Here is an 89,701-nt window from a genome sequence, read left to right as displayed (position 1 = left end):
CCTTCTGGTCGAGAACCGGATTACGCGGAGACGGGCTCCCGGACGAACAGGCCGGTGCCGCCGTAGGTGAGCCGCTCGGGCCCGTCGAGCTTGCCGGTACGCAGCGCCCACTTCTCGAACCACCAGGTCAGCAGCGGCGGCAGGCTGGAGAGCAGTGCGATCGCCAGGGTCTTCGGCTTCCAGGCCAGCGGCTTGAACACCAGGAGGCTGGTCAGCACGTAGACGACGAAGACGATCCCGTGCACCATGCCCAGCACCGGCACCCCGCCCTCGTGCGCGGAGTGGACGACGTACTTGAGGTACATCCCGATCAGCAATCCCGCCCAGGAGAACGCCTCGGCGACTGCGGCCACGCGGAATACGAGAGCGGCCTTGCTGGACACGAATTTCCTCCCTGGGAAGCGATAAACAAAAAAGGGCCCGCAGCGATTTCGACACCGCTGTCGGACCGTTCGTGACTCCCATTGTGATCCGTGATGGCGGTCACGGGGACACCGGGGGTCCCCACCATTCTCCCACAGCACCGACCGTGCTTTTCGGACGTCCTACCGCGACTCCTGTCACAGTGACGGGGAACACTCCGCGATGAACACGAACTCGCGGTCCGGGCGGTCCGGCGCCTGCCGGACCGCCCGCACTCGATAGCCCAGAGCACCCAGGCTCTTCTCCAGTTCGTCGCGATCACGAAACCGGAGGGTCGAATCGGAGGTCAGCGTCGTGCCCTCCGCAATGAAACGATAGGTGTAACGAAAGGAAACAAACGGGAGATTCACCTCGACGTCGCCGATGCGCCGCTCGACGGCCCCGATCCCCGGAACGTCGTGGGTGACCGGCCCGGCCTCCGCGGCCCATTCCTCCCAGGCACGGCGTTCGGGACGCCGGGTCTCGAACACGAGATGCCCGCCCGGCCGTAACGCGGCGCGGATCGCCCGAAGAGTTCGCGTCCAGTCCTCGTCGGTGAGAAAGACCTGCGCCACGTTGCCCGTCATCACGGCGAGGTCCGCCCCGAGCGCGGGCAGCGCGGTGGCGTCGCCAGGCACCCACGTGACCTTTTCCGACCCGTCCTTCGACTTCGCGACCTCCAACGAAGCCTCTGCCGGGTCGGCCGCCACTACGGTGCGGCCGCTGCCGGCGAGCAGGATCGCCAGTGACCCGGTGCCGCACCCGATATCGATGACACGCTCGGCGCCCAACTCGTCCGCGATGCCCAGGTACGCGCCGAGATCGTCTCTCTCTCCGTCGAAAAGATCGTAGACGCGCGCGAGCCGTGGGTCGGCGAAGATCGCGTCGGGCATTCTTCAGTCCACAGTGGAACTGTCACCACCGCACGGGCACATTGTCGACCCCTCCGGTGAGCCGGTTCGACCGGACCTCGATTTCATCGACGGAAACGGCGAGACGGAGACCGGGAAACCGCCGGAACAACAACGGGAAAACGGTCCTGAGCTCCGTGCGGGCCAGGCTCGCGCCGATGCAGAAATGGCCGCCGTGGCCGAACGCCAGATGCGTGTTGGGCTTGCGGTCCGGGTGGAATTCGTCGGGATCATCGAAAACCGATCCATCACGGTTGGCCATCCCGATGGCGACGAGGACCGCCTCTCCGCGCGCGATTTCGACACCCCCGATCTCGACATCGTCGTGGGCATAACGCACCAGGCCCGAGCTGCCGGGCGAGGCGATCCGGAGGATCTCCTCCACCGTCGGCAGCACCCGGTTGTCCGGATCCGCCGCGAACTCGTCCCGGCGGGCCGGATCGCTGAGCAGGAAGAGCACGCCGAGGTCGATCCGGTTGGACGTCGTTTCATGGCCGGCGAACAACAGCCCCGCGGCCAGCCTCGTCATCTCGTCCTCGTCGAAGCGAGGGTCTTCGGCTTGCGCCTTCACCAGGTCCGACACGACGTCGGGACCCGGATTCTCTCGCTTGCGCGCGGCGAGCCTGCCCATGTAAGCCTGGAACTCCTCCATGGCCCGCTGCGCGTCGTCACCGCCGTCGAGGATGCCGAGCCGGTCGGAGAGCCCGCGGAAATAGTCACGGTCGGCGTAGGGCACGCCCAGCAGTTCGCAGATCACCAGCACGGGCAACGGAAAGGACAACAACTCGTGCAGGTTGACGGGCTCGCCGGGGCGGGCATCCCGGGCTTCGGCCATCCGATCGAGGCATTGACCGGCCAGTTCCTCGATCCGGCCGGAAAGCCGGCGCATCCGGTTCGCCGAGAACGCCGGAACCAGGAGTTTCCGCATCCGGTTGTGGTCCTGTTCCTCGGTCTCGTAGTCGCCCTGGGGGCCCGACTGAATCGCCGCGTCGGAGATCCGGGAGGCCTGTTCCGGCGCGGGATGCGACCGGCCGAACCGGCGGTCGGAGAGGATTTCCCGCGCCTGCTCGAAGGCCGTCACCAGCCACGCGGGATCACCGGCCGGCGTCCTCACCCGGGTCAGCGGCGCTTCGCGATGGAGCACCTGGAACAGCGGCGCGATTTCGAGCACGTTCGGCCGGGGAAACGGCAGACGGGGCGCGGAATCAAGCGTGGTGGTCATGAGACTTCCTCCGTGGTGACCGCTTCTTCCGGTGTGGCTTCGATTTCCGTGCGGATTCCGGACAGCCAGGCGCGTTCGGCGTCGAGCCGGCGGCACACCTCGTCGAGCACCATCCGGCTCCAGGTTTCCGCCTGCGCCAGCGCCAGCCCGGCGAGCCGCGTCCGCTCCCGTTTCAGCGCGAGGTCTCGCGCGTCGAGGACCCTGAGCTGCTCGGTGGGTTCGAGCCAGGCGAAGTTCGCCAGGCGCGCCAGGAACTCCGAATCGTTGTCCGCCACGTCGGCCGGGAGGTCGGCCAGGGTGTCACGCAACAGCTCCCGCCCGACATCGGTGATCGTGTAGACGTGCCGCGGCGGCTTGCCCTCCTGGTCCTCCGCGCTCCGCAGCACCGCCCCCGCGTCGACGAACCGGCGCAAGGTGGGATACAGCGAATTGTTCGACAACGCGCGGCCGGTCGAGGACTCCACCGCTTTGCGGAGTTCGTAGCCATGGGAAGGCCCTTTGGCGAGCTTCGCCAGAAGCAAGACCTCGATCCACACCTAGGTTACCGTAACTTAAGTTCCAGTAACCGAACAAGGCTCCGTCAGGGGGAAGATCACCCCCTGACGGAGCCCGTCACACTTCAGGACGCGCAGGGAGCAGGTGGCGCACCCCCCGGCCCGGTCGCCCAGGCCGGATTCGAGTCCGCACCGGTCAGCCGGAAGTCCATGAAGGCTCCCCGGGTCAACTGCTCGAGCGAGATCCACGCGCGGTCGCTCGGAATCCCGTTCACCCGCAGACCCGCCACGGCCTGCACGCTTCGGTCCTGGGCGCCCGGAGCGCTGACGACCACCGTCCGGCCGCCGTCGAGGTGCACCACGGCCTTGGGGAAGCTGGGCGCGTTCACCAGGAACTGCCCCGTGCCCGGCACGCCCGGATACAGCCCGAGCGAACTGAGCACGTACCAGGCGGACATCTCCCCGAGGTCGTCGTTCCCGGTGACGCCGTTGGGCGCGTTGGTGAACAACGTGTGGGCGGCACGGACCACGGCCGAGGTCTTCCACGGCGCGCCCGCCAGGTCGTACATCCACGGCGCGTGCAGGTCCGGCTCGTTGTTCGGGTTGTACCGGAACTGGTTGTAGTAGTTGTAGGGGCCGGTGACCCATTCCTCCCGTGCCGTCTTGGCCGGGTCGGCGAGCAGATCGGCATAGGCGAAATAGTCGTCAAGCCGGGCGATCGTCGACTGCTGCCCGCCCATCAGCTTCATCAGGCCTGGCACGTCCTGCTGCGCGAGCCACTGGTACTGCCACGCCGTGCCCTCGTGGAAACCGTCCTGTCCTTCAGGGCTGTACGGGCCGTCCGCCGGGGTGAACCAGGCACCTCCGGCGACCTTGGGCCGGGGGAAGCCGGTGAAGCCGCGGTCGGAGACACTGGCGTCCCACAGGTTCCGGTAGTTACGGCCCTTCGCCGCGAAGGCTCGCGCGTCAGCGGACCGGCCGAGGCCGGCGGCCATCAGCGAGAGCGAGCAGTCGCCCAGCGCGTATTCCATGGTCGCCGAGGCGCCGTGCTGCGGATCGACGTCCTGGCCCTTCTTCGGGAAGTTCGGGTCGTACTGCACGAAACCGGCCGACTGGTAGCCCGGGTTCCCGGCCCGCCCTTCGAACGGCGAACTCGCCGGAGGCACTTCGTCGGCGTTATGAACCAGTGCCTGGTAGGCCTCGGCCTCCAAGCCGCGCAACGCACCGAAACGCCACAGGTCCACCAGATAGGGGGTCACCGGATCACCCGTCATGGTGTTCGTTTCCTGGTTGGCATACGCCCATCTCGGCAGCCAACCGCCCTGCTCGTGGATGGCCAGGATGCTGCGCGCGATGTCGTGAGCCCGTGCGGGCCGCAGCAGCGCGAGCAACTGGTTCTGCGTGCGATAGGTGTCCCAGAGCGAGAAATACTGATAGTAGGTCCAGCCGACGGCCCGGTGGATCTGGTTGTCGAAGCCGCGATAGCGCCCGTCGACGTCGTTGGCTGTCAGAGGTTGCAGCAACGAGTGGTACAGCGAGGTGTAGAACACCACGCGGTTGTCCGCCGCGCCACCGCGAATGTCCACTGAGGACAGTTCGGACCGCCACGCGCGCTGGGTTTCGGCGCGCACCCGGTCGAAACCGTTCACCGACAGGTTACGGTGCGCGCCGTCGGCGTCCACATAGGAGATCGCCGTGGTGGCGGTGACCTGTCCGGGATCGGCGAAGGTGAGCCAAGCTCCGCGCAACCCGGTTCCGCCCGCGGAATCACGGGAACCGGGTGCTCCGCCACCGGGAGACCACGTGCCGTACGCGGTAAACGGTTTGTCGAAGGTGGTGACGAAGTAGGTGGTGTAAGGCTTTCCGCCGCAGAACGCCTGCGAAGTGACCGTGCCCTCCACCGTCCGGTCCCCGACGATCCGCACGCTGCTGCCCGACACCGGTTCCTTGTCGTCGGCCTGCCCGGTGTTGACGAACACGTTGGCGGGCCCGGACCGGTCGAAGGTGTAGCGCTCGACCCCGGTGCGGGTCGTCGCGGTGGTTTCCACGTCGACCCCGCCGTAGCCGGTCAGATGGACCTTGTAGTAACCGGGTTTGCCGGCCTCGCCGTCGTGGGTGTACGGCGAGGCGTAGCGCACCTGGTCGAACGTGGCGGGGTTCGCCGTGTCGAAATCCCCGCCAGGACCGACCGTTCCGGTGGTGGGCAAGGTCGACACGAGCCCGCCTTGCTCCCAGCATCCGGCTCCGGAGAGGAAGAAGTGCCCGAAGCCACGGATCGCGGTGTCGGTGTACCGGTAGCCGGCGTAGTGGGAACCGATCGGGCTCACCTGCGTCATGCCGAACGGCGCCGACGCTCCGGGGAAGGTGTTGCCGTCGTCCTGGGTACCGATGAAGGTGTTCACCGCGTCGAGGACGTCTCCCGGCGCCGCCTCGACCGGCGTCACCAGGGCGGCGGGAAGCACCACCCCCAGCGACAACGCGATCGCGAGCTTTCCGAGTCCACGCATGTCAGGCTCCCGTCCCGATCGCGAAGATGTGCAGGTTTCCGCCTGAGGACGGGTTGGGCAGCGTGACACTCGCTACCTGTTTGCCCGGCGTCAGCGTGATGGGAGCCGTCGCGAAGACATAGGTCGCGAGTTGTTGCGGGCTCCCGCTCGCGCTGTTGCGGTACGACGTGGTGACCGCGATCCGGTTGCCATAGGCGGGCTGGGCGCCGCCACCGCCGAGAGCCCAGTCCGAGAAGCCGATGTCCGCGGTACTGGTCGTCCCGTCGGTGTAGGTGACGGTCACGGTGCCCGAAGTGTTGCCGTTGCTGGCCGCGCCCAGGAACGCCAACCGTCCGGACCCCTGAACGGTGATGGTTTGTCCTTGTGCCACCACGTTGTCGGGCTCCCCGGCAGGGAAGGCGGGCCAGGTGTAGGACAGGCCTTCCACGGTCACCGTGCTGCCCGGCCGTGCCCCGGCCGCGCCGAGCGCGTCGGAGGAGTAGCTGTATCCGCCGGTGTCGAAGCTCGCGACAGACGGGTTCGAATCCGGTGAGATGCCGACGTTGTTCACGCTGGCCAACCAGCTTCCCGGCTGCGCGACGAGCAACCCGATCGTGGCCTGCGCCGACGGCTGACCGGGTGACGTCAGGGTCACCGGTATGCGGTAGTACCCGTCCGCGGTTCCGGCCGCCACGCTCGCCGTCACGTTCGTCCGGGCCTTCGTGCCGGCGGGAACGGTCAGATCGCCGGACGACGGCGTCACCGTGATGCCGGAAGGCGGCGCGACACTCCAGTGCCAGGTTCTCGTCGTGCCCGACAGATCCTGCGCGCCGATCGCGACGGACCCACTGGAGCCGGACGGAATCGTCGCCCGCGCCGGATCCACGAAGGGCAGGCTGGCCGTCTCCCCGTCACGGAAGGACGGCGGGGCGTCGCCGGACGCCGTTCCCCATGACGTGTCCGGAGTACCGGAAAGCGTGAAGTCGAGCGTGCCGCCCCGAGTGGTGAACTCCTCCGGCAGCCAGGTCTTGCCGGTCGTCGCGCCGTTGACCTTCAACCCGCTGACGTAGGGTCCGTCGCCCTTCCCGTTGACCGTGATCGTGGCACCGGCACCGGTCTTCACCACCGCTTTGGAGAACAGTGGCGATCCGAGCACGAGTTCCGAGCGCCCCGGGATTTCCGGGTACATGCCGAGTGCCGACCACACGTACCACGACGACATCTCACCGAGGTCGTCGTTGCCGACCAGCCCTTCCGGGTTGGGGTTGTACAGCTCACCCAGCACCCGCCGCACCAGCGCCTGTGTCTTGTACGGTGCGCCGGCGAAATCGTACAACCAGGGCGTCTGCAGCGTCGGCTCGTTACCCAGGAACGCGTAAGGCTGCCTGGTTCCGGCGTTGAGCTGGGTGAAGAAAGTGTCCAAACGCGACACGACGCTTTGGTTCCCACCGAACGCGGTGATCAGGCCGCCCACGTCGTAGGGCACCATCCAGCTGTACTGGGCGCCGTTGCCCTCGACCCAGCCCTGCGGGCTCGCGGGGTCGTAGGGGGTGGTGAAGACACCGTCGGCGCGACGCGGCTGGAGGTAGCCGGTGCCCGGGTTGTAGAGGTTCTGCCAGTACTGGGCACGTTTCATGAAGTCCGTATAGGTCGCGCTGTCACCGACCCTTCTGGCCAGCTGCGCGATGGAGAAGTCCGCGCTGGTGTACTCCAGCGTGTCCGCGCCCTGACCCGGGACGTACCCGAGCCGCAGGTAGTCGGCGAGTCCGGGTCGCTCCACATAACCCTGGCTGGTCGGCTGGGTCGCGCCCTTGAGCATCAGCAGCAACGCCTTCTTGGCGTCGAAGTCCTTGGCGCCGAAGGCATACGCGGTCGAGACGATGATGTGGTAGGGGTCGCCGTTCATCACGCCGGTGTAGTCGTTGGCCACGGTCCAGCGGTCCCACGAGCCGCCCTGCTCGGCATAGGCGATCATCGACCGGGCGATGTCCGAGGTCTCCTTCGGCGCGAGCATGGCCAGCAGCTGGATCTCCGACCGGTAGATGTCCCATCCGGAGAAGTTCGTGTACATCGCATGGCCGCGGTCGGCGGTGTGCACCCGGCCGTCGAACCCGGTGTAGGCGCCGTTGGCGTCGGAGAACACGTTGGGCTGCACCAAGCTGTGGTAGAGCGAGGTGTAGAACGTGGTGCGCTGCGCGTCCGTGCCGCCCTGGACGGTGATCTGGTTCAGCCGGTCGTTCCAGGCCTTCCTGGTCGCCGCGGCCACGTCGTCGAAGGAGCGGTTCGGGTTCTCCGCGCGCAGGTTCGCCTTCGCGCCGTCAACGGACACAAAGGACAGTCCAACGCGGACATCGACGGTGGCGCCCGCGGTGTTCGGGAAGGTCACCCAGCCGCCCGTACCGGGCCCGCTGACCGTGTTCGGTGTCACGGTGCCCTTGCGCCAGGTTCCCGACGACGCGAACGGCGTGCCGAACTTCGCGTAGAAATAGACCCGGTAGTGCGAGTCGGTGCCGCAGAACCGGCCGCTGTCGGCCCACCCGCTGAGCGTGTCCTTGCCGATGTCGAGTTGCGCGTCGTCGGTTCCGGTCACCGAACCCGAGGTGTTGACCAGGAGGGTGGAGGTGGATCCGGTGGGGTAGGTGAGCCGTCCGGCGCCGGTGCGCTGCGTCGCGCTCAACTCCACCTTGATGCCGTTGCCCAGCTTCACCTGGTAACGGCCGGGGCTCGCCTGCTCGTCGGCGTGCGAGAACGACGAGTAGTAGCGGGCCGGATCCATCGCGGGCGAAGTGGTGACATCACCGGCGAACGGCATGAACGGGATGTCCTCGTAGGTGTCGCACCCAGCGCCGGACAGGTGCGTGAGGCTGAAGCCCTTGATCTGGTTGTCGTCGTAGAAATACCCACCCTGCTGAGGCCGGACGGTGTCCGGGCTCCACTGCACCATCCCGAACGGCGCCACCGCGCCGGGGAAGGTGTTGCCGGCGCCACCGCCGGTGCCGTGGTCCGCACCACCCGGACGGGTGCCCACGAACGGATTGACCCACTTCGCCAAGTCCTGATCCGGCGCCGCCGTCGCCGGTGTCACGGCCAGCCCACCCCAGGCGACCACGACACCCGCGACCAACGCCAGCAACTGTTTTGTCCTCGTTGAGACGCGCCCACGGGCGCGGGCAGCCAGGCCGTGGCGTCCGTCCTCGGGCGCCGGTCGGGCTCCAAGCGGCCTGCCTCCCCGCCCCCGTAGCTTCGCGGGCGCGTCCTTCCTCACCGCGGGCAGCAACCTCACGTTTTGGCATGCCGTGCGCCAAGAACCCATGAACCCTCCCGTCGCTGACAACCTTGTCGAGCGGACGCCAGAGTTGTTATGCCTGGCCAAAGGCGTCAATGAACACGCCGGAACCTGTCCTGTTTAAGACAGCGAAATACGCCTTCCGCGTGAAGAGACTCCTCCCGCCGTCCGTCGACTTTCGTCGGGTTGACAGCGGGGGCCCGGTGAGGTGAAATCCGCGTCAATGACAACGTTGTCGGAGGGGACACGAAAAGCGCCGGGACGCCGGCCGACGATGAACGACGTCGCCCGGCTCGCCGGCGTCAGCATCAAGACCGTCTCCCGGGTGGTCAACGACGAGCCCGCGGTCCATCCGGAGACCGCCGACCGGGTGCTGGCCGCCATCGACCAGCTCGGGTTCCGGCGCAACCTCGGCGCCCGCAACCTGCGCCGTGGTTCGACCACCGGCACCATCGGACTGGTCGTCGAAGATGTCGGCAACCCGTTCTACTCCGAGCTGAACCGCGCCGTGGAGCGGATCGCGACCTCCTTCGGCAGGCACGTGATCACCGGCTCCTCGGAGGAGAACTCCGAGCGCGAACGCGAGCTCACGCTGGAGTTCTGCGCCCGGCGGGTGGACGGCATGCTCATGGTGCCCGCCGGTGCCCAGCACGGTTACCTCGTGCCCGAGATGCGCGCGGGCACCCCGGTGGTCTTCCTCGACCGGCCGCCCGGGGACATCAGGGCCGACACGGTCCTGGTCGACAACCTCGGGGGCACCGTCGCGGCCGTCACCCACCTGGCCAAGCACGGTCATCGCCGGATCGCCTTCATCGGCGACCGCCCCGACATCTTCACCGCCGCCGAACGACTGCGCGGCTACCGCGAGGGCTGCGTCCGGGCGGGAATCCGCTACGACGAACGCCTGATTGTGCTCCGCACGCCCACGCGGGAGAGTGTGATCGACGCGGTCGCCAGGCTGCTGTCGGGACGCAATCGCGCGACCGCGGTCATCGCGGGCAACAACCGGGTCACCGTCCATCTGCTGCGCGCGCTGGCGCATGTCACGCCGCGGCCCGCCCTCGTCGGCTTCGACGACTTCGAGCTGGCCGACCTGCTGGACCCGCCGGTCACGGTGATCGCGCACGATGTCGGCAGGCTCGGCGAAGCGGCGGCCGAGTTGCTGTTCGCCCGCATCCACGGCGAGGACTCCCCGCCGAGAAAGGTGGTTCTGCCCGTGCGCCTGATCCCTCGCGGCTCCGGTGAGGTCGCTGTATGAGTGCTCCGATCAAGCTGCCCGCCAACCAGCCGCCGCAGTTCTACCGCGGTGGAGCGGCCATCGCCGCGCTCCGTGGAATGTCCGATTCGGACTCCGAATTCGGCCCGGAAGACTGGGTGGCCTCCACCACGACGCTCTACGGCCAGGCGGAAAACGGCCTGACCAGGCTGCCGGACGGACGCATGCTTCGCGAAGCGGTCACTGCCGACCCCGAGCGCTGGCTCGGCGCCCGGCATGTCGCCGCCTTCGCGGACTCGACGGCGCTGCTGGTCAAGCTCCTCGACGCGGGACAACGCCTGCCCGTGCACTTCCATCCGTCGGATTCCTTCGCCCGCAAGCACTTCGACTCCCACTTCGGCAAGACCGAAGCCTGGATCGTGGTCGGCACCTCGGGTCCGGACCCGAGGGTCTATCCCGGCTTCCGCGAGACCGTCCCGTCCGCGACCGTCGGTGAATGGGTGCGGGATCAGGACCGCGACGCGATGCTCGGTGCACTGAACAGCGTCGAAGTCCGCGCGGGCGACACCGTCTACATTCCCGCCGGGCTGCCACACGCCATCGGCGAAGGTGTCTTCGTGGTCGAGTTGCAGCAGCCGACCGACTTCTCGCTCACCTTGGAATGGCGGGATTTCCTCGCGGATCAGGACAAGGCCCACCTGGGCATCGGATTCGACACGGCCCTCGAAGCGCTCGACACCACGGCCCGCGATCCGGAAACCCTCATCAAGCGAACCGCCGCGCTCGACGAACCCACGGTCGATCTGCTGGCCGAAGGCGCGTCGCCGTTCTTCCGCGCGGATCGGCTCCGTCCCGCGCCGGCGCTCGCGCTGGACGCGTCCTTTGCCGTGCTGGTCGTGCTCGACGGGGAAGGAACGCTACGCACCGAGCACGGCGGCGACCTCGAACTGTCCAAAGGGGACACCTTGGTCGTGCCACACGCGGCAGGCCAGACCGAGGTGTCGGGCGGCTTGACCATCATCCGTTGCCGGCCACCGGAGCTGGGTTCATGACCAAACCGAATCGCGGCAGTCAAGATGACCACAGAGCGCGCCCTCTTTGTCCGCCAGCGTGGGGGCAGGGCGCCCGCCTGTCCCGCGTGAGGTCTGCCAGGAAAGAGCGCCCTGTCGACACGATTGCCGGGGCGCGCAAACTCGCGAAAAAGAGGGCGCCATGAGCACAGAAACGGTATTGCTGGACGCGCAGCACATCGTCAAACGCTACGGTTCCGTCGAAGCCCTCCGCGGAGCTTCCTTCCAGGCCCGGGCGGGCGAGGTCACCGCACTGATCGGGGACAACGGCGCGGGGAAGTCGACGCTGATCAAGTCCCTGTCCGGAGCCGAGCGGCCGACCTCGGGCCGGATCCTGCTCGAGGGCGAGGAAGTTCATTTCGACTCGCCGACCGCCGCCCGGCGGCTCGGCATCGAAACGGTCTACCAGGACCTGGCGGTGGCGCCTGATCTCGACCCGGCCGCGAACCTGTTCCTGGGGCGCGAGATCCACCGGCGCGGGATCCTCGGCAAGCTCGGCATGCTGGACAAGGCGGAGATGCGCCGCCGAGCGGTCGAGGAGTTCAAGCGGCTCGGGGTCACGTTGCAGAGCACCGACGTGCCGATCGGTTCGCTGTCGGGCGGTCAGCGGCAGAGCGTCGCGGTGGCTCGCTCGGTGGTCTGGGCCAGCAAGGTCGTCTTCATGGACGAGCCCACCGCGGCACTGGGTGTGGTGCAACGCGAACGGGTGCTCAACGTGATCCGGCGGGTGCGGGACGAGGGCATCGCGGTCGTGCTGATCAGTCACAACATGCCCGAGGTGCTGTCCGTGGCGGATCGGATCGAGGTGCTGCGGCTGGGCACGAGGGTCGCCCGCTTCGTCGCCGCCGAAACCAAACTCGAAGATCTGGTCGCCGCGATGACCGGCGCGCTGACCCAGGAGGAGGCTGCGTGAGTGAGACCGAGGAGGCGGCCGCCGTCGAGGCGGAGCCGGCCACCGCGACCACGCCGATCCAGTCCTCTGTGGACGGTGGTTTCGGCAGGCGGAACCTGCGGCAGCGGTTGAGCGGGGCCAACACGTTCTGGATCGCACTGGTGCTCCTGGCGCTGATCGTGGTGTTCACGGTCCTCGCGCCGGGCCAGTTCGCGACCCTGTTCACCTTTCAGACGCTGCTCATCGAGACCTCGGTGCTGCTGGTCCTTTCGGTCGGAATGACCTTCGTGATCATCACCGCCGGCATCGACCTGTCCGTCGGCTCGGTGCTGATCTTTTCGGGCATGGTGTGCGGCAAGACGATGGAGTGGCTCGCCGGCGGGAACGCGAGTTCGGCGGGCTGGGGCGTGATCGCGGTGGGCCTCGTGGCCGCCGTCGTTTCGGGCACGTTGTGGGGTTTGCTGAACGGCTTCCTGATCGCGCGGGCGAAGATCCCGCCGTTGATCGTGACCCTGGGCACGATGGGTGCCGCGCTCGGCGCGGCGTACCTGCTCAACAACGGGTCCGACGTGCGCAGCGTGCCGATCGTGCTGAACAAGACGCTGGGCTACGGCACGTCGTTCGGGGGCGTGCCCAACCTGGTGATCGTGGCCGTCGTGATCACGCTGGTCGGCGCGTGGCTGTTGCACACCACCAAGTTCGGCCGCTACACCTTCGCGGTCGGCTCCAGCGCGGAGGCGGCGCGCCGGGCGGGCATCGGCGTGACCGCCCACCTGCTCAAGGTCTACCTGCTGACCGGATTCCTGGCGGGCGTGGCGGGATTCCTGTCGCTGTCCTACTACGCGTCGACCACGATCACCGCGCACACCACGGACAACCTCAACGCGATCGCGGCGACCGTGATGGGCGGCACGAGCCTGTTCGGCGGGATCGGCACGGTGCTCGGCACGGTGATCGGCGTGTTCATCCCGGCCGTGCTGAAGAAGGGATTCAACATCACCCACGTGCCCGACTTCTGGCAGATGATCGCGGTGGGCGCGGTGCTCATCGCGGCGGTCTGGTTCGACCAGCGGAGACGCCGCGCACGCGATTCCCACTAACCCCGAGGAAAACCACCTTAGGAGGAGATCGTCCATGAAGAAACACCTCGTGGCGGGCGCCTGTGCCGCGGCGGCGACGCTGGTGCTGGCCGCCTGCGGATCGGGGCAGGTGGGCCAGTCGTCCGGCGGGCAGAGCGCGCCGGACAACAAGAACCTCGCGCTCATTCCCGGTGTGCAGGCCGAACCGTTCTACATCTCGATGCAGTGCGGTGCCGAGGCCGAGGCGAAGAAACTGGGCTACACCCTGACCACCCAGGCACCACAGCAGTTCGACGCGGCGTTGCAGACGGAGAAGGTCAACGCGCTCGGTTCGAATCCGCCCGCCGCGATGCTCATCGCCCCGACCGACGATACCGCGATGCTCGCGCCGATCCAGCAGGTCGCGAACCGGGGCACGAAGATCGTCCAGGTGGACACCTCGCTCAAGGACTCCAGCGTGGCGGTTTCGTCCATTTCCTCGGACAACACCCAAGGCGGCCAGCTCGCCGCCGACACGCTCGCGAAGCTGGTCGGGAACAAGCCGGGCTCGGTGCTGGTGCTCGACACCAAGGCGGGCACGTCGACCACCGCGGCCCGTGCGGCCGGATTCACCGAGCAGCTGAAGAAGTATCCGAACCTCAAGTCGGTCGGCGTCCAGTTCACCGACAACGAACCGGAGCAGGCGGCCTCGAAGGTGAGCGCCGCGCTCGCCTCCACGCCGGACCTGGTGGGCATCTTCGCGACCAACCTCAACACCGGTGAGGGCGCCGCGACCGGCCTGCGCAACGCGGGCAAGATCGGTCAGGTCAACCTGGTCGGCTTCGACGCGAGCCCGTCCGAGGTGAACGGGCTGCGAAGCGGCGAATACCAGGCACTGATCGCGCAGGACCCGGCCGCAATCGGTCAGCAGGGTGTCGACCAGGCCGTCAACGCGCTGGAGCACAAGCCGGTCACCGCGAAGCTCACCGCCGGCCTGCACTCCATCACCAGGGCCGACATGGACGCCAACGCACAGTACTTCTACAAGCAGTCCTGCTGAGGCTTTCGCCAGGGTCTCGCCCCCGGACGCGAGACCCTGGCGCCCCCCAGTGCGCCGGTCGACCGGCCGGATCAGGTGCTGCCTTCGTCTGTCAACGCGTACCCGGCACGGGGTTCCGGCTGGTGACGCTGATGCGGTTCAAGGCGTTGATCACCGTGATCGCCCACGCCGTCACGGTGTACTGCTCTTCGGTGAACACGCGCGTGGCCTCGGCATAGACGTCGTCGGGAACGTCCTGCGTGTCCGGCAGTTTCGTCATCGCCTCGGTCAGTGCCAGCGCGGCGCGTTCCTGCTCGGTGTACACACCGGTCACTTCGCGCCAGGCGTTCAGGAGGTAGATCCGCTGCTCGGTCTCCCCCGCCTTCCGCGCGTCACGGACATGCATGTCAAGGCAGAACGCGCAGCCGTTGATCTGGGACGCGCGGATCTTGACCAGTTCCAGCAGGCTCTGATCCACTCCGGCGTCCGCCGCCGCCTTGTTGACCGAGGCGCTCAGTTCCACTAGTTGTTTCATCAAGTTCGGCAACGTCTTGCCGAGAGCGATCCGATTACTCACGAAAACCACGTTAGCCCGAACTGGACCACGTGTATGGTCCAGTTTTATGACGGTTTCGGAGTCCAGTTCCGATCTCCACCTCGACTGGCGGCCGGATACGGGGCGCCACGGCCTGGCCGAAGCCCTGCGGCGCGCGATCCGCGACGGACGTCTCCAGCCAGGGGGCGCCGTCCCGTCCACCCGCTCACTCGCCCGCGATCTCGGCCTGGCGCGGGGCACCGTCACCCGCGTCTACGCCGATCTGACCGCCGAGGGCTACCTGCACACCAGCCAAGGCGCGCCGACGAAAGTCAGCGCGACGGGTACCCCCGTGGCCACCCCGGCCGACCAAGGACACGGCCCGGCGTGCGCCCCGTGGGTGCCCAAGGTGCGCTGGGACCTCTACCCCGGACGGCCGGATCCGTCGTCGTTTCCGCGCACCGCCTGGCTTTCCGCGACGCGCAGGGTCATGCAGAGCGCGCCCGCCCGTGCCTTCGACTACGGCGACCCGCAGGGCTCGATGGTGCTCCGCGAGGCCCTGGCACGCTACCTGTCGCGGAGCCGGGGCGTGGTGGCGGATCCGGAGCGGATCGTGCTGTGCGGCGGATTCGCCCACGGGATCACCACGCTCGGGCAGGTCCTCGCCGCGCGGGGTGACATCGCTTTCGAAGACCCGTCGCTGCCCCAGTTCCGGAGCGCGGCCGCGTCCGGCGGTGCCCGCGTCGTCGGCGTCCCGGTGGACGACCAAGGCCTCCAAGTGTCCTCAGTGGACAGTCCGACGGTGGTGGTGACCCCGGCGCACCAGTACCCGCTGGGCGCGACCCTCGCACCGCAACGACGCACCGCGCTCGCCCGCTGGGCCCGCACCACCGGTGGCCTGGTGGTCGAGGACGACTACGACGGCGAGTTCCGGTTCGACCGCCGTCCGGTCGGCGCGCTGCAAGCCCTCGCGCCGGAACGGATCATCTATGCCGGAACGGTGAGCAAGACGCTTTCCCCGGCCATGCGCGCCGGGTGGCTGGTGGTACCGCGCGCGCTGGTCGAGCCGGTGCGTTCGGCGTTGGCGGCGACCGGCTGGCGCTCTCCCGTCGTGGACCAGCTGATTTTGGCCGAGTTGCTCACCTCCGGCGCCTACGACCGGCATGTGCGCCAGCGCCGCGCCGCCTACCGCCGGCGCCGGGATCGCCTGCTGGCCGCGCTGCCCACCGGGTTCACCCCGACCGGGATCTCGGCCGGCCTGCACGCCGTCGTCGGCGTGCCCGACGACGGCGAAGAGGAAGCGCTCGCCGCCACGCTGCGTCATTCCGTCGCGGTGGCCGGACTCGCGCCACACTGGATCGGCGAGAAGCGGCGGTCCGGGCTCGTCATCGGCTACGCCTCCCCCGCCGAGCACGCCTTCGGCCCGGCACTGGACGCGCTGGTCACCGCGTTGAGATCACTGCACTGAGATCACCGCACTGAGCCACCTCGGGTAAGCAGATCGGCTTGCCATAGCGGGCTGATCACGTCGAGCCGGTGTGCTCGGCGCGGAAAATCTTGTGGGTGGGGTGCCTTCGGAAATCACCTGGGCGTCCGTAGGGGTGAAACGGAGAGGGCCGGACGTTCCACCGCGGCCCGGCACCAACAAGTCCAGGAGACCCATGCCCCGCTCAGGTTCAAGCGGCGGACCACGCCGCGCGCTGGTTGTCGTAGTCGTCGCGCTGGCGGCGGTGGTGACGGCACTGGCGGCACCGTCGGCGATCTCGGCGCTGTCCGCGTCGGCCCCGGAGACCAGCATCGACACCGCGGGGGGCGGCGCCGATACCGCCTCGTCGTTACGCGACCAGGCCGGCGCCGAAAGCGCCGCTTCGCTGCGAGACCAGGTCCGCGACGGGACCCTGGACAGGTCTCACGGTTTGCTCAAGACCTGCGGCCTGTGCAGGTCGCGGATGGTGGCGGCCGCCCCCGGGGCGGCCAGTGCGTTGTCCACCGACAAGCCGGTCGGCTGGGGCGCCGATGATCTGGCCACCGCGCTGCACCTGCCCGCCCAGGACCCCGGGCACGACAGGCACGGGGCCGTCGCGGTCATCACCGGCGGCGCCTACCCGGTCGAGGAATCCGACCTGGCCGCCTACCGCGCCCAATACGGCCTGCCGGCCTGTACCGTCGCCAATGGTTGCCTGACGATCACCGGTTTCGACGGCGGACCGGCGCCGGAGCCCACCAACGCCAGGTACGACCAGGGTGCGGCGATGGAGGCCGCACTGGATGTGGACATGGCCTCCGCCAGTTGCCCGTCCTGCCGGATCATCGACGTGAAGATTCCCGCCGAGGACGGAATTCCCGGCCCGGTGGAGAAGATGCACAAGACGATGGGCGACATCGCACAGGCGGTTGACACCGCGATCGCGCTGGGCGCCGACGCGGTGAGCATGAGCCTCGGCCTGCCCAACGACAACTCGCCGGAGGCACAGGCTCTCGGCCGCCGGTTGATCCATCCCGGGGTGGCGATCGTGGCCGCTTCCGGTGACACGGGCTGGGAACTCACCGACAAGATCGGCTGGCCGGCCAACCTGCCGTGGGTGACCGCCGCCGGTGGCGTCAACCTCACCCGGCAAGGCAACGCCTTCACCCAGTCGGCCTGGCCGTATGCCGGCAGCGGGTGCGACACCAACCAGCCCGCTGCTTCCGGGGCCCCGGAAACGGCCAAAGCCGCGTGTGGTGGCCACCGAGCGGCGGCGGACGTGTCGGCGGTAGCGGAGAACGTCGCTTTCTACATCACCTATACGCCGTTGGCCAGCCAGCATCCGCCCCACTGGACGATCGGCGACGGCACCAGCCTTTCCTCGCCGTTCATCGCCGGTCTGTACGCACGCGGTGGCCACACCACGGGGGTGCGGGGACCGAACACGATCTACAGCGCACCCGGCGGTGCCTTCACCGACATCACGACCGGTAAGAACGTCAACTCCGATGAAGGTCAGGCGAGCTGCCCGGCTGACGCGCCCGCGCTGTGCGAGGCGGGACCGGGCTGGGATGGTCCGACCGGTGTGGGCACACCGAACGGGTTATCCGGTTTCTGACATCCGGCCTCGTGCGATGTTCCTGAAACGGAAATCTCGCGTTCGCGGAAACCGTGGGGAAGCACCAGGGCGTGCCTAGAGACAAGGACACACGATCACGAAAGCGACAAGCCGGTACGTGCCACCGCGGATCTGGTGCCACCGAGTAGGAATCCGGGAGGATCCATGTCCCGCTCACGTTTCAGGCGCGGTCGGCACCGCGCACTGGGCGTCGTAGCCGTCACGTTGTTGGCGCTGTTGGTACCGGCCCCGGCCTTCGGTGCCGAAAGCGTCGCATCGCTGCGAGACCAGGTTCGCGCCGGCACTCTGGACAGCACGCACGGCTCGCTCAAGACCTGTGACTGGTGCATGTCGACGTTGGTGACCGCCTCCGGGACGGACCGCCCGCTGTCCACCGACGGTCCGGTCGGCTGGGGTGCGGACGACCTGGCCGCCGCGCTGCACCTGCCCGCCCAGGACACCGGGCAGGACCGGCGCGGGACGGTCGCGGTCATCACCGGCGGCGCCTACCCGAGCGAGGAATCCGACCTGGCCGCCTACCGCGCCCGATACGGCCTGCCGCCCTGCACCGTCGCCAGCGGCTGTCTGAAGATCACCGACCTCGACGGCGGGCCGCCGCCGGAGCCCACCGATGCCAGATATGACGAGGCGGGGGCGAACGAGACCTCACTCGACGTGGACATGGCCTCCGCCAGTTGCCCGTCCTGCCGGATCATCGACGTGAAGATTCCCGCCGAGGACGCGATTGGCGGCCCGGTGGAGCAGATCCGCAAGGCGATGGGCGATCTCGCGCACGCGGTCGACACCGCGATCGCGCTGGGCGCGGACGCGGTGAGCATGAGCTTCGGCTTCCCTAACGACGACTCGCCGGAGGCACAGGCCATCGGCCGGCGGTTGGACCATCCTGGGGTGGCGATCGTGGCGTCCTCCGGTGACGGCGGTTTCCGGGCCGTCAACCGGATCGGCTGGCCGTCCAACCTACCGTGGGTGACCGCCGCCGGCGGCGTCCGCCTCCCCGCAGAGGGCAACGGCTTCCGCCTGATGGGCTGGCCATGGGCAGGCAGCGGGTGCGACACCAACCAGCCCGGTGCATTCGGGGCTCCGGAAGCGGTCAGCGCCCTGTGCGGTGGCCACCGCGCGACGGCGGACGTTTCGGCCGTCTCCGAGGACATCGCCGTCTACCGGACCTATGCGCCCTATACCCAGCAGACGAACCCGTGGAACATCGGCGGCGGCACCAGCATGTCCGCGCCCTTCATCGCCGGTTTGTACGCGCGCGGTGGCCACACCGCTGGGGTGCACGGCCCGAACACGATCTACAGCGCGCCCAGCGGTGCCTTCACCGACATCACCATCGGGAGCAACTACAGCCAGCAGACCGGGGAGCCGAACTGCTTGGACGACGCGCCCGCACTGTGCAAGGCGGGTCCGGGCTGGGACGGCCTGACCGGGGTGGGCCTGCCCAACGGATTGTCCGGCTTCTGATGTCCACTGTGGACTTGGCAGGAAAACGCTTTCAGACGTCCGGAAGCGAGCGCCGGTCGCGCAGGGTTTCCAGGAGGACGTCCGCGGCGGCGTAGGGGTCGAGTGCCCGGCCGACGACTCGCTCGGCGAGCTCCGGCAGGCCCGCGCCGTGGACGTCGACGAGTTCGGATCGGATACGGCGCACCGCGATCGCTTCGATCTCGCTCGCGGCGCGGGCACCACGGCGGCGGGCCAGTTCGCCGTGCGCGGCCAGCCAATCGTGGTGCTCGCCCAGCACGCGGACGAGTTCGTCCACACCCTCGCCACGCGAAGCGACGGTGCGCACGATCGGCCGCCGCCAGGCTCCGGCCGGAACTTCGCGGTGTGCCAGGGAGATCGCGTGCCGGAGATCGCGCACAAGGACGTCCGTGCCGTCGCGGTCCGCCTTGTTGACCACGAACACGTCCGCGGCCTCCAGGATGCCCGCCTTCGCCGCCTGGACGCCGTCGCCCATGCCGGGCGCCAGCAACACCACCGTGGTGTCCGCCAGCTCCACTATGTCCACTTCGGACTGGCCGACCCCGACGGTCTCGATGAGCACGACGTCGAAACCCGCCGCGTCGAGGACCCGCACCGCCTGCGGGGTCGCCCAGGCGAGCCCGCCGAGGTGCCCACGGGTGGCCATGGAGCGGATGAAGACGCCGGGATCGGTGGCGTGCTCGGTCATCCGGATCCGGTCGCCCAGCAGCGCGCCGCCCGAGAACGGAGAGGTCGGGTCGATCGCGAGCACGCCCACGCGCAGGCCCTGCCCGCGCAGCGCGGTGAGCAGCACCGAGGTCGAGGTCGACTTGCCGACGCCCGGTGGCCCGGTGAGCCCGATGATCCGCGCGCCGCCGGTGTAGGGCATCAGCCCGGCGGCCACCTCCCGCAGGCTCGGATGCGCATCCTCGACTAACGAGATCAGCCTGGCCACGGCACGGGGCTGCCCGTCGCGCGCCCGCTCGATCAGGCCACTCACGTCCGGCCGCGCTCGCACCATGGGGGCATCCTGCTGGGCCACCGGAGCAACCGGCCGCGCGGCCGGTGTCAGGCCGGCACGCGCAGGAGCAGCGCGTCGCCCTGACCGCCACCGCCACACAGCGCGGCCGCGCCGAGCCCGCCGCCACGACGCCGCAACTCGTAGATCAGATGCACCGCCAACCGCGCGCCGGACGCGCCAATCGGGTGACCGAGGGCGATGGCACCGCCGTCGACGTTCACCACGTCCGGGGAGAGTCCGAGTTTCTCGGTGGACACCACTCCGACGGCCGCGAACGCCTCGTTGATCTCCACCAGGTCCAGCGCGCCCACCTCGAGCTTCGCCTTCGCCAGCGCGGCCTTGATCGCGTTCGACGGCTGTTCGTGCAGGCTCGCGTCGGGACCGGCGACGACCCCGTGGGCGCCGATTTCGGCGAGCGGGGTGATGCCCAGTTCCTCGGCCTTGGCCCGGCTGGCCACCACGACGGCCGCCGCGCCGTCGGAGATCTGCGAGGCGGAACCCGCCGTGATCGTGCCGTCCGCCGCGAAAGCCGGCCGCAGCTTCGCCAGCCCTTCGGCGGTGGTGTCCGCACGGACGCCCTCGTCGCTGTCGAACAGCACCGGGTCACCCTTGCGTTGCGGGACCGGCACCGGCGCGATCTCCTCGGCGAACCGGCCCGCCGCGATCGCGGCCGCCGCCCGCTGGTGGGACCGTGCGGCGAAGGTGTCCTGCTGCTCGCGGGTCAAGCCGTACCGGGAGTTGTACTTCTCGGTCGAGGCGCCCATGGCGACCTGGTCGAACGCGCAGAACAACCCGTCGTGCGCCATGTGGTCGACGACGGTGGCGTCCCCGTACTTGATGCCGGTGCGCGACTTGGGCAGCAGGTGCGGCGCCTGCGTCATCGACTCCTGTCCGCCCGCGACCACGAGGTCGAACTCCCCGGCGCGGATGAGCTGGTCGGCGAGCGCGATCGCGTCCAGCCCGGACAGACACACCTTGTTGATGGTCAGCGCGGGCACGTCCATGCCGATTCCGGCGGCCACCGCGGCCTGGCGGGCGGGGATCTGGCCGGCTCCGGCGGTCAGCACCTGACCCATGATCGTGTACTGCACGGCTTCCGGTGACACTCCGGCGCGCTCCAACGCGGCCTTGATCGCCACGCCACCGAGCTGGGCCCCGGAGAAATCCTTCAGGGAACCGAGCAGGCGGCCGATCGGGGTGCGGGCGGCACCCAGGATGACGGAACCGGACACGGCGGCCTCCCTGTGAAACGACGACGTCTTTCTCGACGATACCCGGCGTCAATACCGGAGAAAGGTGAGAAAGGGCTCAGCGGCCGAGACGGCGTCGTGCCTATGCTCGCGCTATGCACGACGCGCTGAAGCCGTTCATCACCACCATCGACCACGTCGGTGTGGCGGTCCCGGACCTGGACGCCGCGATCAGCTTCTACGCCACGACGTTCGGCCTCGAAGCGACGCACACCGAGGTCAACGAGCAAGCCGGCGTGCGCGAAGCGATGCTCCACGCGCCGGGTGACGAGTCCGGTCCCGCCGTCCAGCTTCTGGCGCCGCTCTCGCCGGACTCCACCATCGCGAAGTTCCTCGAAACCAAGGGACCGGGCCTGCAACAACTGGCGTACCGGGTGACCGACATCGACGCCGTCACCGAAGCGTTGCGGCAAAAGGGTTTGCGGGTCCTCTACGAGACGGCCCGGCGTGGCACGGCGAACAGCCGCGTGAACTTCGTCCACCCCAAGGACGCCGGCGGCGTGCTCGTCGAACTCGTCGAACCCGCCAAGGACAGCTAGCGGGGGCGGGCCATCAACGCGTCGGCGATGAAGGTCAGTTCGCGTTCCATGAGGTCTGGCGGGTCGTCACCGGCGTGCCGCGCCACGGAATGCCGGTAGCTGACCGCCAGCGCGAGCAGACCCGCCGCGCTGTCCACGTCCGCCACCGCGAGGCCACCCTCGCTCGCCGCGACGATCACCGCCTTGACCTCCCGGACGAGGTGCTGGAAGCGATCCTGCAGCGCGTCACGGACCGCGCGGTGAGTGTCGGCCTCGCGCCACAGCAGATGGGACAGCATCCGTGAGCCGGCCAGGCGCGCGTCCAGTTCGGAGACCAGCCGCCGCAGGCTCTCCGCGATGTCACCGGGCACGACCACCCGCGCCGGGTCGATCTGTTCGTCGGGCAGCCGCTTGATGAGCGCCGCCAGGAGATCGGACTTGCGGCGGAAGTAGTAGTGCACCAGGCCCTTCGGCACGTCGGCCCGCTCCGCGATCCGGGACGTCGGGGTGGCGTCGAAGCCGGACTCGGCGAACAACTCCTCCGCGGCGACGAGAATCCGTTCTCTCGCCGGTGCCTGCTTGCCGTTCACCCGCGCACCCTCCCGGTCAGCGAACGCCGTCAAGGCCACCTTAAGGGCACTGCGTACCCCTGAGGTGACCTTGAGGGTGTTCACGACGGGTCCTCAGTGCGTACCGGCCATCCGGCCGTGAGCGGCGTTGGCCACCGGAAGCGCGGCCGCGCCCAGGATGATGGCCAGGCCGCCGATGATCCAGGAACTCCAGGACGCGGCGGTCAGGCCCGTGTACCCCATCACCCACGGCGAGATGAAGAGCAGCACGCCGAGCACGACCTGGACCCCTTCGCCGTAGACCAGGCCCGGCCGCGCCAAGGACAGCAGACCGTCCAACGCGATCAGCCCGCCCAATACCACCATCGTCCACATCGTCGTGCTGTCGTGCGCCACCCAGAGGAAGGACAACGCCGCGACCACACCGAGCACAACCTCCGCCCAGTCATGCGGCCGCGACCACGCGCGCGTCGCCATCGCCGGTCACCTCCGACCAATCCCCGAAGCCGCTCCCGACCGCGGCTTCTCTGCTGCCATTGTGCTCCTTGGTTGGCCAGCCGGTCAAGATTCACCAGCGACGGGTGAGATCGGCCGAACCCGCTGGCCACAGAGGTTACTGGCCAGTAATATCGCCGGATAGTCCTCGAGGGAAGGCCGGTTGAGATGAGCAGGCTCGAACAGATCAGGGAAGCCATCCTCTCCGGTGACTCCGGCGCGGTCGCCTCGATCGAGCCTCCGTCGTCCTACCGAGGCGTGACCGTGCACGCCGACGAGGTGGAGATGTTCGAAGGCCTGGCGAGTCAGGAAAAGGATCCGCGCAAGTCCCTGCACGTGGACGAGGTCCCCACGCCCGAACTCGGTCCGGGCGAGGCGCTCATCGCGGTGATGGCCTCGGCGATCAACTACAACACCGTGTGGACCTCGATCTTCGAACCGCTGCCCACGTTCAAGTTCCTGCACCGCTACGGGAAGCTTTCCCCGCTGGCCAAGCGGCACGACCTGCCCTACCACGTGGTCGGCTCCGACGCCGCCGGCGTCGTGCTGCGCACCGGGCCGGGCGTGCACACCTGGAAGCCCGGCGACGAGGTCGTGGCGCACTGCCTCAACGTGGAACTGGAAAGCCCGGACGGGCACAACGACACGATGCTCGACTCCGAGCAGCGCATCTGGGGCTTCGAGACAAACTTCGGCGGGCTGGCCGAGATCGCGCTGGTCAAGGCCAACCAGCTGATGCCCAAGCCCGCCCATCTGACCTGGGAAGAGGCGGCCTGCCCCGGCCTGGTGAACTCGACCGCCTACCGGCAGCTCGTCTCCCGCAACGGCGCCGACATGAAGCAAGGCGACGTCGTGCTGATCTGGGGCGCGTCGGGCGGGCTCGGCTCCTACGCGACCCAGTACGTGCTGAACGGCGGCGGGATTCCGGTGTGCGTGGTCTCCAGCCCGGCCAAGGCGGAGATCTGCCGGGGGCTGGGTGCCGAATTGGTGATCGACCGCAACGCGGAAGGCTACAAGTTCTGGAAGGACGAATACCACCAGGACCCCAAGGAATGGCAGCGTTTCGGGGCCAGAATCCGGGAGCTGACCGGCGGAGAGGATCCCGACATCGTCTTCGAGCATCCCGGACGGGAAACCTTCGGTGCTTCCGTCTATGCCGCGCGGCGCGGTGGCACCGTGGTCACCTGCGCGTCGACTTCGGGTTACCTCCACCAATACGACAACCGTTACCTGTGGATGAACCTCAAGCGCGTCATCGGGTCGCATTTCGCGAACTACCGGGAGTCGTGGGAGGCGAACCGGCTGATCGCCAAAGGCCTGATTCATCCCACGCTGTCGCGGACCTACCGAATGGACGAAACCGGGCAGGCCGCGCTGGATGTGCATCGCAATGTCCATCAGGGCAAGGTGGGCGTGTTGTGCCTGGCGCCCGAAGAAGGACTCGGCGTGCGCGACGAAATGACCCGCGAGGCTCACCTCGACCGGATCACCCTGTTCCGCGGGGCGTGAAACAAAGCCCGCACGGCACTCAGCGAGGAAGGTTCGCCTCCGGCTACCCTCATGGCCATGAGCCTTGGCGACGAACGGGAACTTGTGCCGCTGGGCGCCGGCTTCGATCTGGCGAAGCGCGGCTACGACCGGCACCAGGTCGATGAGCACCTGGAGCGGCTCGACAGTGACCTGAAGATGCTGGCCGCCGATCGCGACGCCGCCATCTCGCAGGCCGGTGACCTCGCGCGTCAACTCGAGGCGGCGCGCGGCGAGATCGACAATCTGCGCGGCCAGGTCGATCGCCTCGGCCAGCCGCCCACCACGGTCGAAGGGTTGTCCGAACGGCTCCAGCGCATGCTGCGCCTCGCACAGGAGGAGGCCAGCGACACGAAAGCACGCGCGGAAGCCGAAGCAGGGCATATCCGCGCGAAAGCCGAGGCCGACGCGAGCGCGATGCGTGCCCGCTACGAGCAACTGTTGTCCGAACTGGACGCGCGCCGCAAGGAAATGGAGGCGGAGCACCGGAAGGTGCTGGAAACCGCGCGGGCCGAGGCGGAGGCGATCACCACCAAGGCCGCCGAGGAACGCGAGCGACTCGACGAGGAAGCCCAGCAGCGGCGCGTCCAGGTCGAAGAGGACTTCGAAATCGCGATGTCCACTCGCCGCACCGAAGCCATGCGGGTGCTCGCCGAGCAGGAGGCGACCAGCAAGGCCGAGGCCGAGCGCCGGGTCCGGGAAGCCACCGAAGAGGCCGCTTCCATCCGTGCCAAGGTCGCCGCCGAGGAGAAGGCCGCGGCGACCGACATCGACCGGCGGCGCCGCGAGTCGGTCGCGGACGCCAACCACCGCAAGCAGGCCTCGATCACCGAGGCCAACGCCCGCCTCGCCGAAGCCACGGACGAAGCCAACCGCCGCGTCCGGGAAGCCACCGAAGAGGCGAACCGCCGGATCAACGAGGCGGCCGAGCGGGTCGAAGCGCTGCGGAAACTCCGGGATGGCATCGCCGATCAGGTCAGGGCCGCACGTTCGGTGCTCACCGAGGCCCACGCGGTGCTCGGCGAAGCGGAAGCCGGTGTTCAGCCGCTTGCGGCGGAGACCGTGAAGGCGGCACCGGAGGGTGCTGCGGCGAAACCGACTGGCGAGTAGCCTAAGGCCGCCCACCCCGACAGCTTGCCGGAGGAACTCGGATGGCCGCTTACCAAACCGTCGTCGTCGGCACCGACGGTTCCGATTCGTCCTTCCGCGCGGTCGACCGCGCGGCCGCGGTCACCGCGGAATCGGGCGCCCGACTCGTCATCGTCTGTGCCTACTACCCCGCCAGTGGTAAGGACCTCGAAGAAGCCCAGGACGCCCTGGGCGAAGAGGCATACCAGGTCGTCGGCTCCGCTCCGGCCGAGGACACGCTGCAAAGCGCGCGGGACCGGGCGGTCAAGGCCGGCGCGACCGACATCGAAACGGTGCCCGTCGTGGGCGAGCCGGTCGACGCGCTGCGGAAGGTCGTCGCGGAACGCTCGGCGGACCTGCTGGTCGTCGGCAACCGCGGCTTGAACACGCTGGCGGGCCGGATCCTCGGCTCGGTGCCGGCCGAGGCGGCCCGCAAGTCCGGGGTGGACGTGCTCATCGTGCACACGACCTAGCCCCGCGTGCGAACGGATTTGCGGAGAGCCCGGACGCCGTGGACGAGCAGCAACTGGAGACCATCCTTCTCGGCGGCACGCGCCGCTACACGCGGCTCGAAGTCGCCGAGAAGGCCGGGATATCGCCCGAACGTGCCACCCGGTTGTGGCGCGCGCTCGGCTTCGCGACTGTCGGCAACGACGAGGTCGTGTTCACCGAAGCCGACATCGAGGCCGTACGTACCGCCGTCCAGCTGATCTCCTCGGGCCTGCTCGACGAGAGTCTCGAAGCGCCCGTGACCCGGGCACTCGGCCAGCACCTGTCGAGGCTGGCGGAGTGGCAGGCGGACATGCTGCGCTCGCTCATCGAAGGCAACGAGGAACTCCGCCACGACGACCAGCAGATCACCGTGCTGGTCAACAACCTGCTTCCCGAGTTGGAAAAGGTGCAGACCTTCGTGTGGCGACGGCATCTGGCCGCGTTCGCCGGGCGGATGCTCACCTCCCAGCGCGACGACCTCCCGGCGCGCACCGTGCTGCCCGGGGTCGCCGGCTTCGTCGACATGGTCGGCTACACCGGGCTCACCCGGCAGCTCGACGAGTCCGAGCTGAGCGACGTCCTGGAGAACTTCGAAGGCATCGCCTCGGACGCCATCGCCGACCAGCACGGCCGGGTGGTCAAGATGATCGGCGACGAGGTGCTGTTCGTCGCCGATTCCCCGGCCGAGGCGGCCGAAATCGCGCTGACGATCGTCGAGCGGATCCGCGCCGAGGGCAACCTGCCCCAGGTGCGCGCCGGAATGGCCGCCGGCCGGATTCTCAGCCGGTTCGGCGATGTGTACGGGTCCGTGGTGAACCTGGCCAGCAGGCTCACCTCCACCGCCCGGCCGGGCACTATCCTGGTGGACCGCGAGCTGGCCGGCGTGCTGGGTGAAGACCCGGAGTACGAGGTGCGGCCGGGCAGGACGGTGGCTGTGCGGGGCTACCGCAGGCTTCGGCCGTATGTCCTACGGCGCGCTAGCCGAAACGACGGGCAATAATCGCCCGTTTTTCCTATTTTACCGGGAACGCGGCAGGCGTAAGGTGACTGTGCGCACGCGAACCGACACTCTTCGAAGTGCTCCATTCAGCCTAGCAAGGAGATGGGGTCATGGTCGCGGAGGCACGCCCACCGCGTCACAACCCGCTACAGGAGATCTTCTGGACGCGAACCGGACTCCTGCTGCTCGTTCTCGTGGTTCTTTCCGGAGTGTGTCTCACGCTTTCCGGCGTACTGGCGCCCGGCATGGGAAAGAACCTGGTCACCGCGCTCGGCACCGGCACCCTGGTGTCGGCCATCATCGGTTTCGGGCAGACGCTGATCACCGCCACGGCCGCCCAGCGGGCGTTGGTCTCTCCCGTGATCGACGAGAGCAGGCGCACCCTGCGTGAGCTGGCCGCCGAATACCGGTCGATGAACAAAGAGTTCTTCCCCACCCATGTCTTCGAGGCGACCGCCGAGCCCGACCCGGCCTTCAACCGGCTGATGATGCAGGACCTGCGGACCACCCGCCAATTCTTCTTCCGGGGTTTCTCCGCCCGGTACGCGGCCGCGCGGCTGCTGCTCACGCACGGCGAATGGGAACTGCGGGTGGTCATCGCCGATCCGCGGGACGCGACCACCCTCAGCGGCCGGGCGCTGTACCTGCTGCGCTATCACGATGCCAACGGGGACGCCGAGAAAATCCAGGAGGAACTCTCGCACGAGGTCTCGATCGGCCTGGTCGGGCTGTACCTGGCCCGGAGCCGGTGCGTGCGCGTCGATCTCACCGTCGTCCACGATCCGCCGCTGGACCGGCTGGAGATGTTCGACGACAGCGTGTGGATCCACCTCTACAGCGACGCCGCCGGCGCGAGCAGCCTCTACCCGCGCACGCTCCGGTTCTCCGAGGGTTCGTTCATCTACAACATGGAACGCGCGGATTTCCTGCGGGTCTGCCGTTCCCGGACCGCGCGGCACTTCGCGCTCGCCCCGGACACCACCCGTGGAGAGTTCATGGCGCTGTACCAGAAGGTCACCGGATGCCCGCTGACCGAGGAGCGGTTCCGTGAACTGGGCACGGAATTTCACGTGTTCCGGCACAAATTCTCGACGACGGCATCCCTGGAGTGAGGAGACATGGCCATCCACAACTCGGCCCTGGCGGGTCTGACCGCGGACCTTCATGGACTGGAGCGGCCGCTGGTGGCGCATTGGCCGCGGGTTCACGAAACCTTTCTCCGCTGGGTCGCGAAGCCGGAGTTCCGCGTCGATCTCCGTGACTACGTGCGCTCCCTGCCCGAGGCCGAATTGGCCGCGCGGGCCCGCGAGACCACGACACATTTCGCGTGGTGCCTGCTCGACCAGCCGGACACCGACTTCACTCTCTGGTTACACGAATACAAACCGCGACACGACTGGCGACCGGGTTACGCCGATTCGGTGCACAACCACCGCTACCATTTCTGCACCACGCTGCTGCACGGCAGCTATCTGCACGAGCGGTTCGACGCCACGGTGAGCGCGGAGTCGGGCCTGATCACCTCGGTCACCCCGCGCGAGCGGATGACCTGCGAGACAGGCTCCTCGGCGGTGATGCTGGCGCCGGAATACCACCGCGTCGGCGGCGTCGCGGACGACACGATGACCTTCCTGGTGAAATCACGGCCGGTGGCCGCGTGGAGCCTGTCCTACGACCCCGGGTGCGGGGTCACCCACCGGCATGTTCCGGTCGAGAATAGATTGGGGGAAATGTCGGCCCGAATCTGACCTATTCGCCCCGACCTGGCGCACTTCGCTGGTTACGATCGCTCCACCCGCCTGAAGAAAACGGCCGGATTGGAGAGATCCATGTACGCGCAGAACCCCGTCGCCGAACGCGCACTTTCCGAAACGGTCATCACCAATCTCGAACGCCATGTCCGCGCGCTCTGCCGCCACTACGCCGAACGCCTCCCGTTTCACGGCTGGCATCACGTGTGTTTCGTCCGCACGAAGGCCGCCGATTTCGCGCGCTGCAACGGTGCCGAGGTACCCGTCGTCGAGGCCGCCGCGCTCGTGCACGACGTGAACTACCTGGTCCGCCGGAACTCCCCCGCCGCGGCGGGCCGCGACCTGCGGCTGGGTCTGTTGATCGGTTCCGGCGCGCCGCCCGGGGTGGCCCGCTGGATCGACCGGATCGTGGACGAGGCCGAAATGGCCACCCGCGGCCCGGACGTCTCACTGGAAGCCCAGGCCCTCTCGGACGCGGACACCCTGTTCAAGGCCCTGCCGATCACCCCGGTGATGCTGGCGCACCGGTACCTGGCGGAAAACGGCATCACGGTGCGGGAACTGGCGAACAAGATCGTCAACGAGCAGCGCGGCCCGCACGACGAGGGTTACTACTTCTACAACCCCGTGGCGGCGCGCACGTACTCGCGGTGGGCGCTGGCCAACCTGGAACTCTGGCAGTGCATCCGGGAAGCGGTGGACGACCCCGCCGTCGTCGACCTCCTCGGCGCCCTCACCACCTGAGAGTAATGTCGAACTCTCTTGACATAATGAGACCGGCCTGGTCAGCGGTGGGCGGGGAGGACGGCGTATTGGCGGATGTAGAGGTCGGTGTAGGTGACCGGGCCTCGCGGACCGGGCACCTTGTCGAGGTTGATGCCCGTCTCCGGGACCGCCAGCAGCTTGAAGCCGTCGAGGAGCCGGGTGGGGGCGTTCCAGAAGACACCCGTGCCGGTGTAGCCGTCGAAGAACGCCTCGGCGGCGGCCGCGTCCTCGGTGGCGATGCCGGCGGCCAGGCCCGAGGTCTGCTCGTTGGCGATCCGGACCGCTTCCTCCAGGGCGCCGACCGGTGCCACCGTCACGGTGGCCTCACGCTCGGAATCGAGCGCCCACTCGTAACCGATCGGGTGCTCGTGAGGCGGCAACGACGGGGTCACCGCGCGCTCGGCGAGGGCCTCCTCGACCGACGGCCACACGCGCTCGTAAGCGGCAGAGTGGATCAGCAGCAGGTTGAGCCTGTTGCACACGCCGAGCCTGTCCAGACTGGCGGCGACCAGGGAACGGACGACCGAGGCATCCGCGGCCTCGTCCACGTACAAGACGCCACCGCCGTCCGCATGGGCCAGCGTGCGGACGCCGTGCGTCGCCGCCTCGGTAGCCAGTGAGCGAGTGCTTTCCCCACTGCCGCGAAGGATCACCAAGGGCACGAGCGCAGGCAGGCGGACAAGCGCGGCCGCGGCCTCGCGTTCGGTCCTGGGCACCAGTTGGACGGCGTCGGAGTCGATGCCGGCTTCGGTGAGCGCGGGCGCGATCACGGTGTCCAGCAACCGCTGCGCGGAACCGAGCGCGGCCGAACCGGTGCGCAGAACGCCCGCGTTGCGCGACTTGACCAGTTGTGAGGCCACATCCACGGTGACGTTGGGCCGCGCCTCGTAGTTCGCGCCGATCACGCCCACCGGACGGCGCCGCTCGACCAACCGCAGCCCGCCGTCCAATGTGGACAGATTGAGGATGCGTTCCTGGTGCGGGGCGCCGGCCAGCAGCCGCAACTGCTCGGCCATCCCGGTCAGCCGGTCACCGGTGATGGTCAGCCTGTCCAGCAGGCCGGCGCTCATGCCGTCCTCGCGCGCCCGCTCGACGTCGATGCGGTTGGCGTCCAGCACGGCCTCGCGGCTGTCCAGCAACCGGCGGGCCATCGCGCTCAGCGCGGCGTCGACGGCTTCGACGGGCGCCGCCGCCAGGGACGGGGCCGCCCGCTTGGCCGCTCGCGCGCACTCCTCGACCGCCTTGGCCACCTCGTCGGACACCACCGCTGATCCCTTCCGCTCGGCCGACTGTGCGTCTGCGCGCCCAGTCCGTGCTCCCAGTCTGCCCTATGGGCAGGTCAGGGACGCAGCGCGGGCTCCAGCAACCACGCGCCCCCGGCCACCAGGCACACCAGCGCGATCACCGCGATGATCAGCACCCACAGGATCCCGGGCATACCGGTCAGCCGGGCGAGCTGGTCGGCGTCGGAGTCACGGGCCAGGCCCATGCGGCGCTTGGTCTGCAGCTCGACCACCGGCCGGACACCGCCCAGCAGCAGGAACCACGTGATCAGGTAGACGAACCACGCCTGCACCTGGGGTCCGGCCACGAGCGCGACGAGCGCCAGTCCGCCCGCGGTGAGCACCACGGACAACACGCCATAGGCGTTACGCACCATCACGAGCACACCGAGCAACAGCAGCGCGGCGACGATCAGCATCGCGGTGATCAGGTGAGCCGACAGCAAGGCCGCGAAGCCGAGCCCGAGCACCGCCGGCGCCGGATACCCCGCCAGCGAGGTCAGGACCATGCCTGGCCCGGTCGGCTTGCCGCGCGAGACCGTGACACCCGAGGTATCCGAGTGGAGCCGGATTCCATTCAGGCGCCTGCCCACCAGCACGGCGACCAGCGCGTGACCGGCTTCGTGCACGATCGTGACGACGTTGCGCGCAAGTCTCCACGGCGACCCGGACAACACCAGCACCAGCGCCAGTCCACCGGTGACCAGCGGCACCAGCGTCGTCGGATTCGGCTGAGTGTCGAAGAGCCCCGTCGAGCCCGCGGTGTCCACGAGATTCACGCGGAAAGCTCACCATATGCCTTGTTTACGTCGTGTCATCACCCCTTCTCCTGACACAGCGGGAGCACAGGAAGAGCCTTGCCTCAGGCATGCCTGGCACGCAGGAGAACCGCGACCCAGCTCCGGTAGGGCCGCCACCGCCGGGCGAGTCGATCGAGCTCGGCCGGTGTCGCCTCCGGAAGCCGATACGCCTCGCGCATCCTCTCGTGCACCCTTGGTTCGTCGAGCGGGAACACATCCGGATGACCCGCTCCCCTGATCAGGATCAGCTGCGCGGAGAACGGTCCGACACCGGGCAAGCGCTGCAATCGCTCCAGCGCCTCATCGGGTTCGAGAGAGCGCAACCATCCGGCATCGAGCAGACCGTCCCGGGCTGCCCGCGCCACGGCATGCAGCCGCTCGACCTTCTGGACGGGAAGCCCGAGTTCCCCGTCGAGGACCGCCAGCACCTCGGGCGCCGGAAACGAGGCGAGCGGCACGCCCGCGACATCGACCTCCACGCCGTGCCGCTCCGCGATGCGTTGCTTGATCCGCGCCGCCTGGCTCATCGGACGGCCGTTGCCCACGATGGTCCAGCAGGCCGCCTCGTACGGCGAGTGGAACTGCACGGGACGCAACCCTGGATAACGCCTGGCCAGCGCCCCCACCACCGGATCGCCGCGCGCGACATCCTCGAAGCCGGAACCGTCCACGTCCAGGGAAAGGATGCGGCGGACCTGACCGATCGCCACGTCGGCCGACGATCCGGCGCCCTGTACCGAAACCTCGACCGGCGCGCCGGAACCGACGTCCGGCCCGGGTGTTCGGCGGCGGATCAGCGCCCCGGCATGTTCCCAGGAGCCTTCGACCGGGAACGCCATCCTCAGTACCCCTTCCTCCGCTGCCGCGCCGGGACGCGCCGCGGGGGTGAAGGCCGCCAGGAAACGCGCGGAAGCGTCGAGGTCGAACGGGCCTCGCGCGACGAGTTCGGCGGTGGTGAGCCGGGGTTGCACGGTGATGGTCATCGGTGTGCTCCTTCACTGGTCCTGGCCGGTCTTCTCCCTCGCGACCGGCGATGTGCCGACCGTAGCGGCACCCACCGACAGTTTTCGGCAGCGCGCCGCCGGCCTACGCCCCTCACCCGGCGGGTGCCCGCACCCGGCCCCAGGGTGGTGCGTACTTCCTTGCCCTGCCTTGGATCCGGGCCACGGACCTCAGCGGCGCCGCACCACGCACGGAATTCCGGACGGCAGCGAACTAGAGTACATTGTGGACAGTTAGTGTCCCGCCGGAGCGCGGGTGCCGGTCTTCCGGCCGGCCATCCACGGACCGAAACCTTTTCTCAGGGTTTGCCCCGGTCTGCCCACAGGATCTTCCCAGGAAAGCCTGCCAAGCTCGAAACCACAGCCCGGCCGGCACGGTGCACTCACCCGAAGGTGTCCGGCAGGGACCCCTGGCACCGGCGAGATCACCGCGTCACCGCGCTCGCCGGAGTACCGCGCGTCACGGGCCCGGGGGAAGTGGGACGGGCCGTGGCGGGGGCGGCCCGTCCCACCCGGCCGCCGCCTCTCTTCCGGCGAACTTTGTGCCTTCAACCCCTCCGGCCCGGCCAGGGGTTAGGGTTTTCCGGTGACCGACCGTCTTGTCTGGATCGACTGTGAGATGACGGGGCTCGACCTCGCCAAGGACGCCCTCATCGAAATCGCCGCGCTGGTGACCGACGCCGACCTCAACGTGCTCGGTGACGGGCTCGACCTCGTCATCCACGCCGACGACGACGTCCTCGCCACCATGCCCGACGTCGTCCGCGACATGCACGCCCGGTCCGGCCTCACCGAGGAGGTCCGGCGCTCCACGACCACCCTCGCCGAAGCCGAACGCCGGGTCCTCGACTACATCCGCGAACACGTGCCCGAGCCCGGCGGCGCACCACTGGCGGGCAACTCCATCGCCACCGACCGAGGATTCATCGCCCGCGACATGCCCGCACTCGACGCCCACCTCCACTACCGGATGGTCGACGTCTCCTCCATCAAGGAACTCGTCCGCCGCTGGTACCCGCGGATCTACTACGCCAAGCCCGAGAAAGGCCTCGCCCACCGCGCGCTCGCCGACATCAAGGAATCCATCGGCGAACTCGAGTACTACCGCCGGACCGCCTTCGTCCCCCTGCCCGGACCCACCAGCGAAGTGGCCAGGGCGGCGGCGGCCGACGTGCTCCTCCACCGCGGCGGATAACCCCTTTCCGGCCCGCGACGGTGGCACGCTACGATATGCGGGCCGAGGCCGGAAGGCCACGCATGGTGGGTGTAGCTCAGTTGGTAGAGCACCTGGTTGTGGTCCAGGATGTCGCGGGTTCGAGTCCCGTCACTCACCCCAGGCAGTGCTGTTCGCGGGGCACCGCTTCCCGGTTTGTGGGGATCGTCGTTGTGTTGGGGGGCCGAGCCCCCCAAACCCCCGCGGTGCGAGCTCCTCGTCTTGGCGGGCGCTGGGCGCGTTGTGGTGAGACCAGCACCGGAGAGTGCGTCAGGCCAGGGGTTGACGGGATCATTGTGTTGGTGAGTGTGGGTGCGTTGTGGTGAGACTGGTGTCGGGGTGGGGGTGTGGATGGTGATGTTGGTGGGGGTGTGTGGGGAGTGTTTTGGGTTGTGTTGTGTGGTGCCGGGGTTTTCGAAGTCGGCGGATTTTCCGGTGGACAAGGCGGCGGGGCGGGCATGTCCGCATCTTGACGCCGGGTTTCGCTGTGGTGTCCATGACGAGCTGAGGCCGCGTGGATATGTGGGGTGCACTGTCTACGACTGCTTCGGCGCTGGACAGCGGGTCTCGCAGGAGGTCTTCCAGGGGAAGGACTGGCGGAACTCGCCGGACGTCGCCGAGGCCATGTTCGCGGTGTTTCCGGTGATGCGGGATCTGCACGAGCTTCTCTACTACCTCACCGAAGCGTTGAAACTCCCGGGTGCGGCCAGTTACCAAGCCCAACTCGAAGAAGCTCGTGACGCCACGGAAACCCTCGCCGAGTCGGGCCCGGACGCTCTGCGCGAACTCGACACGACCGCCTACCAGCAGCGGATCGGTCCCCTTCTCGCCGAGGTCAGCGCGGCGGTCCGAGGCAAGGGGCGCGACCTCCGGCGAGCCGACCTCATCGGCAAGGACCTCACGGGTGCCCGGTTCGGCCGCGCGAACCTGCGGGGCGCCTACCTGCTCGGTGCCGATCTCCGAGGCGCCGATCTGCGGCTGGCCGACCTCACCGGAGCGGACCTCCGCGGCGCCGACGTACGCGGCACGGACCTCGCGACCTGCCTGTTCCTGACCCAGCCCCAGCTCCAGGCGGCCAAGGGCGACTCGTCGACCCTGATCCCCGGCTCCCTCGACCGGCCTGGGCACTGGATGGCCTGAGACGGGTAAGCGAAAACACTTTCCCGGCCCGCGCCTGTGGGGTATGTCTGGGTCGTGATCCCCATCCACGACGTGAACCCGCTTCGGCGCACACCGTGGGTGACCTATGGGCTCGTCGCCGCGAACGTGATCGTGTTCCTCCTGATGCCCGCCGCCGCGCACTCCCTGGTGGGCCAGGTCAGCCTGGGTGAACTCTGCCGGCTCCAGGCCTTCGTCGAACGCTGGGGCGCGGTGCCCGTCGAGTTGCTCCACGACCAGTTGCCTGCGCTCGTCCCGACCGGGCAGGGCGCCGTCGGCCCTCGTGGTGTGGGCTGCCTCCTGGGACCACCCGCCTACCAGAAGTCACCGCCGCTGTCGGTGCTGACTTCGATGTTCCTGCACAACAGCTGGAGCCACCTGCTCGGCAACATGCTGTTCCTCGCGATCTTCGGCAACAACATCGAGGACCGCCTCGGCCGCGTCCGCTTCCTGCTGTTCTACCTCGTCTGCGGTTACGCCGCCGGATACGGCTTCGCGCTCACCACACCGGACTCGACCGACCCGCTGATCGGCGCCTCGGGCGCCATCGCGGGCGTGCTCGGCGCCTACCTGGTGATCTATCCCCGGGCCCGCGTCTGGGGGCTCATCCCGGTCCTGTTCTTCCTGCCACTGCGTGTGCCGGCGTGGCTCATGCTCGGCATGTGGTTCGTCCTCCAGGCTCTCTATGCCACCGGATACGGGACCGCGCAGGCCGGAGCCGTCGCCTATGCGGCACACGTGTTCGGCTTCGTGCTCGGCGCCCTGCTGGGCCTCACCCTGCGCAGACAACCCAGACGGCTCGTGTGACATCCGGGTACCGAATCACCCCGAACGGCGTAATCCATTGTGGAGTCCGGTCGGCCAGGTTTGGTGGGCGTGAAACGAGGTATTCCGTGTCAGCGCAAGGTGCGCTGACAGGTGGAGGTGGACAATGCTCGCATTCCTGGGCCTGCTGCTGATCATCTGGCTCGCCATGATCGTCCTTGGCGTGGCCGTGAAGGGTTTGTTCTGGCTGGTGATCGTCGGCGCCGTGCTGTTCCTCGCGACGGGCGCGTTCAGCTGGACGAAACGGCAGACACTCGGCCGGCGGTAGGATCGGCCGGCTCGCCCGGGCGGCAGCTCTCCACCATTGCCACCCCGAGTCCGGGCAAGCCGGGGGACTTCGAACGTCCACTGTAGACCTTGTGTGCAGGGCAAGCGGTGGTGCCAGGATCCGGGCCGTGAAGGGCTTCCTTCGCGGCCCGGATCGTTTTCGGCCGCCGGCTAAGCGGCCACTCCTTGCGCGAACCGGAAAACGCCCTGCGGATCATAGGACCGGGCGACTTGCCGAAGACGCGGCGCGTTACCGCCGTAGTAGGCGTTCATCCAGTCGGGAAGCGCCGGGTCGATGTAGTTGACGTACGCGCCATCGGCGCCGGCCGCGGCGAGGCCCGCGACGACACCGCCGACCGTCCGCGTCACCGCGTCACGATTCCCGGCCGTCGCCGACGCATAGACCTGCACGCTGGCGAGCGCACCGCGATGCCAGAACGCGGTGTCCGAAGGCGCCATCCGGGAAACCGCGCCACCGAGACTGTCGATCAGCAGGTCCACCCCGGTCTTTCCGGCGATCGTCCCGGTGAGCCCGGCCGGGTCGATCGGCTTGCCGATGACCCGGGACGAGGCGACGAACGACTCGCGGTCTTCACCGCCGGCGAAGTAGCGCATCGCGCCGGGGTAATCCATCTGTCGCGCCGACCTCGAGACCGGTGTGGCTCCGGCACGCCGCACCAGATCGTCGAGCAGCGGGTTCAGCGCGCCGGGGTCTCCGACGAAGCAACCACCGACCCGGCTCTTCACCGGCGACCCCGAGGTCAGCACCAGGTTGGACCAGAGTTTCGAGGGTGTCCCGGAAATCCAGGACTGCCACGCGCCGGCGACGTCACCGGCCGATCCGTCGGGAAAGCGCAGGGCGAAGACCGTGACCTCGGGCGCCGGGTCGGTCGCGAAGGTGAACGACGTCACGATGCCGAAGTTGCCGCCACCACCGCCGCGCAGGGCCCAGAACAGCTCGCTTTCGCTGTCCGCCGACGCGGTGCGCACCGTGCCGTCCGCGGTGACGATCCGCGCGGAAAGCAGGCGATCACAGGTCAGCCCGTACTGGCGAGTGAGAACGCCGATCCCACCGCCGAGGGTCAGCCCGGCGATGCCCACGGTCGGACAGGTTCCGGCGGGCAGGCACCGTCCCGCCGGACCGAGCGCGGCGTAGACGTCCTTCAGCCGCGCACCGGCGCCGACCACCACGCGATCACCTTGAACGTCCACGGTGGACATGCGACCGACGTCCACGACCAGGCCGTGCTCGGGTGCGGAATATCCGGCGTAGCTGTGGCCTCCGGAGCGCGCCGCGATCGGCACGCGCCGGGCCGCCGCGGTGATGCACGCCTGGACGTCTTCGGGGGTCGCGCACTGGGCGACCGCGGCCGGGGCATGGTCGTCGAAGAAGGGGTTGAACCCCCGTTTCGCCGACTCGAAAGCGCTTTCTCCCGGCACGACCAAGCGACCGGAGAGGCGTGAGCGCAGGGCGTTCCAGTCCGGCGGCCCCGCCGGGACACTGCTCGCCGACGTACTGGGCGGAGGGCTCGGGAACGAGGTGGGCCGCGCGCCGGACGAGTCGGGGGAACACCCCGCGACCGCCGTCCCCACGGCCGAAGCCCCCGCCAACCGGATGAATGTCCTTCTGTCGACCCGCACCCCCGTTGGACGTCCGACCAGCGCTTTCGTTCCGCTGGCAGCACCATGGCATCACATGGCTTGATTTGGCACCACCGTGGTGCCATAGTGGTGCCATGGACCTGACGCCGTATGTGGACGCTCTCCGCCGCGATCTCGCGATGGCGGCCGAAGCCGGAGGAGACGACGCGCGCGCCCTTGCCGAGCGGCTCACCGCACCCCTGGAATCCGCGGCACGGCTCGCTCTCCTGGACGCACTGTCCGCGGCGGCGGACGAGATCACCCGGGAACTCGCGCCCGGTTCGGTGGATCTTCTTCTCCGAGGCCGCGAACCCGGTTTCGTCGTGACACCACCGCCTCCGGAGCAGCAGTTCGAATCCATCGGACCGTCCACTATGGACAATCTGCCGCCCACGCCGCCGGAGGTGGACGAGGGCGGCACCTCCCGGATCAACCTCCGTCTTCCCGAGCACCTCAAGGGACGGATCGAAAAAGCCGCGAGCCAGGCGGGCCTTTCGGTCAACTCCTGGCTCGTCCGGGCCGCGGCGGCCGCGCTGGAGCCCGGCGGTCACGAACACGGCCGCGCACAACGCACCACAGGGGGCGGTCAGCGCTACACCGGCTGGGTGCGCTGACCTCCCCCACCACATCCGCACCACCACACCCATCACCAGGCAAACCTGTTTGGAGAGTTCGTCATGCCCACTTTCGCCACGCCAGAACCGATTTCGGCCACCATCGACCTCGTCGTCGGTGACGTTCACCTCATCGCGGGAGAGCGTGACACCACCACCGTCGAGGTGAGGCCGAGTGACGCCTCGCACGCCGCTGACAAGCGGGTCGCGGAACAGACCAAGGTCGAATACGCGGCGGGTCAGCTGCGGATCAAGGCACCACGGCAGCACGGACTCGGCATCTTCGGCAGGCCGGGCTCGATCGAGGTGACGATCGGCCTGCCGGCAGGCTCGAACGTGCACGGCGGCATCTCCGTCGGAGCGTTCCGGGCCGAAGGCCGCCTCGGCGAGTGCTGGCTCAAGACCTCCGTCGGCAATGTCGACCTCGACCAAGCCGGTTTCCTCGACGCGAAGACCAGCGGAGGCACCGTCGGCGTCGACCATGTGGCCGGTGACGCCGAGGTCAGCACCGCTTCCGGACGAGTGCGCCTCGGTGTCATCGAGGGCACCGCGATGGTCAAGAACTCCAACGGGGACACCTGGATCGGCGAGGTCACCGGCGAGGCCCGCATCAGCGCCTCCAACGGGGACATCGCCGTGGACCACGCCGGGGCGGGAATCACCGCCACCACCGCCAACGGGCACGTCCGGATCGGCGAGGTCGTGCGCGGCGCGTCCACGCTCAAGACGGCCGTCGGCGAGATCGAGATCGGCCTCCGCGCGGGCACCGCGGCCGAACTCGACGTGTCCACCCGGTTCGGGAAGGTGCGCAACCAGCTCGACGTCTCCGCGGGGCCGGAACCGTCCGACGAAACCGCCAAAGTCCTCGCGCGCACCAGCTTCGGCGACATCTTGATCCGTCGTTCCTGATCAGGGGAACAAGACAAGGAAGGAGGGGGAATGACCGTCATGGACCGTCCGGCGATTTCGGTGGCCGGACTGCGGAAGTCCTTCGGTGACAAGGTCGTGCTCGACGGCATCGACCTCACCGTGGCCGCGGGAACGATCTTCTCACTGCTCGGCCCGAACGGGGCCGGAAAGACCACCATCGTCCGGATACTGTCCACTTTGATCACTCCCGACGCCGGAGAGGTCTTCGTCGCCGGACACGACCTGGCCGGACAGCCCGGCGCGGTGCGTGCCGCGATCGGTGTCACCGGCCAGTTCTCGGCGGTGGACAATCTTCTCACCGGCGAGGAAAACCTGCTCCTGATGGCGGACCTGCACCACCTGGGCCGCGGAGGAGGACGCAGGCGAGTCGCGGAGCTGCTCGAACGGTTCGACCTCACCGACGCGGCCAGGAAGCGGGCGGCGATCTATTCGGGCGGGATGCGGCGAAGGCTCGACCTCGCGATGACCCTCGTCGGCAACCCGAGCCTGATCTTCCTCGACGAGCCGACCACCGGTCTGGACCCGCGCAGCCGCCGCACGATGTGGCAGGTGATCCGTGGCCTCGTGGCCGACGGCGTCACGATCTTCCTCACCACCCAGTACCTCGACGAGGCCGACGAGCTCGCCGACCGGATCGCGGTCCTCGACCGAGGCAGGATCGTCGCCGCCGGGACACCGGAGGAACTCAAGCGCCGCGTTCCCGGCGGGCACATTCGCCTTCGGTTCCCTGGTATGCCGGAGCTCGAGTCCGCGGCCCGCGTGCTTCCCACGGCTTCGCGCGACGACGAAAGCCTCAGCCTGCAGGTGCCGGGTGAGGGCAATGTCCGGTCGCTGCGGGCCGTGCTCGACCGGCTCGACCAGGCCGCCGTCCAGGTCGAGGAACTGTCCATCCACACCCCCGACCTGGATGACGTGTTCTTCGCCGCCACCGGTCACGCCACCGAGGAGAAGGCGCCAAGATGACCACCGCATCCATTGTGCTCGCCGACTCTCTGACGATGTCGCGCCGGAACTTCCGGCGAATGGTCCGCTATCCGTCCTTGACGCTGATGCTCGTCGGCATGCCCGTCGTGTTCCTCCTGCTGTTCGTCTACGTCTTCGGCGGAACGCTCGGCGCCGGGCTCGGCGGTGCCGTCGACACCCGCACCGCCTACGTCAACTACCTCGCCCCGGGCATCATCCTGTTCACGGTGGCCGGCGCGGTGCAGGGGACGGCGATATCGGTCGCGATGGACATGACCGAAGGCATCATCGACCGCTTCCGCACCATGTCGGTCCCCCGGTCCGCGGTTCTCACCGGGCACGTGATCGGCAGCATGGTTCAAACCGTGTTCGGCGTCGTCGTGGTCACCGGGGTCGCGCTGCTCACCGGGTTCCGGCCGACCGCCGGGACGACGGAGTGGCTGGCCGCCGCCGGTCTCCTCGTACTGGCCGCGTTCGCGCTGATCTGGCTCTCGGTGGCCTTGGGCCTCGCCGCGAAAAGCGTCGAGACAGCCAGCAATTCGCCCATGATCCTGATGCTGCTGCCCTTCCTCGGCAGCGGCTTCGTGCCCGCCGGTTCCATGCCCGCCGGGCTGCGGTGGTTCGCCGAATACCAGCCCTTCACGCCCGTGACCGAAACGCTGCGGGGCCTGCTCACGGGAACCCCGGTCGGAAACAACGCGATCATGGCCGTCGCCTGGTGCGTCGTCATCGCGTCACTCGGGTATTTCTGGGCCGTGAGACTGTTCGACCGCAGGCAGCCGCGGTAGCCGATCGGACAATTCCGGCGCCGGCAAATATTTCGGCCACACTGCGGCCGATACCATTTGCCGGCGCCCGCTTCGGTGGTGAAATCCCGGTATTTCCGATGCATTTTCGCGACGGCGGAATCGGCACTATCCGTTGCCGACCGAAACCGTCGATGCAGCCGAATCGGTGAGGGCTCTGCGTCACGCGAGTGAACACGGTTCCGGCCGTGACGTTTCGGTGACACCGTGGTCATCGACACGGAAGGAGCTTCACATCATGGGGGAAAGATCATCCATAGCCTTTCTCTGGCTCGAAATAACCGGCCGCTGCCAGCTCGCCTGCGTGCACTGCTACGCCGGCAGCTCCCCGTCCGGCTCCCACGGCAGCATGATCACCGAAGACTGGAAGAGGGTGATCGGTGAGGCGGCGGACGCGGGCGTGCGCACGGTGCAATTCATCGGCGGAGAACCCACACTGCATCCCGGCCTCGCCGACCTCATCGATTACGCCCTTCGCCACACGCTGAAGGTCGAGGTGTTCACGAACCTGGTTCACGTCACCGACATTTTGTGGGAAACGTTCTCGCGGCCGGGAGTCAGCCTCGCGACCTCGTATTACTCCGCCGACCCCGGCCGCCACGCCGCGATCACCGGCCGCCCGACCCACGCGCGCACCCGCGCGAACATCGCCAAGGCGGTCGGCGCGGGAATCCCGCTCCGTGCCGGAATAATCGATTTGGACCCGGACCAGCACACCGATCGAGCCGATTCCGAATTGGCCGGCCTCGGGGTAAGGGCCATCGGTTACGACCGGTTCCGCGGTCTCGGTCGTGGTGCGCGGGGCGATCTCGTACCCGCGACACAGCTTTGTGGACAGTGTGGTCTCGGCTCGGCCGCGGTATCACCGGACGGCACCGTATGGCCCTGTGTCATGGCGCGGTGGATGGCGGTAGGGAACGTGCGACAGCACTCGCTCGGCGAAATTCTCGCCGAGCTCCCCGGCGCTCGCGCCGATTTGACGAAACAGGGAATGCGCGTCACAGTGGATCAGACCATGAATACGGGGACCTGCACACCGTGTGGTCCCCAGGGCAACTGTTATCCGATCCACTGTCACCCGAGGTAATGACCGCAGAAACAGCAGAAACATCCGATGACTCCTTCCGCCGATGGATGTGGGCCAATCTGGTGCACGCGACCGCGTGTTTCGCGCTGACCGTGACCGGAAAACCACATTGGGGCTGGCGGCTGCGCTCGATCGGCGTACCCGCCCGCAGCGACGAGCACGGTCGGTGCTGGCTTCGCGTCGGCTCCGAGCAGACCCGGTTCCTGACCGAATGGGGCGAATTCTGGACGGGCAACGTCGACGCGAACATCATCACCGGCGTACGCAAGCCGGTGGTGCTCGACAGCCTCGAATGGGACGTCCCTGAGCACGGGCGAAGGGTCCGCGCGGAGGTGATGACGTTCCTGCCGGGAAACCCCTGTTCGCTGACCCAGGCCCTGCAAAGTCCGGTCGGTCTGTCCGAGGCGTGGTGGCGTTCGCTGCGGCGCAGCCTCGAACGCATCCGCGCCGTCCCGACCTCGCGCTTCGGCGACCGGAAACCGGTGAGCACCATGGCCACCGAAACCCTCGGCTTCGAACTGCGCATCGACCGGTGGGAAACCGTCCACGGCGACCTCCACTGGAATAATCTGATGTGCCCGGAATTCGGTGTGGTGGACTGGGAAATGTGGGGCCGCGGCCCGGCGGGCTCCGACGCGGCCACCCTTTATTGCCTCAGTCTTCTGGTGCCCGCGGCCGCCAAGCGGGTTCACGCGGTCTTCTCCGACATCCTCGATTCTCCCGCCGGACACACCGCCCAGCTGTTCACCGCGGCCAGGCTGTTGCGCCACACCGCCAAGGACTGTCCGGAACTGGACCGCGCGCTGAGAAAGCACATCCGGAGATTGACCGCGAAAGCGCTCGTCCGGGAAACGCTCTGACTCACGCGGGCCTGGCGGAGGACGGTCGTTCACGCCGTTGATGAGGCGTCCGTCGACTCCGTTCGGCGCAATACAACCGGCCGCTCGGTGTAACAATGGAGCCCTCTGGCCGATGTGATCACGGAGAACTGGGAGGTCGACGATGCAGCCCAACCCGGCGGACGACAGCGCGGTACCGTCCCGTCCGAACACTCCCGGCCGCCGATCCTTCCGGGTCGCCGGCCGGTGGTACTACCTCGTGTTGGTCGGCACGGCGGGCCTGTTCGCGTGGGTGCCCTTCCTGCATGCCGCCACCAGAGTGAGGACGGCCAAGGCCGGCCTGCTCGCCGCGCTCTTCGGGACCCTCGACATCGCGATGTACATCCTGCTGGGGCTCACTCCGCAGGACGGTCAAGGGCAGACGATCAACAGCCCTCTCAGCACGGTCGGTGGCCTGTTGATGCTCGGCGTCGTCATCACCGGGTGTGTGCTGCTCCCGCCCCTGCGCCGCAGGGCCTACGAGAACGCGCCCGTCACCGTCAGCACCCCCGAACCGGTCACCGGGCCCGTCTTCGATCCGGCCATCCAAGCCGCGCTGGCCGCGCGCGCCCGTCGCGAGGAATCCCGCAAGCTCGCCGCGAACGATCCCCTGCTCGCTCGGGAACTGCGCATCGGACGGCCCGATCTGGCCAGGTCCTACGACGACGGAGGCCTGGTCGACCTCAACAACGCGCCGGCCGCGGTGATCGCCGACACCTGCGATATTCCCGCCGAAGTGGCCGACGCGATCGTCGACACCCGCGAACGCCGCGGCGAACCGTTCTCCACTGTGGACGAGCTGTTCGTGCTGGCCGACCTGCCGGTGAACACGTGGGATCGCATCCGCGACCGGGCGGTTCTCGTCCCCTGAGGCGGGCATCGGTCAATCGGGTCGTCACCGCCGTCGCCGCGGCCGTCCTGATCGCGCTGGACCCGTTTCTGTCGGACCTCTGTGCGAGAGTTGCGGTCACAACGGGAGGAGGGGTAGGTCGCATGTGCGCCCACTACAACGCGTCAACCGTCGCCAAATGGTTCGTAGCCTGGGCTGAGGCGGACGACGAAGCCACGCTGTCGAACTTGAAGCTTCAAAAGCTCCTCTACTACGCGCAGGGGCACTATCTGGCATTGACGGGACGTCCACTCTTCGATGACGAGATCCAGGCGTGGTCACACGGGCCCGTCGTCCCAGCGGTTTACCGCCAGTGGAACGCTTGAGGTTGGACGGAGCGGCGCGTGATCTGTCGCACCGGAGATCAGGGTCAGAGGGACTCGGGGCGATGCTCGCTTTCCCGTCGGCGTTTTCGGCGATGGACTCCGATCCACGCTGCCTGCGCGGGGACGAGCATGGCGGCGAGACCGGCGATCACCGCGCCCGGCCGTAGTCCCGGTTCGATGAAGGTGAGGTCGAGGACATGCCGTCCGGGTGGCACGTCGACGGCGAGGAGTCCCTCCGCGGTCTCACGGGGTCGCCCGCTCGCTCCGCTCCCGTCGACGTTCGCGGAGTACCCAGGCCAGTTCAGGCGGGCGAACACGAGTTGACCGCCTTCGGCCGGGGCGTCGAAGTCGACCGTCTCCCGATCCGGCCGCGCGTCGGCGGAATGCACCACCACTCCCGACGACACCCAGGAAACCCTTCCTGGCAACGGGTTTTCGGCTTGCCGAACCCACATCGTCCGAACCTGATCGGTATCGGCGACCCGCCAACCGGCGGGAGGGTGGTCGGCATCGCCGGGGAACAGGGACCGCTGCAGAATCACCGTCCGCACCCGTAACGCGTCGACCAGCGGCACGTCCGTGCCTTCGGCCGGAAGCCACAGGCGGTGCAACGAGTCGGCGCAAACGACACCTTTGTAGTCGATGCACAGTGCCGCGCTGAGTTTCGCGTAGCCGATGCCGCTGTAGCGATTGATCGTCTCGTGATCGCGCAGGATGTTCTCGTTGCCGAACATCAACGCTCCGTCCGCATAGTCCTGCGTGCGCACGGATTCCTGCCGCGCGAGTTGCAACACCGTGCCCTCGGTGAGCACCGACCCTTGCCGTGCCCGCGAAACGGAGATCGGAGGTTCGACCCGCGTCCCGGGATCGACCACCGGTAGCCGGGCGACCTGGTAGGTGAGGATCACGACGGTGCCGACCGCCAGCATGACGCCGAACGGTCGCGGCCCCCATCGGTGGTAAGCGCCGACCGCACCCGCGACCAGCCCCAGCACGAGAATGGTCGCCAGCGCGTGGATGGTGGAGAACTGGGGAGCCGCCGCTAACGAAAGAAAAGCCCCCATCGCGATCAACGCGACGCTCGCGATGGTCCGGGTTCTGATCCGATCTCGTGCGAGCCCGGCCGAAAGGGCTACTGCGGCCAGTACCGCCACACCGAGGTAGAAGAACTCGATCATGCGGATCGGCCAGCGGAAAAACCACAGGTTCGACGGCCCCAGTACGGAAATGAGAAAAGCCAGGGTGACCACCAGCACGCCGAGCAATCGCGGGATCAAACCGCGCAGACCGCGCCACCGCAGCCACGGCAGCAGGGGGTATCAGAAACCACGCGAAAAAGGTCGACGGCACCGATTCCGAGACCGCGCCGTTCCAGTTGACGATCGGCGGCAGGTAGCTGGGCGCGCTCGACGCGATCAGATCTCCCAGGTGGGGCACCAGGAAAAAGTCGTTGGAGATCATCGCCAACCGCTCGCGCGAGGTGACGCTCATCGTCGCGAGCATCGGGAGGAAGATCACCGCGCCGGTCGCGCTCGCGCACACGCCGAGCACCAGCATGTGCCCGAGGCGGCGATATCGCTTGCGTACCACCAGGTCCGTGCCAATTCCCAGCAGAACCACGGCCATGCCCACCAGCGCGTAGGGATTCCCGCTCATGGCCGCCAGCGCACCGAACACGAACGGCACCAGCGGTGTGGTCCGGCCACGGACGAACCGTTGCGTCCCCCACCAGAACCATGCCACCCAGGTCACCGCGATCAGCTCGATGGGCCACCCGGCCGCGCCGTAGTACATGCTGAAACCGCACGCGGGCATCGCCAGGGCCACCACGGCGGCGGCGGGTCGTTCCGCGCCGTATTCCCGGCCGAGCAGGTAGACGGCCATCGAGAGCAACGCGAGGAATTCGATCATCACGGTCGCGGCGGCGGCCGCGAGGTCGTCGAAGAACGAGACGAGGACGTAGTTCGCCACCTGCACCGGATTCCACAGCGAGTACTCGCCCTCGGCCGCGTAGTTGCCGCCGTACCAGCCGGCGGCGTCCATGGTGGGCCAGTGCCCGGCCCGCAACTGCGTGCCGAGGTGGTGCCAGAGCGGCAGGAACGACTCGGGATTGTCGCCGGTGTAGTAGAAAAGCGGTCGCAGCCCGTACGGGATCGTGAAGACGACGGCGGCGGCGATGCCGATTCCGAGCACAACGATCCACTCCGGTGGCCGCCGTCTGGCCGCGACCGGCGCCCGGCTGAGCGAAGGCAACTCCTGCGAACGAGTGCTCATGCTTCGGTGATCCGCACCGCGAGCTGTTCGGAATTCGAGGTGTAGCAAAGGTATTCGAACCTCACTCCGGAGGCTTCGACGAATTCGCACCACGCCCGGTGCTCATGCTCTTCCCAGCCGGGATAGTTGAAGTATTCGTCGAACACCACCACGCTGCCCGGCCGTAACCGGCTTCCGACCTGGCCGAGTACCACCTTGGTCGAGGAGTAGAGATCGGCGTCGAGGTGCAGGAAGGCCACCGGCCCGGGATGACTGTCGAGGAAGTCGGGAAGTGTGTCGTCGAACCACCCCACCACGAGTTCGGCACCCGGAACCTCGGGCGGCTCGTCGACCCGGAAAGTGCCCGTCGGGATGTTCGTCCGCCAGTCCTCGGGCAGGCCCTGAAAGGAATCGAAGCCGTAGACGTCCTTACCCGCCCTGGCATCGGCGATGACCGCGAGTGTGGAACCGCTGAACACCCCGAACTCACACGCCATGCCTTCGTCCGGGGCCAGCGACAGCGCGTACCGCAAGGTCAGAATCGGGTCGCTGAAACTGTTCGCCGTGGGGAGGTTTTTCCGGATGAATCGCTCGGTGGTCCGGACCGCGTGACGCTCGCCGGCGGCGAAAATGTCCCGGCGCGCCCGGAACTCGACCTCCTGCACCGTCCGGACGGCCCGGTCGCACTCCGCACGCATCGAAGCAATGATGCGCTCGGCCAGTTCGGCGTTGCGAGCATGCACGCGGTTCGCCGTCTTTTCGACGTAACCGTCCAACGCGGTGTGTACCCGGCGACGGATTCGACGGAGCATGGTGATCCTCTCGATCGGGGTCAGTCGGCGGCGCCGAACAGCCGCGCCCAGTTGTCCGCCCCGCTCAGGTGCGGCAGGGCGGCGCGATAGTCCCGCCGGACGCGGTGGCCGTTGCGGAGCAGGCGGCCCAGCGTGCGAATCCCGCGCACGGCCAGACCGCGCAGGACGACCGGATCACGCCGGCGGATCTTGACGCCGGCCTGCGACGGGTCGGTCACCACCGCGTGCTGGAACAGCGAGACGTGCCACCAGTGCTCGTCACCCGCCCGGATAGCCGCCGAACCGAGTGACTTCCCCACCACCTGCCAGGCGAGCCGCTTCAGCAGAACCAGCGACGGCATCGACGGGTCCGGGGCCGGTATGGCGACCCCGAGCGGGTTCACGTCATGCGCCGGGTGCATTTCCGTCTCCGGGTACTCGGCTCGCAGCTTGCGCACCCGGGCCATGCCTTCCACGCCTCCGTCGGCCAGCAGCCCCGGCCCGGCCAGGAAGTCCTCCACCGCCATGATCAGCGTGGCCGCGAGGCCGTAACGCATGGAGACCAGGTAGTGAAACAGCTCGGTGCACAACCACCCCGCCGTACGCCGCACATCGAACTCGCTGTGCAGCGCGCCGACGATCAGCGAATTGCGCAGGCTGAAATAGCGCGGCCAGTCGTCCCAGTCCTTCCACTCGAAGTCGGCGTGCCACACTCCGGCGCCGGGCAAAGTCACCGTCGGATAGCCGGACGCCTTGGCACGCAACCCGTATTCGATGTCGTCCCACTGGAAGAACAACGGCAGCGGGTAACCGATGTCGGCCACGACCTCGGGCGGGATCAGGCATGTCCACCATGCGTTGTACTCGGCGTCCAGCCGGACCTCCTGCCGCCACTCGGTCACGTCCGCGCCCTGTGCCGAGCCGGGCACCGGCATACCCGCGCGGAGCCGGTCCCACTCGACCCCTTCCGCCGCGACGTGCAGGTGACCGGGCTGCAGCAGCTTCAGCATCTGGCCACCGACGATCACCGGGGCCGACGTGCGGTTGGCGAACTCGACGAGGCGCAGCACCGTGTCGGGTTCGAGCACGATGTCGTCGTCCATCAGCACCACATGCGTCGGACGACCGTCCTTTTGGGACGCTTCGCACAGCCCCCTGGTGAAACCGCCCGCACCGCCGAGGTTCGGTTGCCGCAGATAGCGCAGCTTGCCGCTCAGCGCCTCGGTGACCTCGGCGAAGCCTTCTCGCGAAGCGACCGTGTCGGTCCCCTGGTCGATGACGTAGACCGCGTCGAGGGCGGTCACGCACTCCGGATCCGTGGCGAGCGCGCGCAGCGTGACCAGGCAGTCGTCGGCGCGGTTGTAGGTGCAGATCACCGCGGCGACACCGTGGTCCCGCCGCGGAACGCCGTGGACGTGCCAGCGAACGTCCGCCACGGCCAGCGATCCCGCTCCGGTGACGGCTTCCAGCCAGAGGGCCCCGCCGTCGGCGAATCTGTTGAGATCGGCACCGAGTTCGACGCGGGTGGTCTCGGGCATGTCAGGTGACACCCTGACGCTGTCGACCGTACGGCTCTTCCCTGTCCGTTCGGAGGCCTTCAGCAGCAGTTTGCCCTCGCCCGCCACGTCGGCCCGGACGAGGACCCTTTCCATTCCGGTCCAGCGCTGCCAGTAGCTGGCGGGGAACCGGCCGAAGTACGTGTTCGTCGTCGCCCTGGTATGCGGTCGCAGCACGATCCGTCCACGCTCGGCGATGACCGCGCCTTCGACCGAGTAATACAGTTTCTCCGGTCCCAGTTCGCACGGTGGCGCGAACAGGGTGCGCTGGACCGGCCGAGTCCGCGATGGCGATTCGCTCGGGTGCATGGGCGTTTTCCCTCGCTCAGGGGTCTTCGGGACCGGCATGTCCCTCATCCCGGCTTTTCCGGCATTTCGATGGCCGCTCTCGTCCGGCCCACCAGAATGGCGCGAGCGACCACGAACGTGATCGGCACCGAGACCACGGCTGCCAGCAGCGGCGACACGACCTTGTTGAGGTGCGCAATCCCGACGAACAGGTACAGGGCGATCGAGGTCACCACGAAGTTGGTCGCGTTGGACAACGGGAACAGCAGGAACTTCCCCAGCGTGGGGGCCGTGCGAAAGGTGAAGAAGCAGTTCAGGAAGTACGAGCCGACCATGCTGAGCAGCACGGCGGCAAGGTGGGCGGCCAGATATGGTGCCACGCGCAGGAACAGCAGATACAACACGTAGTAGACACCGGTGTTGACCAGTCCGACCACGCCGAACCTCAGCACACGAGCGCCTTTCACGGCAGCGCTCCGGACGATCGTGGCGGGCCGTTCTCCTTGACCACGAAATGCGGCCGACGCTTCGTCTCCAGATAGATGCGGCCGAGGTATTCGCCGATCACGCCGAGAATGACCAGCTGTATTCCACCGAAAACCGCTACGCCGCACATGAGGGTGACATAGCCCGGTACCGCGTTGCCGTTCACCACGGCGTCGGCCAGCACCCATCCGGCGTACCCGAAGGCAAGCAGGGTGAACAGCGCACCCAGGTAGATCGCGAGGCGCAACGGCTTGTTGTTGAACGAGACCACGCCATCGACCGCGTAGTCGACGAGCTTGCCGAAACTCCATTTACTCCGGCCGTCCTCGCGCCACACGTTGTGGTAGTCGATGACGGCGGTGTCGAAGCCGATCCAGGAGAACAGCCCCTTCGAGAAACGGTTGATCTCCTCGAGCGAGAGCAGCGCCTCGACCGCTTTGGCGCTCAGGATCCGGAAATCGCCGATCCCGTCCCGCAGTTCGACGTCCACCATCCGATTCGCCACGCGGTAGAACGCGCGGGTCACCAGGGCTCGCGGCCACGACATGCCCTTTCCGTCCCGGCGCGCGACGACCTGGTCGTAACCGTCGTCGAGCAGTTTCACCATCTGCGCCAGCAGTTCGGGCGGATTCTGCAGGTCGGCGTCCATGATGCCGACCACGTCGGCCTCGGCGTGGCGCAGCCCCGCGAGCATGGCGGCTTCCTTGCCGAAATTGCGGCTGAGCGCGACGTAACGGAACCGGGGATCGTCCGCGGCCAACTCTCTCATCACCGTCAGCGTGCCGTCGGTGCTGCCGTCGTCGACCAGGACGACCTCGAAGTCCTCGGTGATCTCGCGCAGTGTGCGGCGGAGACGCCCGGCGAGACGTCTCAGTGACGGTTCCTCGTTGAGGCAGGGAACGACGATCGCTAATCCCATGGATTTCTTCCCCGTGGCAACGCGATTCCCGCCCCGACGACGGTGCGCCGGACTCGCGTTCGGTCAGCGACGGTCATCAGGTTTCCCTTCGTCACCCAACAACGCCCCGACTGCTCATAGTGCGCTGCCCCCGTCACGCTTCCGGGACGCGCTCGGCCCAGTCCGGGCATAGGTGACGATGGCTCACACTTGCAAGAAGATGGTAGGGAACGAAGGCGTCGGCGAGAGGGAAACCGTGCTCCGGAGAGGCACGCGCCGTTTGCTGGGCGCGATGGTGCTCATTCCCGCCGCCGCGACCCGCCTACGCCCGCGCTGTCGCGCAGGGCCACATCCGTCCCGACGAGCCGGTTCGGGTCGGCGACTGGGGTTCCTGCCCGATACCGATGGTGGCGCGCACGCCCGGGCGCTCGACTTGGCCGGGATTCCCCACGACCGGGTCCGAGCACGACCTCCCCGCCGAAGTCGGCGGGATCATCGCCCTCTACGCCCCGGAACTCGCTCCACCGCTCAGCGCACCACGCTCGGTTCGGCCGGGTGACGCGAACCGTCGCCGGGACGGAGCCCCGGCGACGATTCGCGACGTCAGCGCGTGCAGACGAAGCTCGACGCGCTGTCCGGATCGCCGGCGCGATACCTTGGCCAGTACGGATATTCGCAGAGTGGACGAGTGCGGTCGTGATTCGCCTCGGCCACGGTCGGATTCGTGGGCGGTTGCCCCTTTTCGACCCAGCGTTCGAGGGCGGAGAGCGAATCCCAGCTGGCGGCGAACGCCGGCGAGCCGAAGTTCGCGTGGTTCGCCCCGGGCACCAGGTAGTACCGCATGAACATGTTGGTCGCCTGGGGACCCAGCACATCACGCACTCGCTGGTAGTAGTCGCTCGTCGAGCGGGAAGAGACCAGTTCGTCCGCGGCGCCGTGGAGCAGGAGCAGCTTCCCGCCCGCGCGGGCGAACGGGCCGAGATTCGCGTCGTTGCGATCCCCGATCGTGGACAGGTAGCTGATTCGGTCGAGCCACTCTCCGGGGTTCCGCGGATCCACGTCCAAGGAGTTGTAGGAAGGGTCCCGGGTCAGGAAGTACTTGACCCATTGATCCCAGTACTGCATTCCGTAGCCGCTGGTGACCGGCATGGGATTGGCGGGAGCAGTCGTGCCGAACCCGAGGAACGGAGTCCTCATGTCCGCGCCCGAAAGGAACGGGAAGCCCGGGTATTGGGTTTCGCCACTGGCGATCCGGTAGGGCCACCGGAACGGCGAGGACATCGCGATCACGGCGTCGATCTGAGGATCCGACAGGCAGAGCGAGCCGAGGTCGGCGCCAAGGGGGCAACGAAGGACGTGAGGATCGAAATGACAGGCGTTCGGATTCGAGATGACGTTGTCCTTGACGCCATCCAGACCGTCACACGCGTTCATGACAGAGTTGTAGAGGAGTGCCTGCTTGTCGGGTCCGGGGAAAGCGCCGGGGCGTGACAGGATCTGAGTCAGGTACCCCAGGTCGAGGACCTCACTGAGGTTGTTCCAGGCCGGATAAGCGGAAATGACGCCGTCGAACGCGTCCGGCCACCGTTGGGCGACGACGAGAGCTTCACGGCCACCGGTCGAGCCTCCCACGAAATAGGTCTCGACAGGCTTCGTCCGATAGGCGTGCCGGATGAGGAAAAGACTCGCGTCGTGCGTTTTCTTGAGCGCGTCACCGGCGGCGAAGTTGTTCAGCGCCTCGTCGTTCGCACCGAACGAACCGTCCAGTGACGGAGGCCTTGCCGGACTCTGTACGTGGCCGGAGTCGCTGGCGAACATCGCGTACCCACGGGCCAACGGCACCGGCTCGTCCGTGGGACCGAACGGCACATTCACGGTCAGGTCGGGAATTGTGCCGTCGTAGCCGCCGCCACCGAGCATCATCGCCTTACGATTCCAGTCGTAAGGCAGGTCGACGCGCATCCTGATATCGGGTGCGGACGGATCGACGGGAAAGATGTCGGCGTCGACCTGGCAGTAGGTGACCACCTCGCCACTGACGACGCTGGTCATCACCGAGGTCGACTCGACCTGGCCGCCCGTCGTCGGCAGGCTCATGACCGATGCCGGGATCCGCATGTCATCCAGTCCGGCGCACCCCGGCACCGTCGTCGCGGTCACCGCGGTGGCGGGAGCGGCCCCGAGGAACAGGGACGCACCTCCCAGCAGAATCATGCTCGCCACCACCGCGAATCGGCGAGTCCTTGCGTCCCTTGCGTTTCTTTTCCACACGCCAGCTTCTCCTCGCCGTCGTCCTGGCCTTGGTGTTTCCGGAATGCCTTCACCGCGCCGGCGCGGATTGCTCGCGCAGGCGTACGGCGTGAACGGTCATCGGGTCAGGTGTGAGATCCGGCCTCAGCGGTAGAGGTGTGTGCCCGGTACGGCCTGCGGTTCGTTGCGGACCTCAGTCGTGTTGGTCTCGGGCAGGAACCACGCGCTGGCGAAGGTGATCAGACCCATCAGCATGATGTAGGCGGCGACCGGAATCGTGCTCCCGGCCTTCGCGATGAGCGCTGTCATGAGGAACGGCGTGCCACCACTGACGATGATCGCGGAAAGCTGGTAAGCCAGCGATGCGCCCGAATAGCGGACATTGGGCGCGAAGAGTTCACCGAGAAAGCTCGCGATCGGGCCGTAGGTAAGGCACTGGAAGACGAAACCCACCGTCACCGCGACGAGAATGAGAGGCAGTGACCTGCTGTCGACGAGCGAGAAGTAGGGGAAGGCCCAGACGGCGACACCCAGACCACCGATCAGGATCAGCGGCCTGCGCCCTATCTTGTCCGAAATATGACCGGACCACGGGATGACCGCGAGCATCGCCACCGAACTGATCAGCACGACCGCGAGCAGGGGGTTGCGCTTCAGTCCGAGAGAGGTGGTGCCGTAGCTCAAAAGCCCGGAGATGCTGACGTAGAAAAGGCTGTTGGTGGCCGAGAGGAGCCCACAGCCGAGAAGAATGGTTCCCCACTTGCTTCGGATGACCTGTGCCAGCGGGGCCCGGGTCACCGCGCTGTCGGACTGCGAAACCTCCTGCTGCAACTCACGGAACTCGGGCGTGTCCTCCACTTTGGTCTGGATGTAGAGGACCACCGAGAACATCACGACGCTGAACAGGAAGGGGATCCGCCAGCCCCAGGTGAGGAACGCGTCGTTCGGCATCAGGCCGCTGGCGGCCACGAAGATCAAGTTCGAGATGATCACGGCGATGGGGACGCTGGTCTGGCCGAAGGTTCCGGCGAAGCCACGCCGCTTGGGGCCCGCGGACTCGGTGAGCAGGAGCACGATGCCGCCCCACTGCCCGCCTGCCGCGATCCCCTGGACGAAGCGCAACGTGACAAGCAGTATCGGGGCCACCGGTCCCACCGCTGACGCACTCGGAAGGCAGCCGATCAGGAAGGTCGCGGCCCCCATGAGCGCCAGGCACGTGACGACGACCGGCTTGCGTCCGTACTTGTCCCCGAGGTGCCCCGCGAGCATCCCGCCGATCGGACGGGCCACGAAGCCCGCCCAGAATGTGCTGAACGCCAGGAGTGTTCCCGTCAGGGCCGAGGCGTGCGGGAAGAACACCTTGGGGAAGACGAGCGCGGCCGCGGTGCCGTAGAGGAAGAAGTCATACCACTCGATCGAGCTTCCGATGAGCCCTACGGCCATCAGCTTGCGGAAGGCCCGGCGTCCGGTCGCGGACAAGCCGGTGCCGAGGTAACGGGACTGTCCATCGGGTTGGGCGAGCGGGGTCGATGCCATATGGGCCGCCTTCGTTGGTAGCACAGGCAGGGGGTGGCGGTTATGGTATGGCGGTTTTACTCTGTGGATGAGGTGTGCATCACCCACACCTGGGGTCGGTTCGGTGGGTCTTTCTCCCACCCGATGCCGAGGAGGGATGGCACTGTGGCCAGCGACTCCGGTGACAGGGCGGAGTCGGGCTCGCTCGTGCGCCGGCAACGCGAACTGGCGTCGTTGTACGCGACGGCCAAGTCGCTGACCGCGCTGGGCGCGCTCGACGAGGTACTGCAGTCGATCGTCCGCCACGCCCACGACCTGATTGGTACTGACTTCACCTACCTCTCCCTGGTCGGCTCGGACGGCAGGCTGTCGGCCAGGGCATCGGAGGGGACGATCTCCGCTACTTTCCTCGCGGCGGGGATACCGGCCGATGTCGGGCTCGGTGGCAAGGTGCTTGCCACCCGAAGCCCGCACTGGGTCAGCAACTACAGCGACGCGACCCTCATCGAGCACGATCCGAACTTCGACCGCGTGGTCGCCACCGAAGCACTCGTCGCGCTTCTCGGGGTGCCGCTGGTCATCCGGGGGGAAGCGGTGGGCGCCCTGTTCGTCGCGGACCGCTCCGAACGATCCTTCCAGGCCGACGAGATCGCGCTGCTGAGCGCGTTCGCCGACCATGCCGCGGTCGCCCTCGACAATGCCCGTCTCTACGAGGCGAGCCGGACCGCCCTGCAGGAGCTGCAGACCGCGTACCGGAAGATCGAGGAACACATGGCGGTCATGGAGCGAGCGCAAGCGATCCACGAAGCCCTGACCGGTCTCGTGCTGAAGGGCGGGACACCCGGCGATGTCGCGCAGCTTCTCGCCGATCAGCTGGGCGGGAGCGCCGCGCTCCTCGACCGGGCCGGCGCCACTCTCGTTCGCCGGAACTCGGCTTCCTGCCCGCCTCCGTCCGAAGTGGACCTGACCGATGCCGTCGAGAAAGCGCAGCGCTCGGGCCGCTGCGTCACCACGGTCGACGACGCCGGAGTCGCCCACAGCGTGGCTTCGATCCAGGCGGGCGACAGTTACCTCGGCGCGTTGACGTGGAGCCGGGACGCGGTCACCGACCACGGCGCCCCGGACGACATGGACCTGCGAACCCTTGAGCGGGCCTCTCACATCATGGGGCTGCTCATACTCAAGGAGCAGGCCGTCGCCGAGGCCAGCGAGCGGCTGAGCGGGGAGCTCCTGACCGAGCTCATGGTCGGTAGTCCCGGGATCAGCCCGGCCCAGCGCGCTCGCGCCCAAGCCCGCAACATCGACGTCGACCGCCTGGATCTGGTCGTCGTCGCGGACTCGCCCACGTTGTCGTCGACCGATCTCTCGCGCCACCTGCACGACATCGCCAGGGAATGCTCCGGACTGGCCGGGGAACATCTGAGCAAGGCCACGATGATCCTCCACAGTGCCGACGACGACCAGACCGTCGAGGAGGTCCACCAGCGACTGCGCCGCACGCTGGGCGGTCCCGTTGTCGTCGTCGGGGAGCGGGCGGTCAATCACGACTGGGCACGCGCCTTCTCGCTGGCCAGTCGCTGTGGCGCGGTGATGCGAGCGATCGGGCACACCGATCTGGGCGCGACAACGGGTCGATACGCCCTCTACGCCATGATCTTCGACGCCGAACGGGTCCGCGAGCTCGACCGTTTCATCTCCGGATCCATCGGCCCGCTGCTCGACCACGACCAGCGGCGCGGTACCAATCTCGTCGACACGCTCGCTGCCTACTATGTCCACCGCGCCAACGTCGCGGCGACCGCCCGGGCACTGCACATCCACGTGAACACCCTGCTCAAGCGACTCGACCGGGCCGGCAACGTCCTCGGCCCCGACTGGCGCCACGAGAACGACCTGGAACTGCAACTCGGACTCCGGCTGCACCAGCTCAGAGCGATCACCAGCGCTTCACCGTGACCTACCACATCGCTTACTAAGCGGATAGTTATCAACGGCCGGCTACCGCCACTACGTCATCACCGGATCCGGTTCGACGGGTAAGGTCGACCCGATCGACATCCCAGGTGAAGGGCTCGCGATGGTGGTGAGGAGGGGCCCACGGCGTGGTGGTGTTCCCGCGGTGACACCACCGGAGAACGGCTCCGAGCGGCTGTGGGACGACGACCTGGCCGACGTGGCGAAGGCGCTGCTGAGTTCGGCCGTGCAGTGCTTCGCGGACAAGGGGTTCCACGGCACGACGACCCGGGACATCACCACGACCGTCGGGCTGACGCCCGGAGCGCTGTACGTGCATTTCAGCTCGAAGGAAGAGGTGTTGTTCGAGCTGGTGCGCAGCGCGCACGCCCGCGTGCTCGACGAGCTGCGGTCCGCGCCGCCCACCGGGAACGCCGACGCGCATCTGCGCTGGCTGGTGGCCCGGTTCGTGACCTGGCACGCCACTCATCACACGGTGGGCCGGGTATGCCAGTACGAACTCGCCCCCCTGACCGCGGAGCACTATGCGCGGGTACTCGAGCAGCGCGGCCAGATCAACACGGTCTTCCGGGAGGCCGTGCGGCGACGGGTCGACCGGCGGCACTTCACCGAGCAGGACATCAACCGGGTGGCTCGCGCGATTCTGTCCCTCGGGGTGGACCTGGTGCGCTGGTATCGCCTGGGCGGGCCGGACTCGCCCACCTGGCTTGGTGAGTTCTACGCCGACCTGGCCATCCGCATGACCGAAAGCCCTCGGGCCGAAGCAGACCACTAGGTTCCGCGCCGGCCCCCTCCGGTGCCGCCCGTTGACAACGCTCTTCCCATTGGTGACTATGCGCTTAGTAAGTTGTCTGTACCCATGGGGACGAGGGTGTCACCGATGCTGGGTTTGATGCAGGATCGACCGTTGTCGCTGCCGGTGATCTTCCACCGGGTCGAGCGGATGTTCGCGCACAAGCGGGTCATCAGTGCCCATTCCACCGGAGAAACGATCACCGACTGGGGCGAGGTGTGCCGGCGCGCCCGTGGCCTGGCCGAGGTGCTCGATCGGCTCGGAGTCCCCGCCGACGCCCGCGTGGGCACGTTCGCCTGGAACAGCCGGCGTCACGTCGAGTTGTATCTCGCGGTGCCCTGCACCGGCCGGGTCCTGCACACGATCAACCATCGCCTGTTCGGCGACCAGATCCGCTACATCGTCAACGACGCCGCGGACGACATCCTGTTCGTCGACCGGTCCATTCTGGCGACCGTCTGGCCGCTGGCGAACGGTTTTCCCACGGTCCGGTACATCGTCGTGATGGACGACGGCGACCAGACACCGCTGCCGGACGATCCGAGGGTGCTGGACTACGAGCAGTTGCTTGCCCAGGCATCGCCCCGGACGGCGCCTTTCACCGTTCCGGACGAGAACCGTGCCGCCGCACTGTGCTACACGTCCGGGACCACCGGGAATCCGAAAGGCGTGCTCTACAGCCACCGTTCGGTCGTGTTGCACGCCTTGCTGTTGCTGACGGTGGACGCGTTCGGACTCGGCGAGCGCGACGTGGTGATGCCGATCGTGCCGATGTTCCACGTCAACGCGTGGGGCCTGCCGTATGCGGCCATGCTGTGTGGTGCGGACCTCGTGCTACCCGGACCGGCGATGCGCCCACAGTCCCTCGCCGCCCAGATGGCGCGCCACCGCGTGACTTTCAGCGGCGCGGTCGCCACGGTCTGGCGCAGTTTGTTGCCCCAACTGGACAAGCACGACCTGTCGAGTCTGCGGCAGATCATCTCCGGTGGTGGCGCGGTCGACGAGGCGTTGTCCGAGGCGTACCGGCAACGACTGGGCCTGGCGCTGACCAATGCGTGGGGAATGACCGAAACCAGTCCCGTGGTGACCGTTTCGCGCGTGGCCACCGTGCACGACAACCTGACTCGGGAACAGCAGCGGCAACTGATCGCCACCCCCGGGCCGGCGATTCCCTTGACCGAACTCCGGATCGTCGACGAGGACGGCAGCGAACTGCCTTGGGACGGATCGACACCGGGTGAACTCCAGGCGGCGGGAGCGACGATCGCCTCGGGATACTTCGGTGCCCGGCCCGCTCCGGAGGCGTTCACCGACGACGGATGGCTGCGGACCGGAGACGTGGCCACCATCGATCAATACGGATACGTGCGCATCGTCGACCGCACGAAGGATCTCGTGAAATCCGGCGGTGAATGGATTTCCACGGTCGAACTGGAAGCGATCATGACCGACCCGCGCGTGGCCGAAGCGGCGATCATCGGCATCGAGGACCCGCACTGGGGCGAACGTCCCCTCGCCTACGTCGTGTCCCAGCCCGACCAGCATCCCACCGCCGAAGACATCCGACGGCATCTCGGAAAGCACGTCGCCGCCTGGTGGATTCCGGAAAAGGTCGTGTTCCTCGACGAAATCCCCAAGACGGCCACCGGGAAATTCGCCAAACAGACCCTGCGGGCCCGGTACCGCGAGCAGGCCGCGAACCCGCCTCCACCGCAGCCGGAGCAGGATCCTCGTTGACGCGATGGCCTGACCAGGCTTGGGGCGCGAGCACGGACCAAAATTGCGGCGGGCGATGATTCGGCTCCAGAATCACTTCGTGTCCGAACGTGATGAGGGAATGGCGGCCTCCGGCGATGATCAGCAGTCGGCGGCGTGGAACGGCTGGGAAGCCGGCCATTGGGCCCGGCACGCGGAGCGGTACAACGCGATGCTGGGTGGCGATTTCAACGATGCGTTGTTCGACGCGGCTGCGATCGACGCGCGCGATCGAGTGCTCGATGTCGGCTGCGGGACCGGCGAGACCACACGTCTTGCCGCACGGAAGGCTTCGCCCGGCCACGCCCTTTCCTGACCGCGCAGTCCCCGGCTCAACAGGGTATGGATTCGATGACCGACCCGCGGCGTCTTCGGGAAGTGCTCAGCCATTCCGGCTTCGACGACCCCCACATCAGGAGCGTCCAAGCGTCAGTACGACTGGGCGACGACGCTGCCGACGCGACCGATTTCCTGCTGTCGACCGGACCGATCCGGGTGAACCTCAACGGTCTCGATCCCGCCGAGCTGTCCCGCCTTCGAGCAGAAGTCGGCAAAGGTATGAAGCGGTTCGAGACGCCGGGTGGCGTCTGTGTCCGCAGGAAGAATTGGCTGGTGACAGCCGTCACCGCGGGTGGGCCGACCACGAGCACGCGTGCCGGTCGTTCTCGGTGATTCGCTGCGGCCGGTACCTCGTCGGTCTTCTCGCATTTCGATTCAGTCAAGACGGAATCGCAGGTGCAACGAGTCTCGGCGTTACCCGACTACCAACAGAGGTAGAGCCGTTCCTGCGGGGGTAGCCAGGTGAACGTCTTCCATGACCTCGTCGATTTCGTCGCCCAGATTGTCGCGGTGGCTCTGGTGTTTCTTGTCACCGCTTTCCTGACCCGTGCGGGCACCGCGATCTGGCGGCGGGTTCGGCACGGCGGCACGGTTCCCCTCGTCGTGCACGGCACCGGTACCGGCGGACCGGAAACCAGGCGTTCCGGCGGTGCCCGCCTGCGCCGGACCGGCCCGCCCACCGACGGGACCGGGAGGGACGTATTCCAGACCGTGGTATCGATGTTGCGCGCGTACATCGCCGAGGATGTGCGTGGCAGATGGACCATAACGCCCGGCACGCCGAACATGGCCACGCCGGAGATCCCCGCCGAGGCGCCCAAGACCTCCGACGGCTGGGTGGCCGCGCTCTACGCGCTCACCGCTCCCGCCCGGCCCGGCTATCACATTTCCCTGATGGAACTTCCTTCGATGACCGGCGGGATCCGCGTTTCCGTCCAAATCGTGCACCGGCCCGGAGACACCGTCATCGCCGCCCGCACGTTCGCGACCGGACCCGGCGAAGATCTGCCGTTCGACGATCTTGTCAACGACATAGGCGGATTCTGCGTGGAGCAGGTCCAGCAGCAAGCCCACGTTCTCCACCGCACGCCCCGCTGGGAACAATGGGCGGATCGACGGGGATACACCGAGTTCCGCAGAGGGCTGGCGAATGAGACGCGGGGCGCGACGAACGAAGCTCTTGCCTGCTACAACCGCGCGAGCAGCCAATCGCTGGGGAACGTGACTCTGGCGCTGCGCATGGCGAGCATCCTTGAACGCGAGGGCCGTTTCGCGGATGCGATGGAGATCTACGGACGTATCCAGGAACTCTGGCCCGAAAGCATAGAGGCGACTTACCGATGTGCCGCGGTGTGCTCGAACGCGCGGGTCACCGGACGAGCCGACTACGACCGGGCCAGGCGGATGCTCGACGGCGTACGCGACGCCCTCAGGCCGCGGGTGCTGTTCGTACGGTGGCTCAAGTCCTGGAGTCCGGGCCGTTCCAACCTCGGCGAGCGGATCTACTGGTCATCCTGGCTTCGTCCGTGGCGTGCTCCCCGTGGCCGCCTTTTCTCCCGGCGCTCCAAGCGGCGCGACTACCTGTGGGCGGTGAAAGTGGCGCGCGCGGTCGTCGACCTGGCCGAGCAGTGCGACGCCGGATGGCCGACGGGCCGGGCCGACACAGCCGAGTTCGAGCGGAACTGGCGCAAGGTCGGCCGGTATCTCGCGACACCGAGAGTGGGCTGGCTCGCGCACTACAACGGAGCCTGCTTCTACGCTCTCTGCGCGGGAATGTCCGTCGTTGGTGATGGTCCGATTCACCGAGACCGCTTCGGTGACTGCGTCGACCGCGCCCTGCGCCAACTGGCCTCCATCGTCCGCGATCCGTTCAACGACCTCGATCCTCGATGGCTGCTGACCGATCCCGACATGCAAGCGCTCAAGGAAGACCTCGGCGCGCGGAAATGGGCGCGTTTCATCGGAGTCGACCTCGACGGTCCCGATGGAGTGGGCCAGGTAACGCGGGTCTGAACCATCAGGAGGGTACTGGCTCGATTTAGGGATTGTTCAGTCGTGTGGCTGTCGCCAGAGACCTTCCTGAGCCGACAGACTGCGTTGCATGAGGCACTTACGAACCCGGCCGATCGCCGCGATCTTCGCGGCGGCGGTCATAGTGGGCCTGGGGACGACCACGGCCACCGCGGCGCCGGTCGGCAGCGCCGACAACACCGGGTTGACGCAGGCGTTACGCGCCGAACTCGAGCAGTACCTGGCCACCCGGGGCACGACCGAGCACGTCTCGGCCGTGTCGTTGCGGGTGGATTATCCCGCAGGCAAGCCGAGTATCGACCTCACGGCCGGCACCGCGGAGTACGGGGGAACGACGCCGGTGCCGCGCCACTCGGAATGGCAGATCGGCAGCAACACCAAGGCATTCACGTCGGTGATCTTGCTTCAGCTCGAAGCCGAGGGGAAATTGTCGATCCAGGACACGCTCGGCAAGTGGCTGCCGCAGTACCCGGCCTGGCGCGACATCACCGTTCAACGACTGCTGGACATGACCAGCGGCATTCCCGACTACACCAGCCAACCCGCCTTCGTGACCGCCGTGGCCACGGACCGCGACACCGTTTTCACCACTGACCAGCTGGTGTCCTACGTAACGGATCTCCCGGTCGGGCCTGCCGCCTACGCCTACTCCAACACCAACTACCTGCTGGCCCAGATGATCATCGAGCGGGCCGCCCACGACACGTACGCGCATGAGCTCACCCGGCGCCTCATCGTCCCGCACGGCCTGTGGGACACCTGCTTCGCGCCCTACACGTGCCCGCCCTCGACGGCGGCGCGGATGCCGACGGGGTACTTCGCCATCGCGGGCGTGCCGTCGATGTATGGCACACCCATGCCTTCGCTGAACCTGACCTTCGCCCAGGGCGCGGGTGGCATCGTGGCGTCACTGGCCGATCTGACGGCCTGGGAGCGCGCCCTCTACACCGGCCGGCTGTTGCCGCCGCACCAGCGACACGAGTTGGAAAGCCTGATCTCGACCACGACCAGTCAGCCGATCGAGACGACCAGCCCGACCGATCCAACCGGTTATGGCCTGGGCATCGGCCAGGCGACGACCGCCCAGACAGGCACGGTCTGGACCTACGAGGGCCAAACGCTGGGTTTCCGGGCGCTCCACATCTACGACCCGGCCTCCGGCGTCATCGTCGTCGTCGCGGTGAACAGCGCGGTCGACAGCCCGCGCGACGAACTACCCGCCCTGGTCGTCCAGGCGCTTCAAACCGTCAAGGCGGCAACCCCCGCCAGGCCTCGCCGATGAGCGTGGCGTGGCGGCACACTCCTCTCCACGGGCTCGTCACCCCGGTCGGCCGTCCGCGGGGACACGCGTGACCGAACGGACCATCGCCTGAGCGCTTCCGAGGTAGGTGGCGGGATCGCAGAGTTCGTCGATCCGGTCATTGCCGAGGGTCGCCGCGATGTCCGGGAACTTCCGTAGTTCGGTCGCCAGGTCACCGCCGGTGTCGCGGATCCGGCTACAGGCTTCGTAGACGAGTTCGTGGGCGCGTTGACGGCCGAGTACCGGCGCGAGCGCCATCATCACGGCTTCCGCGACGACGAGCCCACCGGTGAGGCCGAGGTTGGCGCGCATCCGCTCGGTGTCGACCCGGAGGCCGGCCATCACCTGTTCCGCCTGGTAAAGCGAGGACGAGAGCAGCAGGAAGGCTTCGGGAATGACGGCCCATTCGACGTGCCATGGGCCGGTGGCGCGTTCGAAATCGTGGATCATCGCGTCGAGCATCGCCGAGGACTTGTCACGCAGCAGCTTCGCGGTCGCCACCATGATCTCGCTGGAGATGGGATTGCGTTTCTGGGGCATGGTGGAACTGGCCCCTCGCCCCGGCACGAACGGCTCGGCGAGTTCCCCGAACTCGGTCGAGCACGACATCGCGACATCGGAGCCGATTTTTCCGGCCGAGGCACCGATCGCGGCGAGAAGGCCGACGATTTCGGCCAGGCCGTCGCGAGCCGAGTGCCAGGTGATCTCGGGATCGCGGAGACCGAGTTCCGCGGCCAGCCCGGCTCGGACTCGCAGGCCTTCCTTGCCCGGACCGAGCGAGGCCAGGGTGCCGGCCGCACCGCCGAACTGGACCATGAGGTCGCGTTCCCGGACGGCGCTCAGCCGCTCCGCGTGACGGTCCAATGCGGACAGCCAAACAGCCACCCGGTGGCCGAAGGTGATCGGCAGGGCGTGCTGAAGATGAGTCCGGCCGGCGGTGACCGTGTCGATGTGTTCTTCGGCCAGAGCGCGCAGGCGCGCTCGAAGGCGATCCAGCGCGCCGGTGACCAGGGTGAGGCCCTCGGCACATTGCAGGATCAGGGCCGTGTCCATGATGTCCTGGGTCGTGGCGCCCCAGTGCAGGAAGCCGCCGACGTCGCCACATTGTTCGGCGAGTTGCCTGACCGTGGGCAGAATCGGGTAGCCCACCGTGTCGGTCTCGCGGCGAAGCCGATCGCGGTCGAGTCGTGCCGGGGCGCACCGTTCCGCGATCGCGTCAGCGGCTTCGCGGGGGATGACGCCCGCTCGCGCCTGCGCTCGCGCCAGCGCGACTTCGACCCGGACGATGGTCTCCACGTAGGCCTGGTCGCTGAAGACAGCACGCATTTCCGGAGTGCCGAACGTATCCCGGAACAGGAACGAGTCGAAGACCGTGCTTCCGTTCATCGAAGATCCCCGGTCCGCGAGCGGCCCATGTCGATGGCGACGTACTTCTGCTCCAGATACTCGTCAATTCCGGTATTGCCGCCCTCACGCCCGACGCCGGACTGTTTCATCCCCCCGAAGGGGGCGCTGGGATCGGACACATAACCGCGATTCAGACCCACCATGCCGGTTTCGAGGTGCTCGCTCATCCGCAGCGCCTGAGTCAGGTCACGAGTGTAGAGATAGCTCACGAGCCCGAACTCGGTGTTGTTGGCGTGACGCAGCACCTCGTCCTCGGTGGTGAAGGTCTGAATGGCCGCGACCGGACCGAAGATCTCCTCGCGGGTGATCCGTGTTCCCGCGGGTACGCCGGTGAGCACGGTCGGCGGGTAGAAATATCCGGGTCCAGCCGGGAGCTGCCCGCCGGTCCGCACCCGTGCTCCGGCGGCAACCGTCTCCTCGACCAGACCGGCGACCCGGCGGCGCTGACGCTCGTCGATCATCGGTCCGAGGTCGGAGGCGGGGTCCGTGCCCGGCCCCACGCTGATCGTCCTCATCCGCTCGACGAGCTTTTCGCTGAATTCCCCGGCAACGCTCGCATGGATGTGGAAGCGGTTGGCGGCGATACAAGCCTCACCGATGTTGCGGAGTTTGGCGGTCATCGCACCGTCGACCGCGGCGTCGAGGTCGGCGTCGGCGCAGACGATGAAGGGCGCGTTCCCGCCCAGTTCCATCGACGTCCGCAGGACCGTACCGGCTGCCTGCGACAGCAGGAGACGCCCGACGGGGGTGGACCCGGTGAAGGACAGCTTGCGCAGCCGGCCGTCTTGCAGGAGGGGTTCGGTGATCGCGGAGGCTTGCGTGGTGGGGACGACGTTGAGCACGCCGTCGGGAAGCCCGGCCTCGGCCAGGAGCGCGGCCAGGGCGGCGGTCGTCAGCGGTGTTTGCGGTGCGGGTTTGACGACCATGGTGCAGCCGGCCGCCACCGCCGGGCCGATCTTGCGGGCGCCAACGTGATCAGGTTGGCAAAGGCTCAGTGCTGCGTCAGGCAACGTTGGATAGGTAATCGGGCTTGCGGTGTCGACTGCCGATCCGTTCCGTGGCCGCGCCGGGCGGTGAGTCAGCGGCGGTGGCGGCGACCGTATGTCGTCGCGCGGTCCATCATGTTCCGCAGGTTTTCGGGTGCGTTGTAGCCGAAGGTCTGCTCGAACGACTGGTATCCCGCTCTCGAGGATGCAGCGCTACGTGGCAGCATCTCGGCAGCGAAACCCGAGAAAGCCGACTCGATGTCGCCGGGCGACGCAGCGATTGCCTTTCCGAGTTGGGCGCCGTCGTAGAGAGCCCAGTTCGCTCCGTCTCCGTCCGGAGGTGTCAGGTGCGCGGCGTCACCGATGAGCATGGCTCCCGGCACCTGGTCCCACGTGTGTCCGAGTGGCAGTCCCCAGATCGGTCGGGCGACCGGCGTGGTCTCGCCGCTCGTGATCAGTTCCAGGAGTTCGGGGGCCCACCCATCGCCCAGTTCTGCGGCGAGGTTGGTGAGCGCCTGCTCACGGTCTGAGAAGTCGGTCGAGCTCATCCAATCGAGCGGCTTCTTCATGACGACATACGTGTGAATCACGTCGTTGGCTTCGCGGTGGCCGAAGATCCCTCGTCCGGGTTCCATCGCCAGCATCGCACCTCGGCCGACCAACGCGGCGCTTCGCTGGTGGCGCTTGTCGACGTCGTGGAGGAAGGTCTCCACCCAGACGGTGCCCAGGTATTCCGGCGAGGCCCCGGAGAGGAACGCCCGTACGCGCGACCAAGCGCCGTCCGCGCCGACCAGGACGTCGGTGTCGACCGTCAACCCATCGGCGAACGTGACCGTGAACGGCACGCCGCCGCCGCGAGCGTCGATCGAGTCGACCTTGCGGCCCCAGTGGATCGTGCCGTCCGGTAGTGACTCGATGAGGATGCGACGCAGTTCCCCGCGCAGGACTTCGGGGTTGCTCAGCTTTCCGTCGTCGGGGATCTCGCCCACCAGTTCTCCATCCGAGCTCAGGAACCTCATGGATTCCGCCCCGAAGTTGATGATCGAGCGAAACTGGTCGAGGAGCCGGCATTCGTCGAGGGCGACCTGGCCGTTGACATCGTGGATGTCGAGCTGGCCTCCCTGCGTACGGGACATCGGAGAGGCTTCCGCCTCGTAGATGGTCGAGGGGATGCCGTGGATGTGCAAGACCCGGGCGAGGGTCAACCCGGCCAGTCCAGCTCCGATGATCGTGATCGAGCGGTTCATGTGATGCGCTCCCACCTTGTCGTGAACGTCGCGGCGCGTACGGCCGACACCACGGCGACCTGCTGTCGCAAAGTTATTATGTCGCAAAACTATTTTGTGTCAAGTGGTAGTGTGTGCCGCACAACGGAGGGAGCTGGAGATGACCGAGGCCGTGCCGGCCGGGGCGAGCGACGCGTGCACGCGCGTGGTGCAGAGCTTCACCGCGTTCAGCGCCGCGCAGAACGAACTGTCGCGGTTCTTCGCCCGGAGCATGAGCATGCACACAACCGACGCCGCCGCGGTCGTGCTGATCATCGAAGCGGAGGAACTCGGCCGGCCACTGACACCCGCACGCCTCGCGGAACGCGTGGGCCTCTCTCCCGGGGCCACCTCGATCCTGCTCGGACGCCTGGAAGAAGCCGGGTACGTGGAGCGCACCAGGGAAGGCACCGACCGGCGCATCGTGACCTTGCACTCGACCACCGCGATCAACGCTGCCGCCGACGCGTTCTTCGATCCTTTGCAGCAGCAGCTGGAGAAAGTGCTCGGCGAGTTCACGGCAGCGCAACTGAACACCATCGCCCGCGCTGCCGACAAACTGCGAGCCGCAGTGGAGTCCTACCTCGGCGATTCCACACCACCTGCACGGGACCGTTCGCCGAATACGTCCCGATCGTCTCCGACGCGGTCTCCGAAGGCACCCGCGTCGGCGCAGCACGGTGTGCAGCTTTGAGAGGAATTCACTTCAGACGAGTTCGGACGAGACGACCGAGGACAGTTCGCGAAGCCGCTCGAGCAAGCGTTCGGTCTCGTCACCGGCCAGCAGGAGGGTGCAGGCCATGCTGCTCTCGCGGACGCCGTCCCTGATGTCGACGGACAGCTCATGCACGAGGCAGCCGCTTAGTGCGCCGACCAGCGTGGCGAGCTCTTCGACACCGCCACACCCGACAAGATCAACTTCCAGTACCGCGACTCCAGATCCAGCCGCCGCTTCATCCCACGCCTCGCCATCAGCACGCCCTCTTCTGCCAGGAGTGTTGCGACAAGTACTGGAACCCAAGTGCCACTCCGGGGTCAGTTTTCACCTGCCGCCGACATCAATGCCCAAGCAGAGGCACGGCACCGATGAGTATGAGCGCCGCGATCGCCAGGAACGGAACCGCGGTACCGGCGGCGTAGAGCCCGGTGACCAGGACAGGCCCGACAGCGAAGGCCACACCCGCAGCAGCTGCTATGGCACCCGCGGAGCGGGCGTGCCGCGGGTCGCTGTCGGCCCGCGATACGAACTCGTAGCAGGAAGGCAAGGCCGCGCCGACCCCGATGGCGGCGACCACGGTACCGATCAGGATCCACGGCAGGGTTCGCGCGAACGCCAGCGGCAGGACGCCCGCGAGGCTCACGGCCAGGCCGGCTCGCAGCATCCAGCCGGCCGGAAGCACCGGCCGGGACATGGTGATGAGCTGAGTCACCAGAAACGGTGCGCTTCCCGCGACCAGTACCCACGCGGCGATCCGGCCCGCATCGTCGCTGGAGAGACCGAGCCGGTCGGTGAGCAGGAATCCGGCGATGACCTGGATAGTCGCGACGAGCAACAGCAACGACGTGATCACCAGCAGATACGGCCATACGCCGCGCACGAACGCCCCCCGCGACCGTGTCGCGTGCTCCTGGTGCCTCGTCCGCTCGCCATGGTCCATGCGCGCCACCAATGCGGTCGCCATCACGAGAGGGACCAGCGGCGCGAGCAGCAGCACGATCAGTCCACACGCGCTGGTGATCCCGTCCAGCAACGGCCCGGCGAGGACACCGAAACCCTGGGCGGCGGTGATCACGGTGGCGGCCCGGCCCCGCTTGCCGTCGGCGGTGGAATCGGCGAGCACGAACGCGGGCCCGGAGACCGCGACGGCGGCCATGGCGAGGCCGAACAACACGCCCCGGGTCAACAGCACACCGATGAGCCTCACCGAGGGATTTCCCGGATCCCAGCCCACGACCAGGATCAGCAGGACCGAGCTCAGCACGATGCCGATCAGCCCGGCGGCCAGTACCCGCCTGCCGCCCCACCGGCGCGTCGCGAATGTCCACAGTGGATTGGAAAGCAGGAAGACGCAACCGGACAAGGTGATGACGAAGCCCATCCACAGCTTGTCGACGCCAAGACGAACAGCCAGCGGAGCCAACGCGGGGAAAATCGATTGCTGTGCGGTGTAACCGAACGCCATCGCCGCACCCACCAACGCGAAGCGTGCGGTGGGTGTCGATCCGACGATTGTCATACCGCCGCCGGGAACACGTCGGACAGCCGCGCATCCGGCATGGTCGCGAGTTCGTCCAGCAAGCTCAGTATTCCCTCTTGATGCCGAGCGAGCTGAGCTTCGTCGTAGCTGTTGGAATTGGCTTCGTACTCCAGCAGCAGGTCGCCGGTCGCATCGCCGTAACAGTTGACCCGGAAGTTCGACGCGGGACCGGTCGCGAGCACGCGGAACTCCGACGCGCAATCGGTGAACCGGTGCTGCTCCCCGAAAGCGATCACGTTGACGAACGTGCGCAACGTCGGAGAACCGGGCAACCGGCCCAGGTCGACCCGCTGGTGCGTGATCGCCTCACCGAGCCGCTCGCCCACCTGCCCGAGCAGATCGAGGAACGTGCTCTCCGATCGGACATCGATGCGCAGCGGCAACTCGTTGGCCAGGTTCGCCGGAGTCTTCACCGCCGCGAGTGTCGATCTGTTGGCGGCCAGCAGGCCGATCACGACGTCCCGTGAGCCGGTCAGAAAGCTCAACCGGCATGCCGTGACCGCTATGACCAGAACCGGCCACCGCACTCCCGTCCGGGCCGACAGTTCGAGAAACGCGGCCCGGGACTTGTCGGAGACCGGAGTCACCGAACGCAACGGGCGGGGCCCGGCGAGCGTGTCGCGCGACGCGAAACCGGACCGCGAAACAGGCGTGGAGAGGATTCGGCGCCAGTATGCCTCATCCCGCTGCGCCCGCGGTGAACTTCCGTAGGCGTGTTCCTCAGCCACCAGTCGGGCGAGGCCGGCGAATCCGCCGGGTGGTGCGGGTTCACCCGTGACGAGGGCGTTGTAGTGCTGGACGACGCGAAGCAGGTATCGATGCGCACCATAGGCATCCAGCGCGATGTGGTGGTATCGGAAAAAGAAGAACCACTCGCGCTCACCCGTCTTGACCAGCGTGTGCGAGCACACCTTCTCGCCCCCGAGCAGATCGAAAGGCACGGCGAGCGCGGATGCCATCCAGTCGATCGCCGCGGCCTCGCCGGGCAGCTCGACGGACGACAGGGGCACGGAATCCGCCTCGACGACGGTCTGCCAGGGTTTGCCGTCCTGCTCGTGGAAGATCACCCGCAGCGCTTCGGTTTCCGAATACGCGGCGGCGACCGCGGCTGTGAGTGCTTCCTCACGAAGCTCACCGGAAATCCGGTAATACCCACCACAGTTGTACTGTGGGTTGCCGGGATCTTCGTGGTGCGAGATCCACTGCCGCTGCTGGGCGGCCAGCAGTGGCAGCGGAGCGCCCGGTACGGGAGTAGCCATGCTATTCACGTTCGCTTCGGATCAAATCGGTCAGGAATGACGCGAGTTTGCGGATCGACGGGTAGTCCCAGACCACGGTGACGTCGGGAAGGACGTCGAACGCGTCCTCGATCTCGGTGATGACGGCGAACGCCGCCACGGAGTCGAGGCCGTAGTCGCTCAGCGGAGCGTCCGGATCGATCTCGGCCTCCGGCCGCTCGGCGTACCGCGCGACGGCCCCGGTGAGCCACGCGATCATGCCTTCGGCCGTGGGCACCTCATACGTCCGGGTCATCAAACACCTCATCCTGTAGTCAGTTGAACATGGTGGTCAGGCCTCAAAGACGGGATAACCGGACAATCCGAGATCGAAGTTGCCGACGCACCGGTCGAGGAGTTCGGTGAACAAACGGTCCTCCACCTTGCCGGATAGCTGCCCCGGTGAGCGGTCGCCGGCGAGCCGAGCCAGCACGGCAACCGCCCAGGCCGACAACCAGCCGCCAGTGCTCTCCCTGTTGTGACGCCACGTCTCCAGGCACACGCCCGCGAGCGCCAGGCGGACGTAACGGTCCACTATCCGGGCGGCGGACGGTGGCGCGTCCACAGCGAAGTCCGATGTGGACAGTTCGGCGACCGCACTGCGGAGTTCTCGGCTTTCCTCGGCAAGGGACTCGGCCGATGCGCGGACCAGTCGTCCGTCGGGCGTGGTATCGCCGCTCAGTGCGGCCAAACCCACCTCCAGGCCGCCAAAGAGATGGTCATGTCCGTTGCCGGTCACTCGCAGCCGGGTGAACTCGAGCGGCGGAAGATCGGTGCCCAGGGTGAACAGGGATTCCTCCGCGGCGTCTTCGGTTCCCCAGGATCGCCGGGCGAGCAGCGGGAACTGGGGCAACAGGGTCATCCTGCAGGCGGCCCTGCCGATGTGGACCACCCCGATCGCCCGGATGTCCCGCATCAGCTTTTGGAAGATGGCGGTGGGCCCCTCGCGCAGGTAAGAGTGAGCTCCGAGGATCATCGCCAGCTTGTTCATGGCTTCCAGAAGCAGAGTCGGCAACTGGTACTTGACCACGGCGGCGTGCAGCGCGCCCTCACCCGGGTAGACATGCAACGACCGTGCCGCCGTGGTCGCGAAGGCGTCGGCGGCGAGCAGCGTGACGAAGACATCGACCAGCGTGGATTTCAGGTGCGGTAAGTCGATCGCCGCGTTGCCGTACAGGGTTCGGCCGCGCAGGTGCCGGACCGTGCACCGCAGGGCCGTGTCGACGACCGAGGTCATCATGGCCGGCAGTGCGATCCTGGTCAGCTGGAACGCTTTCATCGTGTTCTCGGTGCCGCGCCCGAGGCGGCCGAGCACCCGGTCCGAGCCGACCGGTGCCGTGTCGAACGCGATGCCACCGAGATGGACGCCCCGCAGACCGACCGTGCCGAACCTCGGCAGTGCGGTCACCCGTGCGCCGGTGAGGTCACGACGTCGCAGCAGCAATTGCGAATGTGCTTGGGCCGGCTGGGTTCCGCCGGTCGCCGCGAACAACACCAGCGCTTCGGCACGGTCGACATTGGCTATGACTTCCTTGCGCCCGTCGAGAACCAGTCGGTCGCCGACGAACCGCGCGGTGAACTCTGCGGCGGTGAAGTCGTTGCCGTGGTCAAGTTCGTGGTAAGCACAAGCCAGCCGGTGACCGGCGAGGAGCGTTTCGGCGACCTGGCGCCGCTGGTCGTCGTCACCGGCGAGCCAGACACAAACACCGGCGAGGAGCGAACTGGTGAGGTAACCGGCGTTGAGGCCCGGATCGCGACGGCTCACCGCCCGGCCGACGGCGACGAGGTCGTCGAGGTGGGTGAAGCGGCCACCGAGCGCGTGCGGTACGAGTTCGGCGTTCATCGCGAACTCGTCGAGAGCCCGCTCTCCGGGCACAAACCTCTCACCACGCTCGTCCGAGGCGAGGATTTCTCGAAATCCCAACGGGTTCGCCGAGTCGAAGGGATCGCCGAACTTCCGCTCCAACGCGGCGATCCGGTCGAGTGCGGACGCGATCACCACGGCGAGTCCTCCTGGTCGCGGGGAAAGAGGGTGAGGGGCTCGTCGTCGAGCAGGGCGTGCTCGGCCAGAGCGGCGAACACGCCGTCGTCTCCATACCGGCCCGGCACCAGCCGCTCCACGACCAGTTCCAGGCAACCGCGCAGCAGAGTCCAGGCGCGGCCGTCCCCGGGGCGGGACGAGAGGATCAACAGGCACGCGGCTCCCGCGACACATACCTCGTAAAGCTCAGCGAGGGCAAAGGCATCCGCTGCCGGCATGCCGGCAGCGGGGCGGTAAGCCCCGATGGCGGCGTGGGTCTTCGCGCAGGCGGCTTCGAAGTCGGCCAGGACGTGCGCCATCAGGCCGCCGCTGTCCAGCTCACGAACGCGGTGAAGCAACCCGGGCACGGCGAGCACGAGGCCGCACCCGGATGCCGAGACCAGCGCCAAGGTGTCATAGGCGAAGTCGGGCAAAGGCCCGTTGACCAAAGTGCTCAGCCGATCGGCGGCCGACGGGTCGAGGACACCGTAGCCGCGTCCCAGCCTGGTGAACTGACTGATCAGCATGTGCCGGTTCACCAGTGTGCTGCCGTCGAAGATGGCGACCAGCCGATGGTCGCGTTCCAGCTTGGCGAATTCCCCGTGCTCGAAGACGTCGGTCAGGTAGCCTCGGGCACCCAGCAGTTCGGCGACCTGCTCGATCGCTTCCTGCACGATGGTCGGCACAAAGGCCTTGCACACCGCGGAAAACACGCTCATCTCGCGAGGGAGAACGTGAATGGCGCGGGTGGCGACGGCGGTGACGGCCTCGGCCAGCAACAGCCGCGCCGCGGCACGTCCAATCGTGTCGCGTGCCAGCGGCATCTCGGCCACCGGCCTGCCGTACAACCGTCGCTCGCGGGCGAACCGCGTCGCGAGGCGGATCGCGTGGTCTCCCGCCCCCAGCGACAGCGCCGTGCAGGCGGTGCGGGTGAGCTGGAGTGCCTTCAACACCGTCTCGCCGCCCTTACCAGGCTCGCCGATCAGGGCGGTGGCAGGGAGCGGGGCGCCGTCGAACGAAAGACCGCTGATGTCGGCCCCGCGGATTCCGTGTGTCGGGATCTTGTCCAAGGTCCGCAGGCGGTCCGGAGACAGTTCGCGTTTGTCGACCAGGAAGAGGCTGAACCCGCGTGGACCGCCCACCGCCGAGGTGCGCGCCAGCACGCACGCGACCTGCGCCCGGGTAGCGTTGTTGATCAGCCACTTCGTCCCGTGGAGCCGCCAGCCGTCGGTCGTTCGCTCGGCGGACACCTCGCCTGAGAGAAGGTCGCTGCCGTGTCCCCGTTCGGTGAGTCCCCAGCAGACGACGGCACCATCGATGATCTGCCGCGCGAGCCGCTCGGCCGTCTCCGGCGATCCGGAGACCCATACCGACACCGCCCCGAGGAAGGTCTTCCCATGCGCGATGGCCACGGTGAGGTCCTGACGCGCGACGGCCCGCAGCATGGCGACCACCTGCGGGAAGCCGACCAGCCGTCCGCCGAATCGAGCCGGCACGTAGTACGCGGGCAGGCCGGCGTCATCCAGCGCCCGGCACGCGGCGACCGGGACGGCCTCGGCCGCGTCCAGCCGGGCGAGGTCCTCCGGCGCGAACGGTCCACCAGCCCGCCACTGGCCGAGCATGTCTTCCAGCGCCGTCACCGCCGAACCGGTCGCTCCGGCCACTCCGGCCACTCCGGCGCTCATGATCCGACTTCTTCGGAAGTCGGCTGGGCCGCGAGAAGGCTTCGCAGCCTCCCCGTCAGGTCGCTGTGCAACGGGGTGATCTCATCCCGCAGGAAGCGGCTGCGCATCTGGCCACGCTGGATCTTGCCGCTGGTGGTGCGCGGCACGCCGCCAGGACGTAACAGCAGCATGCCGTCGAGTTCGACGCCGAACTCCCTGGCCACCATGAGCCTGACGGAGGAGACCAGTCCTGCGAACTCCTCCCGCGGCGCGCCGGCGGCGACTTCGTGAGCCAGTACGAGCAGTTCCCCGGCGGTGGCGTGGGAAACGCCGAACGCGGCACCGCACCCAGTGCTCAGTTGCGGATGCCGGGCGCGTGCCGCCTCTTCGAGGTCATGGGGGTGCAGGTTCATGCCCCGGATGACGATGATCTCCTTCATCCGGCCCACCAGATAAAGCTCGCCGTTCTCCACGAGCCCGAGGTCGCCGGTGCGCAGGAAATGGCCTTCACCGTCGACGGTAACGCCACCGAATGTGGCGGCCGTCAATTCCGGCGCGTTCCAGTAACCCTGGGAAACACTGCCGCCACGGACCCAGACTTCCCCTATTTCGCCCTCGACGAGCACGGACCGGGATCCGGGATCGACAATGCGGACATCCGCGCCGTCACAACGGCCGCAGCTCACCAGTGAGCGGCCGCCGTCGACAGCGGGAGCATCCGGTTCCGAATGCTTTCTCACCACCGGGCGCCGGCGTGCCGAGCCGGTCACCAGCAGCGTCGATTCCGCCAGTCCGTACGCCGGGGCGAAGGATTCGGGACGGAACCCGGCCCGGGAGAAACGCGCGGTGAAACGCTCCATCACGGTGGCGGAAACGGTTTCGGACCCGTTCAGGGCCACTTCCCACCGGGACAGGTCGAGCCCGGCGAGCTGCTCATCGGTGACTCGGCGTGTGCACTGCTCGTAAGCGAAGTTCGGCGCCGCGGCGACCTCGACCGCCACCTCGTCGATCATGCGGAGCCAGAGGTACGGGCGGCGCAGGAAGGTCATCGGGTCCATCGTGACCGAGGAGCCGCCGAGCACGATGGGCGTGAGCAACTGCCCGATAAGGCCCATATCGTGGTAGTTGGGCAGCCAGCCACCCACGCGAACCCCTGGCGCGAGATCCAGCGCGCGTGCGATGGCGGCAATGTTGGCCAGGAGATTGCCGTGGCTGAGCATCACGCCCTTGGGCAGACCGGTTGAGCCCGAGGTGTACTGCAGGACGGCAAGGGTGTCCGTGTCGTTGTCAGCCAACTCGTCGTCGGCCAGCCCGACCTGCTCGACCTGCTCGACATCGAGGGCCGGCAGCGATAAGCCCTCCTCGGCCAGCCAGGCCGACACGTGGCCCGCGGACTTCGACTCGGTCAGGACGGCCGATACCCCCGCGTTGACGGCTATCGCTGCGATCCGGCGGCGCTCGTGCGAAAAGCGCCCCGGAACCGGGACGGGAACAGCGATCCGGCCGCTGTAGAAGCACCCGAAAAGGGCACCGGTGAAACACACACCCGGTGGCAGGCACAACAGAACCCGATCGCCGGGCGCTCCTTGAGCCGACAGCCATCGGCCGACCCGCCTCGCCAGGAGGTCGACGTCGGCCGCACCGAACCACGCCGTTTCCCCGATGCCGGCGTCAGACGTGTAGTGGCAGAGCATCGGAGCACCGGGCTCGTCCGAGGCTCTCCACCTCAAGGCCATATCCAGGCTGGACAACACGGACGGCGCGGGCAGCGTGGCAGTCTTCAACATCGCCAAGTCTTTCTTGCTGAAATATTTCCGGACTTGTTCCGTCATGTGGCGAAAACCACGTTGCCACGGCTGGGACTATAGCCAGGCTATAGCCGCCATCAACGATATGGGAACCGTCCCGAGGAAAAACTTGAGGTCTTCTTGATGATCCGCTCGGTCAGCGGACTCAATGCGGACCACACAAGGTAATTTGTGCACTCGAACTGAGCTTTTCGGGCAATGGAAACGGGCGCTGTCCCGGCCGCCGGGGGCATGATTCCGCCGAGCCAGTCCTCTCGGCGCCGGCCGTGCACCACCTCAGGTGGCTTGCCATTCGGTTTCGAAAACCGTGAAAAACCTGTGAAAAAAACTGCGCCCAATGAGGCTTTCCGAATAAGGTTCGTGTGACTGTGAGTAGTTACGGGGTGCGGTTGGCGGTGGTGGTCGTGGCGACACGCCGAAGTTGTTGTGGTGCAACGTAAAGACGCGGAACCCCGGTATGAATTTGGTCCTTCCACAGATCAACTTCATAGAGGTTCCGCGCCTGATGAGTGTGTCATACACCGCGACCTTGCCGGTAAGCGACCAGACCGTGTTGTACGTATCAGCGTTGCTGGCGGCGAAAATGGCCGGACACAGCCACATCTCCATCGACGGCACCCTGATCGAGACTGACCGGGTCCGGACCCCCGATCCCACTTCGGGCGTAGATCTATGGTGGTCGGGCAAACACGCCAATCACGGCGGGAACATCCAGGTCATCACCGCCCCCGACGGCCGGCCCCTGTGGACCTCCGACGTGCGGCCCGGCCGCGAGCACGACACCACCGCGCTGCGCGAGCATCCCGAAATCCTGCCAGCCCTGGCCATCTGGATCGCCGGGAACCGGCCCACCCTGGGCTACCTGGGCTATGAAGGCGAATCCGGCACCATCACCGTCGCCTTCAAGAAGCCGAAAGGCGGCGAACTCACCGACGAACAGAAGACCCACAACAAGGCCCACTGGGATTGACCCGTTTGGACGGACAGGGTTGATGTGTGGTCAGGCTACCTCAAGTCCGGTAGCGGAATGATGTGTTTCGTAGGTGGCTGGGGTTCGGTAGCCGAGGCTGGAGTGTCTGCGGCGGGTGTTGTACCAGCCTTCGATGTATTCGAAGATTGCTTTGTGTGCCAAGGTCCGGCACGGGGCGGCCAGCCTGTCCCTGGCCGCCGGCAACGAACTCAAAACGGTGCAGGCCATGCTCGGCCACTCCGGTATCGTGCTTACCGCCGACACCTACACCACGACGGCTGGGAAAACCCGGCGCTACACCCTACCAGAGCCTGGGAGGATTCACGCGATGTTCGTAACGAGCTGTCATTCATTGTTCACGGTAGCACACCGGCAGACCGGGTCGACTTTCTTCGTGAACTCCTGACCGTCAGCGAACTAGCGCTCGATGATTCACAACATCGGGAATTGTCGGACTTTTTCAATAAGGTGGCGCAAGCGTTCGGGTTCGTTCCGCTCATCGAGTTCGACGGGGAAACCTGCAGGTTGACGCCTGGTGCTGTGGCTCCGCTGCGTAAGGTTTTCTCTTCGTCCTACACTCATGGCGATTGACGAATTGCGACAGGCGACCCTTCGCCGCGCCGCTGGCCTGCTGCCTCGGTTGAAGACCATCGGCACGGTCAAGCTGTAGAGCCCGCCCGTTACCCCTCGTCCTCGGATAGCAGGTGCCGCAGAAATCTCTCCGGCGCGTCCAGGAAGCCTCGTGTGACCCGCACCGGCAACGCCTGGTCGTACTCGACCCGCTCGATCTCACCGGTGTCGGCGATCTCGCAGATGGTGGCGTTGGGCAAAGCGAGCAGGATCGGTGAGTGGGTGGCTACCACAATCTGGCACCCCTGCCCGGCTAGTTCGGCCAACCGGGCGAGTACGGCCATGCAGCCGCGTACCGAAAGCGCCGCCTCCGGCTCGTCCAGCAGGTACAGCCCGTTGGGACCGAATCGGTGGGTCACCAGATCCAGGAACGACTCGCCGTGCGAGCGTTCGTGCGGCGAGATTCCGCCGTAGGCAGGGAGCAGCGGTGGCGAGCCGGGGTCCCGGTCCAAACGTTCGATTTCCGAGGCGACGTTGTAGTACGACTCGGCGCGCAGGAAGAACCCAGTGCGCGGTTTGTGCGTGCTCCAGGTCAGGACCAGGTGGTCGCCAAGCGATGACTCAGTAGCGCGGGTGGTGAACCGGAAGTTCTGCGAGCCGCCCTCCGGATTGAACCCGGCCGCCACCGCGATTGCCTCGATGAGGGTCGACTTGCCGGCACCGTTCTCACCGACCAGGAACGTCACACCCGGTGCCACAGTGAGCCCGCCCGACCGGGCCAACCAGGCCACAGCGGGCAAGTTGAACGGGTAACGGCCGCTCGGAGCGTTCGGAGCGAGCCAGACCCGCTGAATGAACCCGCCAACCGTGGCCCGGGTTCGGCGGCGGGTCATCGGTTGGCCATCCTTCGGGCCGCCAGCCACTCGTCGTGCTTGCCGCCATCCGGCAGTGGCCATGTGTCGGCGGACTCCCCCTCGGATGTGCCGCTGGAGCCGCCCACGCTCTGGCGGGCGTTGTGAAGGTTCAGCACCCGGTACACCGCGGGCCGGGAGACGTCGAACCGATCGGCCAGACTGAGCCGCGAAGCGGCCGAAGCGGCCGTCGAGATCGTGCCACGGAAGCTACGATCGAAGACGCTCGAACACCCACCGAACACCCAACTACCCAAATCGCCCAACCCGGCACTACCTTGGGCTGTGCCAAACTAAGAGAAACGCCTGGTCAAGGTGGTCTCTCCGAGAGTGCGCCATCAGGGACTCGAACCCCGAACCCGCTGATTAAGAGTCAGCTGCTCTGCCAGTTGAGCTAATGGCGCCTGTCGGTCGCTGTCGGCTTACCGCCGGCGACGGGAAGAAGATTAGCACGCGGCCTCGGAGCGTCTTGACGGCGGGTCCCCGTGCCCGTCGAAGTGGGGGATGCACCGACCGCGGGAGTCACGCCCGCCATCCGGCCGAGCAACCGGCCGTTCACCGCATCGACCTCTTGCGGAACCTTCGTTGGGGTTCCCAATGATCAAAACTGTCACTAATCTCTCCTCGACCCAAGGAGGAGCATGGACACCATCCAGCGGTTCCGCGCCGCGGTCGCCGAAGGTGACCTGGATGCGCTCAGGGACCTCCTGGCTCCCGGCATCCGGCTGTTCACTCCGGCCAAGACGGCTCCGCTCAAGGGCCGGGCACTGTTCCTGGGTGTGTTCGACGTGCTGATCCGGCGCGTGTTCGACGACTTCCACTGCGTGGGAGAGGTGCACGGCACCGCCGAGAACAGCGAGGGCCGGAAGGGGAGCACGCACATCCTGATCTTCCGCGCGAAGATCTCCGGCAGGCTCGCGCACGGCATCAACCTCGTCCATCTGGACGACAACGGGCTGATCGAAGAGTTGACCGTGATGGTGCGCCCGCAGGTCGCGGTGGACGCGCTTTGGGACGCCATGCTCGAGGGGATCCGGGCCGAAGGACGGCCCCGGCCGCTCGCCCGGAGCACAAGCTGACGCTCACTGGTCGAGGGGGCCGAGCACGTCTCCACCACCGTGATCCGGCTCACCTGGCGTGCACAACCAGCCACAGAAGCTGTGTCGGGTCGGGCAATCGCGGGAGCACACGCCGTCGCAGAAGTGATACTGGCCTCATGCGACGACCTGTGATCGACCGCACGGATCACGACGACTCGGACGCGCTGGTGGTGCGCGTGGACTACTCCGACGACGACGCCTGGCGAACCGTCGTCGAACTTCTGAACCAGCCGTGGAACGGCGATCCCGAGATCCCGGCGAGCAACCGGTTCGTCAACAATCACGCCTACGCCGGGGCGAGTCCGGACGAGGTGCTGGCCGCGGTGGGCGAGGAGGGGCCACCGCTGCTCGCGGTTTTCGTGGCCGACGAAGCCACCATGCGCGGGGAGCATCCGGTGCTGGCGATCTCGACGCTGACCCGTGAGGACTGCGAGCACGACGAGGAATTCGCGGAGGCGATGGAATTCGGTCGCGAATTTCGTCTGGCGCCCACCGCGATCACCGAAATGACCTGCAACCTCGCACTGGGGAACATGGGTTTCGAAGAATTCGCCGCGCAGGCGGCGGAGGAGCCCGGCCGCGTTTTCCGCGGTTTCACCGCCGACCGGCCGGCGGGCACGGTGCCGCGCACACCGTGGGACGGCTGGGATCGTCCCTGCGACCGGACCAGGCTTCGCCGCGGCCAGACGTTTCGCGACGCTTCGCTGATCTCCCCCAACGGACGGTACGAATTCGTTTCCTCGAACGGCACCTTCTCGCTGCGGGAAAACGGTGAGGCGGTGTGGCTCGACGCACCGAGCCACGCGGCAGGCATGGGCTTGTTCCTCGATCCGGAGGGCGAGTTGCAGTTGCGGACCGATCGAGGCCACGGCTACCCGATGATCCCGAACTTCGACCACATGAGGGGCAAGCGCGTGCGCTGGCCGAGGGACGCCGACGGCAGGCGCGCCCCGGCACGAAACGCCGAGGCGCTGCTTGTTCGCGACAACGGTGACATCGACCTGGTCGACAACGAGGATCGCACGCTGTGGTCCTTCGAGACCGCACAGCACGTGCGGCTGCTGCGGGAGCTGCGTGCCCTCTCGATCAAGAAGGCACCGGTGCCGTCACACCCCTCACGACCGGAGTAACGCGGTTCTATTCATCACCGACGCCCCGGGCGGCGAGGGCTTCGCCGAGTTCGTCCGCGTGGCGCAGGGTCCGGATCAGGAAGGGCACCGCGAAGGCCACCACCGACCGGCCCGCGCCGCGCGCCTGGGCGGCTTCCCGTACCTCGGTGGCGATCGCCGACAACGCCGTGATCGCCCTGAGCGTCAGGCCGACGAGCAACCCCAGCCGTTCCGACCTGGTCACACGCTCCACAGTGGACACCACATCGCCGACCCTGGTGGTGAGCGTGAACAGGTTCGCCGCGCCCAGCGCCGCGACGATCCGCAGGCACGCCACCACCGCGGGTTCCAGCCCCAGCAACCACCATTGGAAAAGAAACAGGAACGCCGCCAAACCTCCGAGCGAGCGCACCACCTGCCCACAGCGACGAAGCGAAATCCGGCCGAGTACGTAACCCAGCGCGACGGCGACACAGATACCGCCGAGCCACCACGGCGAACGCAGCGCGAACACCGCCGTCGCCAACGCCAGCAGCACCACGAACTTCGCCCCTGCCGGCGCTCGATGCAGCACGCCCGTTCCCGGTTCGTACCAGCCCAACGGGGTCATTGTGCGAGCTTCCGATAGAACCGCACGGCGGGTTCCGGTTCGTCGTCGGCGACCACCCGGCCTTCGTCGATCACGATCACCCGCTCGAACCCGCCCAGCAGGTCGAGATCGTGCGTGACCAGGACGACGCGCTGCGGCAGGCGGCCGAGCAGTTCGGCGAACCGCCTCTTGTTGCGCAGATCCAGCAGTGTCGTCGGTTCGTCACACACCAGCACGTCCGGGTCGAGCGCGAGCATCGAGCACAACGCGAGCACCTGCTTCTGCCCACCGGAAAGCTGATGCGCGGGATGGTCGGCGTATCCGGCGAGCCCGTTTTCGGCCAGCAGTTCTTCGGCGCGGCGAGCGCGTTCCTTCGGCGGAAGACCGCTCCGGCGCAGCGAAAACGCGACGTCCTCACCGGCGGTCGGCATCACGATCTGGCTTTCCGGGTTGGTGAACAGGAAACCGACCCGGCGGCGCACCGCGGCACCGTCCCGGCGCGGGTCCAGCCCGTCCACCCGGATCCGGCCGCTGGTGGGCCGCACCAGGCCGTTGATCATCCGGGCCAGCGTCGACTTACCGGAACCGTTCGCCCCGATGAAGGCGACCCTGCGCTCCGGCACCGAAAGGTCCACATCGGACAGTACGACCCGGTCGCCGTAGCTGTGCCCGACATGGTCGAACTCGATCACGCCACCGCCTCCCACATCGTCGCGACACCGAGTCCGCCGCCCGCGGACAACGCGGCCAGCCCGGATCCTCCCGCGCGCGCGAGCCTGCTGAACAACCTCACCACCAGCACCGCGCCCGACGCGCCCCACGGGTGGCCGAGCGCGATCGCGCCGCCGTCCGGACTGACCGTGTGCTCGTCGATGCCGACGGCGTCGAGGCACGCCAGCGTCTGTCCGGCGAAGGCTTCGTTGAACTCGACGACATCGGGCACGCGGTCCAGCACTTTCCGCATCGCCGGCACCGCGCCCAGCCCGAGCCGGTTCGGGTCGTAGGCCGAAGTCGCCGAAGCCACCAGCCGCAACCCCGGCACGCCGAGTTTCCGCCGCACCTGTTCACTGACGACCAGTACCACCGCCGCGCCGTCGTTGATACCGCACGAGTTCGCGGCCGTCGCGGTGCCGTCGGGAGTGAAGGCGGCCCGGAACCGCGCCAAGCGCTCGACGGTGAATCCGGCGCGCGGGCGCTCGTCGCGGGTGACATCGCCGATCGTGACCAGTTCGGCGTCGAACCGGCCTGCACGCTGGGCCTCGACCGCCCGCGCGTGGCTGCGCGCGGCGAAGGCGTCCTGCCGTTGCCGCGATATGCCCGCCTCGGCGGCGACCACGTCCGCGGCCTCGCCCATCTCCGGATCGCCGATGTCCTTCGGCGAGAACGGCGCCCTCGTGTACCAGGTGGGCGGTTCGGTGCGCCAGGCGCGATAGGGCGCGGTGGACGCGCTTTCGACCCCACCGGCGAGGAAGGCTTCGCCCTCACCGGCACGGATCATCGTCGCCGCCAGCGTGATCGCGGCCAGGCCGCTCGCGCACTGCCGGTCGACGGTCACGCCCGGCACGGACTCGCCGAGCCCGGCGCGCAGCGCGGCGACCCGGGCCGGGTTCCCGCCGGGGCCGAACACGTTGCCCAGGATCACATCGTCCACTGTGGTCAGTCCCGCGTCGTCGAGCACGGCCCGCAGCACCGGGGCGGCGAGTTCGTCGACGGCGAAGCGACGGAGCGCGCCGCCCGCCGTGCCGATGGCACTGCGCCGCGCCGCGATCACGACCGGAGTGCGGTTCATCCCGGCCTGCGCACCTTGCCGGAAGCGGTTCGCGGCAGCGAGTCGGTCATCAGCCACCGTCGTGGCCGCTTGCCCGGTTCGAGCCCGGCACGGGCCGCCGCCCGCAGGTCGCTCAGCCGCGGTGAGCCCTCGACGATCGCGGTCACCAAGGCGCCCAACGTCGGATGCGGTGTCCCGGTGACCAGCACGTCGACCACGCCACGGACCCCGCGCAGCACCGACTCAACCTCTTCGGCGGCCACGAGTTTCCCACCGCTGGAGACCACCGCCCCCGCTCGCCCGATCACCTCCAGCGCGCCGGAATCGTCCCACCGGACCAGATCGTCCACAGTGGACCATTCGGGCGCCGGGTCCAGGCGGCCCGAGCGAAGATAGCCGGTGAAACTCAACGGCGAGCGGACCCACAGCACGCCGTCCCGCAGTTCGGTCTCGACCCCGGGCACGACCCGAAGCCCCGCGTCGCCCCTCCGCCTGATCGCGATCAGAGAATGCTCCGCGGAACCGTAGTACTCGATCAGTTCGGCATCCGGCAGCACGCGCGAGAAGCGATCACGCAGGGCGGTCCCGACATGGGCGCCACCGCACACGACCGTCCGCAGGGCGCAGACGTCCCGCAATTCCGGCCGCCGCTCCAGCACGGCGAGCAGCCGCGCCAGCATCGCGGGCACCAGGTGCACGGCGGTGGCGTCCCCGCACGCTGTTTCGGGCCGCCAGCGGGGCGCCAAACGGAGTTCGTGCCCCGCCCACAGCGCGTGCAGGGCGCCGAAGAGGAACAACGACGAACTGAGCGGCCCGGGCACGAGTACCGGACCGTCATCGGCGAACCGGCCGAGCGCGGCGAAACTGCGCGTCCACGAAGCCCGGGTGCGGAGCAGCACCTTGGGACCGCCGCTGCTGCCGGAGGTCGTCGGCAGGTAGAACGGCGTGTTCTCGTCACCGGCACGCGGAACACTGTCCGCAATGGACCGTGGTCGTCCGGTGACCACCACGTCGGGGCGCGCGTCGTCCAGCACCGCTTCGCGTTCGCGTGGCGACCACGACGGCTCGATCACCAACGTCGCGGCGCCCAGCAGATCGGCGCCGAGGAACCACGAAAGAACATCTTCCGGCTCCATGCCACCTGAGACGTCGATGGCGACGCGCGATCCTTCGGTGACACCCTGTGCGGCAAGTTCCCGTGCCGCACCGCAAGCCCTGTCCACTAGGGACGACCGCTCGTGCCCGCCGGGGCCAGCGCGCGGCGCGCGACGGTCGCGATCAACGCCGAAATCACGACCTTGGCCAGATCACCGGGGACGAACACCAGCGACTGCACGGCGGCCGCGGCCAGGTGACCGGTGTAGAGACCGAGAAACGGAATGCCGATCAGGTAGTCGGCGATCAGCCCGGCGAAGGTGGCCAGCAGCATGACGGGCAGCGCCCGCCCCTTCACGTGCCCGACGATCAGGCCCACCACCAGCGCCGAAACGATCCAGCCCAGCAGGAACCCGCCGCTCGGGCCGAGGAACGGGCCGACCCCGCCCCGTCCGCCGGAGAGCAGCGGCAACCCCAGCGCGGTCAGCGCCAGGAACAGCACGACGGCCGCGGTGCCACGCTTGGCCCCGAGGATGGCACCGGCGAGCAACGGCCCGGCGTTCTGCACGACGATCGGCACGCCCGAGCCGCCGACGTAGAGTCCCGGGAAGATCCCGAGCACCGCGATGAACGCGGCGAACACAACGATCCTGGCGAGGTCGGCGGCGGGCACGCCGGCACGGGATGCTGACACGCGCGCACGGTAACCCGGACCGGGCCCAAACCAAAAAGACCCGCGTCACATTGTGGGAGCCCTACTATTCCGGCGACTGCTCGGTCACCGGCAGCAGGACCCGGAACCGGGTGTCCCCGGGCCGGGACTCCACGCGCAGGTCGCCACCATGCCGGTCGACCACGATCCGCCAGGAGATGTCCAGGCCGAGCCCGGTGCCCTCGCCCACCGGCTTGGTGGTGAAGAACGGTTCGAAGATCCGCTGCCTGTCCTGGTCGGGGATGCCGGGGCCGGTGTCGCCGATCTCGACCAGCACCTGGTCGTCCCGGGCGGCCGTGCGCACGGTCAACGTGCCCTCGCCGCCCATCGCGCCCACCGCGTTGTCGATGAGGTTCGTCCACACCTGGTTCAGCTCGCCGGCGTAGGCGGGGACGGAGGGCAGCGACCGGTCGTAGTCCTTCACCACGGTGATGCCCTGTCCGATCTTGCTCCCCATCATGACCAGGGTCGAGTCGAGGCCGTCGTGCACGTCGATCCACTGATGCGGCGCCCGGTCCATCTGGGAATACTGCTTGGCGGCGCCGACCAGCGAGGAGATGCGGGTGGTGGAGTCTTCGATCTCCCCCATCAGCATTTCGGTCTCCAGCGCGTAGGCCAGCCACCGCAGCGCGCCGTCGATCAGGTCCTCACCGACCGAGGAGAGCACACCGTCGAGACTGTCCGGGGTGAGCCCGGCCGAGGTGAAGATCGACGCGAGGTCCCAGCCCTGCTCGATGCCGTGCTCGTCGAGCCAGTCGCCGATCTCGTCTTCCCGGTCGGCCTGCGCCATCGCGGTCAGCGGCTCCGCCGCGTCGACCTGCTTGACCAGCTCTTCCTGCACATCGATCAGCTGCTCCAGCAGGTCCGGATCGATGTCCTTCTTGGCCAGGATGGCCAGCTTGTGCCGCATGCCCGCGACCCGCTCCCGCAGCGACGCCGTCGCGCGGACCGCCGCGGCGGCGGGGTTGTTCAGTTCGTGGGTCAGCCCGGCGGCCAGCTCACCGAGCGCGAGCAGCCTGCGGCGCGCCCCGATGACCGCGTCCGCGTTGCGCCAGCCCAGGTAGGAGCCCTCGAGCAGGTGCGTCGCCATCGGGAACCAGCTGCGGAACCGCTCGGCGAAATCCGCCGCCGGCAACGTCAGGAAGTCCAGATCGGTGATGGCGTGCACCGACATGGCGTAGGGCTCCTGGTTGTTCCCGTAGTAGAAGCGGGTCGCGCCGCAGTAGGCGCCACGCTGGTCGCTGCGCGTCACCTCGACCTCGGCGCCGCTGACCTGTTTCGTCAGGCGCAGCGCACCGGCCAGCAGCACGTAGAAACAGGTCGCCTCGGCGCCCTCGCTGATCACGGTGACGCCTGCCGGGTAGTGCTCCACCTTCGCGTGCGCCACGATCCAGTCGAGCTGCTCGTCGTCGAGGCTTTCGAACAGGAACAGGCCCCGCAGGAAACCCCGCGACAACACCGCCTCAGTCATAGGACTCTCGCTCATCGGGCCTCCAGTGTTTTGCGGGACACCCGCACCCGGTCGGCCCCGATGAGCGGGCTCCGCCGATTTTCGCTCATCGGGCCTCCAGGTAGCGATGCACCAGCGTCACGGCCATCGCACCTTCGCCGACCGCGGACGCCACCCGCTTCACCGATTGCGAGCGTACGTCGCCGGCCACGAAAACGCCCGGAATCGAGGCCTCCAGGTGCAGCGGATCCCGGTCGAGTGTCCAGCCGGGCGGCCGTTGCCCGTCCACGAGCAGATCGGCCCCGGTGCGGACGAATCCGTGCTCGTCACGCAGGATGCCGTCACCGAGCCAGTCGGTGCGCGGGGCCGCGCCGATGAACACGAACAAGTGGCTGCAGTCGACGACTTCGGTGCCCCCGTCCGAGCACAACGTCAGCGCTTCCAGGTGGTCGTCGCCGTGGGCACGCAGGACGGTCGTGCCGGTGCGCACGTGGATGTTGTCGATCAGGTCGAGCTGTTCGATCAGATAGTGCGACATCGAGTCCTTGAGCGAGGACCCGCGCACGAGGATCGTGACGTCCTTGGCGTAGCGGGAAAAGAACACCGCGGCCTGCCCGGCGGAATTCGCCCCGCCCACGATGTAGACGTGCTCGCCCTGACACGCGGGCGCTTCGGTCGACGCGGAGCCGTAGTACACGCCGCGGCCGGTCAACCCCTCCACGCCCTCGGCGTCCAACGCCCGGTAAGCCACCCCGGTCGAGAGCACCACGGCGTGCGCGGCGAGCTCGGTTCCGTCACCGAACCGGACGGTCCTCGCCGACCCACGGGCTTCCAGCCCGACGACGTCACGCGTGGTCAGCACCTCGGCGCCGAACTTCTGGGCCTGCCTCCGTGCCCGGTCGGTCAGTTGCGCGCCGGAAACCCCGTCGGGGAAGCCGAGATAGTTCTCGATGCGCGAACTCTGCCCGGCCTGCCCCCCGGTCGCCTTCCGCTCGACCAGCACCGTGCGCAGGCCCTCGGAGGCGCCGTAGACGGCGGCACCCAGTCCGGCCGGACCACCGCCGATCACGATCAGGTCGTAGAACTCCGAGGCCGGGCGGGTGGACAGGCCGACCGCCTCGGCGATCTCCGGCCCTCCCGGCTTGCGCAGCACCGCGCCGTCCGGCGTGACGAGCAACGGGATGTCGTCGCCGGTCGCGTCCGCGGCCTCCAGCAGCCGCTGGCCCTCCGGTTCGTCGACCGAGTACCACCGGTAGGGCACGGAATTGCGGGCCAGGAAGTCCCGGACCCGGTAGGACGGGGAGGACCACCGGTGCCCGACGATCTTGGTCTCCTCGACCGGCGCCGCCCCGGCGCTGCGCCAGGTCCGGACGAGCTCGTCGACCACCGGGTACAGCTTCTCGTCCGGCGGGTCCCACGGTTTGAGCAGATAGTGGTCGACGTCGACGACATTGATGGCCTGGATGGCGGCCTCGGTGTCGGCGTAGGCGGTCAGCAACGCCCGGCGCGCGTGCGGAAACAGGTCCATCGCCTGTTCCAGGAACGCGATGCCGTCCATCTGGGGCATCCGGTAGTCGGCCAGGATCGCCGCGACGGCGTCACCGCGCAACTTGATCTCGCGCAGCGCCTCCAGTGCGTCGGCTCCGGAAAGAGCGCGGACGACCCGGTAGTCCTGGCCGTACCGGCGCCGCAGGTCACGAGCGACCGAGCGCGACACGGTGGGGTCGTCATCGACGGTCATCAGGATGGGCAAGCTCACCCCAAAACCCTACGGGCTCAGGGGCTGTCTGTGGTTGGGTCTTTCGTCCATTTCCAAGTTGAGTCACTCATGCTCAACTTTGGGAACAAACCGCGGCTCAAGTTCGTCGTAGTAGGTGAAGCCCTTGTTGGGAGGATGCAGGAGGTAGGTATGGCTTCCACCAAGACCGTCACCCGTCGTCCGGGCACCGTCGTCTGGGACCCGTTCCGTGATTTCGACGACCTCTTCGGCCAGCTCACCCGCTGGACGAACTCGGTCACCTGGGCCCCGCAGGCCGACGTCTCGGAGACCGACGAGCGGTACCTGATCGAACTCGATCTGCCCGGTGTTCGCCGGGAGGACGTCACCATCGACCTGACCGGCGACGAGCTGGCCATCACCGGCGAGATCGCCGAACGCGAGCGCGAGGGAGTGTTCCACCGTCGCACCCGCCGGACCGGCCGGTTCTCCTACCGGGTCACGCTGCCCCGCGATGTCGACGGCGGCAAGGTCGAGGCGACGATGGCGGACGGCGTGCTCACCGTCCGCGTGCCCAAGACTGAGAACGCGAAACCGCGTCGCATCGCCATCTCGGCGAAGTAGGCGAGGTCCCACCCGGCCGGCGTCATGACCGCGCGTCATGACGTCGGCCTTTTTCCGGGAACGCTCCCAGCGAGCATGGCCGGCCGGGTCCTTTGTGGCGGGTGCGGCACCCCTCGAGTTCACCCCGGACCAAGTCCGGGGTTGCACCTTGCCGATCCGCATTGGCCATTAAGCTGACCCGGACAATAGGCGAGCAAAGGGGTGGCAGATGACCGGTCGAGGCAGCCGGCCGACGCTGGAAGATGTCGCCGCCAAAGCCGGGGTTTCCCGTTCCACGGCTTCCCGTGTCCTCAACGAGGAAAGCTACGTCAGCCCCCGGGCGCGCGACGCCGTCCTCGCCGCCGCCAAAGCGCTCGACTATTCGCCGAACCAGGCGGCGAGGTCACTGGTCACCCGTCAGACCGGCGCGATCGCCCTGTTGTTGTCCGAACCCGAATCGAAGGTGCTCGACGACCCGTACTTCGCGGCCGTCGTCCGGGCCGGTTTCCGCGAACTGGCCCGGGTCGGCAGCCAGATGCTGGTGATGTTCGTGGACTCCGCCGACGACGTGCCGGCCACGGTGCGGTTCCTCTCCGGCGGACACGTGGACGGCGCGCTGGTGTTCGCGCCGCACCGCGACGACCCGCTCCCGTCCGCGCTGAAGGCACTTTCCATCCCGATCGTCTTCGGGGGCCGCGCCGGAACGACACGGGGCCTGCACGTCGTCGACTTCGACAACCGGGCGGGCGCGATTCTCGCCGTGCGCCACCTCATCTCGCTGGGCCGCCGCAAAATCGCCACCATCACCGGCATGCGTGACCACCCGGCGGCGACGGACCGGCTCAACGGCTGGCGCAAGGCCCTCACCGAAGCCGGTCTCGACGCCGACGGTCTGGCCGAGGAGGGTGGTTTCACCTTCGACGGCGGCGAGTGCGCGATGGAACGGCTGTTGGAGCGCGCTCCCGATCTCGACGCCGTCTTCGCGGCGAGCGACCCGATGGCGGCCGGCGCCGTGCGCGCCTTGAGGGCCCGTAAACGACGCGTTCCCAAGGACGTCGCCGTCATCGGCTTCGACGACAACCCGACGCTGGCCACCGCGGCGAGCCCCAGCCTGAGCACGGTGCATCAGGACCCCGCGGAGCAGGTCCGCGAGATGGTGGCCCTGTTGACCCGCCTCGCCGCCGGGGAGGACATCCGGCCCGCTCGCCGGGCCCTCCCCGTTTCGCTGGTACTCCGCGAATCGACGCCTCGCGTCAGGCCTTGACCGCGCCCGCGGTCATACCGCGTACCAACGCCTTCTGGAGCACGAGGAACCCGACGACCACCGGAAGGCTCACCACCACCGACGCGGCCATCACCTGGTTCCAGTACACATTGGACAGTGTGGCGTAGCCACGGAGCCCCACCGCGAGGGTGCGGGTGTCCGTCGTGGTGAGCACCGACGCGAACAGGACCTCGGTCCATGCGGTCATGAACGCGTAGATGGTCACCGCCGCCACCCCCGGCAACGCCGCCGGAAGCACCACCCGGATCAGCGCGCCGAACGGGCTGGACCCGTCGACGAGCGCCGCCTCGTCGAGTTCACGCGGGATGGAGTCGAAGTACCCGACGAGCAGCCAGATCGCGAACGGCAGCGAGAACGTCAGATACGTCAGCACCAGCCCGATGCGGCTGCCGAACAAATGGATTCCGGCGGTCCGGTCGATGTTGACGTAGATGAGGTACAGCGGCAGCAGGAACAGGATGCCCGGGAACATCTGGGTGGAGAGCACCATGCTCAAAAAGCCCGTGCGGCCACGGAAGCGGTACCGGGACAGCGC

At 67.8% G+C, this 89,701-nt stretch carries 82 protein-coding genes, 2 tRNA genes and 3 pseudogenes (1 of these 87 cut by a window edge); 44 read left to right on the top strand and 43 right to left on the bottom strand.

The genetic code is table 11. From position 1 onward, the window contains the following. Positions 1 to 20: 20 nt before the first annotated feature. The 6 genes from ACFSXZ_RS24395 to ACFSXZ_RS24370 form a co-directional block, all read right to left on the bottom strand. Complete coding sequence (locus ACFSXZ_RS24395; RefSeq protein ID WP_378267458.1) at positions 21 to 383, bottom strand: DUF3817 domain-containing protein; 363 nt, start codon at positions 381 to 383, stop codon at positions 21 to 23. 177 nt (positions 384 to 560) lie between these two features. Beyond that, a complete protein-coding gene (locus ACFSXZ_RS24390; protein WP_378267457.1) occupies positions 561 to 1,295 on the bottom strand; it encodes a class I SAM-dependent methyltransferase in 735 nt (244 codons plus the stop codon). A 22-nt stretch (positions 1,296 to 1,317) separates the two neighbouring features. After that, a complete protein-coding gene (locus ACFSXZ_RS24385) occupies positions 1,318 to 2,535 on the bottom strand; it encodes a cytochrome P450 (RefSeq protein WP_378267456.1) in 1,218 nt (405 codons plus the stop codon). Then, positions 2,532 to 3,071 (bottom strand): PadR family transcriptional regulator, encoded by a 540-nt coding sequence (locus ACFSXZ_RS24380; RefSeq protein ID WP_378267455.1) that lies wholly within the window; start codon positions 3,069 to 3,071, stop codon positions 2,532 to 2,534. Before ACFSXZ_RS24380 ends, ACFSXZ_RS24385 begins: the two co-directional genes overlap by 4 nt. A gap of 83 nt (positions 3,072 to 3,154) precedes the next feature. Continuing rightward, on the bottom strand, positions 3,155 to 5,536 hold the full coding sequence (locus tag ACFSXZ_RS24375; RefSeq protein ID WP_378267454.1) for a GH92 family glycosyl hydrolase: 2,382 nt from the start codon (positions 5,534 to 5,536) through the stop codon (positions 3,155 to 3,157). A gap of 1 nt (position 5,537) precedes the next feature. Further along, a complete protein-coding gene (locus tag ACFSXZ_RS24370; RefSeq protein WP_378267453.1) occupies positions 5,538 to 8,648 on the bottom strand; it encodes a GH92 family glycosyl hydrolase in 3,111 nt (1,036 codons plus the stop codon). A gap of 427 nt (positions 8,649 to 9,075) precedes the next feature. On the opposite strand from ACFSXZ_RS24370, the gene ACFSXZ_RS24365 reads away from it, so the two are divergent. The 5 genes from ACFSXZ_RS24365 (at position 9,076) to ACFSXZ_RS24345 (ending at position 14,097) form a co-directional block, all read left to right on the top strand. Next, positions 9,076 to 10,059 carry a LacI family DNA-binding transcriptional regulator gene (locus ACFSXZ_RS24365; RefSeq protein WP_378267452.1) on the top strand — a complete coding sequence of 328 codons (984 nt, stop codon included), beginning with the start codon at positions 9,076 to 9,078 and terminating at the stop codon, positions 10,057 to 10,059. After that, complete coding sequence (locus ACFSXZ_RS24360) at positions 10,056 to 11,069, top strand: class I mannose-6-phosphate isomerase (RefSeq protein WP_378267451.1); 1,014 nt, start codon at positions 10,056 to 10,058, stop codon at positions 11,067 to 11,069. Before ACFSXZ_RS24365 ends, ACFSXZ_RS24360 begins: the two co-directional genes overlap by 4 nt. A gap of 160 nt (positions 11,070 to 11,229) precedes the next feature. Further along, positions 11,230 to 12,000: an ATP-binding cassette domain-containing protein gene (locus tag ACFSXZ_RS24355; RefSeq protein WP_378267450.1), complete on the top strand. Its 771-nt coding sequence runs from the start codon at positions 11,230 to 11,232 to the stop codon at positions 11,998 to 12,000. 56 nt (positions 12,001 to 12,056) lie between these two features. Next, positions 12,057 to 13,079, top strand: a complete 1,023-nt coding sequence (locus tag ACFSXZ_RS24350; RefSeq protein WP_378267602.1) for an ABC transporter permease — start codon at positions 12,057 to 12,059, stop codon at positions 13,077 to 13,079. Between the two features lie 34 nt (positions 13,080 to 13,113). Further along, on the top strand, positions 13,114 to 14,097 hold the full coding sequence (locus ACFSXZ_RS24345) for an ABC transporter substrate-binding protein (RefSeq protein ID WP_378267449.1): 984 nt from the start codon (positions 13,114 to 13,116) through the stop codon (positions 14,095 to 14,097). 91 nt (positions 14,098 to 14,188) lie between these two features. Here ACFSXZ_RS24345 and ACFSXZ_RS24340 read toward each other — a convergent pair whose 3' ends face one another. Then, positions 14,189 to 14,653, bottom strand: a complete 465-nt coding sequence (locus tag ACFSXZ_RS24340) for a carboxymuconolactone decarboxylase family protein (RefSeq protein ID WP_378267448.1) — start codon at positions 14,651 to 14,653, stop codon at positions 14,189 to 14,191. 46 nt (positions 14,654 to 14,699) lie between these two features. Here ACFSXZ_RS24340 and pdxR point away from each other — a divergent pair, with 46 nt between their 5' ends. The 3 genes from pdxR (at position 14,700) to ACFSXZ_RS24325 (ending at position 19,179) form a co-directional block, all read left to right on the top strand. Beyond that, positions 14,700 to 16,079, top strand: coding sequence for a MocR-like pyridoxine biosynthesis transcription factor PdxR (pdxR, locus tag ACFSXZ_RS24335; protein ID WP_378267447.1), 1,380 nt, complete (start codon positions 14,700 to 14,702; stop codon positions 16,077 to 16,079). Between the two features lie 193 nt (positions 16,080 to 16,272). Then, positions 16,273 to 17,694: a S8 family serine peptidase gene (locus ACFSXZ_RS24330; RefSeq protein WP_378267446.1), complete on the top strand. Its 1,422-nt coding sequence runs from the start codon at positions 16,273 to 16,275 to the stop codon at positions 17,692 to 17,694. Between the two features lie 165 nt (positions 17,695 to 17,859). After that, positions 17,860 to 19,179, top strand: a complete 1,320-nt coding sequence (locus ACFSXZ_RS24325; RefSeq protein WP_378267445.1) for a S8 family serine peptidase — start codon at positions 17,860 to 17,862, stop codon at positions 19,177 to 19,179. 31 nt (positions 19,180 to 19,210) lie between these two features. Here ACFSXZ_RS24325 and meaB read toward each other — a convergent pair whose 3' ends face one another. Both meaB and ACFSXZ_RS24315 read right to left on the bottom strand, forming a co-directional pair. After that, a complete protein-coding gene (gene meaB / locus ACFSXZ_RS24320) occupies positions 19,211 to 20,197 on the bottom strand; it encodes a methylmalonyl Co-A mutase-associated GTPase MeaB (RefSeq protein ID WP_378267444.1) in 987 nt (328 codons plus the stop codon). Positions 20,198 to 20,244: 47 nt separating this feature from the next. Then, the gene (locus tag ACFSXZ_RS24315) at positions 20,245 to 21,429 is read right to left on the bottom strand and encodes an acetyl-CoA C-acetyltransferase (RefSeq protein ID WP_378267443.1); all 1,185 of its coding nucleotides are present in this window, start codon (positions 21,427 to 21,429) and stop codon (positions 20,245 to 20,247) included. Positions 21,430 to 21,542: 113 nt separating this feature from the next. Here ACFSXZ_RS24315 and mce point away from each other — a divergent pair, with 113 nt between their 5' ends. Next, positions 21,543 to 21,986: a methylmalonyl-CoA epimerase gene (mce, locus tag ACFSXZ_RS24310; protein WP_378267442.1), complete on the top strand. Its 444-nt coding sequence runs from the start codon at positions 21,543 to 21,545 to the stop codon at positions 21,984 to 21,986. Here the strand turns inward: mce and ACFSXZ_RS24305 are convergent. Together ACFSXZ_RS24305 and ACFSXZ_RS24300 are read right to left on the bottom strand one after the other, a co-directional pair. Continuing rightward, positions 21,983 to 22,588: a TetR/AcrR family transcriptional regulator gene (locus tag ACFSXZ_RS24305; protein ID WP_378267441.1), complete on the bottom strand. Its 606-nt coding sequence runs from the start codon at positions 22,586 to 22,588 to the stop codon at positions 21,983 to 21,985. The two genes, mce and ACFSXZ_RS24305, sit on opposite strands and share 4 nt — an antisense overlap. Positions 22,589 to 22,648: 60 nt before the next feature. Beyond that, positions 22,649 to 23,011 (bottom strand): SPW repeat protein, encoded by a 363-nt coding sequence (locus tag ACFSXZ_RS24300; protein ID WP_378267440.1) that lies wholly within the window; start codon positions 23,009 to 23,011, stop codon positions 22,649 to 22,651. Positions 23,012 to 23,197: 186 nt separating this feature from the next. Between ACFSXZ_RS24300 and ccrA the strand changes: the two genes are divergently transcribed. The 7 genes from ccrA to ACFSXZ_RS24265 all read left to right on the top strand — a co-directional run bounded on the left by ccrA (position 23,198) and on the right by ACFSXZ_RS24265 (position 29,671). Then, positions 23,198 to 24,538, top strand: coding sequence for a crotonyl-CoA carboxylase/reductase (gene ccrA / locus ACFSXZ_RS24295; protein ID WP_378267439.1), 1,341 nt, complete (start codon positions 23,198 to 23,200; stop codon positions 24,536 to 24,538). A 57-nt stretch (positions 24,539 to 24,595) separates the two neighbouring features. Next, complete coding sequence (locus tag ACFSXZ_RS24290; protein ID WP_378267438.1) at positions 24,596 to 25,666, top strand: chromosome segregation protein; 1,071 nt, start codon at positions 24,596 to 24,598, stop codon at positions 25,664 to 25,666. Positions 25,667 to 25,707: 41 nt separating this feature from the next. Further along, on the top strand, positions 25,708 to 26,157 hold the full coding sequence (locus tag ACFSXZ_RS24285) for a universal stress protein (protein WP_378267437.1): 450 nt from the start codon (positions 25,708 to 25,710) through the stop codon (positions 26,155 to 26,157). 38 nt (positions 26,158 to 26,195) lie between these two features. Beyond that, complete coding sequence (locus ACFSXZ_RS24280) at positions 26,196 to 27,176, top strand: adenylate/guanylate cyclase domain-containing protein (protein ID WP_378267436.1); 981 nt, start codon at positions 26,196 to 26,198, stop codon at positions 27,174 to 27,176. A gap of 110 nt (positions 27,177 to 27,286) precedes the next feature. Next, on the top strand, positions 27,287 to 28,288 hold the full coding sequence (locus ACFSXZ_RS24275; RefSeq protein ID WP_378267435.1) for a hypothetical protein: 1,002 nt from the start codon (positions 27,287 to 27,289) through the stop codon (positions 28,286 to 28,288). Positions 28,289 to 28,294: 6 nt separating this feature from the next. Continuing rightward, positions 28,295 to 28,924, top strand: a complete 630-nt coding sequence (locus ACFSXZ_RS24270) for a hypothetical protein (protein WP_378267434.1) — start codon at positions 28,295 to 28,297, stop codon at positions 28,922 to 28,924. Positions 28,925 to 29,005: 81 nt separating this feature from the next. Then, positions 29,006 to 29,671: an HD family phosphohydrolase gene (locus ACFSXZ_RS24265; RefSeq protein ID WP_378267433.1), complete on the top strand. Its 666-nt coding sequence runs from the start codon at positions 29,006 to 29,008 to the stop codon at positions 29,669 to 29,671. Positions 29,672 to 29,712: 41 nt separating this feature from the next. Here ACFSXZ_RS24265 and ACFSXZ_RS24260 read toward each other — a convergent pair whose 3' ends face one another. From ACFSXZ_RS24260 to ACFSXZ_RS24250, 3 genes are all read right to left on the bottom strand, one after another. Continuing rightward, the gene (locus ACFSXZ_RS24260; RefSeq protein ID WP_378267601.1) at positions 29,713 to 30,954 is read right to left on the bottom strand and encodes an aldehyde dehydrogenase family protein; all 1,242 of its coding nucleotides are present in this window, start codon (positions 30,952 to 30,954) and stop codon (positions 29,713 to 29,715) included. A 77-nt stretch (positions 30,955 to 31,031) separates the two neighbouring features. Continuing rightward, a complete protein-coding gene (locus ACFSXZ_RS24255; RefSeq protein ID WP_378267600.1) occupies positions 31,032 to 31,745 on the bottom strand; it encodes a M50 family metallopeptidase in 714 nt (237 codons plus the stop codon). A gap of 92 nt (positions 31,746 to 31,837) precedes the next feature. Further along, positions 31,838 to 32,758, bottom strand: a complete 921-nt coding sequence (locus tag ACFSXZ_RS24250; protein ID WP_378267432.1) for a DNA-3-methyladenine glycosylase family protein — start codon at positions 32,756 to 32,758, stop codon at positions 31,838 to 31,840. Positions 32,759 to 33,362: 604 nt separating this feature from the next. Between ACFSXZ_RS24250 and orn the strand changes: the two genes are divergently transcribed. The 5 genes from orn (at position 33,363) to ACFSXZ_RS24225 (ending at position 36,240) form a co-directional block, all read left to right on the top strand. Beyond that, complete coding sequence (orn, locus tag ACFSXZ_RS24245) at positions 33,363 to 33,971, top strand: oligoribonuclease (protein ID WP_378267431.1); 609 nt, start codon at positions 33,363 to 33,365, stop codon at positions 33,969 to 33,971. Between the two features lie 65 nt (positions 33,972 to 34,036). After that, a tRNA-His gene (locus tag ACFSXZ_RS24240) sits at positions 34,037 to 34,112 on the top strand. A gap of 399 nt (positions 34,113 to 34,511) precedes the next feature. Beyond that, positions 34,512 to 35,129: a pentapeptide repeat-containing protein gene (locus ACFSXZ_RS24235; RefSeq protein ID WP_378267430.1), complete on the top strand. Its 618-nt coding sequence runs from the start codon at positions 34,512 to 34,514 to the stop codon at positions 35,127 to 35,129. A gap of 54 nt (positions 35,130 to 35,183) precedes the next feature. After that, positions 35,184 to 35,954 carry a rhomboid family intramembrane serine protease gene (locus ACFSXZ_RS24230; RefSeq protein WP_378267429.1) on the top strand — a complete coding sequence of 257 codons (771 nt, stop codon included), beginning with the start codon at positions 35,184 to 35,186 and terminating at the stop codon, positions 35,952 to 35,954. 124 nt (positions 35,955 to 36,078) lie between these two features. Next, positions 36,079 to 36,240, top strand: a complete 162-nt coding sequence (locus tag ACFSXZ_RS24225) for a hypothetical protein (protein ID WP_378267428.1) — start codon at positions 36,079 to 36,081, stop codon at positions 36,238 to 36,240. A gap of 170 nt (positions 36,241 to 36,410) precedes the next feature. On the opposite strand, the gene ACFSXZ_RS24220 is transcribed toward ACFSXZ_RS24225, so the two are convergent. Continuing rightward, positions 36,411 to 37,850: an FAD-binding oxidoreductase gene (locus tag ACFSXZ_RS24220; protein WP_378267427.1), complete on the bottom strand. Its 1,440-nt coding sequence runs from the start codon at positions 37,848 to 37,850 to the stop codon at positions 36,411 to 36,413. A 125-nt stretch (positions 37,851 to 37,975) separates the two neighbouring features. On the opposite strand from ACFSXZ_RS24220, the gene ACFSXZ_RS24215 reads away from it, so the two are divergent. The 8 genes from ACFSXZ_RS24215 (at position 37,976) to ACFSXZ_RS24180 (ending at position 44,373) form a co-directional block, all read left to right on the top strand. After that, on the top strand, positions 37,976 to 38,494 hold the full coding sequence (locus ACFSXZ_RS24215) for a hypothetical protein (protein WP_378267426.1): 519 nt from the start codon (positions 37,976 to 37,978) through the stop codon (positions 38,492 to 38,494). 63 nt (positions 38,495 to 38,557) lie between these two features. Beyond that, entirely contained in the window at positions 38,558 to 39,403 is an 846-nt protein-coding gene (locus tag ACFSXZ_RS24210) for a DUF4097 family beta strand repeat-containing protein (protein ID WP_378267425.1), read from the top strand. A gap of 39 nt (positions 39,404 to 39,442) precedes the next feature. Continuing rightward, positions 39,443 to 40,387, top strand: a complete 945-nt coding sequence (locus ACFSXZ_RS24205) for an ATP-binding cassette domain-containing protein (RefSeq protein ID WP_378267599.1) — start codon at positions 39,443 to 39,445, stop codon at positions 40,385 to 40,387. Continuing rightward, positions 40,384 to 41,175 carry an ABC transporter permease gene (locus ACFSXZ_RS24200; protein WP_378267424.1) on the top strand — a complete coding sequence of 264 codons (792 nt, stop codon included), beginning with the start codon at positions 40,384 to 40,386 and terminating at the stop codon, positions 41,173 to 41,175. Before ACFSXZ_RS24205 ends, ACFSXZ_RS24200 begins: the two co-directional genes overlap by 4 nt. Before the next feature lie 256 nt (positions 41,176 to 41,431). Continuing rightward, positions 41,432 to 42,280: a radical SAM protein gene (locus ACFSXZ_RS24195; RefSeq protein ID WP_378267423.1), complete on the top strand. Its 849-nt coding sequence runs from the start codon at positions 41,432 to 41,434 to the stop codon at positions 42,278 to 42,280. A gap of 47 nt (positions 42,281 to 42,327) precedes the next feature. Then, positions 42,328 to 43,140, top strand: a complete 813-nt coding sequence (locus ACFSXZ_RS24190; RefSeq protein WP_378267422.1) for a phosphotransferase — start codon at positions 42,328 to 42,330, stop codon at positions 43,138 to 43,140. A gap of 142 nt (positions 43,141 to 43,282) precedes the next feature. Continuing rightward, positions 43,283 to 44,029, top strand: coding sequence for a hypothetical protein (locus ACFSXZ_RS24185; protein WP_378267421.1), 747 nt, complete (start codon positions 43,283 to 43,285; stop codon positions 44,027 to 44,029). 122 nt (positions 44,030 to 44,151) lie between these two features. Continuing rightward, entirely contained in the window at positions 44,152 to 44,373 is a 222-nt protein-coding gene (locus ACFSXZ_RS24180; RefSeq protein ID WP_378267420.1) for a Panacea domain-containing protein, read from the top strand. Between the two features lie 44 nt (positions 44,374 to 44,417). Here the strand turns inward: ACFSXZ_RS24180 and ACFSXZ_RS24175 are convergent, their stop codons facing one another. Beyond that, the gene (locus ACFSXZ_RS24175) at positions 44,418 to 45,650 is read right to left on the bottom strand and encodes a hypothetical protein (RefSeq protein WP_378267419.1); all 1,233 of its coding nucleotides are present in this window, start codon (positions 45,648 to 45,650) and stop codon (positions 44,418 to 44,420) included. Positions 45,651 to 46,027: 377 nt separating this feature from the next. Here ACFSXZ_RS24175 and ACFSXZ_RS24170 point away from each other — a divergent pair, with 377 nt between their 5' ends. Continuing rightward, entirely contained in the window at positions 46,028 to 46,162 is a 135-nt protein-coding gene (locus ACFSXZ_RS24170; RefSeq protein ID WP_378267418.1) for a hypothetical protein, read from the top strand. Between the two features lie 481 nt (positions 46,163 to 46,643). Here the strand turns inward: ACFSXZ_RS24170 and ACFSXZ_RS24165 are convergent, their stop codons facing one another. From ACFSXZ_RS24165 to ACFSXZ_RS24140, 6 genes are all read right to left on the bottom strand, one after another. After that, positions 46,644 to 47,438 carry a class I SAM-dependent methyltransferase gene (locus ACFSXZ_RS24165; RefSeq protein WP_378267417.1) on the bottom strand — a complete coding sequence of 265 codons (795 nt, stop codon included), beginning with the start codon at positions 47,436 to 47,438 and terminating at the stop codon, positions 46,644 to 46,646. 20 nt (positions 47,439 to 47,458) lie between these two features. Next, positions 47,459 to 49,282, bottom strand: a complete 1,824-nt coding sequence (locus ACFSXZ_RS24160; protein ID WP_378267416.1) for a glycosyltransferase — start codon at positions 49,280 to 49,282, stop codon at positions 47,459 to 47,461. Between the two features lie 44 nt (positions 49,283 to 49,326). Continuing rightward, positions 49,327 to 49,728 carry a GtrA family protein gene (locus ACFSXZ_RS24155; RefSeq protein ID WP_378267415.1) on the bottom strand — a complete coding sequence of 134 codons (402 nt, stop codon included), beginning with the start codon at positions 49,726 to 49,728 and terminating at the stop codon, positions 49,327 to 49,329. Then, positions 49,725 to 50,666 carry a glycosyltransferase family 2 protein gene (locus ACFSXZ_RS24150; RefSeq protein ID WP_378267414.1) on the bottom strand — a complete coding sequence of 314 codons (942 nt, stop codon included), beginning with the start codon at positions 50,664 to 50,666 and terminating at the stop codon, positions 49,725 to 49,727. Before ACFSXZ_RS24150 ends, ACFSXZ_RS24155 begins: the two co-directional genes overlap by 4 nt. A gap of 582 nt (positions 50,667 to 51,248) precedes the next feature. Next, positions 51,249 to 52,763 (bottom strand): tannase/feruloyl esterase family alpha/beta hydrolase, encoded by a 1,515-nt coding sequence (locus ACFSXZ_RS24145; RefSeq protein ID WP_378267598.1) that lies wholly within the window; start codon positions 52,761 to 52,763, stop codon positions 51,249 to 51,251. A 276-nt stretch (positions 52,764 to 53,039) separates the two neighbouring features. Beyond that, positions 53,040 to 54,431, bottom strand: coding sequence for an MFS transporter (locus ACFSXZ_RS24140; RefSeq protein ID WP_378267413.1), 1,392 nt, complete (start codon positions 54,429 to 54,431; stop codon positions 53,040 to 53,042). A 144-nt stretch (positions 54,432 to 54,575) separates the two neighbouring features. On the opposite strand from ACFSXZ_RS24140, the gene ACFSXZ_RS24135 reads away from it, so the two are divergent. The 7 genes from ACFSXZ_RS24135 (at position 54,576) to ACFSXZ_RS24105 (ending at position 62,584) form a co-directional block, all read left to right on the top strand. After that, a complete protein-coding gene (locus ACFSXZ_RS24135) occupies positions 54,576 to 56,366 on the top strand; it encodes a helix-turn-helix domain-containing protein (protein ID WP_378267412.1) in 1,791 nt (596 codons plus the stop codon). Positions 56,367 to 56,529: 163 nt separating this feature from the next. After that, complete coding sequence (locus ACFSXZ_RS24130) at positions 56,530 to 57,159, top strand: TetR/AcrR family transcriptional regulator (protein WP_378267411.1); 630 nt, start codon at positions 56,530 to 56,532, stop codon at positions 57,157 to 57,159. A gap of 105 nt (positions 57,160 to 57,264) precedes the next feature. After that, positions 57,265 to 58,914 (top strand): long-chain fatty acid--CoA ligase, encoded by a 1,650-nt coding sequence (locus ACFSXZ_RS24125; protein ID WP_378267410.1) that lies wholly within the window; start codon positions 57,265 to 57,267, stop codon positions 58,912 to 58,914. 79 nt (positions 58,915 to 58,993) lie between these two features. Next, positions 58,994 to 59,248 carry a class I SAM-dependent methyltransferase gene (locus ACFSXZ_RS24120; RefSeq protein WP_378267409.1) on the top strand — a complete coding sequence of 85 codons (255 nt, stop codon included), beginning with the start codon at positions 58,994 to 58,996 and terminating at the stop codon, positions 59,246 to 59,248. A gap of 35 nt (positions 59,249 to 59,283) precedes the next feature. Next, positions 59,284 to 59,604 carry a hypothetical protein gene (locus ACFSXZ_RS24115; RefSeq protein WP_378267408.1) on the top strand — a complete coding sequence of 107 codons (321 nt, stop codon included), beginning with the start codon at positions 59,284 to 59,286 and terminating at the stop codon, positions 59,602 to 59,604. Between the two features lie 129 nt (positions 59,605 to 59,733). Next, on the top strand, positions 59,734 to 61,284 hold the full coding sequence (locus ACFSXZ_RS24110; protein ID WP_378267407.1) for a tetratricopeptide repeat protein: 1,551 nt from the start codon (positions 59,734 to 59,736) through the stop codon (positions 61,282 to 61,284). A gap of 88 nt (positions 61,285 to 61,372) precedes the next feature. Further along, positions 61,373 to 62,584 carry a serine hydrolase domain-containing protein gene (locus ACFSXZ_RS24105; RefSeq protein WP_378267406.1) on the top strand — a complete coding sequence of 404 codons (1,212 nt, stop codon included), beginning with the start codon at positions 61,373 to 61,375 and terminating at the stop codon, positions 62,582 to 62,584. Between the two features lie 36 nt (positions 62,585 to 62,620). Here the strand turns inward: ACFSXZ_RS24105 and ACFSXZ_RS24100 are convergent, their stop codons facing one another. The 3 genes and pseudogenes from ACFSXZ_RS24100 to ACFSXZ_RS24090 form a co-directional block, all read right to left on the bottom strand. Beyond that, positions 62,621 to 63,988 (bottom strand): class-II fumarase/aspartase family protein, encoded by a 1,368-nt coding sequence (locus tag ACFSXZ_RS24100; protein WP_378267405.1) that lies wholly within the window; start codon positions 63,986 to 63,988, stop codon positions 62,621 to 62,623. Continuing rightward, positions 63,985 to 64,989: pseudogene (locus ACFSXZ_RS24095) on the bottom strand (aldehyde dehydrogenase family protein); the annotation flags it as partial. The pseudogene ACFSXZ_RS24095 and the gene ACFSXZ_RS24100, both read right to left, overlap by 4 nt. Before the next feature lie 98 nt (positions 64,990 to 65,087). Continuing rightward, a complete protein-coding gene (locus ACFSXZ_RS24090; RefSeq protein ID WP_378267404.1) occupies positions 65,088 to 66,242 on the bottom strand; it encodes an FAD-dependent oxidoreductase in 1,155 nt (384 codons plus the stop codon). A 139-nt stretch (positions 66,243 to 66,381) separates the two neighbouring features. Here ACFSXZ_RS24090 and ACFSXZ_RS24085 point away from each other — a divergent pair, with 139 nt between their 5' ends. Then, positions 66,382 to 66,954 carry a MarR family winged helix-turn-helix transcriptional regulator gene (locus tag ACFSXZ_RS24085; protein ID WP_378267403.1) on the top strand — a complete coding sequence of 191 codons (573 nt, stop codon included), beginning with the start codon at positions 66,382 to 66,384 and terminating at the stop codon, positions 66,952 to 66,954. Between the two features lie 12 nt (positions 66,955 to 66,966). Here ACFSXZ_RS24085 and ACFSXZ_RS24080 read toward each other — a convergent pair. From ACFSXZ_RS24080 to ACFSXZ_RS24050, 7 genes and pseudogenes are all read right to left on the bottom strand, one after another. Further along, a pseudogene (locus ACFSXZ_RS24080) lies at positions 66,967 to 67,161 on the bottom strand (hypothetical protein); the annotation flags it as partial. 157 nt (positions 67,162 to 67,318) lie between these two features. Beyond that, on the bottom strand, positions 67,319 to 68,497 hold the full coding sequence (locus tag ACFSXZ_RS24075) for an MFS transporter (RefSeq protein WP_378267402.1): 1,179 nt from the start codon (positions 68,495 to 68,497) through the stop codon (positions 67,319 to 67,321). Beyond that, entirely contained in the window at positions 68,494 to 69,777 is a 1,284-nt protein-coding gene (locus tag ACFSXZ_RS24070) for a condensation domain-containing protein (RefSeq protein ID WP_378267401.1), read from the bottom strand. Before ACFSXZ_RS24070 ends, ACFSXZ_RS24075 begins: the two co-directional genes overlap by 4 nt. Position 69,778: 1 nt before the next feature. After that, entirely contained in the window at positions 69,779 to 70,051 is a 273-nt protein-coding gene (locus ACFSXZ_RS24065; RefSeq protein ID WP_378267400.1) for an acyl carrier protein, read from the bottom strand. A gap of 36 nt (positions 70,052 to 70,087) precedes the next feature. After that, the gene (locus tag ACFSXZ_RS24060) at positions 70,088 to 71,797 is read right to left on the bottom strand and encodes an acyl-CoA dehydrogenase (RefSeq protein WP_378267399.1); all 1,710 of its coding nucleotides are present in this window, start codon (positions 71,795 to 71,797) and stop codon (positions 70,088 to 70,090) included. Next, positions 71,791 to 73,500, bottom strand: a complete 1,710-nt coding sequence (locus ACFSXZ_RS24055; RefSeq protein WP_378267398.1) for an acyl-CoA dehydrogenase family protein — start codon at positions 73,498 to 73,500, stop codon at positions 71,791 to 71,793. The genes ACFSXZ_RS24060 and ACFSXZ_RS24055 overlap by 7 nt, the downstream gene beginning before the upstream one ends. After that, positions 73,497 to 75,266: a fatty acyl-AMP ligase gene (locus ACFSXZ_RS24050; protein ID WP_378267397.1), complete on the bottom strand. Its 1,770-nt coding sequence runs from the start codon at positions 75,264 to 75,266 to the stop codon at positions 73,497 to 73,499. The genes ACFSXZ_RS24055 and ACFSXZ_RS24050 overlap by 4 nt, the downstream gene beginning before the upstream one ends. A 586-nt stretch (positions 75,267 to 75,852) precedes the next feature. Here ACFSXZ_RS24050 and ACFSXZ_RS24045 point away from each other — a divergent pair. Continuing rightward, a pseudogene (locus ACFSXZ_RS24045) lies at positions 75,853 to 76,248 on the top strand (transposase family protein); the annotation flags it as partial. A gap of 39 nt (positions 76,249 to 76,287) precedes the next feature. Here the strand turns inward: ACFSXZ_RS24045 and ACFSXZ_RS24040 are convergent. Then, complete coding sequence (locus ACFSXZ_RS24040; protein WP_378267396.1) at positions 76,288 to 76,485, bottom strand: IS3 family transposase; 198 nt, start codon at positions 76,483 to 76,485, stop codon at positions 76,288 to 76,290. On the opposite strand from ACFSXZ_RS24040, the gene ACFSXZ_RS24035 reads away from it, so the two are divergent. After that, entirely contained in the window at positions 76,391 to 76,663 is a 273-nt protein-coding gene (locus tag ACFSXZ_RS24035) for a hypothetical protein (RefSeq protein ID WP_378267614.1), read from the top strand. The genes ACFSXZ_RS24040 and ACFSXZ_RS24035 overlap by 95 nt on opposite strands. A 274-nt stretch (positions 76,664 to 76,937) precedes the next feature. On the opposite strand, the gene ACFSXZ_RS24030 is transcribed toward ACFSXZ_RS24035, so the two are convergent. Both ACFSXZ_RS24030 and ACFSXZ_RS24025 read right to left on the bottom strand, forming a co-directional pair. After that, positions 76,938 to 77,720 carry an AAA family ATPase gene (locus tag ACFSXZ_RS24030; protein ID WP_378267395.1) on the bottom strand — a complete coding sequence of 261 codons (783 nt, stop codon included), beginning with the start codon at positions 77,718 to 77,720 and terminating at the stop codon, positions 76,938 to 76,940. Positions 77,721 to 78,069: 349 nt separating this feature from the next. Then, positions 78,070 to 78,142, bottom strand: a tRNA-Lys gene (locus ACFSXZ_RS24025). A gap of 237 nt (positions 78,143 to 78,379) precedes the next feature. Here ACFSXZ_RS24025 and ACFSXZ_RS24020 point away from each other — a divergent pair. Beyond that, positions 78,380 to 78,817, top strand: a complete 438-nt coding sequence (locus ACFSXZ_RS24020; protein WP_378267394.1) for a nuclear transport factor 2 family protein — start codon at positions 78,380 to 78,382, stop codon at positions 78,815 to 78,817. A 137-nt stretch (positions 78,818 to 78,954) separates the two neighbouring features. Beyond that, a complete protein-coding gene (locus ACFSXZ_RS24015; protein WP_378267393.1) occupies positions 78,955 to 79,968 on the top strand; it encodes a DUF6924 domain-containing protein in 1,014 nt (337 codons plus the stop codon). 7 nt (positions 79,969 to 79,975) lie between these two features. On the opposite strand, the gene ACFSXZ_RS24010 is transcribed toward ACFSXZ_RS24015, so the two are convergent. From ACFSXZ_RS24010 to ACFSXZ_RS23980, 7 genes are all read right to left on the bottom strand, one after another. After that, positions 79,976 to 80,557 carry an energy-coupling factor transporter transmembrane component T family protein gene (locus ACFSXZ_RS24010; protein WP_378267392.1) on the bottom strand — a complete coding sequence of 194 codons (582 nt, stop codon included), beginning with the start codon at positions 80,555 to 80,557 and terminating at the stop codon, positions 79,976 to 79,978. Continuing rightward, the gene (locus ACFSXZ_RS24005) at positions 80,554 to 81,228 is read right to left on the bottom strand and encodes an energy-coupling factor ABC transporter ATP-binding protein (RefSeq protein WP_378267391.1); all 675 of its coding nucleotides are present in this window, start codon (positions 81,226 to 81,228) and stop codon (positions 80,554 to 80,556) included. The genes ACFSXZ_RS24010 and ACFSXZ_RS24005 overlap by 4 nt, the downstream gene beginning before the upstream one ends. Next, positions 81,225 to 82,325: a thiolase family protein gene (locus tag ACFSXZ_RS24000; RefSeq protein ID WP_378267390.1), complete on the bottom strand. Its 1,101-nt coding sequence runs from the start codon at positions 82,323 to 82,325 to the stop codon at positions 81,225 to 81,227. The genes ACFSXZ_RS24005 and ACFSXZ_RS24000 overlap by 4 nt, the downstream gene beginning before the upstream one ends. Further along, complete coding sequence (locus ACFSXZ_RS23995; RefSeq protein ID WP_378267389.1) at positions 82,322 to 83,440, bottom strand: AMP-binding protein; 1,119 nt, start codon at positions 83,438 to 83,440, stop codon at positions 82,322 to 82,324. Before ACFSXZ_RS23995 ends, ACFSXZ_RS24000 begins: the two co-directional genes overlap by 4 nt. A gap of 86 nt (positions 83,441 to 83,526) precedes the next feature. Next, positions 83,527 to 84,093: a biotin transporter BioY gene (locus ACFSXZ_RS23990; RefSeq protein WP_378267388.1), complete on the bottom strand. Its 567-nt coding sequence runs from the start codon at positions 84,091 to 84,093 to the stop codon at positions 83,527 to 83,529. Between the two features lie 64 nt (positions 84,094 to 84,157). After that, positions 84,158 to 85,582, bottom strand: coding sequence for an ATP-binding protein (locus tag ACFSXZ_RS23985; RefSeq protein ID WP_378267597.1), 1,425 nt, complete (start codon positions 85,580 to 85,582; stop codon positions 84,158 to 84,160). Between the two features lie 85 nt (positions 85,583 to 85,667). Further along, positions 85,668 to 87,320, bottom strand: a complete 1,653-nt coding sequence (locus ACFSXZ_RS23980) for an FAD-dependent oxidoreductase (RefSeq protein WP_378267387.1) — start codon at positions 87,318 to 87,320, stop codon at positions 85,668 to 85,670. A 150-nt stretch (positions 87,321 to 87,470) separates the two neighbouring features. On the opposite strand from ACFSXZ_RS23980, the gene ACFSXZ_RS23975 reads away from it, so the two are divergent. Further along, positions 87,471 to 87,902, top strand: coding sequence for an Hsp20/alpha crystallin family protein (locus tag ACFSXZ_RS23975; protein WP_378267386.1), 432 nt, complete (start codon positions 87,471 to 87,473; stop codon positions 87,900 to 87,902). A gap of 208 nt (positions 87,903 to 88,110) precedes the next feature. Then, positions 88,111 to 89,145, top strand: a complete 1,035-nt coding sequence (locus ACFSXZ_RS23970; protein WP_378267385.1) for a LacI family DNA-binding transcriptional regulator — start codon at positions 88,111 to 88,113, stop codon at positions 89,143 to 89,145. On the opposite strand, the gene ACFSXZ_RS23965 is transcribed toward ACFSXZ_RS23970, so the two are convergent. Further along, positions 89,135 to 89,701: the 3' portion of a carbohydrate ABC transporter permease gene (locus tag ACFSXZ_RS23965; RefSeq protein ID WP_378267384.1), read on the bottom strand. It continues 276 nt past the right edge of the window; 567 of the gene's 843 nt are visible here — the last part of the coding sequence; its start codon lies off the right edge, out of view; its stop codon occupies positions 89,135 to 89,137. The genes ACFSXZ_RS23970 and ACFSXZ_RS23965 overlap by 11 nt on opposite strands.

It is taken from the genome of Amycolatopsis pigmentata (assembly GCF_042684065.1).
Lineage (GTDB): Bacteria > Actinomycetota > Actinomycetes > Mycobacteriales > Pseudonocardiaceae > Amycolatopsis_E > Amycolatopsis_E pigmentata.
The sequence above is the reverse complement of the archived record's forward strand: the minus strand, read 5'-3'. Positions and strand labels throughout refer to the sequence as shown.

Excerpts from the sequence above, each read along its gene's own strand:
- ACFSXZ_RS24030 (WP_378267395.1), bottom strand. The coding sequence starts at position 77,720 with ATGACCCGCCGCCGAACCCGGGCCACGGTTGGCGGGTTCATTCAGCGG.
- ACFSXZ_RS24020 (WP_378267394.1), top strand. The coding sequence starts at position 78,380 with ATGGACACCATCCAGCGGTTCCGCGCCGCGGTCGCCGAAGGTGACCTG.
- ACFSXZ_RS24165 (WP_378267417.1), bottom strand. The coding sequence starts at position 47,438 with ATGCTCCGTCGAATCCGTCGCCGGGTACACACCGCGTTGGACGGTTAC.
- ACFSXZ_RS23995 (WP_378267389.1), bottom strand. The coding sequence starts at position 83,440 with ATGGAGCCGGAAGATGTTCTTTCGTGGTTCCTCGGCGCCGATCTGCTG.
- ACFSXZ_RS24285 (WP_378267437.1), top strand. The coding sequence starts at position 25,708 with ATGGCCGCTTACCAAACCGTCGTCGTCGGCACCGACGGTTCCGATTCG.
- ACFSXZ_RS24190 (WP_378267422.1), top strand. The coding sequence starts at position 42,328 with ATGTGGGCCAATCTGGTGCACGCGACCGCGTGTTTCGCGCTGACCGTG.
- ACFSXZ_RS24000 (WP_378267390.1), bottom strand. The coding sequence starts at position 82,325 with ATGAACCGCACTCCGGTCGTGATCGCGGCGCGGCGCAGTGCCATCGGC.
- ACFSXZ_RS24170 (WP_378267418.1), top strand. The coding sequence starts at position 46,028 with ATGGCCGCCAGCGCACCGAACACGAACGGCACCAGCGGTGTGGTCCGG.
- ACFSXZ_RS24225 (WP_378267428.1), top strand. The coding sequence starts at position 36,079 with ATGCTCGCATTCCTGGGCCTGCTGCTGATCATCTGGCTCGCCATGATC.
- ACFSXZ_RS24250 (WP_378267432.1), bottom strand. The coding sequence starts at position 32,758 with ATGACCATCACCGTGCAACCCCGGCTCACCACCGCCGAACTCGTCGCG.
- ACFSXZ_RS23985 (WP_378267597.1), bottom strand. The coding sequence starts at position 85,582 with ATGACTGAGGCGGTGTTGTCGCGGGGTTTCCTGCGGGGCCTGTTCCTG.
- ACFSXZ_RS24210 (WP_378267425.1), top strand. The coding sequence starts at position 38,558 with ATGCCCACTTTCGCCACGCCAGAACCGATTTCGGCCACCATCGACCTC.
- ACFSXZ_RS24200 (WP_378267424.1), top strand. The coding sequence starts at position 40,384 with ATGACCACCGCATCCATTGTGCTCGCCGACTCTCTGACGATGTCGCGC.
- ccrA (WP_378267439.1), top strand. The coding sequence starts at position 23,198 with ATGAGCAGGCTCGAACAGATCAGGGAAGCCATCCTCTCCGGTGACTCC.
- ACFSXZ_RS24100 (WP_378267405.1), bottom strand. The coding sequence starts at position 63,988 with ATGAACGGAAGCACGGTCTTCGACTCGTTCCTGTTCCGGGATACGTTC.
- ACFSXZ_RS24075 (WP_378267402.1), bottom strand. The coding sequence starts at position 68,497 with ATGACAATCGTCGGATCGACACCCACCGCACGCTTCGCGTTGGTGGGT.
- ACFSXZ_RS24105 (WP_378267406.1), top strand. The coding sequence starts at position 61,373 with ATGAGGCACTTACGAACCCGGCCGATCGCCGCGATCTTCGCGGCGGCG.
- ACFSXZ_RS24300 (WP_378267440.1), bottom strand. The coding sequence starts at position 23,011 with ATGGCGACGCGCGCGTGGTCGCGGCCGCATGACTGGGCGGAGGTTGTG.
- pdxR (WP_378267447.1), top strand. The coding sequence starts at position 14,700 with ATGACGGTTTCGGAGTCCAGTTCCGATCTCCACCTCGACTGGCGGCCG.
- ACFSXZ_RS24375 (WP_378267454.1), bottom strand. The coding sequence starts at position 5,536 with ATGCGTGGACTCGGAAAGCTCGCGATCGCGTTGTCGCTGGGGGTGGTG.
- meaB (WP_378267444.1), bottom strand. The coding sequence starts at position 20,197 with ATGGTGCGAGCGCGGCCGGACGTGAGTGGCCTGATCGAGCGGGCGCGC.
- ACFSXZ_RS24180 (WP_378267420.1), top strand. The coding sequence starts at position 44,152 with ATGTGCGCCCACTACAACGCGTCAACCGTCGCCAAATGGTTCGTAGCC.
- ACFSXZ_RS24360 (WP_378267451.1), top strand. The coding sequence starts at position 10,056 with ATGAGTGCTCCGATCAAGCTGCCCGCCAACCAGCCGCCGCAGTTCTAC.
- ACFSXZ_RS24145 (WP_378267598.1), bottom strand. The coding sequence starts at position 52,763 with ATGCGGATCCCGGCATCGGTCATGAGCCTGCCGACGACGGGCGGCCAG.
- ACFSXZ_RS24365 (WP_378267452.1), top strand. The coding sequence starts at position 9,076 with ATGAACGACGTCGCCCGGCTCGCCGGCGTCAGCATCAAGACCGTCTCC.
- mce (WP_378267442.1), top strand. The coding sequence starts at position 21,543 with ATGCACGACGCGCTGAAGCCGTTCATCACCACCATCGACCACGTCGGT.
- ACFSXZ_RS24150 (WP_378267414.1), bottom strand. The coding sequence starts at position 50,666 with ATGGGATTAGCGATCGTCGTTCCCTGCCTCAACGAGGAACCGTCACTG.
- ACFSXZ_RS24275 (WP_378267435.1), top strand. The coding sequence starts at position 27,287 with ATGGTCGCGGAGGCACGCCCACCGCGTCACAACCCGCTACAGGAGATC.
- ACFSXZ_RS24125 (WP_378267410.1), top strand. The coding sequence starts at position 57,265 with ATGCTGGGTTTGATGCAGGATCGACCGTTGTCGCTGCCGGTGATCTTC.
- ACFSXZ_RS24115 (WP_378267408.1), top strand. The coding sequence starts at position 59,284 with ATGACCGACCCGCGGCGTCTTCGGGAAGTGCTCAGCCATTCCGGCTTC.
- ACFSXZ_RS24330 (WP_378267446.1), top strand. The coding sequence starts at position 16,273 with ATGCCCCGCTCAGGTTCAAGCGGCGGACCACGCCGCGCGCTGGTTGTC.
- ACFSXZ_RS23975 (WP_378267386.1), top strand. The coding sequence starts at position 87,471 with ATGGCTTCCACCAAGACCGTCACCCGTCGTCCGGGCACCGTCGTCTGG.
- ACFSXZ_RS24185 (WP_378267421.1), top strand. The coding sequence starts at position 43,283 with ATGCAGCCCAACCCGGCGGACGACAGCGCGGTACCGTCCCGTCCGAAC.
- ACFSXZ_RS24035 (WP_378267614.1), top strand. The coding sequence starts at position 76,391 with ATGTATTCGAAGATTGCTTTGTGTGCCAAGGTCCGGCACGGGGCGGCC.
- ACFSXZ_RS24160 (WP_378267416.1), bottom strand. The coding sequence starts at position 49,282 with ATGCACCCGAGCGAATCGCCATCGCGGACTCGGCCGGTCCAGCGCACC.
- ACFSXZ_RS24065 (WP_378267400.1), bottom strand. The coding sequence starts at position 70,051 with ATGACCCGGACGTATGAGGTGCCCACGGCCGAAGGCATGATCGCGTGG.
- ACFSXZ_RS24010 (WP_378267392.1), bottom strand. The coding sequence starts at position 80,557 with ATGACCCCGTTGGGCTGGTACGAACCGGGAACGGGCGTGCTGCATCGA.
- ACFSXZ_RS24270 (WP_378267434.1), top strand. The coding sequence starts at position 28,295 with ATGGCCATCCACAACTCGGCCCTGGCGGGTCTGACCGCGGACCTTCAT.
- ACFSXZ_RS24345 (WP_378267449.1), top strand. The coding sequence starts at position 13,114 with ATGAAGAAACACCTCGTGGCGGGCGCCTGTGCCGCGGCGGCGACGCTG.
- ACFSXZ_RS24070 (WP_378267401.1), bottom strand. The coding sequence starts at position 69,777 with ATGGCTACTCCCGTACCGGGCGCTCCGCTGCCACTGCTGGCCGCCCAG.
- ACFSXZ_RS24390 (WP_378267457.1), bottom strand. The coding sequence starts at position 1,295 with ATGCCCGACGCGATCTTCGCCGACCCACGGCTCGCGCGCGTCTACGAT.
- ACFSXZ_RS24090 (WP_378267404.1), bottom strand. The coding sequence starts at position 66,242 with ATGAACCGCTCGATCACGATCATCGGAGCTGGACTGGCCGGGTTGACC.
- ACFSXZ_RS24385 (WP_378267456.1), bottom strand. The coding sequence starts at position 2,535 with ATGACCACCACGCTTGATTCCGCGCCCCGTCTGCCGTTTCCCCGGCCG.
- ACFSXZ_RS24050 (WP_378267397.1), bottom strand. The coding sequence starts at position 75,266 with ATGTTGAAGACTGCCACGCTGCCCGCGCCGTCCGTGTTGTCCAGCCTG.
- ACFSXZ_RS24015 (WP_378267393.1), top strand. The coding sequence starts at position 78,955 with ATGCGACGACCTGTGATCGACCGCACGGATCACGACGACTCGGACGCG.
- ACFSXZ_RS24140 (WP_378267413.1), bottom strand. The coding sequence starts at position 54,431 with ATGGCATCGACCCCGCTCGCCCAACCCGATGGACAGTCCCGTTACCTC.
- ACFSXZ_RS24055 (WP_378267398.1), bottom strand. The coding sequence starts at position 73,500 with ATGAGCGCCGGAGTGGCCGGAGTGGCCGGAGCGACCGGTTCGGCGGTG.
- ACFSXZ_RS24290 (WP_378267438.1), top strand. The coding sequence starts at position 24,596 with ATGAGCCTTGGCGACGAACGGGAACTTGTGCCGCTGGGCGCCGGCTTC.
- ACFSXZ_RS24325 (WP_378267445.1), top strand. The coding sequence starts at position 17,860 with ATGTCCCGCTCACGTTTCAGGCGCGGTCGGCACCGCGCACTGGGCGTC.
- ACFSXZ_RS24355 (WP_378267450.1), top strand. The coding sequence starts at position 11,230 with ATGAGCACAGAAACGGTATTGCTGGACGCGCAGCACATCGTCAAACGC.
- ACFSXZ_RS23970 (WP_378267385.1), top strand. The coding sequence starts at position 88,111 with ATGACCGGTCGAGGCAGCCGGCCGACGCTGGAAGATGTCGCCGCCAAA.
- ACFSXZ_RS24085 (WP_378267403.1), top strand. The coding sequence starts at position 66,382 with ATGACCGAGGCCGTGCCGGCCGGGGCGAGCGACGCGTGCACGCGCGTG.
- ACFSXZ_RS24265 (WP_378267433.1), top strand. The coding sequence starts at position 29,006 with ATGTACGCGCAGAACCCCGTCGCCGAACGCGCACTTTCCGAAACGGTC.
- ACFSXZ_RS24195 (WP_378267423.1), top strand. The coding sequence starts at position 41,432 with ATGGGGGAAAGATCATCCATAGCCTTTCTCTGGCTCGAAATAACCGGC.
- ACFSXZ_RS24215 (WP_378267426.1), top strand. The coding sequence starts at position 37,976 with ATGGACCTGACGCCGTATGTGGACGCTCTCCGCCGCGATCTCGCGATG.
- ACFSXZ_RS24040 (WP_378267396.1), bottom strand. The coding sequence starts at position 76,485 with ATGGCCTGCACCGTTTTGAGTTCGTTGCCGGCGGCCAGGGACAGGCTG.
- ACFSXZ_RS24205 (WP_378267599.1), top strand. The coding sequence starts at position 39,443 with ATGGACCGTCCGGCGATTTCGGTGGCCGGACTGCGGAAGTCCTTCGGT.